The organism is Pseudomonas viciae (genome assembly GCF_004786035.1).
In the GTDB taxonomy this organism is placed as follows: domain Bacteria; phylum Pseudomonadota; class Gammaproteobacteria; order Pseudomonadales; family Pseudomonadaceae; genus Aquipseudomonas; species Aquipseudomonas viciae.
Genome location: NZ_CP035088.1, coordinates 4,441,857 through 4,557,199 on the forward strand (window position 1 = coordinate 4,441,857; position 115,343 = coordinate 4,557,199).

Genomic DNA, 115,343 nt, shown 5'->3' on the forward strand with positions numbered 1-115,343 from the left:
TGGATACCCGGTGGCAACGGCGGGCCGGGGCTCCAATAATCACGATGGCCACCAAGCAGGCCGATAATGCCGCCACGATCAATGCTCGGGCCGTTGTGCCAATCGCCACCGGACGGATTGCCCTTGCCACCCTGGTTACCCTTATTGCCAGGATTGCCTTGCCCTCCCCCCTTGTTGCCCTGCCCGCCTTTGCCTCCCTGTCCCTGACCGGGGCCTTGATCGAATTGAGCGTTTCCCTTGCCGTTGCCCGGGTCCGCGACAACAATCCCAGGGCCCGCCGCCAGGGCGAAACAGGTCACTGCAGCAATCAACGAGCGCGATTTAAACATGGCAGTTCTCTCAAAGAGGGGATGTTCCCCTGTAAAGATATAGAGACTATGGGTGATATTAGTTCCATATCACGCTGTGCGTCGTTGCCAGACAGGACGATACTTTCAACCCGCAATCAAGGAGTTCCATGCGCAAGGATTACCTGGCTTTTTTCGTCTCGATGTTCCTCTCCCGGTTGGCCGATCAGATTTTGCTGTTCATCGTTCCGCTGATTGTTTTCCAGACCACCAACAGCGTTTCCTGGGCGGGCCTGGCGTTTTTCGTCGAATCGCTGCCACGCTATTTATCGTTTCCGATCTGCGGCGCGCTGTGCGACAAATTCCCGCCCATTCGTATCCTGCACATCAGCCAGGTCTATCGCGCTGTCGCCTGCGGCGTGGCGGTCGTGCTCTATGGCGTCTTCGGCGGTATCTATTGGATCGTGGCGCTCTCGGCCCTATGCGGCGTGTTGACCACCCAAGGCATCATGGCGCGTGAAGTGGTGATGCCTTACATCTTCAAGCACTACACCTACACCAAGACCCTCGCTTACTCGCAAATAGCCGACCAGACCGGGTTGGTGCTGGGCCCGCTGATCGCCGCATTGATGCTCGAAGTGTGGGCGTGGCACTGGGTGGTGCTGGCGATTGCCGGACTGTTCCTGCTGGCGGACCTGGCCATGGTCTATTGGCAACGCACCAGCTCGGTCACGCTGGAAACCTTCGAGCAGCATCACGATGTCTGGCTGAAGCCGCTGCGCATCGCCTTCGGCCACATCCGCCGCCTGGCGGAGCTGAAAAAAATCATCGGCCTGGCGGTGGGCGTCAACCTGATCATCGGCGTCACCCTCGCCACCTCGGCCGCCATGGTGATCGGCCAATACAGCGCCGGTAAGGATTACTACGCCGGGTTACAGGCGGCCGGGGCGATGACCACCATCCTCATTCTGTTCTTCCTGGCGCGGGTGAGCTTGCCGTTGAAAGTCCTGGGAGCGCTGTCCTATACGCTGATCGCCGCTGGCGCTTTCATCACCGCGTTCAGCCCGAGCACATGGGGTTATGCCGTCGGTTTCCTGCTGATCGTCGGCTTCGACAAGATGTTCAACGTCTACTTCCGCACGTTGCGCCAACAAGTCATCCCACCCCAGGATTTCGGCAAGACCGTTGGCGTCATTACGCTACTCAACAACCTGTCGCAACCACTGGCGGGCCTGCTGGTCGCGGTGCTGGCCGCGCCTGTGGGAACACAGCAGCTGATTCTGCTGCTGGCGTTCGCCACCAGCGTAATCGGTATTGGCGTGGTGGTATTGCATGGAAAGGCGTCAACCGGGCCTGAGATCTACGGCACAGACGCTGACTGAGCGGCATTCACCGAGTTTGTATTATCAGTGACTTATTGTTGAGGCATGGTTGAAACATTGCCGGCGCTGAACGTCTTTCCGGGCGTTCATGGACATGCAGCCCCACCACTCGTCGCCTGTTAAACGTAGCACCTGATAGGCGGCCACGTCTGGCTTAGGGTTTGCACTGGCCTGTGTTAGCAGCCAAGAACGACGTAATTCTGACGCGGCGGCAATTTTATCAATGCTTAGTCAGCCAATGGAGATGTACCGTGTCAACTCTCAACGAAATCGCAGCGAACCACGCGAGAATGGCAAAGGCAAAGGAAGAAGAGTCGATACGGCTGAGTGCGCTTCACGGTCAAGTAGTGGGGAGTTTCGAAATTCCGCCCCTTGAGGCGAAACCGCAGATGCCGCTGCACTTCATGGCTGCGGTTCAGGATCACTCATTTGGGGAGACCGCGGCCCTGAGCTTTTAACCCGGATGTTGACTGGAACTCATCGCCCGCTTGTGAGCGGGCGACTTGACGCCTTAAAAATGCCTGACTAACGCGGCAGCCAGTATGCCGGCCGCAATCGCAGGCAGCGGCTTTTTCAGGAGCAACATGACGATTGCCGTGGTCAACAACGCCAACCGTGCGCCGTTGTCACCTTTAACAGCCATCGGAACCAGAACCGCCACCAACACCGAACCGGACATGGCCGTGATGAACTGCTGCACCCGATAGTTGATCGGCACGAACGACATCACGAAAACACCGCCCCACCGAGTTGCCAATGTCACGACGGCCATGATCAAGATGACGAGCAACGTGCCATAACCCGCCGTTTCAATATTCATTGTTGTTTCTCCATCCACAGCGCGCCCAGAGCGCCCCCCGCCAAAGCGCCAACCACGACATGACTGTTCGCCGGCAAATACCAGTAGGCCAGCAGCGATGAGCAGGCCGCCACGGTCCAGATGATGAACATGCGCAGGTTCTTCTTCCCACCCACGACCATCGCCAACAAGAAACAGCCCATCACCATATCGAGCCCGAAGCTGACCGGGTTCTCAATGGCGCTGCCAAAATGAAGCCCCAGCCAACTACCCAGGATCCAAGTGACCCAGAGGGCAATGCCGCCGCCGAATAAAATCCCGAGCCCCGGCTTGCCACGATTGAATGCCTGCATCGCCATGGCCCAGTTGGCGTCCGAGACAACCAGCATGACACCGTAGCGTTTGGCGACGGGCAACTCCCGCAGCCACGGATAAAGTGTCGCGCCCATCAACAGATGCCGGGCGTTGATGGCGAAGACCGTGATCATCAGCGGAACGACGGGGACTTGCTGCCCCCACAGATCCAGCGCGGCAAATTGAGACGCGCCGGCAAAAACCAGCGTGCTCATGAGCACGGCCGACGTATCACTCAAGCCGGTTTGCGCAGCCGCCAGGCCGAAAGCGACGCCGAACACGACGACGAAAAGAGAAATGGGGATTAACTGTCTGAAGCCGTCAACGATGTGTTGCAGCTTTAACTCATGCAGATGCGTTTCAACGTTCGACAAGACATCGCCTCTTCTAATATTGCCGCAGTGTAAAAGGCCCACGGTATGCGAACTGGCGCAGGATCGCGAAAACCAATGACAAGGATTCGCGCAGCACCCGGGCTTGAATATTTGCCCATGGACGATAGCTAAAGAAACTCGCCAAGGGCGCCGAACTACTTGGCCGCGTAGCTTTTGCAGAGATCCTGCGCCATCGTTGCCAAGCCCGAGTTGTTGAGGGACTGCATCATAAATTCGACTTCGCCTTTGTAGGCAGGGTCTGAACTTATTTTTCGGACTTCAGCCTTGGTCGGTTCGTCTATGCTGGGATCGCTGGCCATGGCATTTTCGACAGACCCGTTTAATCCCGGGTTTGCCTTATTGCAGAGATGCTCCATCGCCACAAGCGTTACGGCAAGACGATGGGTTTCAACGGCTTGATTGGCGAGCACACTACCGGTAAATCCGCACGCGCTCAGCAAGAGGGACAGGCTAGCGATCCTTACTAAAGACATTCGACAACTCCTTGATTGAGCCCACAGTTTACACGGCTGATCCAGAGGGTTTAAGGGCGGCCATCGGATCGGCATGCGGGCCTGCCCTTATCCAGCCTGAAGTCTTTGCGCCCGAATCCGCAGGACAGAGTGATGCACGTCACAGATCCGATGGCCGCTTAAGCCGCCAGTACGGTATTTTTTCACGTAACCGCTTATAAAGCGCACGGGCAAATACATCAGGAAATCTGCGTGAGCCCGCCCTGCAATAAACCTATACAATCCGCTCGCCAAAAAAACTAATAAAAACAGCAATACAGGACATCTCGGAAGAACAAACATCACCTCATGGAATATCAGGAGCAGCAAAAATGAGCACGAATGAACAAGTGCAAAGCAGCGGTAAATACAGTGCCAAATGGCAAGAACGCTTTAACTTCTTTGACACCTACGGTGCCCCGAGCGACCCACGATACAAGGTCGCAATCAAGGAGCTGCCAGGTTTCAAGAAAAAACTGCTGGTTAACGCTAACGTGATTGCGTTCTTCTTCGGCCCCATTTACCTGTTCGTCCTGGGTCTCTGGAAGAAAAACCTCGCCCTGCTCGGCATCATGCTGACGATCAATATCGTGCTGAGTGTGATTTTTGCGATCTTGGGCATGGACTTCCCCAGACCGTTGAGCACCGGCCTGGGTGTTGCTTTCTCCATGACCTATGCGCTCATCGCCAACTACTCGTACTACCTCAAAGAAGTGAAAGGCGAACAAAGCTGGAATCCGTTCCAGGGCATGCGTTTCTGATTACAGGCATGGCTAATCAAAAGCCCGCACCTCGTCATGAGTGTGCGGGCTTTCTGTTTCTGAATCGCGGTTTCAAAGCCTTCCTGTTTCCCACAAAAAAGCTGACCGCCCCTCACACCCGTTAGGGCCATCGGTATACGGGCGGAACAGCGCATGGGCGCCCCGGCTGAACCTATAATCGACAACCACCTAGACTAGGTTAACTCACTCACCAAAGGACATAGGATGCTCGTTGTCTTCAGCGGCCTTCCGGGGACCGGAAAAACGACTATCGCAAGTGATCTTGCCAACAGAACACGTGCTGTATACCTGCGAATCGATACGATTGAGCAGGCTATCCGCAATTCCGGAGCCCTGGCACAAGACGTGGGACGCAGCGGCTACATGGTCGCTTATGAGCTTGCCCTGAGTAATCTTCGTTTCGGCAGCACGGTTATCGTTGACTGTGTTAATCCCGTCATCGAAAGCCGAAAGGCTTGGAGCGAAATCGCCACGCGCGCGGGTGTTCCATTGGTGAATATCCAGGTGATTTGCTCTGATAAACGTGAACACCAGCGGCGGGTAGAAACCCGGGAAATTGATATTCCCGGGCTGACGCCCCCCACTTGGAAGTCTGTGCTGGATCATGAATATGAGGCGTGGGATAACGCCCCCTTCAACATAGACACAGCCCTGATATCTCCGTCGGATGCAGTAGAACTGATCAGCAGACGATTTTTATCCGGGGACTGAAAAAGGGGGACTTAAGGAAACGGGCACGTCAAAAGACGTTGCTCACACCCATTTTCAACTGCAAACGCGTTGAGCGATTGACCTATTCAACGGCCGAACGGCTGTTGCGCCAGAACAGGTACGCCAGTCCCACCGGCGCCACAAAAATCGCGAACGACCAGCACATCGCCATGGTGAAAACCTTCACTATCAGCATGAACAGTGCATTCACGAAAAAAACATTGTTGCCCATGATGTAGCCGACAACGCTTTCGTAGACGAATCGAGAGTACGGATACAGCAAAGTGTTGATGATCGCCAACACAATCAGCCCAGGCTTCGCGCCGATTCCTCCAGGGCTGTTAGCCGCCAGGGAGATAATCATCACAGTGAACAGCAGCCCAAAAAGAAACTGGCGGATGTAGTAGCTGGTAGTCAGACCGCCAAAAGTCTTGGCGAAAAATGAGTGCATAAGAGATCCCTCTAGAATGCTGATTTAAACGAGGCGCCACCTTACCAGCCTCATTTATTCACGCAAGATCAAACAGGCTCAGGCCAACGAGTGGATGTCTCTTGCACAAAAAACGTCGTCGATAAGGCAATCTCATGTCAAATGGGTCTAACCACGAATGCGGCGCTCAGTGAAGTCATAATCTTCCTGGCAATCGCCGGAAGGGTCTGACGCCACATTGACGTAATGCACCGTGTCGGCGTTGATCAACTTGTAGGTGTAGACATCAGGCAAACGCACACCATCGGTTCTCAATTCGTTCTTGCCATTGGCAGCAGACCAGGTGCCATGTTCGGTTTGAATCGGCTGGGTCTGCTGGGCATCCCGGAAAAAAGTGATGGTGAAGCGACCGTCGGGCTTGAAGTTATTTTTCCAGGATAGGAACTGGCATTTGCCGTTTTCCGCCCGCAGACCTTTCCATGAACCAATCAAGGATGGATCATTGGCTGGCGTGTTGGCGGCGCAGCCACCGAGCGTTGTTGCCAGGACGACAAGGGCCAGGGAGAAATTCCGTTTCACGTAGTGCTTCCTTAATCAAATGAATGCGGTGCGTTGCGAATGCCCGCGCTGGCCCTAATTGTAACGACTTCCGGCCAGGAATAGAGCGCCTGGTGAACTCGCGCTGACGCTCATTAACCAATGCCCTGACAAAGTGCTAATCGATGCCAAAAAAACATCAGGAAACCAAAGCGGCGACTGCTGCTGAAATCGAGCGCTCTATCCAGGCACTGAACAAAATGGCCGAGCGCCTCTGGGGCGATGGTCGAGAAGCTGAGGCCAAAGCCCTCCTCGATGCCTTAGATGCGTTAAACAGGGCACTCGATCGAATCCGGATTGGAGAAAGCCGAAGAGTTCTTCATTAAAGATTACAGCTTATGCAACTGATTCATGGGGCGTTGGATAAAGGCCCCTGACCAGATTGCGCCGAAAGCGGAACATCAAACACTCGATCAAACCCCCATTGAAAAACCAGCGAGTAAAAGAAGAAAAACACAAACAGCCCCAAGTTGGTCACCAGTGCCAGCCACAGGCTGATGCCTAGCCACGCCCCAATCACCGGGGTAAGAATCAGCGTCAAGCCGCCTTCAAATCCCAGGGAGTGGAGCAGTCGTCGCAGCCAATTACGATGGCGGCTGCGCTGGCGACGTTCCCACCACTCGAACAGGCCGTTGAAGAGCATGTTCCAGGCCAGCGCGACAGCAGAAATCACCAGCGACAGTAAGGTTGAATAGCCCATACCCTGGCCGTAGGTGAGCGCCAGCGCCGGTGCCACGAACAGCACGCCGCCAGCTTCGTAGAGTATGGCCTGGAGGATTTTACGGGGCGTGCCTTGCATCGGTGGGCTCCTGGGTTGGATTGGAAGACCACAGCGTGGCAAGTTGAGCGCCCGCGCACAATTGAGCTAAATTGAGCCACGCTCAACCTGAGTAACCTACTCGCCCATGTTCGCCAAACTGCCTCTCACCGCCGTGCGCGGCTTCGAATCTGCCGCACGACTAGGCAGCTTCAAGGCAGCAGCCCAGGAACTGAATGTCAGCCCGGCGGCGATCTCCCACCAAGTCAAAAGCCTTGAAGCCTTCCTTGGCGTACGACTGTTCGAACGCTCCAGCCAAAACGTGCGCCTGAGCGCCGACGGCGAGCGCCTTCAACCTTTCATGCACCGCGCCCTGCTGGATATCCAACATGGCCTGCAGGTGCTGTCGCCGCCGTGTGCTGCACAGTCCCTGGTGGTGAGCACGACACCGGCATTCGCCAGCCTGTGGCTGATACCGCGGCTCGGGGATTTTCATCGGTTGCACCCGGACATCGACGTCAGCCTGCACAGCAGCAACGACGTGGTGGACCTGAAGCGTGACGCCAGCATCGACCTGGCGATCCGCGCCCTGTTCACGCCCGATCCGCAACTGTTCGAGCAGCCGTTGCTGGACGAGTATTTTGGCGTCTATTGCCGCCCCGGTTGGCAACCGCCCATAGCGGGCTCGCCCATCGAATTGATCGACGTGCCGTGGCTGAGCAGCGCAAAGGTGGCGGTCGACTGGCCTGCATGGTGCGCCAAGGCCGGCACCTTGGGCTGGCTGGATAATGCGCGGTTCCGGGGATATGACGAGGAACAACATGCGCTGCAGGCGGCGATTGCCGGGCACGGGTTGGTGCTCGCGAGCAATGTGCTGGTTGCTGAGGCTGTTGTGCGTGGGGAACTGGTTGGCTATCGGCCTGAGGTTCGCTTGGTGGGTGCTCGGTATACGGTGGTGTGTGTGCCGGGGCGGGAGCGGCAACTGGAGGTACGGGCTTTTAGTGAGTGGTTGTTGGAACAGAGTATTGGTTGAACGGGTTCTGCCTGCGCCCCGACGAATCGGGACGCAGGCAGCCTCGGGTGCGCCGTTAGCCAGTGGACTGTTTAGACTCTGCGGGTCTAGACGTTATGACTTTCTAATCATCGTAGTCTACCCACGCCCCCAGGCCCCAAAAGCACTACGGCTGTAGAAAAAAATACTTGTAAGGAGGCACAACGATAAAACCTTTTCTTTTGTTGGCCCTCAAATTACTCCCGATCATATCGTGCATATCCACTAGTACACGAGCCGAACTACCATACTTTGAATGGCCAAGAAGATCATCAACCCCTCCCGCATGAGTTATATCAACAGAGTCAATTCCGGGAAAGAAAAAACCGTCAGAGCCACTAAAGCCAAGCATTTCTCGATCAGCAAGATAGGTGCTAGAGGAAACTCTGAGCGCCTTATCCTCCGACGACATATAAATTGTTGCGCGACCAAACTTACTAAACGCAGCCTTATATTTTAAAATAAACGTCTCCCTGGGAAAGTCAGGTGCAGCCAGTATGATATTACCCAATTTCTTGTCCAATAGCTTTGAATGAGAGGAGTAGAGCTTGCCCAGTGCAGGAATGACTACTTTTGACCCCATGCTATGCGCCAGGATATGAATTCTCTTTCCCTGCGTAGAGGCCGCCAGCTTTAACATAAATTTTTCGAAGTCATCAATGGAGTCCAGCGCCCTACCGAAATCGCGATTGTACTTCAATGGATCCCCAATAGAAGGCCAACTGAACACTACAGGTTGCAAATCAGGATTAATATCATAGGAAACCTGAGCTGCACGCTTAACAGCGTCTTCAAACTTTACGTTAAAGCCATGTACAAAAAGCAATACATCGCCGCTTTTAACAGCATTCGTTGACTTGAACTGCTTAAAGAAGTCAGCCTCAGACAATGTTAGTGATTTGTCATTCAGCAAGGTAATAATGGGATCATCCTGATCATCCACAACCCCAAACCTCATTAACACTTTAAATGTGGAGCTATGCGAATCTTTAAAACTCCCTACATCCCTTTCAAGAGGAATCAGAACGGTCTCCTGACCATAAGACAGGGGGGCATCGGACACATTCAGCTCAGCTAATAGACCGCCATCCGGACCTTTTCTTCTGTTCGTTGCATAGCTGACCTTCACTGTCGAAAAAACTTCAACCCGCTGTGCAGCTTCGATAGGATCCGGTGCTGGATAAGATAACTCCCCAGAACTGGAAGCAGGCGTTTGAAACGAAACTGAAGATGCGCACCCGGCAAAAAACAAGCTGAATGATAGAAGCCAGATAATACCTAACACAGAAAATTTCATTACCCTTCCATCCTTTGATTTTATTTAACTCGAGTAGCAAAACAGGAAACAATCCACATTTTTATCTCAATGATAAACAGACCTGCCCGCGTTTTCCCTGCATCCGCGGCCCATAAGGCGAGTGACGATGAGGAGATCGGGACAGACTTTGATTTGAACTCATGATCACTTTCAAAACCGGGGACACAAAACCGGGGACAGACCACGATTGTGGGATGCACTGATTCCAGATGAACTCATAATCGTGGTCTGTCCCCCGGTTCCCTGCTAAAGATAATTACCTTCTAGTGTGAAGCTTCGTGTTCAGCACTTGAAAAGTACATTGCACCGGGTACACCACCCTTCAGCTACGCTCCGGTTCATTGGAAAACGGAGGGGAGGATGACTTGTATCGGCAACCGTCAAAACCAGTGAGAATCCTATGAATCTACGCCGAATCTCATCGGCTGGAACGCTCATGCCCGCCCCATCGACTATTTGAAGAACCCCGCCCGACACCCTGCTGTCAATCCGTTGCCACTCACACTGCCATCCTGTTACCCACGTGAAGTCTCGAATTTGATAGTCGCCGGTGGCGCTTTGGCATTGAGCGAGTTTCTTGTTGGAGAGGTCAAAAGCAAGAAATATGGGGCTTGGATAGCCGAGCAGCTGAGTATCGTCAAGGCTCAGACCTTCTTTTAGGTTGATGGATGCTACAAGTGCTTTTGCTCGTCTCTTGCGCCGTATCAAGTGCCATATGGCGAGAAAAAAAATAGAAACAGAAGCCAGGAAGAGCTGACGTCCTTCGACTGTAAGCTTACCGGGCGAAAACTCTATCACGCCCCACAAGAGTCCTATCGTCGCAAGCCCCGATAACCAAGCGGCGGGGATCACTATGCTGTTAGCGAAGCTAGCTCCGAGCGTCCTCAAACAGCTTTTCATAACGGTATCCAATATCATTTATAGAAGTACTCGTAGGTTATCACCCACAGAGCGCTAACTTATAGGACTTGGCCCGGAATGCGCTGGAAAAGGGGGACGAATTTATTTTCTAGCCGGCAGCTAGTTGATCCAAGCTTTGCTCCAAAACCCCTGTGCTTTCCATTGAGTCATCCGTGCTCTTCCGCAGCCTGCTTTATTCGTCCGTTCATGACATCATTCGCATAGCAACCAAATCGATCCACGACTTCCTGAAAACTGGCGGCGATCTCCATCAGTTCGATGGCCTCCTCTTCCCGCCCGTTTTCCGAAAATTTCACGGCAACGTGCGTCAGATCGACGCCAGCCCCGGCACCGGAGCTGGTTCTCCAGGATCCGACTACTTGGCCTTTGCGCTCTTGATGTCACTTATGATTTTCTGAGAAATGGCCTGAACCTGCTCTTGGGTCATAGCCGACATGACGCCCTCCCAAGCAGACGACGACGTGTCATACGTCCGAGTTCCAATCAGGCGGCCTGATTTCAAGTCCGAGTAATCTGCGCTGGAGTTGACCCATGCATTTCCTACCATGACCCCGGCTCCGTAGCGTGCGCCCGGGGTGAGGTAACGGAAATTGGTCACGTTGATCTTGATACGAACACCGTCTTTACCCTCAGGGCCTGATGTCTGGCCCTCTGTAAGGCTGTAACCGGCGCGAGTCGCTTCAACTTGTAGAGCGTCACTCCATTCGCGCTTCAAGCGAGGCCAGTCCTCGTTTTGTTGAACCTTGCTGTTTCCTTGGAGATTCACGACCAGGTTCTGCTTGGCTGACTCCTGGATGACCAGCATTTCAGTTCCACCGCTTTTCACAGAGGCAGCGCATCCGCTCAGCATCAAAATGGCAACGGCGCTAGACAACGAAATCGAGAGCTTGGTTTTTTTCATTGAATTTCCATATCCATAAAATGGGTTGAGACAGAGTAGAGATTCCCGCCGAGCCAGACGAGCGCACACCTGAAATGCGCAGAATTTAGCACCATTACTTCGCCACTACGAGACAGAGCCCCACAAGACGACCTTAGCGCTCCAGATGCTCCGATAAAAACGGCCTTCCGCACTTAAGGGACCGCAACGGTAAACCCGTTCTCTTGCTTTCTCAAAAAACCCGCCGAAGCGGGTTTTAAGTGGTAACTAAACCCAGTTGTCGTAGCGATTAAGCAGAATATTATCCATCTGCCTAAGGCTGATTTCCCGGCCAAGTTCTTCTTCGAACAGACTACGAACGCGTATGTAGAAGTCTATGTAAGTCGCATAGTTTTTTGACATACCCGCCGTGGTCGGCGCGAAAACCAGCCCCTCCTCATTCGCGATCCACTTCAGCGCCTCCCTGGCTCGCGAATCAACCATTGGAAACAGAGTCGGAAAATGGAAGTGCAGATACTTCGAAGCGAAGCTGCTCGCGTCCTTATTAGTGACGGCACTGATGGCCTCGCAGAGCCGGGAATGCGTTTTGTTCACCGCCGTACAGACAGATCCAGCAAGCCGCTCCCCCGCCGGGAGAAAGGACGCTTCCAAACCTACATCCGAGCTGCAAATAGATTTAGCCAACCGCTCATAAAAGCCTCCCGTGGAGCCTTCATAACCATCCTCGTCGTCCTCGTCGCCCTTTTTGCGGCGCTCGACCGATGCAGCCAGGCTGCGGCCAATGATCAGCGCCTTTGAAGCCACCTGCGCGTGATCTGTATGACTGGGATTCTCTCGCACAAAGCCATAGAGCGCTTTGTTGGCCGGTATGAATATGCCGCACCCCTCGTCCGTGCCTATGAATTCGTCAGTCAAGTAATGGCGTTTTTCCTTTTGTAAAAATTGCATGCGTCTCTCCTTAGGTGAGACCTAATAATGCCACCCAATTGCCATCATATGGTGAGCTACGTCCTTTCGAACGCCAGCGGTGCGAGAGTATGCGTCCAGGGGGTGTCGGGAGCTTGAAGCAGTGAAATTCGGACAGATCCAGGAATTTCGGGGAGAAGACATAACCTATTGAAAAAATGAAAACACCCAGATCCAGCGTCAAAACAGCAAGATTTCCCTATAAGAATCAGAAAGTTAGCGTTGGACATTCCTACAGTGCTTTCCCCTCCACGGCGTCCTGCCGACCGAACACAATCCCCTCCCAGACAGGACTGTCCTACCGTTCGTCTTATCCCTCCCCAGCTTCAACCCACCAGCTTTGACAGTCAATTATTCGGATCTATAGTCATGAAGACTGTTGAAAAGCCCAGAATGTAGCGTAAATAAAATGGAGTCATTCTGGACAAAGTTTGAATGGAGCAATACTGGCAAAGTTTGGATGGTTACAAAAAACAACGAGGTTGGTTAGTCACCCCGTTTGTGGATTGTCACCATAATCCAAAAGCCTATCAAAAGGAGCAAGCATATGTCTTTCGCAAGAAAATTCGCCTCAAGCGCATTGCCAATACCCTTGACTGCTATTTTGACCTCCTGCCCACACAACAACCTCCAGACAAAAACCAACGCAAGCAGACGCCTTCTCCGATTTCCGGGATGGCTTTCTTGATCATAAATCATCCGAAATACAATTAATTAATCTTCCAAACAATTTGAATGACGCCCTTACATTCAAAGTATGGCCGTCAGAACCAGAGGCATACGCCTACAAATGCAATTCCTCAGGCGGCGCAACAGGTTGTTATTTGCTAAAGGAAAAATGATAACTGCAAAAGGATTGCAGCACTATCATTAAATATTATCTCCAGGGAGGAGAAACCCCTCATGACTTCATAACCATTATCATCTTTTGGCAGCGAGCAATAGAAAACAACAGTACTTCACTCTGATGCAATTGGAGATTTTTATCATGGGCGCATCTGAAAAATTCTACCTAACTATGTTAATGATTCCAAAACTAAAACTCTCATTTATAAAGACATAAGCTTCGACTGGGAAGAGTCGATACCGGCCCTGTAGCTCAAGTCCCGCCCAAAACAACAATTCAAGTCTTAGTCGCTCAAGGCAGGGATAATACGTCCTCTGGTACGGAGGGCTCTATTACTTATTCCATTTATGGCCAAGATGACAGATGGGTAAAAGTATCCTGGAATGTACCTTGGGCAGCAGGGGCGGAAAATACGTGCATCCCTAGCTCAAGCGATGATAATAAGCCAGAAAACCCAGACGGGAATATTGTTTGGCAACCACAAACACCTACAGCCGGCGGCGGCACAACTTTATCAGTAATCATGAAGTTTGGATATGAAATAGAAGAGTAATGATTGCAATCAACTATCAATGGATTATTGTCCTCTACTGTATGCAGAGATCAACTTTGCGGGGCTTCCAGGGATAATTTGTCGTTCGGTGGCCAGCATGGATGTTGACGCACCTAGGCTGGCCGCTCTTTTACTTTGTCGCGGACTCTTCTTTTACATAGGCTTGGCGCACCGCCAGAGCGATCAATCCTTGATCGCCATCACTCGTGATGGCGACAATTCGTTGAGCATGCGCAGGGGCAAGTTGGGCTCTTGTTCTTCCATGAACCACGCCGCCGGCGCTGGAGATGGCAGGCACTTCGCTGGGAAAAGGGGACGGATTTATTTTCTAGCCGGCAGCTAGTTGACCCAAGCAAATCCATTCGATGAAAGCTCTCAGCGCAGCGAGGCAATAGATACATATGTCCCCTTTTTACTGATGGTGATTCGGCCGACTGACAGCTATAAATATACAAAGACCGAAGAGCTACTGATAACAGTATCCCTTCGGACTTTACTGTTTAAAACTTATTTTTTAACAGGCGCCAAACAGTGTCGCCGTGAACAGAACAGTTCCGTTCAGATAGACGGTCGCTTTCAGACCTGTGGGTATGAAAGAACCGCATGTTTCAGCGCAGACTTTGAGCTGGCCGCTTACCGGAATTGAAACCGGTGAGGTCAGACAGTAATCTCCATATACAGGGATTGTAAAACAGATCTGATTGGTGGCCTGATTATAACTGGCCCCAACGCACACCGACAATTTCAGAGCTAGAACGCCATCCAACTGGGGAGGTGAACCAGCCTTTGCCCCGAACCCGACTACAGAATAATCAGCCACATGCTCGCTGGATGACGACTTGTTATGCTCTTTGCAGGTACAATCGCTCATAGCAATTTCCTCTTCCTGAGTAGTTGTTGGTGAGTACCAACAAAACATAATCTAGTCGAGGATATTTATTTAATAAAGGCCGAATAATAGCCCTTTGATATTAAATCGAAATCTTAAAATTTTTATTTCTTTGATTTGGCTATAAGGAACATCTGCACCAAATGATTTCTATTTCTGCCCAGCTCGGATATAGATAAAAAGCTTCATTGCCATTAAATTTTTATGATTATTTGTCGTAGCTTGCTGCTCCTGAGTCAATCAAATCAGCCCTTGAGCCCGGAGTCTGGCCAAGCCTTGTTTGATATGCCCGGCGTTCTCGCCGATCGTATCCAAGGCGCCACGTACGTTGTCGCCGGCCTCAGCCCGGGATGGGAAGTAGCGGGCTGCTAAAAGGGGACTAAAAAGGGGACACCCATTAGCCGGTCTCAAGTCAAGGCTAAAAGCCAACTCGCCCTGCAGCTTTTAACTGTAGGGTTTCCCTTTGTCTCAACCTGCTCGGTTGAACCCGTCGTACCCGTTTTCTCATCAATGGCTACGACCGAGTCGTGCCTGACACCCATATGGATCAAGCGGTAGCAACACAACACGCACCGCCCTGGCAGTGAACTGCCCCAGAGAAACGTTGGTACCGTCAATGTGTCCAAAACGTGTCACAGAACTGTGGCTCGCGCGTGGCACGCACGTCCAGTCTCAACTGGCTCACTTGGCGGACGACCCGGTTACAACACACTCAGGCGGTGATGGTCGGGCGCCACTCGGATTTCGTGGTCCATGCCCAGTCCCCTTTTGGTTGGCCGGCCATCACCTAACTCGCCCTTCAGGCGAAACAGCGTTTAGCGTCAAAAGGCTGTTTCTCCTTAAGTATGTGGTAGCTCGCACGCGCCAATTTATGAGCCAGTGCTTTGGTCGCGACCACGCTGTTTGTCTTGGCTTTCTTTTTCTCGAAAAATCGTTTGGCATCGTCACTGAAACGCCGGGCAAAATTGGCTGCTTCAATGAAAGCCCAAATGAGGTAAGCGTTGCCATTTTTTGCGTTGCCTTCACCTTTCTTTTTTCCGTTGGAGTAATGCGCACTTCTTACGCAGCGAGCGTAAGAGGCGAAGTTGCCGACGTCTGCAAAACGGTCTATGTCACCGGTTTCCAACATGATGATCGTTGCCAGTACTTCACCCACGCCTGGCATCGTTTTTAGCAACAAATATTCAGGTCATAGCTTGGCCTGTTGAAGCAGTCGCGCGTCTAGCTCGGCGATCTGCGCCTCGAGCGCTTGGATGACCACCACATTGGCCTTCATGGGAAACCGGGGACAGACCACAATTTTTGGCCCTTCTAATCGGTCCGTCTCATAATTGTGGTCTGTCCCCGTTTTCTTCAGTTCGCCTGTAATCAGGCCACCTCATTACCGATACGCTTACCGGGCCTGCTGTCGAGACTAAAGATGACATTGGCTCTACCGACACAGTGGAAAACCGAACATCGAACGGCCCCGCTTTTCAAGCGTACAACTCATGCAAAATGGGGTGTGCGTTTCGGCCCAGGAACGTCTTTTACGCCACTATGGAAGAGTACTCAGTGAAGAAGCTTTACCCCTTGATTTTCGCCGCCCTGTCCTTGGGCGCTCATGCAATGCAAGCATCAGATCCTGCGGCCGGTTCATCGGCGAAAGCCGACCACACGGCTCTTCTAGGAGCCTGGGCAATGGCGCCCCTACGCAACGGCATCGCCAACGTAGCGGAATATCTACCAGATGGAACAGTGGCATTGCATTCATTTAACTGCACCGAGCCAAACGTCCAAGGGGAGGTTGAAGTATCCAAGTACACCCTTGCTCATGACGGTAAGTCGATCCATATCGAGTCGCCGAACGATACCTTCGATCTTGAGATTCTTTCGCTGACGCCGACTGCTATGCGCCTGAGCATGACGCTGTCAGGCTACCCCCTGATCTTTAGCTATCAGAAGGTGCAAAAAATCGCCCCATTGTGCGCTTCGTACGTAGTAGACGCTGCCGAAGAGGCCAGGAAGTCTCCGTACCAAGTGAAGGATTTCGTTCCCGCGCCTACTGTACCTCCACACACCGACCTGAACCGATACATCGGCCAGTGGGCAAATGAGCAAGGGGATGTCCAGCTTGAGGTCCGTAGGGACAAAGGCAGCGACGCATATCTCTATCAATCAAACAGCGAGAACTGGGTCTACCTGTTCAACGGTGTTAGTTGGAAAAGCGACGGTCTTCACTTTACCGCCTTCGCCTACAGCAATAAGCCCGACCTCTATGACCACCCCTATCATAAGTCCAAGACACCGAACGTGATTGCTATCAACGAAGACGGGACGCTTAAGCAAATAACGTTCATCAAAGGAACCCACCGCTTCGAGTCCACGCTTATCCGTAAAAGCGACAAGTAAGGCCACAGAAGCTGGGGACAGACCACGATTTGAGCTCACTTGTAATCGGCCCATCTAATAATCGTGACCTATCCCCGTTTTCCTTCTGAAAGGAGAACCACGGTACCGCCCCCTGCTCGCTCGCGCAGCGGAGGGCCTTGGCTGGCTTGCAGGCCGGTTCTACGATCTGGTGGCTTCAGGACGTGTTCGCCCACAACCTGAGGTCGCCCTATCTTTATCCGCCGCAACGCAAAAGCCCCGACCTAAGTCGGGGCTTTCTCGTTTCTGCTAGACGCAAAACCCGCTCGATGACGGGCTGTGCTTATTAGTTTTTGCAGACCGCCTGCGGAGGCGCAGCATGCGTCAGCTTTTGGGGAATCACAATCGAAGTGCCAGGCAAAGTGGTAAGTTCGAGAACCGCCAACATGCAAATTAGCGCTGGCTCGCCATCTTTGCTTGGTCTGCCATCCACCCCTACCACTGCTTCGTAGTCTTTCCCTGGTTCCAGCTTGTAAACGAACGCCTGGCCACCACAGGTCCGGTAAGAGCTGCCGTTGCCCGCAATGGTCGCGCCCAGGGTTGCAATTTGGAATGGCAGATCCGCCCTAACGCGATACTCGGTTACGACCTCTTTGTAAGCCCCTTCCCCCATCCGAATTGCAGGGATGTACTGGATAAGACTGGGCCAAACTCTTTTCGGTATGCCAATGCTCGCCGACTTCAGGGGATACTGCGGATAGTTGATGCTCGCCGTACCATCCGACCCGAAACGTCCGGCTTCAGCCATCTTATGGCGGGTAGCAGGAGCACAACTGCCGACGATGCTGTCTCCATACACATCGGAGTTCGTGATAACGCGAACACGCGCCATTCCCTCTGATTGAGCAGGCTCCTCGTATGGAACTGAAGGTATTCCAGAGCAACCAGCAAGTGCTATAGAAAGAAAAGTTACGGAAGTGACAACCCGCATGACCATGTCCTTATGTGCGCCAACAAAAAAGGGCCCACCTTTCGGTGGGCCCTTCTAGACCGCCCAGCAGAGCGGATTTTGTTTGGTAGGCGCGATTGGACTCGAACCAACGACCCCCACCATGTCAAGGTGGTGCTCTAACCAACTGAGCTACGTGCCTGCTGTGAGGCGGCATTCTACGGAATTCCGGAGGGGTGTCAACACCTTTTTTTCACCTAACCCTATGAATATGCAAAATATTTAATTTCGCCAATGCGACGAAGATTTTGCGGTGGCTGGCGGCTTATTTTTATCTCGGGTAGGATCGGCGCATTCGTAAAAAATATAAAACAGAGGTTGCAGAATGGCGAACACACCGTATCCAGAGTCTTATTACGCCGCGTCAGCCAACCCGGTCCCTCCGCGCCCTGCCCTGCAGGATGACGTCGAGACAGATGTTTGCGTGATCGGCGCTGGTTACACCGGCCTGTCCTCTGCGTTGTTTTTGCTGGAGAACGGTTTCAAGGTGACGGTGCTTGAGGCGGCGAAGGTGGGCTTTGGGGCTTCGGGTCGCAATGGCGGGCAGATCGTTAATAGCTACAGCCGCGACATTGATGTGATCGAGCGTAGCGTTGGCCCTCAACAGGCGCAGTTGTTGGGCGACATGGCGTTCGAGGGTGGGCGGATTATTCGCGAGCGGGTGGCGAAGTATCAGATTCAGTGTGATTTGAAAGACGGCGGTGTATTCGCGGCCATCACTGCCAAGCAAATGGGCCATCTGGAGTCGCAGAAGCGTCTATGGGAGCGTTTCGGGCATACCCAGTTGGAGTTGCTGGATCAGCGGCGTATTCGCGAGGTGGTGGCTTGTGATGAGTATGTAGGCGGGATGCTCGATATGAGCGGTGGGCATATTCATCCGCTCAACCTCGCATTGGGCGAAGCAGCGGCCGTGGAGTCCCTTGGCGGGGTGATTTATGAACAGTCGCCGGCGGTGCGCATCGAGCGCGGTGCCAGTCCGGTTGTGCATACGCCGCAGGGCAAGGTCAGGGCCAAGTTCATTATCGTGGCCGGCAATGCCTACTTGGGAAATCTGGTGCCGGAGCTGGCGGCCAAGTCCATGCCTTGCGGCACCCAGGTGATTGCTACCGAACCGTTGGGAGAGGAGCTAGCTCGCAGCCTGTTGCCTCAGGATTATTGTGTTGAAGATTGCAACTACTTGCTCGATTACTACCGGTTGACGGGTGACAAGCGCCTGATTTTCGGTGGCGGCGTGGTGTATGGCGCGAGGGATCCGGCGAATATTGAGGCGATCATTCGGCCGAAGATGCTCAAGGCATTCCCGCAGCTCAAGGATGTGAAGATCGATTACGCCTGGACTGGAAATTTCCTGCTGACGCTGTCGCGTCTTCCGCAGGTCGGGCGACTGGGGGATAACATTTATTATTCCCAGGGCTGCAGCGGCCATGGCGTGACGTATACGCATCTGGCGGGCAAGGTCCTGGCTGAGGCGCTGCGTGGTCAGGCTGAGCGTTTTGATGCGTTTGCGGACCTGCCCCACTACCCCTTCCCCGGCGGTCAGTTGTTGCGTACGCCGTTTGCGGCGATGGGGGCTTGGTATTACGGGTTGCGGGATAAATTGGGGTTCTGAGAACCACACATCATCAAAGGGCTGCTTCGCAGCCCTGCGGGGCGGTGCGACGTTTCGCTAAATCCCCTCGCCACAGGCTTGTTCCAATCTTTCAAATCCCGAAAACAAAAAACCCCGGTCTTTCGACCAGGGTCTTTGCTATCGACTAGAAGATAGCTTTTCAGCCTTCTTCTTAGCTTCAAGGCGTTCAGTGGGCCTCGAAGCAGATATGGCGCAGCGGACGGGACTCGAACCCGCGACCCCCGGCGTGACAGGCCGGTATTCTAACCGACTGAACTACCGCTGCGCGTCGGTGGAGGCTTTTGACAGCTTCCGTCTTGCTTTCGCAAAACTCTCGTAAAACATGGTGGGTGATGACGGGATCGAACCGCCGACATTCTGCTTGTAAGGCAGACGCTCTCCCAGCTGAGCTAATCACCCTTTGCTTCGTTGAGGCCGCGAAATTTACGCAGGTACCGAAGCTAAGTCAATAGCAGGGTTGAAGTTTTTTCAAAACAGTTTCAAACGGCACCCGCAACCGCCCTCACTTATAAATCATTTTCTTGGTCATGCCACCGTCCACCACGAACTCCTGGCCCGTGACGAAACCGGCATTGCGCGACAACAGCCACGCCACCATCGCCGCCACGTCCTCTACCGTACCGACCCTGCCGGCCGGATGCTGGGCATGATCAGCATCGGTCAGCGGCTGTGCACGCCGCTGGGACGGATCTCGCGCGTCGATCCAACCGGGGCTGACAGCGTTGACCCGGATCTCCGGCCCGAGGCTGATCGCCAAGGCGTGAGTCAAGGCCAGCAAACCGCCCTTGCTCGCCGCATAGGCCTCGGTGTCGGGTTCCGATTGCGCGGCGCGGGTCGAGGCCAGATTGACGATGGCACCGTTGTGGGCGCGCAGGTACGGCGCACAGTGCTTGGCCAGCAGCATCGGCCCGCCCAGGTTCACCGCCAGGACTCGATTCCAGTAAGCCAGGTCCAGGCTTTCCAGGGTGATGTTGTGCGGGTCAGCGATAGCCGCGTTGCACACCAGCGCGTCGAGACGCCCGAACTGCCCGAGCACTTCGGCAATGCAGGTGGCGACTTGCGACTCGTCCGCCACGTCCATGGCGATGAACCAGGCGTTATCGCCCAACGTCTTCGCGACCTTGGAACCGCGCTCGCGATCCAGGTCGGTCAGTACCACCTGCCAGCCTTCGCAGATCAGCCAGGCGGCGATGCCCAGGCCGATGCCGCGTGCGGCGCCCGTAACCAGTGCGACCCGGCCATGAGTGCCGCTGGGCGGCGTTGCCAGCTCGATCACAAGGCCGCCAACCCACGGGCCAGATCAGCTTGCAGGTCGGCCACGTCTTCCAGGCCGACCGCGACGCGGATCAGGCTGTCGCGGATGCCCGCCGCTTCACGCTCCTGGGGCGACAGACGGCCGTGGGAGGTGGTGCTCGGATGGGTGATGGTGGTTTTGCTGTCACCCAGGTTGGCGGTGATGGAGATCAGTCGGGTCGCGTCGATGAAGCGCCAGGCGCCCTCCTTGCCCCCCTTGACCTCGAAGCTCACCACCGCGCCGAAACCACGCTGCTGACGCGCAGCCAGGTCATGCTGCGGATGGCTCTTGAGGCCGGCGTAATGCACTTTCTCGATGCCGTCCTGCTGTTCCAGCCACTCAGCCAGAACCTGGGCGTTGGCGCAATGGGCTTTCATGCGCAGGCCCAGGGTTTCCAGGCCCTTGAGGAAGATCCAGGCGTTGAATGGGCTGAGGGTCGGCCCGGCGGTACGCAAGAAGCCCACCACCTCTTTCATCTGCTCGCTACGACCGGCCACCACGCCGCCCATGCAACGGCCCTGGCCATCGATGAACTTGGTCGCCGAATGCACCACCACGTCCGCACCCAGCTTCAGCGGCTGTTGCAGCGCCGGAGTGCAGAAGCAGTTATCGACCACCAGCATGGCGCCCTTGGCGTGGGCGATTTCCGCCAGCGCGGCGATGTCCACCAGCTCAGCCAGGGGGTTGGAAGGCGATTCGACAAACAGCAGTTTGGTATTGGCCTTGATGGCGGCGTCCCAACCGGACAAGTCCGCCAGGGGCACGTAATCGACTTCCACACCGAAGCGCTTGAAGTACTTCTCGAACAGGCTGATGGTCGAGCCAAAGACGCTGCGCGACACCAATACATGGTCACCGGCGCTGCACAGGCTCATCACCACGGCCATGATTGCCGCCATGCCGGTGGCAGTGGCCACGGCTTGCTCGGCGCCTTCCAGGGCGGCAATGCGCTCCTCGAAAGCCCGCACGGTGGGGTTGGTGTAGCGCGAGTAAACGTTGCCCGGCACTTCGCCGGCAAACCGTGCCGCCGCATCGGCAGCGGTGCGGAACACGTAGCTGGAGGTAAAGAACATCGGTTCGCCATGTTCGGCTTCCGGTGTACGGTGCTGACCAGCGCGAACCGCCAGGGTATCGAACGCTACGCCTTCAAGGTCGCTGTCCAGCCGACCGGCATCCCAATCCTGACTCATGCTGTCACTCCTGAAATCGGTTTAAACGCAAACCGGCCCCTCGGGGCCGGTTGGTTAATCAGTTGTTGTACAGATCGATGATCGCGCTGACCGCCTGAGTCTTGGCCTTGGACGCATCGTTACGTGCGTTCTCGATCTTGTTCAGGTAGGCCTCGTCAATGTCGCCGGTGACGTACTTGCCGTCAAATACCGCGCAATCGAAGTGCTCGATCTTGATCTTGCCGCCACCGACCGCTTCGATCAGGTCCGGCAGGTCCTGGTAGATCAACCAGTCGGCGCCGATCAGGTCGGCCACGTCCTGGGTAGTGCGGTTATGAGCGATCAGCTCATGGGCACTCGGCATGTCGATGCCGTAGACGTTCGGGTAGCGCACGGCCGGGGCCGCCGAGCAGAAATACACGTTCTTGGCACCGGCTTCACGGGCCATCTGGATGATCTGCTTGCACGTGGTGCCGCGCACGATGGAGTCATCCACCAGCATCACGTTCTTGCCGCGAAATTCCAGCTCGATGGCGTTGAGCTTCTGGCGTACGGATTTTTTCCGCGCGGCCTGGCCTGGCATGATGAAGGTACGGCCGATATAGCGGTTCTTCACGAAGCCTTCGCGGAACTTGACGCCCAGGTGGTTCGCCAGCTCCAGGGCCGCGGTGCGGCTGGTGTCCGGGATCGGGATGACCACATCGATGTCGTGATCCGGACGCTCGCGCAGGATCTTGTCGGCCAGCTTCTCGCCCATGCGCAGGCGGGCCTTGTAGACCGAGACACCGTCGATGATCGAATCCGGACGCGCCAGGTAGACGTGTTCGAAGATGCACGGGGTCAGGCTCGGATTGGTCGCGCACTGACGGGTGTGCAGCTTGCCATCTTCAGTGATGTAGACCGCTTCGCCCGGGGCCAGGTCGCGAATCAGGGTGAAGCCCAGCACGTCCAGGGACACGCTTTCGGAGGCGATCATGTACTCGACGCCTTCGTCGGTGTGACGCTGGCCGAACACGATCGGGCGGATGCCATGGGGATCACGGAAACCGACGATACCGTAGCCGGTGATCATCGCCACCACCGCGTAACCGCCCACGCAACGGTTGTGCACGTCGGTCACGGCAGCAAACACGTCTTCTTCGGTAGGCTGCAGCTTGCCGCGCTGGGCCAACTCATGGGCGAACACGTTGAGCATCACTTCCGAGTCGGAATTGGTGTTGACGTGACGCAGGTCCGATTCGTAGATCTCCTTGGCCAGCTGTTCGACATTGGTCAAGTTGCCGTTGTGCGCCAGGGTGATGCCGTACGGCGAGTTGACATAGAACGGCTGGGCTTCAGCCGAAGTCGAGCTGCCCGCAGTCGGGTAGCGCACATGGCCAATGCCCATGTGACCGACCAGGCGCTGCATGTGACGCTGATGGAACACGTCACGCACCAGGCCGTTGTCCTTGCGCAGGAATAACCGGCCGTCATGGCTGGTCACGATACCGGCAGCGTCCTGGCCGCGGTGCTGGAGCACGGTTAGCGCGTCATACAGCGCCTGATTGACGTTCGACTTACCGACGATACCGACGATGCCACACATGCGACGCAACCCCTACTTAATGGATCTGAACTGAACAACACTTACTGCGGCGTTTTGGCCATCGGCAAGAGGTGTTCCTTGAACGGTATTTCAGCGGGTACGCTGATACCGCTGGCAAGCCACTGACTGCTCCAACCCAGGATCAGGTTTTTGGACCAGTCTGCGACCAATAGAAATTGTGGCACGAGCCGGGACTCCTGCCACCACGTATCCTGCTGTACCGGCCCCAGGCTCAAGAGCCCGACGGCCACGACCACCAGCAACGCGCCACGCGCCGCGCCGAAGGCCATGCCCAGGAACCGGTCCGTCCCGGAAAGCCCGGTGACGCGAATCAGTTCGCCGATCAGATAATTGATCATTGCGCCGACCAGCAAGGTGGCGATAAACAAGATGGCACAGCCCGCGATCACGCGGGCCGACGGAGTTTCGATGTATCCGGCGAGGTACTGGGACAGCGAACCACCAAACATCCAGGCTACGACCCCCGCGATGATCCAGGTCAGCAGCGAGAGAGCTTCCTTGACGAAGCCGCGGCTCAGACTGATCAATGCGGAGATGGCGACGATCGCAACGATCGCCCAGTCAACCCAGGTAAATGGCACGGTGCAGCCTACAGACGGATAAGGCGGCGCATTTTAGCAGAGCGCAGGGCTGTCGGTAAGCTGCACGATTCAAATCAGCTAAATCGCCGTTAACCGCGCTCTGGCTGGAAGCGCACCACGAACCCCTTGAGGTTCTGCTGGCGGCTGAGCAGGTCGCGCAGGCGGTCGGCCTCGGCACGTTCGATCAGCGGCCCGACAAACACCCGATTCTTGCCATCGGCGGAGCGGATGTAGGCGTTGTAACCCTGGCTACGCAGGCTTTTTTGCAGGCTTTCGGCGCTTTCGCGACTGGTCAGGCTGGCCAGTTGCACTGACCAACTGACCGACAGGCCGTTGGCATCCACGCGACGCTGCGTGGTGTCTGGCTTGGGCGTAGCTGCGGTAATTGGCTGGGTTGGCGCTGGCTTGATCGCCGGTGCCGCAGGAACGGCCGTTGGCGCAGCAGGCGGCTTGCTCGATGCAGCAGGTGCAGCAGGCGCGGGTGCAATCGGCGTGGAAGGCACAGGCGGTTGCTCCGCCAGCTCCTCGTCGCTCGGAACGGGCTCCTGGGGCAACGCTTGTGGCTCGGGCACCGCTACCGGTTCGACCTGCACAGGCGGTACAGACGGCGCCTGGGGCGCGGCCGGCGCTTCGACCGTGACCTGGCGCTGCTCATCCTGACGGGAAAACAGCATCGGCAGGAAAATCACCGCCAGGGCCACCAACACCAAGGCCCCCACCATGCGCTGCTTGTACGCCTTATCCAGCAATGCCATCTGCAGCTTCCTCCGTGGTGCGCCGGGCCAACCATTGAAGGGCCTCGGCAACACAAAAAAATGATCCGAACAGCAGAATCTCGTCTTCGCCGGTCGCCAGGGCGCACTGCCCTTCCAAGGCGGCGGCCACATTGTCGTAGGCTTGCACCGAAGCACCGCGACGCTGCAAAGCTGCCTGCAATTCAGTCGCCGGACGCGAACGCGGCGAATCCAGCGGCGTCACCGCCCAATGCTGGACACTAGCACCCAACGCATCGACAACGCCATCCAGATCCTTGTCAGCCAGCAACCCGAACACCGCCAGACGCCGCCCCGCTACCGGCCGCCGCGCCAAGCGCTCGGCCAGGTACTGCGCCGCATGGGGGTTGTGGCCGACATCCAGCATCAGGTTCAGACTTTTGCCCTGCCAGTCGAACTGACGACGATCAAGACGCCCGACCACGCGAGTCGCTTGCAACGCTGCGCTGATTTGCCCGGCATCCCACGGCAAGCCCAGCAACAGATAGGCCTGGAGTGCCAGCGCGGCGTTTTCCATCGGCAGGTCCAGCAGCGGCAAATCGCGCAGTTCCACCGGCTTGCCCTGGGCATCACTGCCACGCCACTGCCAATACTGCTCGGTCAGCGCCAGGTCGAAATCCCGCCCGCGCAGAAAGAACGGGCAACTCAATTCACGGACCTTGTCCAGCAACGGCTGAGGAGGATTGAGGTCGCCACAGAGCGCAGGCGCGCCCTGGCGAAAGATGCCAGCCTTCTCGAAAGCCACGGATTCGCGGGTATCGCCCAGGTAGTCGGCATGGTCCACACCGATACTGGTGACCAAGGCAATATCCGCATCCACCAGATTGACCGTGTCCAGCCGCCCGCCCAGGCCGACTTCCAGCACAACGGCATCCAGGCCGGCGCGAGCGAACAGCCAGAACGCCGCCAGGGTGCCCATCTCGAAATAAGTGAGGGAAATCTCACCCCGCCCGGCTTCCACCGCGGCAAAGGCTTCGCACAGCGCGGCGTCAGTGGCCTCGACGCCGTTGACCTGCACCCGTTCGTTGTAACGCAGCAGGTGCGGCGAACTGTAGACACCGACACTCAGCCCCTGGGCCCGCAGCAGCGAGGCCACGAAGGCGCAGGTCGAACCCTTGCCGTTGGTGCCGGTGACAGTGATGACCCGGGGCGCCGGCTTGGCCAGCCCCATGCGGGACGCTACCGCTTGCGAGCGCTCCAACCCCATATCAATGGCCGATGGATGCAACTGCTCGAGGTAGGCAAGCCAATCGCCCAGGGTACGTTGGGTCATAGGCCTGCAGGCACCGGCGGAACCACGATCGGCTCGATCGGTGCGGCGACGAATTTCGGCGTCGGCAGGCCCATCAGCTGAGCCAGCAGGTTGCCCAGGCGCGGACGCAGCTCTTGGCGATGAATGATCATGTCGATGGCGCCGTGCTCCAGCAGGAACTCGCTGCGCTGGAAACCTTCCGGCAGTTTTTCGCGCACGGTCTGCTCGATCACGCGCGGGCCGGCGAAACCGATCAGGGCTTTCGGCTCGCCGACAATCACGTCGCCGAGCATGGCCAGGCTGGCGGAAACGCCGCCGTAGACCGGGTCGGTCAGTACCGAGATGAACGGAATGCCCTCTTCACGCAGACGCGCCAGCACCGCGGAGGTCTTGGCCATTTGCATCAGGGAGATCAGCGCTTCCTGCATCCGCGCACCGCCGGAAGCGGCGAAGCAGATCATCGGGCAACGGTTTTCCAGGGCATGGTTGGCGGCACGAACGAAGCGCTCGCCGACGATGGCCCCCATGGAACCGCCCATGAACGAGAATTCGAAGGCCGAAACCACCACCGGCATGCCCAACAGGGTGCCGCTTATGGACACCAGGGCATCTTTTTCACCGGTCTGCTTCTGGGCAGCGGTCAGGCGATCCTTGTACTTCTTGCCGTCGCGGAATTTCAGGCGGTCCACTGGCTCCAGGTCGGCGCCCAGTTCCACGCGGCCTTCGGCGTCCAGGAAGATGTCGATACGGGCACGGGCGCCGATGCGCATGTGGTGGTTGCACTTGGGGCAAACATCCAGGGTCTTTTCCAGCTCGGGGCGGTACAGCACCGCTTCGCAGGATGGACATTTGTGCCACAGACCTTCAGGCACCGAGCTTTTCTTCACCTCGGAACGCATGATCGAAGGGATCAGTTTATCTACCAACCAGTTGCTCATGCTTTCTTTCTCCAGTACCGGCGGCCCGAACGCTTTGGTTCGCGGCCCCGCGTATGCCCTTGAGCTAAATTCATTGTGCGGCGAGTCGAGGGGCCGCCACGGTCAGCGCGAAACTTGACCTGCGTGCAACCCAACCTTCCTCAACCATCCCGGCAACCGCTGCACCGCGGCTGCCACTTCGCTATTGGCCCACCCGGAGGCGGCACCTGCCTGCTTTGTACAGTGCTGGTATGGACGGCGGCAGTCTGCCAGCCGTCACATTGACGACTGGCTACTGCGTACAGCGGCCATGAACGCACGAATCTTGTCCGGATCCTTGATGCCCTTGCTCTGCTCCACTCCACCGCTCACGTCCACTGCGTAAGGGCGAACCCGGCGGATGGCTTCAGCCACGTTATCCACTGTCAGGCCACCGGCCAGGATAATCGGTTTGCTCAGGCTTTGGGGCACCAGCGACCAATCAAACGCCTCACCCGTACCGCCGGGAACGCCTTCGACATAGGTGTCCAGCAAAATGCCGCTGGCACTGGCGTAGGCTTCGCAGCTGGCGGCTATGTCATCCCCAGCCTTGACCCGCAACGCCTTGATGTACGGACGATGCCAGCCTTCGCAATCGGCCGGGGCCTCGTCGCCGTGAAACTGCAACAGGGCCAGCGGCACCGCGTCGAGTATTTCTCCCAGCTCACAACGACTGGCGTTGACGAACAGGCCCACCGGGGTCACAAACGGCGGCAAGGCCTGGATGATCGCCCTCGCCTGCTGCACCGTCACCGCGCGCGGGCTCTTGGCATAAAACACCAGCCCGATGGCATCGGCCCCAGCCTCGACCGCCGCCAACGCGTCCTCGACGCGGGTGATCCCGCAAATCTTGCTGCGAACGGCCGACATGTCGTTAAAACCTCAGGCAAATCCGTGAAAGTCCCGGATGGTAGCAAATGCTACGGAGGGCGTCAGCCGTCGAGTTCCGAGAAGCCAGTGAGGAAATGTGGCCCGATGTAACGCTGCGGCAATTCGAACTCATCGCGATATTCCACCTGCACCAGATACAGGCCAAACGGATGCGCTGTTACGCCACCGGAGCGGCGGATACGACTTTCGAGTACTTCCTTGATCCATTCCACCGGACGCTCACCGGCGCCGATGGTCATCAGCACGCCGGCAATATTGCGCACCATGTGGTGCAGGAACGCGCTGGCACGGATGTCGAGCACGATCATCTTGCCGTGACGGGTCACGCGCAGATGATGCAGCTCCTTGATCGGCGACTTGGCCTGGCACTGACCGGCGCGGAAGGCGCTGAAATCGTGGACCCCGACCAGGTATTGCGCGGCTTCGGCCATGCGCTCGACGTCCAGCGGACGGTGGTTCCAGGTAATTTCTTCGTTGAGGTGTGCCGGGCGGATCTGATCGTTGTAGATCACGTAGCGATAACGTCGGGCGATGGCTTTGAAACGCGCGTGGAAATGCGCCGGCATCACCTTGGCCCAACTGACGCTGACGTCGTGAGGCAGGTTGATATTGGCGCCCATCACCCAAGCCTTCATCGAACGCTCGACCTGGGTGTCGAAATGCACCACCTGGCCGCAGGCATGCACGCCGGCATCGGTACGGCCGGCACAGTGCAGCGACACAGGTGAGTCGGCGACTTTGGACAGCGCATTCTCAAGGGTTTCCTGCACCGTCAATACGCCGGAAGCCTGACGCTGCCAGCCGCGATAGCGCGAGCCCTTGTATTCAACGCCCAGGGCGATCCGGAAAAAGCCGTCGGCCGCCATTTCGGCGGCCGGGTTGTCTATGTTTGCCAAGGAATTACAGCCTGCTGAGGTACGCAAAGGCGGGCATTATAAGGCCGGCTGAGTGGGATGCCAGTGCAACAGTCGATCCTGTACCGGATGGACTGACGCCATCGCGAGCAGGCTCGCTCCCACAGGGGCTCTCGGGTGCTCACAAATTCTGTGTCCAGCACAAATCCCCATGGGAGCTGAGCTTGCTCGCGATGGGGCCAGCCCAAACGCCACTACCTCCCCTGCCCCAAACAAAAACGGCAGCCTCATCGGCTGCCGTTCTTGTTCACCCGATCCTCTCAGACCAGGCGCGACAACATTTCCTGTGCTTCGCTCTTCTGCGTGGTGTTGCCTTCGCTGAGGACTTCACCAAGGATGTCCCGGGCGCCGTCGTTGTCGCCCATGTCGATGTAGGCCTGGGCCAGATCGAGCTTGGTCGCCACTTCGTCGGTGCCACTGAGGAAGTCGAAGTCCGGTTCGTCTTCAGCGCCAACCAGAGCGTCTTCAGCGGTGAAGGTCGGCGTGCTCAGGTCGTCAGACAGGCGATCCAGCTCGGCATTGACATCATCCAGCTCGGACTCGAAAGCATCCTTTGGCTTGTCCTGGGCGTCCATTTCGTCGGCCAGGGACAGATCGAAATCCGCCGGTAGCTCGAGGTCGTCGGCCGGGGTGTCGGCCAAAGCCGGGGTCTCGGCTGCTGGCAAGTCCAAACCCTTGAGATCGTCGTCCAAGTCCAGCAGGAAGTCTTCATCGTCGAGTGCCGGGATCGGTGCCGGAGCATCGGCGCCCAGGTCCAGGTCAAACTCTGACAGGTCGTCCAGGCTTTCGCTGGCTTCGGTCTGCTGCTTGAGCACCGACTCGAAACTCAGGTCGTCGTCTTCCGGGAACGCGTCCAGCTCGGCGAGGGGCTCTGGTGCAGGCGCGACCGGTGTTGCCTCCATATCATCCAGGCTCAGGTCAAAGGCACTGTCGAGTTCCTCATCAGTCGGCGACGTGTCTTCCAGCAGATCCTTGACGTACTGCGCGTCCAGCTCCGCGGCCACTGCCGCTGCGGCCAGGCCGGCGGTGGTCGCGACCACCATGGCTGGGAAACGACTTTTGAGCTGCTCGACCTGGGCATAGTTTTCGCCATTGGCCACCAGTTGGCGCTCCTGGGCGACGAAGGCGTCACGGTCGCCCTGCTGGCCGTAGACTTCCATCAACTTAAGCCGCAAGTCGCTGCGCTGAGGCTCGGCCTTAATCCCCTGCTCAAGCAAGTCAGCCGCCTGGTTCAAGCGACCACGATCGATATGCGACTGGGCCTGGGGCAATACGTCGTCGGACCAATCGGCAGCCGGAGCCACCAACGGCGCGGCGATCGGTGGCGTGACGATCACAGGCGCAACCAGCGGGGCCGGCTTGGGTGCTGGCGCTGGCGCAGGTTTAGGCTCAAGTTTTACGCTTGGCGGTGGAACATCAATGCCCTCGAAGCTGCTCGGGGGCAGATCGAGCTCCGGGGAGAAGTCCGCCTCCTCCTCGAGGGCTCGTGCCATGCGCAGGTGCTTCTCGGCTTCCTGCTGGGCCTTGCGGCGACGGGCGAGCAACAACAGCAGCAACAGCAGGATCAGCGCACCACCGCCAACCAGGCCCAGCAGGACCGGATTGGTCAGCAAGTCGTTGTACTTTTGCTCATTGGCAGCAGGCGGGGTTTCAACCGGTGCAACAGGAGGCGTCGCCTCGGGCGCAGGTGCTGCCGGCGGGGTTTGTGCCGAAGGCGCGGGGGTCAATTCTGCCGACATCGCCGGGTTCGGCTCGCCAGCAGGAGGAACAGCGGCACCTTCAGCCTGCATCTTGGCCAGTTGATTGTTCTTCAGCTCGATCAGGCGCTGCAGCTTATCCAGCTGGCTTTGCAGATCAGCCATGCGGCTTTTCAGCTCTTCGTTGTCGCGACGAGCCGAGTCGAGGCTTTCCTGGGTAACCGCGAGCTGGTTGCTCAGCGCCTGGGCATCACCCGCAGCACCTTTGCCCTTACCCTTGGTACCCGCCTTCGCAGCCTCAGCCGACACCAGGCTCAAGTTATCGCGACCGGCAGCCTGTGCCGGTGCGCCATCACCACGACCACGCTTGGTGGCATCCAACTGCTGCTGGCCATTGCGCGCCACGCCCGGACGCCCCTGGCGCCAGGCGGCATTCTGCGCGGCCACTTCAGCGATAGCCTGGGGTTGCGGCAGCGCAGTGCTTTGCACCGGGTCCGGCAGACGCAGCACCTGACCGGTCTTGAGCAGGTTGATATTGCCATTGATGAACGCTTTCGGGTTCAACGCCTGGATCGCCAGCATGGTTTGCTGGACCGAGCCGCCGTTACGCACCTTCGCGGCGATTTCCCACAGGGTATCGCGCGGCGTGGTGGTGTACTGGGAAGGCTTGGTAGCCCCGGTGACCGGCGTGGACACAACCTGAGGCGGCTTCGCTTGCGCGGCGTCGGCGGCCTGTGGCGAGAACTTGGACGGATCAAGCAACACACTGTAGTCGCGCAGCAGACGGCCGTTGGGCCACATCACCTGCACCAGGAACTTGACCATCGGCTCGGACAGCGGCTGGCTGGACGTTACCCGCAGGACGCTTTTGCCATTGGCATTGATCACCGGGGTGAAGCTCAGGTTATTGAGAAAGGCCTGGCGGTCGATCCCGGCCTTGGCGAACTCCTCAGGCGAGGCCAGGCTCGGCACGACTTCGGCAGCCGTCAGTTGCTGGACATCAAGCAACTCGATCTCGGCGACCAGAGGCTGGTTCGGCGGCGACTTCAGGGTCAATTCCCCGAGCCCGAGCGCTTGCGCCATACCGGAGGACAGCGCCGAGGCGGCCGCTATTGCTAACACCAGTTTGCGAACTTGAACCATAGCCTCTTCCTTTGTTTGAACATTCCTCGGCCAGCGAGAAGGTGTTGATGTCGCTGCCGTAAGGCATTGCGCGCAGCCCCGAAGCGACGGTGCGCGCGATCGTTTCACTCATGCCCCGGGCAAGTCCCCGCAGGGATGTTCGCCTTCAACGCTCTGGCCAAGCATAGCGCCCAGCTAGAATCATTCGACAAATTGTTGCCAAGTATCTTTTACAGCAGGTCTTTTATCAACAACTCAGCCACCTGCACTGCATTGAGCGCTGCGCCCTTGCGCACGTTATCTGACGTCAGCCACATATTTAGTTCAGCCGGATCGTCGATACCGCCCCGCACGCGGCCAACGTAGACCACATCCTGGCCCACCGCATCACCCACCGGAGTCGGATAATCGCCCGCCTCCACCAGCTCGATCCCGGGCGCCGCCTCCAGGGCTGCGTTAACCTTGGACAGGTCGATGGTGTTCGCAGACTGCACAGTCACGCTAAAGCTATCGCCGAAAAACACCGGGGCTTGAATGCAAGTGACGGAAATCTTTAATAAAGGTTGATTCAACACTTGGCGCAACTCGCGAACCAGGCGCCTTTCCAGTTGCGTATGGCCCTGTTCGTCCGGGGTGCCGACCTGGGCCAGCAGGTTGAACGCCATCTGCCGGTCAAAGAACTTCGGCTCCAATGGGCGGGCGTTGAGCAGCTCGGCGGTCTGGCGCGCCAGCTCACTGACGGCGGCACGGCCCTGGGCCGACACGGCGAGGCTGGCGGTCACACTGATACGCTGTAAATCCAGGTATTCGCGCAACGGTGCCAGCGCGACCGCCAATACGGTAGCCGAAGCACTGGGGCTGCTGACTTGCAATGGCTTGCTTAAACCAGACAGTACCTGCGGGTTGGCTTCGGGCACGATCTGCGGCGCCTGCTCCGGCGGCAAGGCACCGGACAAGTCAATCAGCGCACAACCGGCCGCCGTGGCACGCGGTGCAAAACTCAGGGTCACCGCTGGCCCGGCGGCGAAGAACACCAATTGGACTTTGCTGAAGTCGAATTCATCGACCTCTCGCACCCGCACGTTTTTACCGCGAAACATCACCGAACTGCCTGCCGACTCGCTGCTGGCCAGCAGGTGCAGGTTGCCGACCGGGAAGTCCCGCTCTTCGAGGATCTGGACGAGGGTTTCGCCGACAGTACCGGTGGCGCCGATCACGGCAATATCAAAGGACTGGCTCATGGGTCTACCTCAGGTAAAACGTGGGGAGCGGCACTTTACCGGGCGGTGGGTATGCAGGCAATTGGCAGGAAATGCGTAGTGACTTTACCGGCCTCATCGCGAGCCCTGACACACAACTGCCAATAAAAAACCCGCACCTCTCACAAGGCACGGGTTCTTTCACAGCAGTGATCAATCAACGCTCGAGCAGGATCCGCAGCATGCGACGCAGCGGTTCGGCCGCGCCCCACAGCAGTTGGTCGCCGACGGTGAAGGCTCCGACGAATTGCGAACCCATGTTCAGTTTGCGCAAACGACCTACCGGGACATTCAGGGTGCCGGTGACCTTGGTCGGGCTCAGCTCCTGCATGCTGATTTCGCGGTTGTTCGGCACCAGCTTGACCCAAGGGTTGTGCTGGCTGATCAGCCCTTCGATATCGGCGATCGGCACGTCTTTGTTCAATTTGATGGTCAGCGCCTGGCTGTGGCAGCGCATGGCGCCGATGCGCACGCAGATGCCGTCCACCGGGATCGGGCTCTTGAAGCGACCGAGGATCTTGTTGGTTTCGGCCTGGGCCTTCCACTCTTCACGGCTCTGGCCGTTAGGCAGTTCCTTGTCGATCCACGGGATCAGGCTGCCGGCCAACGGCACGCCGAAGTTCTCGGTCGGGTACGCATCGCTGCGCATCGCCTCGGCGACCTTGCGGTCGATGTCCAGGATGGCACTGGCCGGGTTGGCCAGGTCATCGGCGACGGCGGCGTGGGTCGCGCCCATCTGCTTGATCAGCTCACGCATGTTCTGCGCGCCGGCACCGGAAGCCGCCTGATACGTCATGGCGCTCATCCACTCCACCAACCCGGCTTCGAACAGGCCGCCCAGGCCCATCAGCATCAGGCTGACGGTGCAGTTGCCGCCGATGTAGTTCTTGGTGCCCGCGTCCAGCTGCTGGTCGATGACCTTGCGATTTACCGGGTCGAGGACGATCACCGCGTCATCCTGCATGCGCAGGCTGGACGCAGCGTCGATCCAGTAACCCTGCCAGCCGGCTTCACGCAGCTTGGGGAAGACTTCGCTGGTGTAGTCGCCGCCCTGGCAGGTCAGGATCACGTCGAGGGTCTTGAGCTCGTCGATGCTGTAGGCATCCTTGAGCACACCGGTGTCCTTGCCCACGGACGGGCCCTGGCCACCGACATTGGAAGTGGTGAAAAACACCGGCTCAATGAGATCGAAATCCTGCTCTTCCAGCATTCGCTGCATGAGCACGGAACCGACCATGCCGCGCCAACCGATCAGACCTACACGTTTCATCGCAACTACACCTATACAAAAGTGGGCCACCGTCGGAGCGGTGGACCCGAAAGATTACAGATTCCGCAGCGCGGCGACTACTGCATCGCCCATTTGCTGCGTACCGACTTTGGTACAACCTTGCGACCAGATATCACCGGTGCGCAAGCCTTGATCCAAGACCACGCTGACGGCTTTTTCGATCGCGTCGGCGGCATCGTTCAAGTTGAAGCTGTAACGCAGCATCATCGACACCGACAGAATGGTCGCCAACGGGTTGGCAATGCCCTGCCCGGCGATGTCCGGTGCCGAACCGTGGCACGGCTCGTACATACCCTTGTTGTTGGCATCCAGGGAGGCCGACGGCAGCATGCCGATGGAACCGGTGAGCATCGATGCCTCGTCGGACAGGATGTCACCGAACATGTTGTCGGTGACGATCACGTCGAACTGCTTCGGTGCGCGCACCAGTTGCATGGCGGCGTTATCGACGTACATGTGGCTCAGTTCGATGTCCGGGTAATCCTTGGCGACTTCCTCGACCACTTCGCGCCACAGTTGGCTGGACGCCAGGACGTTGGCCTTGTCCACCGAGCACAGCTTCTTGCCGCGCACGCGGGCCATATCGAAACCAACCCGGGCGATACGGCGGATTTCGCTTTCGCTGTACGGCAGCGTGTCGTAGGCCTGACGCTCGCCGTTATCCAGTTCACGCGTGCCGCGCGGGGCGCCGAAATAGATACCACCAGTCAGCTCACGGACGATGAGGATGTCCAGGCCCGAAACGATTTCCGGCTTCAGGCTCGAGGCGTCGGCCAACTGCGGGTAGAGAATCGCCGGGCGCAGGTTGCCGAACAGGCCCAGTTGTGCACGGATCTTCAGCAGGCCGCGCTCGGGACGAATATCGCGCTCGATCTTGTCCCATTTCGGGCCGCCCACGGCACCCAGCAACACGGCATCGGCTGCGCGGGCACGGTCCAGGGTTTCATCGGCCAGGGGCACGCCATGTTTGTCGATGGCTGCGCCGCCGATCACGTCGTGACTGAGCTCGAAGCCCAGGCCGTACTTGTCGTTCGCCAGCTCCAGGACCTTGACCGCTTCGGCCATGATTTCCGGGCCAATACCATCGCCAGGGAGAATCAGAATCTGCTTGCTCATGCTTTCCTCATTTGCTCTATCGGCGCGCCCCAGGCTTGGCAGCCTTGGACTGACCGGGAAAAATGCTATCGCTCGGCCCACAGCACCAGTACATCTGTACTGAACGAACCATCGGCCTCAATCTCAAAATATTCACGCACTTCATCACCCATGGCGCGTTGCAGCTCAAGAATCGCTGCACGCATCACCTCGGGGGTGCGCATGCGCTCGACCCAGGAGCGGTATTCCAGGCGCAGGCGCTGGCGCGCGGTGCTGCGGGTGTGCAGCCCCGCTTCGCTGACCTGGCGCAGCCATTCACCGGCCGAATAATCGCGCACATGGCTGGTGTCGCGCAGCACTTCGACGCTTTGCAGGTAGGTGTCCAGCAACGGCATGCCGGGCGACAGGACATCAATGAACGCCACCACACCACCCGGTTTGAGCACCCGGCGCACTTCCCGCAACGCCAGCCCCAGGTCACTCCAATGATGCGCCGAATAACGGCTGAACACGAAGTCGAACTCAGCATCGGCGAACGGCAGGCGCTCGGCGGCACCGCGTACCGTGGTGATGTTACCCATGCCTCGATCCACTGCCGCGGCGGCGACGACATCGAGCATTTGCTGGGACAAATCGTAGGCCACCACTTCGGCGGCCAGTGGCGCGACGTGGAAACTCACATGACCGGCGCCACAGCCCAAGTCCAGCACCCGGGCATCGCCACGGCCCGCCAGCTCAGCCTGTAGCAGCGCGAACTCGGCGCCCTGGGCGTGCACGGCACTGCTCAGATAGGCCGAGGCCTGTTCACCGAATTGCTTTTGTACAACCTGACTGTGGACGGTGCTGGTCATAGGGACTTCCTTTTAGCTTGCGTTGTTAGTGCCGCCATCTTCGCGAGCAAGCCCGCTCCCACAAGGGGTTTTGTTTACGCTGCAAATCCAGTGTGGGAGCGAGCTTGCTCGCGATGGCGTCTTTACGCCTTACTCAAAATCAAGCATCCCGAAACAGCCAAGGCTGGCTCGCCCGATGCTTGGCCTCGAACGCGGCAATCGCCTCGCCGTCCTGCAAGGTCAGGCCGATATCGTCCAGGCCGTTGAGCAGGCAATGCTTGCGGAACGCGTCAATCTCGAAACTCAACACCTTGCCGTCGGGACGGGTCACGGTCTGGGTCGCAAGGTCGATCTGCAGTTGATAGCCCGGATTGGCCTCGACTTGCTGAAACAACTCGTCCACTTCAGCTTCACTCAAGATGATCGGCAGCAAACCGTTCTTGAAGCTGTTGTTGAAAAAGATGTCGGCGTAGCTCGGCGCGATGATGCTGCGAAAACCGTACTCTTCCAGGGCCCATGGCGCGTGTTCACGACTGGAACCGCAGCCGAAGTTCTCGCGGGCCAGCAACACGCTGGCGCCCTGGTAGCGCTCGGCGTTGAGCACGAAATCCTTGTTCAACGGCCGCTTGGAGTTGTCCTGGTACGGCTGGCCGACATCCAGGTAGCGCCACTCGTCGAACAGGTTCGGGCCGAAGCCGGTGCGCTTGATGGACTTCAGGAACTGCTTGGGAATGATCTGATCGGTGTCGACGTTGGCACGATCCAAAGGCGCGACAAGACCAGTGTGCTGGGTAAAAGCTTTCATGCTGCGCTCCTTCAGATCAATTCGCGGACGTCGACGAAACGGCCGTTGACAGCCGCCGCCGCGGCCATGGCTGGGCTCACCAGGTGCGTACGACCACCGGCGCCCTGACGGCCTTCGAAGTTACGGTTGGAGGTGGAGGCGCAATGTTCGCCCGACTCCAAACGGTCGGGGTTCATTGCCAGGCACATCGAGCACCCCGGCTCGCGCCATTCGAAACCGGCCTCGAGGAAAATCTTGTCCAGCCCTTCCGCTTCGGCCTGTGCCTTCACCAGACCCGAGCCCGGCACGACGATGGCCTGCTTGATGGTCGAGGCGACCTTGCGGCCCTTGGCGATCACTGCAGCGGCGCGCAGGTCTTCGATCCGCGAGTTGGTGCAGGAGCCGATGAACACGCGATCGAGCTGAATGTCGGTGATCGCCTGGTTGGCGCTCAAGCCCATGTATTTCAGGGCGCGGACGATCGAGTCACGCTTGACCAGGTCCATTTCCTTGGCGGGATCCGGGACGTTCTGATCCACCGCCAAGACCATTTCCGGGGAAGTGCCCCAGCTGACTTGCGGTTTGATCTGGGTCGCGTCGAGCTCGACTACGGTGTCGAATTTCGCATCAGCATCGGAGACCAGGTCTTTCCAGGCTTCGACTGCCATGTCCCACTCAGCACCTTTCGGGGAGAACGGACGACCCTTGACGTATTCCACGGTTTTTTCGTCGGCGGCCACCAGGCCAACGCGAGCGCCGGCTTCGATGGACATGTTGCAGATGGTCATGCGGCCTTCGACAGACAGGTCGCGAATCGCACTGCCGGCGAACTCGATGGCATGGCCGTTACCGCCGGCGGTGCCGATCTTGCCGATCACGGCCAGGACGATGTCCTTGGCGGTCACGCCGAACGGCAACGTGCCCTCGACGCGCACCAGCATGTTTTTCATTTTCTTGGCGACCAGGCACTGGGTGGCGAGCACATGCTCGACCTCGGAGGTGCCGATGCCATGGGCCAGGGCGCCGAACGCACCGTGGGTCGAGGTGTGGGAGTCGCCGCAGACCACGGTCATGCCCGGCAAGGTTGCGCCCTGCTCCGGGCCGATGACGTGGACGATGCCCTGACGCACATCATTCATCTTGAATTCGACGATGCCGTATTCGTCACAGTTATCGTCGAGGGTCTGCACCTGCAGGCGCGAGACCTGGTCGGCAATGGCTTCGATGCCGCCCTTGCGCTCCGGCGTGGTCGGTACGTTGTGGTCCGGGGTCGCGATGTTGGCATCGATGCGCCACGGCTTGCGCCCGGCCAGACGCAGGCCTTCGAAAGCCTGCGGCGAAGTCACTTCATGGATGATGTGACGATCGATGTAGATCAGCGCCGAACCATCGTCGCGCTGCTTGACCAAATGCGAATCCCAGAGCTTGTCGTAGAGCGTTTTGCCGGCCATCAGACGGTTTCCTCATCAGCTTGTTTCTATGCCCCGGGTCCTGAGCGAATCAATAACCCCTTGGCTTGTGAGGCTGATCCTATGGGGTTACATTAAATAACTCAAATTCATATTTTTCATACTTTGCATAACCAACTGGAATCCGACTGGAACCACCATGGACCTCGCCAATCTCAATGCCTTTATTGCCATCGCCGAGACCGGTAGTTTCTCCGGCGCCGGTGAACGCCTGCACCTGACCCAGCCAGCCATCAGCAAGCGCATTGCTGGCCTTGAGCAACAACTCAAGGTCCGCCTGTTTGACCGCCTGGGCCGGGAAGTGGGCCTGACCGAGGCCGGTCGCGCCCTGCTGCCACGGGCCTACCAGATCCTCAACGTGCTGGACGATACCCGTCGCGCCCTGACCAACCTGACCGGCGAAGTGACCGGGCGCCTGACGCTCGCCACCAGCCACCACATCGGTCTGCACCGCCTGCCACCTTTATTAAGGGAATTCACCCGACGCTACCCACAGGTGGCGCTGGACATTCAGTTCCTGGATTCGGAAGTGGCCTACGAAGAAATCCTCCATGGCCGGGCAGAACTGGCGGTCATCACCCTCGCCCCCGAACCACACACCCTGGTACGGGCCACGCCGGTGTGGGACGACCCTCTGGATTTCGTGGTGGCGCCGGAACATGCGTTGCTCAACGGCGCGGTCAGCCTGGCGGATATTGCCTTGCACCCCGCGGTTTTCCCCGGCGGCAACACCTTTACCCACCACATCGTCCAACGCCTGTTCCAGGCCCAAGGCCTGACGCCCAACATCGCCATGAGCACGAATTATCTGGAAACCATAAAAATGATGGTTTCCATCGGCCTGGCCTGGAGCGTTTTGCCGCGCACCATGCTCGACGAACAGGTGGCGCGCATTCCTTTGCCGGGCATACAGCTCAGTCGCGAGCTAGGCTATATCCTGCACACCGAACGGACGCTGTCGAATGCTGCACGGGCTTTCATGGCCTTACTGGACGCACAAATCGATCTGCCAGGGACAAAGGCATAGGTTGTGCTACTCCTATAGAGCCGCAATGCCTATGCCTAACGCCCAAATCTGCTCAAGGCTCGCGAGATAATGGCCAAACCCGCTGACCACCTGCCGCCCCTGCCGCGTATTCAGGCGCTCGACCCAAAACGGTCCGAGCAAAGCTGGGACAGCGCGCCGCAATTGCTGGCCGCCCTGAACGGTGCGCGGTTGGGGGCCTGGTCGTGGGACATCGATACCGGGCAAATCAGCTGGTCCCGGGGCACCCAGGCGCTGTTCGGCTTCGATCCGCGCCAGCCATTGCCGGCGGATGTGGATTACCTGGACCTGCTGCTACCCGAAGACCGGGCCAAAGCCCTGCGCGCTTTTCACGCGGCAGTGGCTGGCGCGCCGCTGGAACAGGCCATGCATCACCGCATCGTCTGGCCCGATGGCAGCCTGCACTGGCTGGAAATCAGCGGCAGCGTGCTGCCCGACAAGCATGGCCGTCCCCGAATGATCGGGGTGATCCGCGAGATCACCCATCAACGCGAACGGGAACAGGCACTGCGCAGTTCGGAAAAGCGCTTTGCCACGCTCTTCCATCTATGCCCGAACATGGTGCTGCTGACCCGCCAGGAAGATGGACTGATCGTCGAGGCCAACCAATATTTCGAAAGCCTGTTTGGCTGGCCGTTGCACGACATCATCGGCCGCACGACGCTGGAACTGGGTTTGTGGGTCGACCCCGGGCAGCGAAAAAAACTGGTGGAAGCCATCAACGCCAAGGGCGAACTGGCAAGCATGGAGGTCGAGTTGCAGGCCAGCAATGGCCAGATCCACAGTGGCCTGCTCAGCGCGCAAAAGGTCGAACTCGAAGGCCAACCGTACTTGTTGAGCGCGTTCCTTGACACTACCGAACGCAAACGGGCCGAACAGGCCCTCAAAGACAGCCAGGAACGCCTGGACCTGGCCCTCGACTCGGCGCAACTGGGCACCTGGGATTGGCACATTCCCAGCGGCATGCTCTACGGCTCGGCCCGGGCTGCGCAGCTCCACGGCCTGGAGCCCAAGCCGTTTCATGAGTCGTTCGATGAGTTTTTCGACGGGGTCCCCACCGAAGAACGCAATAACATGCGCAACGCCTACCGCAGCCTGCGTGAAGGGCCGGCAGGCAATTATCAACTGACCTACCGCGTACAACTGCCAGACGGCAGCTCCCGCTACCTGGAAAGCCGCGCCCGCCTCTATCGCAACGACGACGGTAGCCCCTTGCGCATGGCCGGCACCTTGCTGGACATCACCGACCAGGTCGAACGCGAGCAGAGCCTGGCGGCATCGGAGGAAAAATTCGCCACGCTGTTCCAGGTCAGCCCCGACCCGATCTGCGTCACCCATCAGGACAGTGGCCGGTTCCTCGAAATCAACTCCAGTTTCACCCAAACCTTCGGCTGGGCGGCCAGTGATGTGATCGGCCTCAGCGCCGACGAAATTGGTCTCTGGGATGCCTCGGGCAGCAGCCTGCAACGCATCGAACGGGTGATCCGCGAGCAGTCACTGAACAATGTCGCCATCGTTGTCCACCATAAGAACGGCCATCCGCTGGCCTGTGTGATCTCCAGCCGGCAAATCAATGTCGGCAACCAACCCTGCATCGTCACCACTTTGCGCGACATCACCCAACAGCAACGCTCCGAAGCGGCCCTCAAGGCCAGCGAGGAGAAGTTCGCCAAGGCGTTCCACTCCAGCCCCGACGCTATCACCATCACCGAACACGAGAGCGGCCGTTACCTTGAGGTCAACGACGGCTTCTGTCGCCTGACCGGCTATCGCGCCGACGAAGTGATCGGGCACACGGTCTATGAGATGGGGATCTGGGCCGAAGAAAAGCAGCGCGCGATGCTGCTGGCCGAGTTGCAACTCAAGGGCCGCGTGCATCATCTGGAAATGCTCGGGCGCAACAAACGCGGGGAAATACTCACCGTGGAAGTCTCGGTGGAGCCCATCACACTCAACGAAACAGCCTGCCTGCTGCTGACGGCCCGAGACGTCAGCCTGCTGCGCAATGCCGAAGCGCAGATACGCCACCTGGCCTATCACGACTCACTGACCAACCTGCCCAATCGGGCCTTGTTGATGGACCGGCTGAGCCAGCAAATCGCCTTGCTCAAGCGCCATAACCTGCGTGGCGCCCTGCTGTTTCTCGACCTGGACCACTTCAAGCACATCAACGACTCCCTTGGTCACCCGGTGGGTGACACGGTGCTGAAGATCATCACCGCACGCCTTGAAGCCAGCGTGCGCCTCGAGGACACCGTTGCGCGGCTCGGTGGCGACGAATTCGTGGTGCTGCTCAGCGGCCTGGAAGGCAGCCGCGCAGCGGTCAGCGCGCAAGTCCAGAGCCTGGCCGATACCTTGCGCGAACTGCTCTCGGAACCGATGTTCCTCGACGGCCAGCGCCTGCAAGTCACACCGAGCATTGGCATGGCACTGATCCCCGACCATGGTTCCACCCCGACCGACCTGCTCAAGCGCGCCGACATTGCGCTGTACCGCGCCAAGGATTCGGGACGCAATACCTCGCAGATGTTCCACGCCACCATGCAAAAAGCCGCCAGCGAACGCCTGCGCATGGAAACCGACCTGCGCCAGGCCCTGGCCCGCGGCGAGTTCAGCGTGCATTTCCAGCCCCAGGTCGACGCACGGGACAACCGCATCATCGGCGCCGAAGCCCTGGTGCGCTGGCATCACCCGGACCTGGGCGCCCAGTCGCCCAACGAATTCATCAAAGTGCTCGAAGACAGCGGGCTGATCCTGGAAGTCGGGACCTGGATCCTCGACGAAGCCTGTGAAGGCTTCAAACGACTGATCGCCAGGGGCAAGGTCGATCCGCAGCATTTCAGCCTGTGCGTGAACATCAGTCCGCGGCAGTTCCGCCAGAGCGACTTCGTCGAACGCATTGAAAGCTGCCTCGCCACCCATGGCCTGCCCTGCTCCATGCTGAAGCTGGAAATCACCGAAGGCATCGTGATCCAGAACCTGGACGACACCATCGGCAAGATGCGCCGGCTGAAAAAACTGGGAGTGAGCTTTGCCATGGACGATTTCGGCACCGGCTATTCGTCGCTGACCTACCTCAAGCGCCTGCCGGTGGACACCCTGAAAATCGACCAGTCATTCGTGCGCGACGCCACCAGCGACCCCAACGACGCCGAAATCATCCGCGCCATCGTCGCCATGGCCCGCAGCCTCAACCTGGAAATGATTGCCGAAGGTGTGGAAACCCTGGAGCAATTGCATTTCTTGCAAGGGCTTGATTGCCATTTGTACCAGGGCTACCTGCATAGCCGGCCGTTACCGCTGGAGGCGTTTGAGCGGTTGTTGCCGTGATGCAAGACCCACAATGAAATCTCCAGAATGAAGAAGGGCGCCATCTGGCGCCCTTCTTCAGTTGCGATGCATCAGTTTTGCAGCGCGGGTTGCGGTTGCGCCCCATTGATCGGGATGCGCTTGGCTTTCGCCTCTTCCGGGATCACCCGCAACAGGTCGATGCTCAACAGACCGTTGCTCAGGCCGGCGGACTTGATCTCGATATGGTCGGCCAACCGGAAGGACAGCTTGAACGCACGCTGGGCGATGCCCTGGTGCAAGTAGGTCACGCTGTCGTTGCTCGCCTCGCGCTTGCCACCGCTGATGGTCAGCACACCTTTTTCCACCTGCAACTCCAGGTCTTCTTCCCGGAATCCGGCGGCGGCAACCACGATGCGGTACTCGTCATCGCCATATTTTTCCACGTTGTAGGGTGGATAGCTGCTGCCCGGTTCGTTGCGCAGGGCGGTTTCGAACAGGTCGTTGAAACGGTCGAAACCCACCGAGGAACGGAACAGAGGGGCCAGCGAAAATGCAGTACTCATGATTCAAATCTCCTGAAAAATTCAGCAAGTTTTTTTGTCTCCGCGACCCGAATTCGGCATCGCGTAACCCCTATCTAGGGTCCGCCAAAAACTTTTCAAGAGCTTTTTTTGAAATTTTTTCAGGCCGCTTCGGTGCGCTGCACACCCAGTAAGCGGCCCACCGCATCCAGGTCGGTCTCCCGGCGCAGAGCGGTAAACAACTCCACCGCTTCGGGATAATTGCGGGTCAGCATCGCCAGCCATTGCTTCAACCGACCCGGTGCCTGGCGGGGTGTCAGTTGCTCGACCACCTGCACCCAGAACTCCTGGAGCATCGGCTGCAGTTCGAGCCAGGACATCTCGACCACTTCCTCACCGGCCCGGGCTGCGGCGATCTGCCGGGCCAGATCGGGACGGGAAACCAGGCCACGACCGAGCATGATGTCCTCGACGCCGCTGATCTCGCGGCAACGGCGCCAGTCTTCCACGCTCCAGATATCGCCGTTGGCGAATACCGGGACCTTGACCACTTCCTGAACCCGCGGGATCCACTCCCAGTGAGCCGGCGGCTTGTAGCCGTCGGTCTTGGTCCGTGCGTGCACCACAATGTGCGCCGCGCCGCCTTCGGCCAGCGCCGTGGCACAGACCAGCGCGCCGTCCGGGCTGTCGAACCCCAGGCGCATTTTGGCGGTGACCGGGATGTGTTTCGGCACCGCACGACGTACGTGTTCGACGATTTCGTTGAGCAGTTCCGGCTCTTTAAGCAATACCGCCCCACCCCGGGATTTGTTCACGGTCTTGGCCGGGCAGCCGAAATTCAGGTCAATAACCTCTGAACCCAACTCGCAAGCCAACGCGGCGTTCTCCGCCAGGCACACCGGATCGGACCCCAGCAATTGCACCCGCAACGGCACGCCGGCGGCAGTCCGGGCACCGCTCAGCAATTCGGGGGCGAGCTTATGGAAATAGGCCGGCGTGAGCAGACGGTCATTGACACGGATGAACTCGGTGACACACCAGTCGATACCGCCAACACGGGTCAGGACGTCCCGCAGGATGTTGTCGACCAACCCCTCCATGGGCGCCAGGGCAATTTGCATGGAAAAACACACTCAACGAAAAAACGTGCGGCAGTTTACCGGATTTTGCCCACGTATCCGGCATTCACCACAAATCCCTTGTGGAAGCGGGCTTGCTCGCGAAAGCGGTGGATCAGTCGGTGAGGATGCCGGATGTCATCAGTGCCACACCATAACCCTCGATGAACTCCGGCGGCATGCGCTTGGGTCTGCCGGTGGACAGTTCAATGCAGACAAATGTGGTCTGGGCCCGCAATAAGGTGGTGTTATCACTGGGGCGGATCAACTGGAAATGCCGGGTCATCTTCAACCGCTGGTCCCAGTCGACGATCCAGGTAGCCAGTTGCAGCTCGTCACCTTCATAGGCCGCCGCGAGGTAATCGATTTCATGCCGCACCACCGCCATGGCCCGGTCCAAGCGCCGATACTCCACCAGATCCAACCCCAGGCGCTGGGAATGGCGCCAGGCACAACGCTCGAGCCAGGTGACGTATACCGCGTTATTGGCGTGGCCCAGCCCGTCGATGTCTTCGGCATTTACTTGAAGATCAATGACGAATGGTGTTGCCCGATCCCAGCCCATGCCCCTCTCCCAGTCGAATTTGGTTGGGGCCAGTGTAACGGATCCGAGCTTGACCGCCATCGCGGGCAAGCCTTGCTCCCACAGATCAAGCCGATTGCCGCGCTTGCAGGCTGCGCCCGGCCAGCAGTGATAACACGCCATCAATGACACGAGGATCGGCCAACACCCGCTGATGACCACCCTGCGGCAAGCGCAGCAAGCGGCTGTCGAACCAGGCTTCGTGAATCAGTTGCGATTCCTTGACCGAGACAACAGTGTCGTCCTCGGCGTGGACGATCAACCCGGGCACGTCCAGTTGATAATGAGCGACGTCCATCTTCGAGGCGCGCATGCCCACATCGTTTTCCACCAGGCGAATGAAGGCCGAACGCGCCTTGGGCGGCAGCCCCATCATTCGGGCGAACCCGCGCAGCACGCCAAGGATCCGCGCGGGCGCTGCGATGCTGACCAGGGTCTCGGTCTGCAAACCCAACTGAACCGCGAGCATGGCACTGGCGCCGCCCATGGAATGTCCGATTACGGCTTGCAGCGACGGCAATTCAGCCGCGGCTTCGAGCATGGCCCTGGCGAACAGCAGGACGTTGGCCTCACGCCCAGGTGAGCGGCCATGGGCCGGACCGTCCAGCGCCACCACCGTGTAGCCGGCGTCTACCAGTGCCGTGATCAGCGCCGCAAATTGCGTGGGCCGCCCTTCCCAGCCATGCATCAGCAAGACCGTGGGACCTTTGCCCCAGCGCAAGGCGGACAGGCCGAAGCGTAAGGTGATGCGCTCGGAGGTCGCCAGCAATGGCAACTCCCAATCCCGTGGCGGCAAGTCGCGGGGGCGCATGAACAGCGATCGCATCTTCTTCGCGACCAGACCCGGGGTCACCCAGCCCAGCGTGCCATTAACGCCACGAATCCAGCTCAACCTGTTCATCACTCATCTCCAGGGCTTGCGCCTTAGCTCATTGCACCGCCGACTTGGCGGCGCGAAGCAAACGATCCGATAACTCTCCCGGGCCCAGCGCCCGTGCCAGGGCCAGGCCGCCGACCATCAAGGCAATGTCGGCCAAGGCTTTGTCGGCGTCTTCCGGGCTGGCCGCCAACTGCGCGACCATCAACTCAATGTGCTCATTGAGCACCTCACGAAATTCATCCGGTAACCGTCCGAGTTCGCCGACCGATGCCGGAATCGGGCAAGCCAGCTCGGTGGAGTCGCGGTGCTTGCGCGAGAGGTAGAACGCGGCTGCCAGGGCTCGCCGCTCCTCACCGCTCAGCCCGGTATCCATGGCGGCGATCAAGCCGCGGCGCTGACTCAGCAAGTGCTTGAAAGCTTCCAGCATCAAGGCATCCTTGCTTTCGAAGTGAGCATAGAAACCGCCCACTGTCAGCCCGGCGGCGCCCATCACTTCGCCCACACTCGGCTCGGCCGGGCCACGCTGGATCAGCGCGGAGCTGGCGGCCTTGAGAATGCGTTCCCGGGTTTGTGCCTTTTTATCGCTCATCGTTGCCTCCGAATATTACGATTGAAATATTATACGTATAATAATTTTCCGCAAGCGGGAAATTTGACCGCTGATCAGAAGCATCTTTTCGAGGAATAGGAGAATTGGCCGAACGCCAGACAAACAAAAGGGCCATTCAAGAATTGAATGACCCCTATAAATCCCGCAGAGCGGGTAATCGTGGCGTCCCCTAGGGGACTCGAACCCCTGTTACCGCCGTGAAAGGGCGGTGTCCTAGGCCACTAGACGAAGGGGACACAAACCTTCTAACTTGATCAGCGCTGAGAACTGATCGACTCAAGGCCGGTGTGGCCAGACCTTGAACCTGTAAATTGGTGGAGCTAGACGGGATCGAACCGTCGACCTCTTGCATGCCATGCAAGCGCTCTCCCAGCTGAGCTATAGCCCCAGATTTTTCGCCTCGCGGCGGAGCGACATCTTGCAACATCGCTTCTGTAAAACTGGCGTCCCCTAGGGGACTCGAACCCCTGTTACCGCCGTGAAAGGGCGGTGTCCTAGGCCACTAGACGAAGGGGACGCAAACCCTTCTATACAACTGATCAACGCTGAGTGTTGATCGCTTCAAGACCGGTGTGGCCAGGCCTTGAAGTGTAAATTGGTGGAGCTAGACGGGATCGAACCGTCGACCTCTTGCATGCCATGCAAGCGCTCTCCCAGCTGAGCTATAGCCCCTCATCGCTGAGGACGGGGCGAATCTTAAGGGCGTATCGGAGGGCTGTCAAATTTATTTTCAACAAATTTGAAAGTTTTTTGCCGGGATAACAATCACTTACCGACAAACCCCGGAAAACCGGGGTATGCCCTGCCTCATCGACCGCTTAGGCGATCGCGCCCAGCAGTTTTTCCCACTCTTTGTTTTCCTTCTTCGACACACCACCCAGCAAGTCGATGGCCTGGCGCAGGCGGAAACGGGTCAGGTCTGGCCCGAGGATTTCCATCGCGTCGAGCACCGACACCGAGCTGGCCTGGCCGGTAATGGCGGCGAACATCAGCGGCATGGCATCACGCAGCTTCAACTCCAGAGACTCGACCACGGCCTGAATGGTCGCGGTGATGCTGTCTTTTTCCCACTGACGCAGGCTTTCGAGCTTCCACAGGATCAGCTGCATCAACTGGCGCACCTGGTCGCCCGAAAGCTTCTTGGATTCGAACAGCTTCACATCCGGCGTTACGCCACCGGCAAAGAAGAAGCCGGCCAACGGTGCGATCTGGCTGAAGGTCTCTACCCTGCCCTGCACATGGGGCGCGATCTTCATCATGTATTCAGGGTTCAATGCCCACTTCTGTACCCGTGCGGCGAACTCCTCTACCGGCAAGTCCCGCAGCCACTGGCCGTTTAGCCACGACAGCTTCTCGACGTCGAAGATCGGCCCACCCAGGGAAACCCGCGACAAATCAAAGTGCTCGACCATTTCCTGCAGCGAGAACTTCTCGCGCTCGTCCGGCATCGACCAGCCCATGCGGCCCAGGTAGTTGAGCATCGCCTCGGGCATGAAGCCCATGCGCTCGTAGAACGTCACCGAGGTCGGGTTCTTGCGCTTGGACAGCTTGCTCTTGTCCGGGTTGCGCAGCAGTGGCATGTAGCACAGCTGCGGTTGTTCCCAGCCGAAGTATTCGTAGAGCAGGATCAGTTTCGGCGCCGACGGCAGCCATTCTTCGCCGCGCAATACGTGGGTGATGCCCATCAGGTGATCGTCGACCACGTTGGCCAGGAAGTACGTCGGCAGGCCGTCGGTCTTCATCAGCACTTGCATGTCCATGCGATCCCACGGGATCTCGACATCGCCCCGCAGCATGTCCGGTACCACGCAGACGCCTTCGCTCGGCACCTTCATGCGGATCACATGGGGCTCGCCAGCGGCCAGGCGGCGGGCGACTTCTTCCTTGGACAGCAGCAGCGCTCGACCGTCGTAGCGCGGGGTTTCACCGCGAGCCATCTGCTCGGCGCGCATCTGGTCGAGTTCTTCGGCGGTGCAGAAGCATGGGAACGCATGCCCCATGTCCACCAACTGCTGGCAATACTGCTGATAGATATCGCCGCGCTCACTCTGGCGGTACGGACCGTGCGGGCCGCCAACGTCCGGGCCTTCGCTCCAGTCGATGCCCAGCCAGCGCAGAGCGTCGAAAATCTGCTGTTCGGACTCGCGCGTCGAGCGCAACTGGTCGGTGTCCTCGATCCGCAGGATGAACTCACCGCCATGCTGCTTGGCAAAGCAATAGTTGAACAAAGCGATGTAAGCGGTGCCGACATGGGGATCGCCAGTGGGCGAAGGCGCGATGCGGGTGCGGACGGTGGTCATGGCATGTCTCGGAAAGAAGATAAAAGCAAAGATCAAACAGGGGGCGAATGGTAACAGGCGATGGCGGGCGGGCTCCAGTGAGAGCGAGATTTGTGTGGCCAGCCGTTGGACCGAGTCGCGCCCATCGCGAGCAAGCTCGCTCCCACAGGGGTTTTATGAACGCCCTAGATCCAGTGTGGGAGCGAGCTTGCTCGCGATGAGGCCCTTAAAACCGCCACAAAACCTCAGACAGCCAACAAGCGCTCGCGCAACTTGCCAATCTCATCGCGCAACTGCGCCGCCGCCTCGAACTCCAGATCCCGGGCCAGTTGGTACATTTTTTCTTCCAACTGCCGGATCCGCTTGGTGATTTCGCTCGGTGAGCGCAGTTCGGCTTCGTAGCGGGCACTCTCTTCGGCGGCCTTGGCCATGCCTTTGCGCTTTTTGCTGCGCGAGCCGGGCACAGTGGCGCCTTCCATGATGTCGGCGACGTCCTTGAACACGCCTTTGGGGGTGATGCCGTTGGCCAGGTTGAAGGCAATCTGCTTATCGCGACGGCGCTCGGTCTCGCCGATGGCCCGCTCCATGGAACCGGTGATGCGGTCGGCATACAGAATCGCCCGACCGTTGAGGTTACGCGCCGCACGACCGATGGTCTGGATCAACGAGCGCTCGGAGCGCAGAAAACCTTCCTTGTCGGCGTCGAGAATCGCCACCAGCGACACTTCCGGCATATCCAGGCCTTCGCGCAGCAGGTTGATGCCCACCAGCACATCAAAGGTGCCCAGACGCAGATCACGAATGATCTCAACCCGCTCCACCGTGTCAATGTCCGAGTGCAGGTAGCGCACCCGCACGCCATGGTCCGCCAGGTAGTCGGTAAGGTCTTCGGACATGCGCTTGGTCAGCGTGGTCACCAGCACCCGCTCCTCCAAGGCCACGCGCTTGGTGATCTCCGAGAGCAGGTCATCAACCTGGGTCAGCGCCGGGCGCACTTCGATCTGCGGGTCGACCAGCCCGGTTGGCCGCACCAATTGCTCGATCACCCGGCCGGCATGTTCGGCCTCATAATTGCCAGGGGTGGCCGAGACAAAAATCGTCTGCGGGCTCACGCTCTCCCATTCGTCAAAGCGCATCGGCCGGTTATCCAGGGCCGATGGCAGGCGGAAACCGTACTCCACCAGAGTCTCCTTGCGCGAACGGTCGCCTTTGTACATGGCGCCAACCTGGGGCACGCTGACGTGAGACTCATCGATCACCAGCAAGGCATCGGCCGGCAGATAGTCATACAACGTCGGCGGCGCGGCGCCGGATGGGCGGCCCGACAGGTAGCGCGAGTAGTTTTCGATGCCGTTGCAATAGCCCAGCTCCAGGATCATTTCCAGGTCGAACCGAGTCCGCTGTTCCAGACGCTGGGCTTCCACCAACTTATTGTTCGATCGCAGGTATTCCAGGCGCTCCTGCAACTCGACCTTGATCCCCTCGATGGCATCCAGCAGGGTTTCGCGCGGTGTCACGTAGTGGCTCTTGGGGTAGAAGGTGAAGCGTGGCAACTTGCGGATCACCTCACCGGTCAGCGGATCGAACGCCGAAAGGCTCTCTACCTCGTCATCAAACAGTTCGATGCGGATCGCCTCCAGGTCCGACTCCGCCGGGTAGATGTCGATCACATCGCCACGCACCCGAAAGGTGGCCCGGGCGAAATCCATGTCGTTGCGGGTGTACTGCAAATCCGCCAGGCGCCTGAGTAAGGCGCGCTGGTCGAGTTTGTCGCCACGATCCACATGCAGCACCATCTTCAGATAGGTTTCCGGGCTGCCCAGACCGTAGATGCACGACACGGTGGTGACGATGATCGCGTCCTTGCGCTCCAACAACGCCTTGGTCGCCGAGAGCCGCATTTGCTCGATGTGGTCGTTGATCGAGGCGTCTTTCTCGATGAAGGTGTCTGACGATGGCACGTAGGCCTCGGGCTGGTAGTAGTCGTAATAAGAGACGAAATACTCCACCGCGTTATTCGGGAAAAACGCCTTGAACTCGCCGTACAACTGCGCCGCCAGGGTCTTGTTCGGCGCCAGTACCAGGGTCGGGCGCTGCACTTGGGCGATCACGTTGGCGATGCTGAAGGTCTTGCCCGAGCCGGTCACACCAAGCAAGGTCTGGTGCGCCAGACCGGCCTCGATGCCCTCAACCATCAGGCGGATGGCTTCCGGCTGGTCGCCGGCGGGCTGGAATCGGGTGACTAGCTGGAATTCAGACATAACAAAACCTCTGGGTTCATCCCTGTCGGTCAGCCGACAGGGACGAGAAAGACCGAAACGACTGATGTCGCCCGAGGAAAAAGCTGGGATACATACAATGTGGAGGTGAATGCCTTCGCTTTCAAGACGAACGTCCTACACGCCTTGCAGACTTTGACGCGGCAAAGGGACTAACGGTCGAAAAAAAACGAAAATACTTACCGCAAAAGCCCAATCGCCTGTCGCCGCGCCCGGTGATGGCCTCTATACTAGCTCCCCGTTTGTGCACCGCTCTAGTGCATCCGGCTGGAGCGCGACACGTCCCCCCCACTCCATTCAGAGCCGCGCAATAATGAGCCTGTTTTCCGCTGTCGAATTGGCACCCCGCGACCCCATCCTGGGCCTCAACGAAGCATTCAACGCCGACACCCGTACCAATAAGGTCAACCTGGGCGTGGGTGTTTACTGCAACGAGGAGGGGCGCATTCCACTCCTGCGCGCGGTTGTCGAAGCCGAGACGGCTCGCGTGGCTCAGCACGTTTCCCGTGGTTACCTGCCAATCGACGGCATTGCCGCCTACGACCAGGCGGTGCAGACCTTGCTGTTCGGCAAGGACTCCCCGCTGATCGCCTCCGGTCGTGTCATCACCACCCAGGCCGTGGGCGGCACCGGCGCACTGAAAATCGGTGCCGACTTCCTCAAGCAACTGCTGCCTGACGCCGTCGTGGCCATCAGCGACCCAAGCTGGGAAAACCACCGCGCCCTGTTCGAAACCGCCGGCTTCCCGGTGCAGAACTACCGCTACTACGACGCCGCCACCCATGACGTGAACCGCAGCGGCTTGCTGGAAGACCTCAACGCCCTGCCCGACCGCTCGATCGTCGTGCTGCACGCCTGCTGCCACAACCCGACCGGCGTGGACCTGAGCCCGCAAGATTGGAAAAACGTGCTGGCGGTGGTCAAGGCCAAGAACCATGTTCCATTCCTGGACATGGCCTACCAAGGCTTTGGTGATGGCATCGACGAAGACGCAGCGGCCGTGCGCCTGTTCGCCGAGTCGGGCCTGACGTTCTTCGCGTCCAGCTCGTTCTCCAAGTCGTTCTCGCTGTACGGCGAGCGCGTTGGCGCCCTGTCGATCGTCAGCGAATCGAAAGAAGAAAGTGCCCGCGTGCTGTCCCAGGTCAAGCGCGTGATCCGCACCAACTACTCCAACCCACCGACCCACGGCGCCAGCATTGTCGCTGCCGTGCTCAACAGCCCTGAGCTGCGGGCCCAGTGGGAAGCCGAACTGGCCGAAATGCGCCTGCGGATTCGCGGCATGCGCAACCAGATGGTGGATATGCTGGCCAAGGCCGCGCCGCACCACGACTTCAGCTTCGTCGCACGTCAGAGCGGGATGTTCTCCTACTCCGGCCTGAGCGTTGAACAAGTGACGCGCCTGCGCAACGAGTTCGGCATCTATGCCCTGGACACCGGCCGTATCTGCGTGGCCGCGCTGAACCAGAACAACATCGAGGCGGTGACCAAGGCGATTGTTCAGGTGATCTGAAACTTTCGCGCCGGATGAAAAACGGGAAGCCATTGGGCTTCCCGTTTTTTTTTGAGCGTCACCACCAGGTCAGGTGTACCCCTCGCCACAAAAGCACCCGGCGCAACACTTTCGGCAAGGCTACAGCTCCGTCGCCCGCTGACTCGCCGCATCGTCATAGATCACATACAACGACTCGGCAATCTGGCTCTTGATCGCCTTGGCGCTTTCCAACCCCAGGACAAAACCTTCGGCCTTGCCCCCGGCACGGTTCAGTTCATCGGTGGTGCTGGCCTGGGTGATAGCGTCGTAGAGTTTTTCGGCGTGAGGCCCCACACCCTTGGGCAAGCTGATCTGTGCGGTGCTCATAGCGACACCCCGCTGCGGCTGGCGGTGTGAAGCGGTAACAGGAGATTCATGGCGCGTACCTTATGTCGGCGAATGGCCGGCAGCGCGTCCTGCCACTTCCGGGCGACCATGGTAGCCCTCTCCCGTCGCGGCGGTAACTGCCAATCGTAGATTGACCGTAAACGGGCACCGGAAATGTGCCGATCAGCAATAGAAGCTTGACTTCTCTTTTCCAATCAGTAACATACGCGCCATTCCGCGATAGCTCAGTTGGTAGAGCAAGTGACTGTTAATCACTGGGTCCCTGGTTCGAGTCCAGGTCGTGGAGCCAAATAGCGACAAGTAAAGCCCCTGAATCGAAAGGTTCAGGGGCTTTTTCGTGGGCGAATAAAAAGCGCTGCTGGTTGAAAAAGCTTGCCGATGTCGCTGCCGGAACAATATTCCGGCGCAAAAAAGGCATTATGGTCTGAATCCTGCTTTCTTTTCCTACAACCCAAGCTGTCACGTGAGCGTCATGACCGCGCCGCAAACTGGTGTGGTCCGTCAACAACAGCTTCATAACAACAAGGACGAAGGTATGCCCACACAAAATCCACACCACATTGTCGGCCTGTGCACCTCCAGCAAGGTGTACAACGCACTGACTGAACTCAAGCACCTGGAAGGCCATCGTAGCGCCAAGTTCCTTTCCCTGCTGGCGGAAAACCTGGTTCGCAAGGGCCTGCTCAACGAGCAGGAAGTGGTGCACATGCTCGATCTTGTCGTCGATTGACCGGCATCGATTCCTACTATTGAGGCAGTTGATTTTTCGTTACCCAGGCTGAGTCGTAAGGTAACCCCATCGATTGATGGAGGTTCCCATGCCCAAGGTTCAAATCATGTCTGTCATTGGCAGTGCCGTCCCCGCCCCACTCCGGGAACGCGGTCTGCTGGCCTGCTGGTATCTGGTGCAGGACGGCGTGACCATCAGCGGTCCGTTGACTTCACTGCCCGCCGCCCAAGCCCTGTCGCAACGCATCGGCCCGTATGTACTGAGTGCCTAGGGCAGTTGTATGCGCGGCGTGCTTTCAACGAACAAAGCCCAACACGACATGAACAGCGCGGCGATCAGCGGCCCGATCACGAAACCGTTCAGCCCGAACACCGCCAGCCCGCCCAGCGTCGAGACCAACACCATGTAGTCGGGCATCTTGGTGTCCTTGCCCACCAGGATCGGTCGCAGGAAGTTGTCCACCAGGCCAATCACGAACACCCCGAACAGCGTCAGCACCACGCCCTGCCAGATCGCCCCGGAAAGCAGGAAATACACCGCCACCGGCGCCCAGACAATGCCCGCCCCCACAGCCGGCAACAGCGACAGGAACGCCATCAGTACCGCCCACGGCAATACCGTCGGGATTCCCAGGATCCAGAAGATCAGCCCGCCCAGCGCGCCCTGGCTGATGGCGACCAGCAGGTTGCCTTTTACCGTGGCCCGCACCACCCGGTTGAATTTCAACTGCAGGCGACGCTTCTGATGTTCAGCCAGGGGAATGGCCATGCGCACTTTGCGCACCAATTCCGGGCCATCTCGCAGGAAGAAAAACAGTAAATAAATCATGACAAAGAAACTGACCAGGAACTGGAACGTCCCCTGACCGAAACTGAAGGCTTGGGTGGCGAAGAATTCACTGCCCTGCATTGCGCTCTTGACGATCTTGTCCCGCAACCCGTTCAGGTTACCCAGGCCGAAGCGATCCAGCAGGTGCTGGAAGTACGGCGGCAAGGCATCCTTGAAACGGGCCAGGTAATCGGCAATGTCCAGTTCTCCGCTTTCCAGGCTCTTGTACAACGCCGCGCCTTCCTGGACCAGCAAGGTGCTGATGATGATCACCGGCAAAATCGCACTGACCACGCAAATGCTCAAGGTGAGGAGCGAGATGACGTTGCGGTGCCAGCCGAACTTCAACTGCAGGCGGCGCTGCATCGGCGCAAAGACGATACCCAGGATCACCGCCCAGAACACCGCGCCGTAAAACGGCAGCAAAATCCAGATGAAAGCGAGGGTGACCAGGATCAACAGCAGCATCTGGGATTTGTTTTGCAGCATCTTTCGATTCATCAGCGTTCCATGTCCAAAGGCGGGATAAACATTAGTCCTCCAGGACTCGCCGGAGTGCCTTCGCGTTTGCCTCCGGCGTTGATCCAAATCAATACCGCCGGGCCGACCGTGGCGTACCCTCGCCGCTTTTTGCGATCTGACGCCACCATGACCCTCGCCGCCCCCGAACTGCTCGCTCCCGCCGGCACCTTGAAAAACATGCGTTACGCCTTTGCCTACGGTGCCGACGCGGTGTACGCCGGCCAGCCGCGCTACAGCCTGCGGGTGCGCAACAACGAATTCGACCACGCCAACCTGGCCCTGGGCATTCGTGAGGCCCAGGCCATGGGCAAGCGGTTCTACGTAGTGGTGAACATTGCCCCGCACAACGCCAAACTGCGCACCTTCCTCAAGGACCTGGAGCCGGTGATCGCCATGGCGCCGGACGCACTGATCATGTCCGACCCTGGGCTGATCATGCTGGTGCGCCAGCACTTCCCCCAGATGCCGATTCACCTGTCGGTGCAGGCCAACACCGTGAATTGGGCGAGCGTCGAGTTCTGGCAGCAGCAGGGTTTGAGCCGGATCATCCTGTCCCGGGAACTGTCCCTGGAGGAAATCGCCGAGATTCGCCAGCAGGTGCCGGCCATGGAGCTGGAAGTGTTCGTCCACGGCGCCCTGTGCATGGCCTACTCAGGGCGTTGCCTGCTGTCGGGCTACCTGAACAAGCGCGACGCCAACCAAGGCAGTTGTACCAACGCCTGCCGCTGGAAATACTCGGCGCAACCGGCGGTGGAAAACGCCGTGGGCGACATCGTGCAAACCTGTCAACCCGAGCCGACCCTGGGCCTCGGCGCGCCCACCGACCAGGTGTTCCTGCTCCAGGAAGCGAATCGCCCGGAAGACTCCATGCCGGCCTTCGAGGACGAGCACGGCACCTACATCATGAACGCCAAGGATCTGCGAGCGGTGCAGCACGTGGAACGGCTGGCCCACATGGGCGTGCACTCGTTGAAGATCGAAGGCCGGACCAAGTCGCACTTCTATTGCGCACGCACCACTCAGGTGTATCGCCGGGCCATCGATGACGCGGTGGCCGGCCGGGAATTTGACCGCAGCCTGATGACTGACCTGGAGTCCCTGGCCCAACGCGGCTACACCGAAGGATTTCTACGGCGCCATGTGCATGATGAGTATCAGAACTACCAGAACGGCAGTTCGGTGTCGGAGCGCCAGCAGTTCGTTGGCGAACTGACCGGCGAACGGCGCGAACGGCTGGCCGAAGTGCGCGTGAAAAACCGCTTCGAATTGGGCGATCACATGGAACTGATGACACCCAAGGGCAACTTTCACTTCGACCTGCATCAGTTGCAGAACGTCAAAGGCCAGAGCATCGACGTGGCGCCGGGGGATGGGCATGTGGTGTACGTGCCGATTCCGGATGCGGTGGATTTGCGGTTCGGGTTGTTGATGCGGGATGTGCGGGAAGCGTAAGGCCGGGACAGTGCTCGCTCCCACAGGTATTTTCAGCCCTCGGCAGGAACTGCCGAAGGCTGCGATCCTCCGCTCCCGATAGGGCCCGGTTGCCCAGGCGAAACATCTGGATCGCGAGCGAAAGATCGCAGCCTTCGGCAGCTCCTGCCACCGGCTTCGGGTCAGATCCGGAACTGCCCCACCAGTTTGCCCAGGCGCTGGCCCAGGTCGGCCAGGCTGCGGGAGGTCTGGGCGCCGAGTTGGGTTTCGTCGGCGACGCTGTCCACCGCCACGGCGATCTGATGCACGCTGCGGTTGATTTCCTCGGCCACGGCGGTCTGTTCTTCGGCAGCACTGGCGATCTGGGCGTTCATCGAGTTGATGGTGCCGATCAACTGCGCCATGGTGTCCAGGGACGCCCCCGCCTCGTTGGCCCGCGCCGACGTGCCGTCACCGGCCTCACTGGAACGGCGCATCGCTTCCACCGCCGCATGGGTACCCGATTGCAGGCGGTCGATCATGCCCTGGATTTCCTGGGTGCTCTGCTGGGTCCGGCTGGCCAGGGCCCGCACTTCATCCGCCACCACCGCGAACCCACGCCCGGCTTCACCGGCACGCGCAGCCTCGATAGCCGCGTTGAGGGCCAGCAGGTTGGTCTGCTCGGCGATCGAACGAATCACCCCAAGCACACTGACAATCGAAGCCACGTCCTGCTGCAGGCTGTCCAGGGACACGCCGCTGCTGCGAATATCGTTCACCAACGCATGAATCTGCTGGATGCTGCCGGCCACCACGCGCTTGGCAGACTGGCCTTCTTCGTCGGTCTGCTGGGCCGCGACGGCGGCGCCCTGGGCGCTGCGGGCCACTTCCTGGGCCGCCGAGGACATCTCGTTGATCGCCGTGGCGACCTGATCGGTTTCGTGACGCTGCCGCTCCATGGCCTGCTCGGAACGCTGGGCCTGCTCGGAGACTTGCGTCACCAGCCCGGTCAGTTGCGAAGTCATTTCGGTGATCTGCCGCACCAGGCCGTGGATCTTGTCGACGAAGCGGTTGAAGGAACCGGCCAGTTGGCCCAGTTCGTCCTGGCTGGTGATCGCCAGGCGGCGCGTCAGGTCGCCCTCGCCGGCCGCGATGTCATCGAGGTTGTCTTTCATCAGATTCAGTGGCCGCAGGATGGTATTGGCCAACAACATCCCCACCACCGCTATCACCAGCAACACCACGGCGGCGATACCGACAATGCTCAGCACCACGCCTTGCAAACGCTCATGGACCTTGGCCTCCACCAGAGCCACCTGGGCTTCGATACCGTCCAGGTTGACCGAGCTGCCGACCGCCATGTCCCACTTGGGCAGGTATTCGGTGTAACCGAGCTTAGGCACCAGGTCCTTGCTGTTGGGCAGTGGCGAGCTGTATTCGAGATAGTGGGTTCCGTCCTTGGCGACTTTTACCAGGTCACGGTTGACGTAGACACCGTTCGGGTCGCGGTTGTCCTTGAAACTCTTGCCCACGCCATCGGGGCTGTTGGCCTTGAACAGACGAATGGTCTCGGAGTCGTAGCCGAAGAAATAGCCATCCTTGCCATAGCTGACGTTCGACAGCAGCTTGATCGCCTGGGCCCGCGCCGCGTTATCGCCCGCGGCGGCGGCATCGTACAACGGCTTGATGGCGGTGAGCCCCACGGCCACGTAATTCTGCAGCGTGGCCTTGGCCTCGCTGAGCAAGCGCTCGCGGGTCTGCTGGACCTCTTTGGTGGCCTGTTCCTTCAGGATGAAAGCCGTGGTCAGGCTGATGATCACGGCGGAGAGCAATACGGGCAGTATTGCCAGGGACAGGACTTTAGCCTTCAGGCTCAGGCGCATGCTGTTCACTCTTGTAAGTTTTATGGCGTGGTTAGCTGTATTAACGGCAAAGCACGGCAAAACTGTAGGACAAGGTGAAAAGGCTTGCCCGAGTGGTCAGTAAACTCATGACTGGCTTTAAAGGCCCCTTCGCGAGCAAGCCCGCTCCCACACTGGCTCGCCGGTGTTCACATATTCTGTGTTCACCGCCGATACAGTGTGGGAGCGGGCTTGCTCGCGAAGGATGCGACTCGGTTCTTGAGCCTTGTTGGATCGGCCTTACAACACCATCGCCGCCACCCAACCAAACGCCAGCAGCGGCAGGTTGTAGTGGATGAATGTCGGGACCACGGTGTCCCAGATGTGGTGATGCTGGCCGTCGATGTTCAGGCCAGAGGTCGGGCCCAGGGTCGAGTCCGAGGCTGGCGAGCCGGCGTCGCCCAGGGCGCCGGCAGTGCCGACGATGCAGACGATCGCCAACGGGCTGAAGCCCAGTTGCAGGCACAGCGGCACGAAAATCGTCGCCAGGATCGGCACCGTGGAAAACGACGAGCCAATGCCCATGGTCACCAGCAGCCCCACCAGCAGCATCAGCAGCGCACCGACACCCTTGTTGTGGCCGATCCAGGCCGCCGAGGTTTCCACCAGGCTCTGGACTTCACCAGTGGCCTTCATCACTTCAGCAAACCCTGAGGCGGCGATCATGATGAAGCCGATCATCGCCATCATTTTCATGCCTTCGGTGAACAGGTCATCAGTCTCGCGCCAGCGCACCACGCCCGATACCGAGAAGATCAGGAACCCGACCAGGGCGCCAATGATCATCGAATCCACCAACAGCTGAATAGCGAACGCCGCCACAATCGCCAGCCCCGCCACCAGCAGGCTCATGGGGTTGTAGCGCACCGCCACTTGCTCGGCCCGGGCGATTTTTTTCAGATCGTAGACGCGTTTTTTGCGGTAGGTAAAAAACGACAGCAGCAAGCCAAACACCATGCCCAGGGCCGGGATGCCCATCGCGTGGGTGATATTGATCCCGCTGATGTCCACGCCACTGCGGGCAACGTTGGCCAGCAGGATTTCATTGAGGAAGATGTTGCCAAAGCCCACAGGTAGAAACATGTAGGGCGTGATCAGGCCGAAGGTCATGACGCAGGCGATCAACCGGCGGTCCAGTTGCAACTTGGTCAGCACATAGAGAAGCGGCGGCACCAGTAGCGGGATGAAGGCGATATGGATCGGCAGAATGTTCTGGGAGGCGACCGCGACCGTTCCCAGCAGACCGATCAAGACCCATTTGACCCCGGAGCCACCGGCGCTGTCCTGGCGATCCACCATGGCCAGGGCTTTGTCAGCCAGGGCGTGGGCCATGCCGGACTTGGCAATCGCCACGGCGAAAGCGCCGAGCAAGGCGTAGGACAATGCCACCGTCGCACCGCCGCCAAGGCCGGCGTTGAACGCTTTGAGCGTCGCCTCGATCCCCAGGCCACCGGTCAAACCGCCCACCAGCGCGCCGATAATCAGCGCGATCACCACATGCACGCGGGACAGGCTGAGCACCAGCATGACGCCAACCGCGGCAATTACTGCATTTATCATCGTTACCTCAAAGCACAGCGATGGAAAGCCACCGGACAAAAAGGTCGCGACTTTGCAGGAAGCGGCGACAAGCTGCAAGGGCCAGGCGACGGGTTTTCACAAGGACTCCAGCCACCACAAACCAATGTGGGAGTGAGCTTGCTCGCGATAGCGGTCTGTCAGTTGATATCGATATCGCGACCCGACGCCATCGCGAGCAAGCTCGCTCCCACAGGGTTAATGCGGATTTCAGCGCTTAGGCAACTCGATCAGCACCTTCAGCCCGCCCCACTCGCTGTCTTGCAGCGCCAACGTGCCGCCCCAGGTGTCGACGATGTCCCGCACAATGCCCAGCCCCAGGCCGTGGCCATCGGTCTGTTCATCCAGCCGCGTGCCGCGGCTGAACACCTGGTCGCGGCGATCCTCGGGAATGCCTGGGCCGTCGTCTTCCACTGCCAGGCTGAAACCGTCGACCGTCTCGATCACCGTCAGGCGCACCTCGGCGTCCGCCCACTTACAGGCGTTGTCCAGCAGGTTGCCCAGCAGTTCCAGCAGGTCTTCTCGATCCCAAGGCAGATGCAGGCCGGGCGGCGCGACGTAACTCAGTTGCAGGTGTTCGCCATGGATCATGTTCAGTGTGGCCAGCAAACCCGGTAGTTCGGCGTCGCAGTCCAGGTGCGCGCCGGGCAACGCATCGCCGGACAACCGGGCACGGTTGAGTTCACGGTTCAGGCGCTGCCGGACCTGTTCCAGTTGCTCGAGCAACAGCTTGCGCAGCTCGGGATACGGGTCGAGCTTCTCGTTCGAAGCCAGGCTTTGCAGCACCGCCAGCGGGGTTTTCAGGGCATGGCCCAGGTTGCCCAATGCATTGCGCGAACGCTTGAGGCTGTCTTCCGTGTGGGCCAGCAAATGGTTGATTTGCGCCACCAGCGGTTCCAGTTCCCGGGGCACCTGCTCGTCGAGTTGCGAACGCTGCCCGCGCTGCAACTGTGCAATTTGCTCACGGGCCCGATCCAGGGGGCGCAAGGCGCGGTGCACGGTGATGCGTTGCAATAGCAGAATCAACAGCAGCCCCGCTAACCCGAGGCCGAGGCCGATCTGCTGCATGCGCCGGAAACTGTCACGCACCGGCGTGTAGTCCTGGGCCACGCTGATGGAAATCGCCTGACCCAGGCGCCGATAGTCGGTGCGCAGCACCAGCAGCTTCTGCCCCTCGGGGCCCAACTGCAGGTTGCTGTGCAGGCCTGGGTGATCGAGCTGAGGCAACTCCTGGTCCCACAGGGAACGGGAGCGCCAGTGCACATCGGCAAAATCGATGCGGAAATAGTGCCCGGAAAATGGCCGTTGATAGGCCGGCGACAAGCGTCGCTCATCCAGTTGCAAACCCTGGGGGCCACGCACCAGGGCCACCAGCAGGTTCTCGCTGTCGTTGCGCAAACCCGCTTCCAGATAACGCTGCAAGCCCAGCTCGAACAGCCACAAACTGGTCTGCGCCAGGACCAGGCCAACCACCACCATCACACCAATCAGGCCCAGGCTCAGGCGCCGCTGGATGGATCTCACTGCGCCAGCCCGCCGAACAGGTAACCCTGGCCGCGACGGGTTTCGATCACGCTGCGTCCCAACTTGCGCCGCAGGTGATTGACGTGCACTTCCAGCACATTGGAATCGCGCTCGGTTTCACCGTCATACAGGTGCTCGGCGAGATGGCTCTTGGAGAGGATTTGCTCGGGGTGCAGCATGAAATAGCGCAACAGACGAAATTCGGCGGCGGTCAGTTGGATCTCTGCACCGTCACGAATCACACATTGCCGGCCTTCGTCCAGATGCAGCCCGGCGGCCTGCAGCGTCGGCTGGTTGGCTTGGCCATGGGAGCGGCGCAACAACGCCTGGACCCGCAGGTGCAGCTCTTCGGGATGAAAAGGTTTGGTCAGGTAATCGTCGGCCCCGGCCTTGAGGCCTTCGATGCGCTCGGCCCAGGAGCCACGTGCGGTGAGGATCAGCACGGGCGTGCCCAGGCCGCCGGCGCGCCATTGGGCCAGCACCTCAAGCCCCGGCACACCCGGCAGGCCGAGATCGAGGATGATCAGGTCGTAAGGCTCGCTGCTGCCTTGATACACCGCATCGCGACCGTCGGCGAGCCAATCGACGGCATAGCCCTGTCGTGTCAGCCCGGCCATCAGTTCGTCGGCCAGGGGAACGTGATCTTCCACCAGAAGCAGGCGCATCAGTCTTCCTTATCTTTGAGTAAGCGGCCGGTCGCGGCTTCCAGGTCCAGTTCACGCACTACGCCATCGGTATCCAGCAACTCGACCTCGTAAATGTAGACGCCGTGTTTCTCTTCCAGCTCGGCCTCCAGCAACTTGGCGCCGGGGTGAAGATCCAGTGCTTGCTGGAGCAAATGCTCCAGCGGCAGGATCACGCCTTGCTGGCGCAGTTGCAGGGCCTCGTCCTGGTCCAGGTCTCGGGCCATGGCCACCGAACAGAGCGCCAGCAGCGCCAGCGTCCATCGGCTGCGGGCGCATAAATTAAGCTTCATTACGTATCCTGATGATTCTTGAGCACATCGCCGTTGGCGGCGTCCAATTCCAGGTCCCACTCAATGCCTTTCGCATCGCGCAGGTCTACCTGATAAATGTACCTGCCGTACTCTTCTTCCAGCTCGGTATCGGCCAAGGTGGCGCCAGGGTGTTTGGACAAGACAATGGCGTTGAGTTTTTCAATGGACAGAATGGTACCAGCGTCTTGCAGTTTGCGGGCTTCGTCGTCTTTGAGGTCTCGTGCGTGAGCCAGGCCAGCGCTGAGGGCCATGAGGGTCGCGATGAAAAAGGCAGTCAGGCGGTTCATGGGTTGTCTCCTTTTTATAATCTTTAACCGGGGGGACTGTAGCGGGGTGAACTTAACTGAAACTGAATTGCCATCATCCAACCCAGATCAATGTGGGAGCTCGCTCGCGATAGCGCCCGTTCAGTCACATCAATATCAACTGACAGACCGCCATCGCGAGCAAGCTCGCTCCCACAGGGTTTTGTGTCGCTATAATTGTCCGCTAATTTGCATCCGAGACCGGTATGACCGCCATCCACATCAAGTTCCCCGCCCTTACCCTCAAGGCTGGCCCCCGAGCCTTTGCGCGAATCCGCGAGGCCGGCCTGAACGCTGCCGACGTCGGCATTCTGCCAGGCGCTGCGGGTGGGCCCAAGGCCTTGGGTATTCAGGGGCTGGACCTGGCTTTGTTTGGCCAATGGCTGCCTGCCGCGCCCCGGGAGCGCTCGCTGATCGGGGCTTCGGTAGGTTCCTGGCGCTTCGCCAGCGCTTGCCTGCCGAATGCCGCCGAGGGAATCCGGCGCCTGGGCAGCTTGTACAACGAACAGAGCTTTGCCAAAGGCGTGACCATGGCCGGGGTCAGCCAGAGCTCGCAACGCATGCTCGATGACTTGCTCGAAGGCCGCGACAGCTCGATCCTCGATAACCCGCATTACCGGCTCAACATCATGGTGGTCAAAAGCCACGGCCGTCTGGCCCTGGATCATCGCGGGCAGCTCGGCCTGGGCTTATCGTCGGTGATCGCCGACAACCTGCGAGGCCGTGCGCGGTTGTCGCGGCATTTCGAACGGCTGATCATCCATGACCCACGCCTGGCCCCGCCACTGCATCCGTTGAAGGATTTTCCGTCACGTTTCGTTCCGTTGCAGGCCGACAACTTGCGCCAGGCGTTACTGGCGTCAGGCTCGATCCCGATGGTGATGGAAGGCGTGCGCGACCTGCCGGGCGCCGGTGCCGGCACCTACCGTGACGGCGGCCTGTTGGACTATCACCTTGACCTGCCTTACAGCGGCGAGGACATCGTGCTCTATCCGCACTTCACCGACCGGGTCATTCCCGGCTGGTTCGACAAGGGTTTGCCCTGGCGCCGGGGCAACGTCGAACGCTTGCAGGACGTACTGTTGCTGGCGCCGTCCCGTGAATACCTGGCGCGCCTGCCCTACGGCAAACTGCCGGACCGCAATGACTTCAAGCGCTTCATGGGCGATGACCCGAGCCGTCGCAAGTACTGGCGCACGGCGATGGACGAGAGCCGGCGGCTCGGTGATGAGTTCCTCGAGCTGAGTGCCAACGGCGGGTTGGGCGAGCGTTTGCTGACCCTTTAGTCAGCACGGTCGCGCAACGCCGTTATCAAACTGATAAACTCCGCCGCCTGCCTCGCGACCGCTACCTTAAAGAGCCCGAACCTGTGGAAATTTTCAAAGAATTCACCTTCGAATCCGCCCACCGCCTGCCCCACGTGCCGGAAGGCCACAAGTGCGGGCGCCTGCACGGTCACTCCTTCAAGGTGGCGATCCACCTGAGCGGCGACATCGACCCACACACCGGCTGGATCCGTGACTTCTCGGAGATCAAGGCGATCTTCAAGCCGCTCTACGAGCGCCTCGACCACAACTACCTCAACGACATCCCTGGCCTGGAAAACCCTACCAGCGAAGTCCTGGCCAAGTGGATCTGGAATGAGTTGAAACCGCTGCTGCCGGAACTCAGCGCCATTCGCATCCATGAGACGTGCACCAGCGGATGCATCTATCACGGGGAATAACCATTCCCCTTGTGACAAGGGAGCTTCCTGTGGCGAGGGTGTCTCCCCTGCTGAATCGCCTGGCCTATGCTCTATCCCCTGAGCCATTCTCAGTGGAGCATCGATCATGACCAACTGGCCACTGGATCACGCATACGACTTCAACGGGCCCCCCATCCGCTACGCCATCCACGGCGAAGGCCCGCCGCTGGTGTTTGTCCACGGCACGCCCTTCTCTTCCTGCGTATGGCACCGAAGGGCCTGTATCCCGGCGTGCGCTGCCCGACGCAGATTCTCTGGGGCGAGGATGACCAGTGGATCCCCATCGAGCGTGGCCGGGCCTTGCACAAGCTGATTCCCGGCGCGCAGTTCCACCCGGTTCCGAATGCCGGGCATCTGGTCCAGGAGGTTGCGCCGGAGGCCATCGTCGCAGCGGTGTTGCGCTTTTTGACCTGAACCTGTGGGAGCGAGCTTGCTCGCGATAGCAGTCTGTCAGTTGACATCGATATGGCTGACCCGACGCCATCGCGAGCAAGCTCGCTCCCACAGAGAGATTCATCGCTGATGAGATCTGTGTTCCAACTTGAATCACCGCCGCACCGCTTTCGCCCTCTTCCCCCACCCAAGTCCAAAGATTGTCTATAAATAACCTCGCGATCACTCGTTTGGCACGGCCACTGCACACTTGCGATACCCCCTCATCCGCAAGGACCGCCACATGACTCAGAACGATCCGGGCAACGATTACCCTTTGAGCGAAGTCCCGATGCATGCCCGCAAGGGCTTGGCCTCCACGGCCATGGTGCTGCTGGGCTTCACCTTTTTCACCGCCACAATGTTTGCCGGTGGCAAGCTGGGGGTGGCGTTCGGTTTTGCCGAAATGCTCACCGTGATTGTGATTGGCAATCTGTTGCTGGGCCTGTATGCGGCGGGCCTGGGTTACATCGCCTTCAAGAGCGGGCTCAACTCAGTGCTGATGGGTCGCTTCTGTTTCGGCGAGGTGGGCAGCAAGCTCAGCGACTTGATCCTGGGCTTTACCCAGATCGGCTGGTACGCCTGGGGCACGGCGACGGCCGCCGTGGTGCTGGGCAAGTATTTCGAGTTGAGCGAGAGCTCCGTGCTCGGCTTGATGGTGCTCTTCGGCCTGGGGTTCTGCGCCACGGCCTACATCGGTTATCGCGGCTTGGAAATCCTCTCCTACCTTGCCGTGCCGGCCATGATGTTGCTGCTGATGCTGTCGATGTGGGTGGCGACGGTGAAGGTCGGCGGCCTCGATGGCTTGCTGGCGATAGTGCCGACGGGCAGCCTCGATTGGTCCACCGCCATCACGCTGGTGTTCGGCACCTTCGTCAGCGGCGCGACCCAGGCGACCAACTGGACGCGGTTTTCCCGCTCGGCGAAGGTCGCGGTGCTGGCGAGCCTGATTGGCTTCTTCCTCGGCAACGGCCTGATGGTGCTGATCGGCGCCTACGGGGCGATCGTCTATCAACAGCCGGACGTGGTCGAAGTGCTGCTGTTGCAGGGTTTCGCCATGGCGGCGATGGCGATGCTGCTGCTCAACATCTGGAGCACCCAGGACAACACCATCTACAACTTCGCCGTGGCCGGTTGCAACCTGCTGCGCACCCGTCGACGCAAGGCCGTGACCCTGGGCGGCGCAGTAATCGGCACGCTGCTGGCGCTGCTGGGCATGTACGACCTGCTGGTGCCGTACCTGATTCTGCTGGGCACGGTGATCCCCCCCATTGGCGGCGTGATCATGGCCGATTTCTTCTTCCGCTGGCGCGGGCGCTATCCACGCCTGGCCGACGCGCGACTGCCGGCGTTCAACTGGCCCGGGCTGTTGGCTTATGGGGTCGGCACCCTCGCCGCGTTCAATTCGCCATGGGTCGCGCCACTGGTAGGAATCGCTGCCGGCGCGCTAACGTATGTGCTATTGATCGGCGTACTGGGAATTCGCGCCACCAACGCCCCCCTACAAGATCTTTAAGAAGGACTCGCTTGATGCACATCATCAACGCCCGCCTGCGCAACCGCGAAGGCTTGCATGAACTGCACCTGGAAAACGGCCTGATCGCCAACATCGCCCGCCAGACCGAAGCCCCAAGCCTCGGCCCGGAAGACCTCGACGCTGGCGGCAACCTGGTGGTGCCGCCCTTCGTCGAACCGCATATCCACCTGGACGCGACCCTCACCGCCGGCGAGCCGCGCTGGAACATGAGCGGCACGCTGTTCGAAGGTATCGAGTGCTGGGGCGAGCGCAAGGCGACGATCACCGAGGAAGACACCAAGACTCGCGCCAAGAAAACCATCCAGACCCTCGCCGCCCACGGCATCCAGCATGTGCGCACTCACGTCGACGTGACCGACCCCGAACTCACGGCCCTCAAGGCGATGCTGCAAGTGCGCGAGGAAAGCCGTCACCTGATCGACATGCAGATCGTCGCGTTTCCCCAGGAAGGCATCGAGTCCTACCGCAATGGCCGCGAGCTGATGGAAGAAGCGATCCGCATGGGCGCCGACGTGGTGGGCGGCATTCCACATTTCGAGTACACCCGCGATCAGGGCGTCAGCTCGGTGAAGTTCCTGATGGACCTGGCCGAACGCACCGGCTGCCTGGTGGATGTGCACTGCGACGAAACCGACGACCCGCACTCGCGTTTCCTTGAGGTGCTCGCCGAAGAAGCCCGCAGCCGCGACATGGGCGCGCGGGTCACGGCCAGCCACACCACGGCGATGGGCTCCTACGACAACGCCTACTGCGCCAAACTGTTCCGCCTGCTCGGGCATTCGGGCATCAGCTTCGTCTCTTGCCCCACCGAGAGCATTCACCTGCAAGGGCGCTTCGATACCTTCCCCAAACGCCGCGGCGTCACCCGAGTCAATGAACTGCTCGAGGCCGGGATGAACGTGTGCTTCGGCCAGGACTCCATCGTCGACCCGTGGTACCCCTTGGGTAACGGCAACATCCTGCGGGTACTCGAAGCCGGCCTGCACATCTGCCACATGCTCGGCTACCGCAACCTGCAGAGCGCCCTCGACCTGGTCACCGACAACAGCGCCAAGGCCATGGCCCTGGGCGAACGCTACGGGCTGGAACCGGGGCGCCCGGCGAACCTGCTGATCCTCTCGGCGGACAGTGATTACGAAGTGATCCGCAGCCAGGGCTTGCCGCTGTACTCGATTCGTAACGGTGAAGTACTGATGAAACGGCAGATGCCGGTGGTGGAGTTTGCGCAGCAGTTGGGCTGATGTTCCCTGAGGGAGCAGCTTGCTTGCGATAGCGGTCAGTTGCATTGACGTTGAATCTATCGCCGTCTTCGCGAGCAAGCCCGCTCCCACAGTTGATCTTTAGTGGACACAGACTCAGCGCACGACACAGATCCATTGTGGGAGCGGGCTTGCTCGCGAAGGCATCATCAGTCGCACCACAGGACCATCTGGAATATAGAAAGCTAAGGCACGGACTTAGCCGTACCAAACAACCTGACCCGCATCAGCTCGCCGGCCTGCTCCTCCAACAAAATCGGCGCAATCCCCCCCGGCATCACCACACTCACCGGCCCCGCCTGCACCCAACCCACCCGCCACGCAGCACTGGCCACCGCACTGGCGCTGGTGCCCGAGGACGCGGTGGGACCTTCGCCCCGTTCAAACACCCGGGCAACGATCCGCCCTTCGGCTTCGCGCCAGGCCCATTGCAGATTCACCCCCGCCGGGCACGGAACCCCTGCGCCAGCGGGCGCCGCATAAGCGATGCGGGTCAGGCTTTGCGACAACGGCGAGGCACGCATTTGTGCGTTGCTCGGCAGCGCCTCGGCCCCATCCACCAGAGTCACGCAATGCGGATTGCCAATGTTCACGAATTGACTGTTGCCCCATGCCGGGTTCAACCCATGGAGCACCGTCACCCGACTGACCTCACGCTGATTGAACACCACGCGCTCCACGCTTTGGGCAGCGACGGTCTGAGGTCCAAATAGGGGTCTTCCCAAGTCCAGCCAGAAGCCCTGCACACCCTCGAACTCAGCTGACCGCACCGACGTGTGCAGCGGCGACAAGCCCTGGTGTTTGTCGTGGTGCACCTGCAACAAGCAATCCCCCTCGCTCGACATCAAGCCTTGCTCTTTCAGCGCCTGGGAGAAAATGGTCAGGCCGTTGCCGCTGCGCTCGGCCAGGGTGCCGTCGGTGTTGACGATCAAAACGTCAAAGGGCGGTTCGTTCTGGAACGGGCCGATCAACAGACCGTCGCTGCGATGGGCCTTGGCATCCGGCGGTGCTTCGCCCGGCGGCCAACTGCAGAACGCCTGCACCGCAGCCATGGCCCAGGCCTCGCGCCGCCGTGCAGCCAGGGCGGCTGACGACGGCAGGTCAATGCCCTGGTCACGCACCTGTTGCGGTGAAACGACGCCATAAATATTGCCGCGTGCATCATAAAACTGCGTCATGGACCAGACTCGGAATCAGCCAGCAAGGGCCGGTACTTTATGCTGGCACAGGCTGTGGGAGCAAAGCCTGCGCTTTGATCGGCACCTTGGGGTCGCGGCACGGTCAGTGGATATGCAAGCATAGGCCCCCTGCCCGCACCAACGCACCGCACGCAAGCCAAGGACGTTTCATGACTGCCATTACGCCGCCACCCACCTTCATCCCCGGACGCCTGGAACAGATGTCCACCCGCATCGCCTACCTCATCGCGGGTATCGGCATCGCCGCCTGGGCGCCGCTGGTGCCTTACGCCAAAGTGCGGGCAAACCTGGATGAGGGCACCCTCGGCTTGCTGTTGCTGTGCCTGGGGGTGGGGTCGATTCTGGCGATGCCGATTTCCGGTGCGTTGGCGGCACGGTTCGGTTGCCGTCGGGTGCTCAGCGGCGGCACCATCCTGATCTGCCTGGCGTTGCCGTTGCTGGCGACGATGACCTCCCTGCCCTGGCTGGTGGCTGCCTTGTTTTTGTTTGGCGCCGGCCTCGGCACCGTGGACTCGACCGTGAATCTGCAGGCGGTGATTGTCGAGCGCGCCAGTGGCAAGACCATGATGTCGGGTTTCCACGGCATGTTCAGCCTCGGTGGGATCATTGGCGCGGCGGGCGTGAGCGCCCTGCTCGGCCTCGGGCTTTCGCCGCTGGGGGCAACGCTGGTGGTCAACGCGGTGCTGCTGGTGGCGCTGTTCAAAGCGGCGCCGCATCTGCTGCCCTACGGCAGTGAAAGCTCGGGACCGGCGTTTGCCATTCCCCACGGCGTGGTGCTGTTCATTGGCATCCTGTGCTTCATCGTATTCCTCGCCGAAGGGGCGGTGCTGGATTGGAGCGCAGTGTTCCTGACCGCCGAGCGTGGTGTGGAGACCGCCTATGCCGGCCTGGGCTATGCCGCGTTCGCGCTGACCATGACCGTCGGCCGGCTGACGGGGGATTCGGTGGTGCGTCGCCTGGGCGCCAAACGCGTGATCATTTACGGTGGCGCGATTGCGGCGGCAGGGTTCCTGCTGGCGACCCTCGCGCCGATGTGGCAAGCGGCACTGTTGGGTTATGCGTTGGTGGGGGCCGGGTGTTCGAACATCGTGCCGGTGCTGTACACCGCCGTCGGCAAACAGACCCTGATGCCGGAAGCCATCGCCGTACCGGCCATCACCACCATCGGTTATGCCGGCATCCTCGCCGGCCCGGCGCTGATCGGGTTTGTCGCCCATGGCAGCAGTCTGAGCTTTGCCTTCGGGCTGATTGCGCTGTCGCTGGTGGCAGTGGCATTCAGCGGCAAAGTGTTGAAAGTCTGAATATTCCCCGACTGGACCGTAGGAGCAGTCGAGTGCAACGAGGCTGCGATCTTTCCCCAGACAATTGAATCTCAAGCGAAAGATCAAAAGATCGCAGCCTTCGGCAGCTCCTACACAGGGCGGCTATCAGAACCCCACACTGGCCTGCACGAAGAACGTACGCGGTGCACCCACATACAGGCCCGAATTGTTGTCGCTGGAGCGGGTGTAGTACTGGTGATCGAACAGGTTCTTCACCCCGGCGCCGAGTTTCAGGTTCGACAGTTGCTCACCGAAGTCATAACCGGCGCGCACGTTCCAGAGCACATAGCCCGGCATGTCGCCGTACTGCCCGTCAGCGGTGCCGTCGGTGATGTAGTCACCGCTGAAACTGCCATCGGCGTTCACGCCGGTACCCGGCGAGCGCTGTTTCGACTGGGCGAAGGCATCGAGGTTGTAGGTCCAGCGGTTGACGTCATAGCGCAAGCCCAGGTTCACCACCTGACGGGAATAGAACGGCAGGTCGCGGCCCTTGAAGCTCGGGATCTGGCCTTCATAGGTCGCGCGGGTGTAGGTGAAACCGGCATTGGCGGTGAGGCCTTCGAGGCGTGGGTCCAGGGCAGCCATGTCGTAATGCACCGAAGCTTCCAGGCCCTGGTGCTTGGTCGCACCCAGGTTGGTCCAGCCCACGTCGTTGCTGATGTACTGCAACTCGTCGTCGAAGTCGATGTAGAACAGCGTCACTTCCCCGCCCCACACGTCATCGTTGTAGCGCGTACCGATCTCGTAGGTCTTGGCCTTTTCCGGGCTCAGGCCATTGGCGGTGTTGTTGCCGTCGCCGCCCTGGCCGAGCTGGAAGTATTGCAGGCTGCCAAATGACGTCTCGTAGTTGGCGAACAGCTTCCACGCATCGGACAAGTGATACATCACGCTCAGGGCCGGCAGCGGTTCGTTGCTATCGATGCTGCGGCGTTTTTCCTGCACCGGGCGGCCGGCGGTGTCGAGCACGGGGCGGTCATGCCACTGGGTGCTGATGCTTTCGAAGCGGATCCCCGGGGTGATGGTCCATTTGCCGATATCGATCTTGTCGTCGATGTAAACCGCATGGGCTTCAGTGCCGCCAGTGCGGTCCTGGTAAACGTGACCGTCGGAGCCCGGACGTACCACCGGCTCGTTGTTACGCAACGCCAAGCGGCTGGCTTCTTCGTGCATGCCTTCCTTGAGGTAGCGATAACCAACGCTGACCTCCTGGGTGGTTGGTCCCAGGTCGAACACGTGGGACACCCGAGGCTCGATGCCGAAGGTGTAATAAGTGCGCGGGGAGGACGCCAGGTTGCGCTGGTCCCGGGAGGCGATGGTGCTGCCACGGTAGCTGTCGGAGTAATACGTCAGCACTTCGGCCTGGGTGCGGTCGTCGATCTGGCGCAGCCACTTGAACGACACATCCTTGCGTCGCCCGCTGAAGTTGTCCCAGTCGCGGTCGGACTGGTACGGGTCGGCGTCGTATTGCTTCTGGGTCAGGCCACCGGGCATGTCGGCCTTGGCGTCGTAGTAATGGAAGTTCAGCGAGAAATCGTCCACATCGGTGGGCGCCCAGTGGGTCTTGAGGATGACGTCGTCGATGTCGTTGTCATTGTTGCTTCGGCGATAACCGTTGCCATTGACGCCCGAATACAACAGCGCAACGCCCAGGCCATTGTCCGCCGTACCGCCGAGGAACGCCGTGTCGATATGTTTCCAGCCGCCGCGCTGGGAGGTTTCCAGGGTGGTGCCGATTTCGCCGGTGGCTTTTTCCGGAGTCGCCCGGGTCACGAAGTTGATCACCCCGCCGACGTTCTGCGGCCCGTAGCGCACGGACCCGGCGCCGCGCACCACGTCGATGCTGTCCAGGTTGCCCGAGGAGATCGGCGCCATGGACAGTTGCGGCTGGCCATAAGGGGCGAACGCGGCCGGTACGCCGTCGATCAACACCGTGGAGCGTGGCGACAAGCGCGAGGTGAGGCCACGCACGCCGACGTTCAGGGAGATGTCGCTGCCACCGGTGCCATTGGCCTCCTGCACCTGCACACCGGGCACACGCCGTAGCACATCGCCAACGTTCATGGCGCCCTGCTCCACCATCGCTTCGCGGCGAATCACCGTACGCGCGCCCGGATGGTTCTGCACCACTTCGGCATTGGCATCGCCGAGCCAGTCGCCGACCACCTGAATTTCCGTAGCCCCCAGTTCCATGGGGCCAGCGCTGGACGCCGCTGGCGCCGGCAGCACGGTTACCGAACCTTCATCGATCTGGTATTGCAGGCCGCTGCCCTGCAGTAGTTGGCGCAACGCCGCTTCCGGCGACAAGGTGCCGTCCACCGCCGGGGCTTGTTTGCCAGCGACCAGCTCGGGGCTGAAGAACACCTGTAACGAGGTCTGCTGGCCGAGTTGGCTCAGGGCCTGGCCCAGCGGCTGCGCCTGGATGTGAATGTTGCTGGGCGCCTGCTCGGCGAACGCCTGGGGCAGCGCGGCGCTGACGGCCAGGGTCAGGGCCAGTGGCAACCAGCGGGCCGGGGTGTTTTGGGTAGTGGTTTTCACGTCGAACCTTGTCCTGTTGAATCGCAAGAATACGCGTCTGTTAATGCAAACCAGTTGCAGTTGGACAAGAAGACGAAGAACTCGAAAAAAACCTGAATCTATCGCGCAATTATTTCCTGGCTGCCGTCCTCCAGGGTGCGCACGGCCACCGGCAGAATGTTTGGCAAGGCCTTGAGCAGCGCTTCGGGGTTGTCTACGCGGAACACGCTGGTCAGGCGCAGGTTACCCACCGCCGCGCTGCCGACCCGCAGGGGCTTGGCGCGATAGCGGGAGACTTCTTGCGCCACTTCACTCAAGGGCGCGTTGTTGAACACCAGCTTGCCGTTGCGCCAGGCCGTGAGTGCATCGGCGTTGATCGCGTAAGGGGCGGCGACTTTGCCCTGGGCATCGATCTGAGTACCGAGGCCCGGCGTAAGGCTGACGAACTGGGCTCGCGGCGCATCGCGGCCCTGGACCTTGACGCTGCCCTGCTCCACCGCCACGCGGGTGGTGTCGGCATCGCGGCGCACGTCGAAGCGCGTCCCGGTCACCGTCACCTGACCGTTACCCGCATCAACGGTGAATGGCCGGCCGACGTCATGCTCGACGCTGAACAACGCCTCGCCTTCGACCAGTTCCACCCGGCGTTGATGATGGGCGAATTGAACATGCACCCGGCTGCGGCTGTTGAGGTCGATCACCGAGCCGTCCGGCAATGCGATGTGCCGACGCTCGCCGAGGGCCGTGGCAAATTCGCCGCTGTAATCGGTGGAAGAACTCAGGCCACTGAACAACCCCAGGCCGACCGCCACCGCCAGCAACCCGGCGGCCACCGTGTAGCGCAACAGTGGCCGACGCCTGGGCCGTTCGGCGGGGCGCTCGCACAGCGCTTGCAGGCGTTCCCTGGGCAGCAGGTCGGTGGCGCTCCAGATGCCTTGCAGCAGTTGGATCTCGTCGCGGTGGTTGGGATGTTCATCCAGCCAGGCATCGAAACGCTGGCGCTCATCGACACTCATGGCGGGCGCTTGCAAGCGCACGAACCATTGCGCCGCCTCGTCGCGGACCTTGTCCTGCCCGCAGGGGCATTCATGGTTATCCATCATGGAAGGTCCTGTGGCTCAGGAGGAAGATGACGACCGATCATTGGCCAGGCCCATCCAAACGATCGCGCAGATGCCGCAGGGTGCGGATCATATACTTTTCCACCATGTTTTTTGACAGGCCCAGGCGCTCGGCGATTTCCGCCTGGGTCAGGCCTTCGATCTTCTGCCAGACAAACACCGTACGGCAGTTGGCCGGCAGCTCGGCAAGCGCCCGCTCGATAGAGTCCGCCAGTTGGATCGCGTGCATGAAATGCTCCGGGTCGCCCGAAAACGACTGACCAGGGTCAATGACAGCCTCTTCCATGGCCCCCCGTCGATCTTCGCGCCGATAGCCATCCACTGCAATGTTACGCGCCGTCTGATGCAAATAGGCCCGTGGCTGCTCGACCCCGCTCGAATCGGACTCAAGCACCCGCACGAAGGTGTCATGGGCCAGGTCCTCGGCCTGCTGGCGATTGCGCAGGCGACGGGTCCAGGTGCCGATCAACTCTTCGTAATGCTCGAAAAAGCCGGGTCTGCGGGGCAGCTTGGGAATCATCGCGGCGCGCTGTGGGAACGGGGTACGAATAGTAATGCTTCCTATTAATAGGAAGCAAACGGATTGCGGCGCTTAAGACCAGAGGTTGCCTGGTGGTGCCAAATCTGGCGCGCTTACATCCTGTGGGAGCGGGCTTGCTCGCGAAGAGGTCGGGACATTCAATACTTCTATCCACTGACACACCGCATTCGCGAGCAAGCCCGCTCCCACAGGTTTTGCGTCGAATCAATCAGACCAGCCGAACCTGCCGCACCGTCAAGCACACCGCCAGCACCCCGCACACAATCAACGTCCAGCCCAGTGCCTGGGACCAGGCCGCGAGCATCAAGGCGCCACCAATCAGCAGGTAATAGAACAAACCGAACAGCGCACCGGCCGTGCCCAAGCAGTCGGCATAGCGAACCAACGCAGCACCGAGCACGTTGGGGATCGCCATGCCGAACGCCAGCACGACCAACAGCATCGCCACGACAAAGCCGCGACCGTCGAGCAGACCTTGCACACTCACTCCACCGATCAGCAGCACCATCGCGGCGACGGCCGACAACTGATTGCCGTTGAAACCCCGTGCAAGCAGGCGCTTGTTCAGCCATGCCCCCAGGCCCGAGCCCAGGGCCAGGATCACCCCGCTGTAGCCAAACAGCGCCGCGTTCAAGCCGAGCCGTTCGAACTGGAACGGAGCGAGGTTGTAGTAACTGAACAGCGCAACGTTGAAGGTGGCGACCAGAAACGCAGAACGCCAGATCCACGGGTCCTTCAGCATGCGCCACGACGTCTTCGACAAGGGTTGCGATGGGAGACGGGTCGGCAAGGTTTCCGGCAGGGATCGCGCACACCACACGAGTAGCATCAGCGACAGCAGCAACAGGCCACCGAGTACACCTTGATACCCAAGGCATCGCACCAGGGCGGCACCGCTGAACAAACCAATCGCCGGGCTGGCCGCCAGGGCGATACCGACTACTGAAAAAACTTGGCCCAGCTGTACGCCCTGGTAACGATCCCGCAGGACCGTCTGGGTCACCACCGAACCGACCGCCGCACCCAACGCAGCCAGGGCCTGGACAGCCAGGAGCGCTTCGAAGGTGTCGACGCTCAGCCCCAACATCATCGCTGCCGCATACAAGGCCAGCCCACCCAACATGGCAGGCCGTCGACCGATGCGGTCACAGAGGCGGCCCCATACCACGACACCCAAGGCGAATCCCAGGAAATATACGGACAACATCTGCGCCGCCATTTCTGGCCTGACGGCAAAACTCAAACTGATGTCTCCCAACGCAGGGCTATAGAGGGTCTGGGCAATCTGGGGAAACATCACCAGGGCAATCGCCAGGCTCAGGAAAGATCGCGACGTCATCGGTAAGCTCGCTCGAAAAATGGCGAGCAGTCTACGAATCCACGACCTGTCGTATTATCCGAATTCTGACAACTTATCCTTGAAATCTGACAATTCATGGCTTGGCTCGACGCTCACACCCTCTTCGACCCCGACCGCCATCCCGCGCCGGTGATCGGTATCGCGGCCACATTGGCTCACCACGACTCTGGGCCGCACCAGCATCAGCGCGGACAACTGCTGTTCACACGCCAGGGCTGCACACGCATCACCCTCGCGCAGCAACTGTGCCTGCTGCCGCCATCACGCGCTGCGTGGATTCCGCCGTTGACGCCCCATCGGGCGGAGATGCAACAGAGTGTGGATTACCGATCGATCTACCTCGCGGCGTCGCTGTGCGCCGACCTGCCACCGCAGGTGTGCATCATCGAGGTCTCGCCGCTGCTGCGCGCTGTCCTCGAACCGATCACCGACGCCACATTCGACAGCGACTGGACGCAAGGTCGCAATATGCACTTGCTGGGGTTGTGCCTGAGTGAAATCCGCGAGGCGGCACAACAACCGATGCTGCTGCCGCTGCCTCAAGACAAGCGCCTGGCATCGCTGCTCGCAGCACTGGATCGCTTACCTCCCACCCTGGAGGTGCTGGAGCGACAGATCGGTGCCAGTAGCCGGACCATCGGCCGGATCTTTCAGCGGGAAACCGGCATGGGTTATCAGCAATGGCGGCAGCAATGGCGCCTGATGCGCGCCATTGAACTGCTCGCCACCGGGCGCAGCTTGAGCTACTGCGCCTTTGACCTGGGCTTTGCCAGTGACAGCGCTTTCATCGCGTTCTTCAAGCACATGACCGGTAGCACACCGAGGGCCTATCTGGGCCGATAACCGCTGGATTCACGCCTCGGGCATCTTGCGAAAACCCACCGCCAGACGGTTCCAGCCGTTGATGGCATTGATCGCCACCGTCAGGTCGACCATTTCCTTGGGGCTGAAATACTCGCTCAACAGGGCATAGTCGGCGTCTGGCGCATGGGTGTCGCTCAGGCGGGTCAGGGCTTCGGTCCAGGCCAGGGCGGCGCGTTCACGGCCAGTGAAGAACGGTGCTTCGCGCCAGGCGGTCACGGCGTAGAGACGGCGTTCGGTCTCGCCGTCCTTGCGGGCGTCGGCGGTGTGCATGTCGATGCAGAAGGCGCAGCCGTTGATCTGCGAGGAACGCAGTTTGACCAGTTCCAGCAGGGATTTTTCCAGGCCCAGTTTCGAGACGGCGGTTTCCAGGGCCAGCATGGCTTTGAAGGCGTCGGGGGAAGCGGTGTAGAAATCGATACGCGGTTGCATGGTGAGCTCCAAACAATGAGGTGTGGGGCTACGTTAGCCTTGCGCTGGCGTGGGACAAATAGCCAATTGTTGGGAAGTTCGGGTGGCCAATGGGGGCCGATGCCTACCTCCTGGGAATGAACACCTCGCCACAGGGTGGACACTTCAAGAGGTACGTCAGGCCCGGCTACGCAGCCATTGCAAAAAGCGCTTCTTGGCAACCGGCTTGGGGAGCTCGCGTGTCAGGTTCTGGGCCAGGTGCATGCGCACGTCCAGCAGGTTTTTCATGGCGTCGTTGATGTCGCGACGGGCGTCGAGACAAGGTTTGAGGTAGCTGTTTTCGATGCGATAAAGGGTGCAGAACGTCTTGGCCGAAAAGCTCGCCAGCGCAGCCTGCCCGGCGACGATCCCGGCTTCGCCGATCACCTCTCCCGGCCCCATGCGCCCGCCTTCGAACGGCTGGCCATTGCGCACAAGGCTCACGCTGACCACGCCGGACTCGATGATGAACAGATGATCGCTGACCTCCCCGGCTGCCAGGATCACATCACCGGCGCGGAAGGTTTGCAGGGTCATGTTCTGGCTGAAGGTTTCCTTTTCATCCTGGCGCAAGGTGGAGAAAATGTTCGAGCTTTCCAGCAACGCCCGGGGCCGCGACGCTCCATTGGCCGTGGCACTTTCGCTGGTGGACAGCAGGCTCACACCCGATGCCTGCAAATGCCGGAAAGCCAGGTCGAACAGCTGGTTGCGCACCTCGCGTTTCTGGGCCCTGGAGGCGACGAACCCGCTGATCTCGTATTCGGCCCCGCCGCTACCGCTGCTTTTGAGCGTCACACAGGGTGCCGGGTTGGTGAGCAAGGTACGACAGCCGATCATGGCCCGCTCCAGGGCATCGATCACGGTTTGGGGTCGCGCATGGGGGCTGACCTGGACGCTGATGGACAAGCCATGGACATCGCTGGGCCGGCTGAAATTGATGACCTTGGCCTTGGCCGCCAGTGAGTTGGGAATCACCGCCATGCTGCCCTGGGCAGTCTGCAGTCGCGTGGCCCGCCAGTCGATGTCGGTGACCCGGCCTTCGGTGCCATCGATGGAAATCCAGTCATCGAGCTGATAAGGCTTGGTGGTGTTGAGCACGATCCCGGAGAACACGTCGCTGAGGGTGCTCTGCAAAGCCAGGCCGACGATGATCGCCATCGCGCCGGAGGTCGCCAGCACCCCCTTGACCGGCAGGTCCAGCACATAAGCCAGTGCCGCGATGACCGCGATCAGAAAAATCACCGCGCCCAGCAAATCCTGCAACAGTCGCCCGGTATGGCCGACCCGCTGCATCATCGCCGCGCCGATCATCACCGTCAGGGTCCGCGCGGCGAACAACCACCAGGCGATCTGCAAGCCGGTGGCCGCGAGGTGGCGTGGCACATCGTCGACCCACTGCGCCGGCTGCATGGGGTTGAGTCCTTCGTTGAACAGCAGCACGCTGAACAACGAAAAAATCAGCAGCCGTGCGCCGATTTTCCAATAGGTCCGATCCGCACTGACCAGGCGCCACATCAGTAGGTCGAGCACAAGCAACACCAGGGCACAGAGCAGCGGGTGCTCGGAGATCAGAGACAGCATCGGCACAGCTCCAGAAAGGCCATTGGCGAAGATTGGCACAGATTGAACACGGCGTGGAGCTCACCACAAAAACCTTGTGGGAGCGAGCTTGCTCGCGATGGCAGTGTATCAATCAATGATGCATCGACTGCCAGACCGCTATCGCGAGCAAGCTCGCTCCCACAGGGATTGTGTCGCCTCAGTCATCCATCCGCCCAAAGCGCCCGGCGTGGAAATCGTCGAAGGCCTGGTGGATTTCCTGCTCGCTGTTCATCACGAACGGACCATGGCCGACGATGGGTTCGTCGATGGGCTCGCCGCTGAGCAGTAGCACCACTGCATCGTTATTGGCTTGCAGGCTCAATTGGTCGCCGGCGCGGTCGAACAGCGCCAGCTGCCCGGCCTCGACCCGCTCGCGACCATTGGCCTGGACCGAGCCGCGCAGCACCACCAAGGCGGTGTTGTGACCTTCATGCAGGTCGAGGGTGAGGTTTTTCCCGGCATTCAGGCGGATGTCCCAGACGTCGATGGGCGTGAAGGTCTTCGCGGGGCCGTGCTGCCCTTCGAAGGTCCCGGCAATCAGGCGCAGGCTGCCGGCGTTGTCCTTCAGGGCGATGTTCGGAATGTCGCCCTTGAGGATCGTCTGGTAGCCGGCCGGGGCCATTTTGTCCTTGGCCGGCAGGTTGACCCACAGTTGGACCATCTCCATGAACCCACCCTGGCGGGCAAAGGCTTCGGAGTGGAACTCTTCGTGGATGATCCCCGACGCGGCGGTCATCCATTGCACATCGCCAGGGCCGATCTTGCCGCCGCTGCCGGTGGAATCCCGGTGTTCCAGTTCGCCCTGATAGACGATGGTCACGGTTTCGAAGCCGCGATGCGGGTGTTGGCCGACGCCCCGGCGCTCGGTAGTGGGTGTGAATTCGCTGGGGGCCGCGTGATCCAGCAGCAGGAACGGGCTGATGTGCTTGCCCAGGTTGTCGTAGGAAAACAGCGTACGGACCGGAAAACCGTCGCCGACCCAATGGGGCCGTGGGCTGGTGTAGAGGCCGATGATGTTTTTCATGCTGTGTCTCCAAATCGGGTCTTGCGATTAATGGACACAGAATAAAACCGACACCTTTAGAGCACTAGACTGCAAAAACCGGCCTTAGCGTTCTATCCAGGGAACGATAAAACGAAACCGGTGGGAGCGGGCTTGCTCGCTCCCACAAGTGGCGTCACAGATGATTGCGCTTGGAGAACTCCGACAGCCCCACCAACGATTTCAATCCAAGCTTTTCCAACAGGCGGGTCTTGTAGGTGCTGACGGTTTTTGGACTCAGGAACAGGTTTTCGGCGATGTCCTTGCCGCGCATGCCCATGGACAGCATGCGCAGAATGGATAGCTCGCGGGTGGAGAGGCTCTCCAGCGCCTGCTGTTCGGAGCGCTGTTGAAAATCCAGCCTGACGGACATTTGCGGAAAATAGGCGTAACCGGACTTCAACGCATGAATGGCCTTGATCAGCTCCTTCAAGTCGCTTTTCTTGGTCACAAAGCCCCTGGCGCCGGCCGAGATGCAACGATTGCAGAAGTGCTGCGCATCCTGGGAAGTGAACACCAGCACGCCACACTCAGGAAACTGGGCGATGATCCAGACCAACAGGTCCAGGCCATCGAAACCGTTCATCACCAGGTCGAGGATCACCAGGTCTGGCGTACCTTCCTTGATGAGGGCCCTGGCATCGGCGGTGCCGCTGGCATCCCTGACGCGGGTGAACCCTTCATTCTGACAAATGAGCCGCAATGCTCCTCGTATGACAGGGTGGTCATCCACGATCAATACGTCTTTCAAGGCAGTTCCCCAGGTCAATACAAACGGCGTCGATGCCATGCCTGCACCGGACTTTTGCACAAGCGCCAAGCGGTGCCACCTGTCAGGTTCGACAGTGTAGACCAACGGTGAATCAACCTCCGCGCCCCTGCCTGAGGGGACGCGTCCAAGGTTGCAGTGACTCGCTGACCGGGGGATCAACCCGCTCCATCAGGCGTCCCAATGAAGTGAGGTCAGGCAGTTGAGCATCGTTCAGATACAGGTTTGATCGACGCACAGCAGACAGGCCGACCTGCTGAGCGTCGTAGATCATTGCGTAGCGAACCTGGGGGTTATCGAGCATGAAATCGTGCAGGTCCAACGCCCCGTTCGCCAGCCCGGCATGGACGACGACCAGGTCGAAGGGTTCGCTGCCGTACTCCACCAGCGCCAGCAACTCCTGCACATCACTCACGGGGGCGATTCGGAAATAGCCCAGTTGATTGAACAGGCGTTCAAGTTTCATCCGATGATAATGCTGTGTGTCGGCAATCAGGATACGTAGTGTTTTATTCGGCATGGCAGGCTTCCAGGAGCAACGCGACAGGTATGAAGCTGGGGCGTCAGGCTAGAGGAAGCTTTTGTGAGACGCTGTAGGACTAATCCGAAAAAGAAGAAGGAAAAGCGTCATCCCGATCAACCGAGGAAAACCAGAGCCGAATGCTGTCCCTGTGGCGAGGGGATTTATGTGGGAGCAAAGCTTGCTCGCGAAACATGCATCTCGATCCCTGCAACACCGAATCGTCTTCATCGCGGGCAAGCCTTGCTCCCACCAGACACGGGTTATCCCCTTGCCACATGGTTCTTCAGGTATTGAGCCAAGTGTTCCATGGCCTGGCGCAGCTTCTCCACGGCGTCGGCGAGCAGCGATTCATCGCCCCCGCGGCAGGCGTCTTCCAGGGTTTCGCAGGCAACGATCAGGCGTTGCGCCTGGATAATCCGCGCGCCACCCTTGATTCGATGCGCCAGGTCCGCCAATCCAGGCACATCGTGCTGGGCGAACAAGCGCAGCAGTCGTGTTTCATCTTCGGCATTGCTGCTGACCAGCTCTTCCAAGAGGCTTTTGATCGAGGCGGTATCGCCGCCAGTCAGTTGTTCGAGGCTGGTCAAGTCGATGCCGTCGGTGGACGGCGAGGCATTCGGCATGATCGACGCCAGACGCGTGCTGAGCTGCCTGAGGCTGATGGGTTTGAACAGGCAATCGTCCATTCCAGCTTCGGCGCAGCGTTGCTTTTCCTCGGGCTGGGCGTTGGCCGTGAATCCCAGGATCACACCCGGCGACAAACCTTGGGCGCGCTCCTCGGCGCGAATGTTCCGGGCCAGTTCGTAGCCGCTCATCAACGGCATGTTGCAGTCGGTGATGACCACATCAAAGTGATCCCCGCGCCAGGCATGCAAGCCTTGAACACCGTCCTCGGCATCCTCGACGCGATGCCCCAGGTAGCCCAGTTGTTGGGACAGCAGCAATCGGTTGGCCGGGTAGTCATCGACCACCAGGATGTTCAGCACCCGGCCCGGCAACAGCGCCTCGATCTCTGCCGGCGGCGCTTCTGCCAAGGCGTCGAACACAGGCAGGCTCAGCAGGACTTCAATCTGCGTGCCCTCCCCCGGCACGCTGCTCAGCGCCAGGGTGCCGCCCATCATTTCGCACAAGGTGCGGCTGATCACCAGCCCCAGCCCGGAACCACTGCGCGCCGACTGGGTGTTATGGCTGGCCTGGGTAAAAGGGCTGAACAGCCGCCGCTGATCCTCCAGGGAAATACCGCAACCGGTGTCCTCGACCCGCAGACAGATTCCCAGACGCTCATTGTCACGGGCTTGGGCCCGTACAATCAGGCGCACTTCCCCCTGGTCAGTGAACTTGATGGCATTGCTCAACAGGTTCGACACGACCTGCTTGAAACGCAACGGGTCGATCAACACATCGCGATCGCTCGCTGCATCCAGATCCAATTGCAGACGCAGGTACTTCTGTCGGGCCAGGCCTTCGAAAATCCGCGCCAGCGACTCGATCAGAGCCCGCAGATTGGCTCGCTCCGGCGCCAGGGACAGCTTGCCCGATTCGATGCGGGCGATGTCGAGGATGTCGCCGATCAAGTCCAGCATACCGTGGGCGGCGCCCGAAGCGACTTCGATGGCAAACCGATCCACGACACCCTGGTCGGCCTTTTTCATCGCCAGCTCCAGCATGCCGATCACCGCATTCATGGGCGTGCGGATTTCATGGCTCATGGTCGCCACGAAGGTGGTCTTGGCCCGATTGGCGTCGTCGGCGCGCTCCTTGGCCACCCGCAACTGCTCCAGCAGCCGCCGCAGATAAAACACCCACGCCAACGTCACCAGCAACAGCAACGCGGCGACGGCGAACCCTTGGATGATGGTCGTGCGGTTGCGCAGCCAGTAGCTGTCATCGATCACCACTTCACTGCGCCAGCGGTTGGTCAGCTCGTCCATTTCTTCGGGGGAAATGCTCAGCAGCGCCTTGTCCAGGATCGAGTAAAGCTCCAAGGCTCCTCGATTCGTCGCCAGGGCAACCCGCGCCGGCAAGGTGCCCACGGTACTGGTGACTTGCAACGTGTCGCGGTACTGGTGGGAGATCAGGTAGCGGGCGCTGATCAGTGGATTGATCGCACCGTCCGCCGTGCCTGCGGCGACCATGGCCATGGCGTCGGCGGTATTCTGCGCGACCAGCAACTGCACGCGGGGAAACTGCTCGAGCAGGAACTCGCGCAGTACGTTGCCACGCACCAGCGCCAGGCGCTTGCCGGCCATCTGGTCCAGGGTCAGCGGGACCTTGGCCCGAGCGGGCACCACCAGTACGAACGGGTTGGTCAGGTACGGTCGGGTAAAGCGCAACTCGTCTTCAAGTTCGGTGCTGGGTATGGCAGTCGCCAAAACGTCAGCCTCGCCACTCTCGATCTGCCCGATCAGTTCGTCAATCGAGTCGCCGCGCTGCACATCGAACTTCAACCCGGTGCGCAAGCTGATCCGGGCCAGCACATCGGCGCTGATACCGCGCAAATGGCCCTGTTCATCGATGAACGTCAGCGGCAGGAAGTTTTCGTTGATCGCGACCTTGATCCGCGGATGGGTATCCAGCCAACGTTGTTCCTTGACGCTGAAATGCAGCGCCTGCTGACCCGGCATGCTCGCGCCGCCAGCGCTCCAGCGGCGCAGGATGCTCATGCGTTCGCCCGCGGGAATGGCTTGCAGCGCCGCGTTGACCACGGTTAACAGGCGCCCATTGTCGCGCCTGAGCGCAAAGGCGAACGGCTGCACTTCCATACGGGAGAAATCCGCCAGTTGGATATTGTTCAGGTAATTCTTGCTGATCAGGTAATTGGCACTGATCGAGTCTCCCAGATAGACGTCGGCCTGACCGAACGCCACGGCGCCGATGGCGCTCAGGGTCGAGGGGTACAACTGCAGGGAGGCATCGGGATAGAACGCCTCGACCGTCTCCGGCGGCAAATAGTGATAAAGCATCGCCACCCGTTTGTCCGCCAAGTCCGCGGGCAAGTCCTGGCTGTCGTCGATGCGGGCCACGAGGGTCGGCAGGTCATCGGCGTAGGCCTGGGACATCGCCAAGGCCGGGTCGCTGGCTTCAAAGCCGTTGGCGGTGCCGAGCAGGTCAACCTCACCGCTGCGCAGGGCCTGGAGCGATTCGGCACGGGACGGGTAGCGCTGCACCTGCACGTTGACGTGCAGCAACTGCCCGAGCAACTGGGCATAGTCGGCGGTCAGGCCTTCATAGTCGCGGCCATTGCCGGTGATGCCGAAAGGTGGATCATCCGGCGCCGAGGCGCCCAGCAACAACGTGCCCTTTTGACGCAGCCAGGTCCAATCGGCTTCGTCCAGAGACACCGAATAGTCGCTCGCATGGGAACGCCCGAGCACCTGCAGCGTCTCGGGTGCCGCACCAGCCTGTGGCGCCACACTCAATGAGCCCAGCAACAGCGCCGCCAGGCCTGTGCGTAAAAGCATCATCTCGATCAAGTTGTTTCGCTTGGCGTAATCGGCCCGGCGCACCACCGACTTCACCATAAGTCAGGGTGACCGGCTGATGGGTTCAGACTGCCAATACGAGGGAACAGCGAACCGAGCCTTTCAAACAGCGGGAGGCGTGCAGTGAGTGTAGGAAGTTTCTGAGGAATTTCCTGCGAGTTGCCCAGGCCCCCATTCAGGGTCCGGAACTGTGGGAGCGGGCTTGCTCGCGAAAGCGGTGGGTCAGTCAATATATTTCTAGCTGATACACCGCCTTCGCGAGCAAGCCCGCTCCCACATGGTTTTTGCAGCGCGGCTCTGGCCTATACAGCGGCCAACAGCACATCTCGCACCGCACGAGCCTGCCCGCGGTTTTTCCCGTGCTCATACAACGAGCCGGCGATCTCATCGGCACGCACCGGCAGAATCGACAGCAAGGTGTCGCTCAGGCCATGGCTGGCCTGGCAGAAGCCCTGCATGTAGATCGCCGCCTTGCAGCGCTCGTCGGTGATCAACTTGTAGTTGCGGTCCACCTCGAAATCCCCCAGGTATTGCGCAAGCGGGCTCAACAGTGTGCGGTGCATCTGCCGTTCGTAACCGGTGGCCAGCACCACCGCGTCATAGCGGCGCACGGTCAGCTCGCCGGTGGCGTTGTTGCGCACCATCAGTTCCACCCCGGCGTCGGTGGCCGTGGCTTTCTCCACCGTGGTCAGGGTGCGGAACGCATGCCGCGCCACGCCGGAGACTTTCTGGCGATAGAAAATCCCGTAGATGCGTTCGATCAAGTCGATGTCCACCACCGAATAGTTGGTGTTGTGGTATTCGTTGACCAGGCGCTCGCGCTCGCTGTGGGGTTGCTGGAACACCAGGTCGGTGAACTCCGGCGAGAACACTTCGTTGACGAACGGGCTGTCGTCCGCCGGCTTGAGGGCCGAGCCGCGCAGGATCATGTCGACCTGCACCGAAGGGAAGCTGTCGTTGAGGTCGATGAAGGCTTCCGCCGCGCTCTGGCCGCCACCGATGATGGCGATGTTCATCGGCTGGCCGCTCACGCACGGCTGGGTCGTCATGCGCTCCAGGTACTGGGAATGGTGGAACACCCGGCCGTCATCCTTGAAGGCCTTGAACGCCTCGGGAATGCGTGGTGTACCGCCGGCACTGACCACCACCGAACGGGCGGTGCGCACGAACTCTTCGCCCTGGGTATTGCGGGAAATCACCCGCAGCGCTTCGACCTGCTGGTTGTGCAGCACTGGTTCGATGCGCAGCACTTCTTCACCGTAGCGGCTCTGCCCGGCGAACTGTGCGGCGACCCAGCGCAGGTAGTCGTTGTACTCCATGCGGCACGGGTAGAAGGTGCCGAGGTTGATGAAGTCCACCAGGCGGCCATGGTGCTTGAGGTAATTGACGAACGAATAAGGGCTGGTGGGGTTGCGCAGGGTCACCAGGTCCTTGAGGAAGGAGATCTGCAACTCACTCTGGGTCACCAGGGTGTTGCCATGCCAGCGGTAGTCGGCCTGTTTGTCGAGGAACAGCACATCCAGTTCGCCCTGGATCGGGGCCCGCTCCTGCAGCGCGATGGCCAGCGCCAGGTTCGAGGGGCCGAAGCCGATGCCGATCAAGTCGTGAACAACGGGCGAAGCAATTGCCTGTGTCATGTCCAGTGTCCTCTGGAGAAGCCCCGCAACAGGGCGCGAAAAGCCTGGGGAACCTGCCCAGCGTTTGTGGGGCCGGCAAGTCGTCTGTTGAGAGGAACGAGGACAATGAAAAAAAATTTACCGCGATGCGATCAGCGTGGGTCGATTATTGCGCGTCCCACTGTCGCACCCGAACGCGACAGTGCTTCATGGCGTTGACGATGTGTTTTTCCACCAACGCCCGGGAAATGCCCAGGCGCTCGGCGATTTGCGGGTGGGACAGGCCTTCGAGCTTGCGCAACAGGAAACTCTCGCGGCACAGCGGTGGCAACTCGGCCAGGGCCCGTTGCAGCATGTCCAGGCGCTGGCCATGGTCGAGGCTGGTGTGGGGCGACGGTGTGAAAAAGCGCTCTTCGCTGTCCAGCACATCCAGGGATTCGACCTGGCGCAGGGTATTGCGCCGATGCCCATCGATCACCAGGTTCAACGCGGTGCGGTACAGGAACGCCCGGGGCTGTTCGATGGGGGTGTCACTGGCACGCTCCAGCACCCGCACATAGGCGTCATGCACCACATCCTCGGCCGCCTGGCGGTTGCCTAGCCTGGCGTTCAGGAAACACACCAGCTCGCGATAGTAGTTTTCCAACATGACTCCCGTGCGCAATGGCTGCGACAGCTATCCCTGTGCCCACTCGACATGCCTGGAAACAGGCAATGGCACGATGGTGGCAGATTCAATCGCGTAATTTATAGTAATTCTCATATAGATTTAAAGCTTTCGTTTGTATCCGGCCTGATTCATTCAGATAAGTAGGCGCCAGGCACCGCTTTTGTGGCGAGGGAGCTTGCTCCCTCGCCACAGGGGTCTGTGGCGCTTCAACTGATTTTCCCAACCTGCTACCAAGTGTTTCACACCAGTAAATTCCCGTCCGGAGCGCTCGTTTACCAAGACAGCCTCCCGTCCCTGCCCTTCATGGAACGGGCCCGACACCTCCGGCCGGAACCCTGCATGAAACGTCCCCGCCCTACCCGACGCGCCTGGCTTTTAACCTTCGCCCTGCTTCCAGCCGTGGCCTTCGCCACCTGGCAAGCGGTGGCACCGAGCCGTGAATCCCTGGTCACCGCACCCGTCACCCGTGGCGATATCGAAAACAGCGTCACCGCCCTGGGCACCCTGCAACCACGGCGTTATGTGGACGTGGGCGCCCAGGCCTCCGGGCAGATCCAGAAGATTCATGTGGAAGCCGGTGACGAGGTTCGCGAGGGCCAGCTCCTGGTGGAAATCGACCCGTCCACGCAAAAGGCCAGGCTCGACGCCGGCCGCTTCTCCATTGAAAACCTCAAGGCCCAGCTTCAGGAACAGCGCGCCCAACACGACCTGGCCCAGCAGAAATTCCGCCGCCAGCAGCAACTCAAGGCCGGCGGCGCCACCCGCGAGGAAGATGTACAGACCGCCCAGGCCGAGGTACGGGCGACCCAGGCACGCATCGACATGTTCCAGGCGCAGATCCGTCAGGCCCAGGCCAGCCTGCGCAGCGACGAGGCCGAATTGGGCTACACGCGCATCTATGCGCCGATGAGCGGCACCGTGGTCGCCGTCGGTGCCCGGGAAGGCCAGACCCTCAACGCCCAGCAGCAAACCCCGTTGATCCTGCGCATCGCCCGTCTATCACCGATGACGGTCTGGGCCGAAGTCTCGGAAGCCGACATCGGCCACGTCAAACCGGGCATGACCGCCTACTTCACCACCCTGGCCGGCGGCGCCCGGCGCTGGAGCAGCACCGTTCGGCAGATTCTGCCGGTGCCGCCACGGCCGCTGGAGGCCAGCCAAGGTGGCAGCCCCACGGGCGGGCGCAGCGGCAGCGAACGGGTGGTGCTCTACACCGTGTTGCTCGACGTGGACAACGCCGACCGCGCCCTGATGACCGACATGACCGCCCAGGTGTTTTTCGTCGCCGCCCAGGCCAAGGACGTGCTGACCGTGCCCAGCGCGGCGTTGCAAGACAACGCCGGCCAAGTGCAAGTGCTGGCCGAGAACGGCGAGGTTCAGCCGCGGGTCGTGCGTACCGGCGTCAGCGATCGACTGCGCACCCAGATCGTCGACGGCCTGAATGAGGGCGAACAGGTGCTGATCGGCCCGGCTGTCGGCAGCGGAGGCTGAATGAACACGCCCCTGATCGAACTGCGGGATATTCGCAAGGCCTACGGCGGTGGCGACAGCCCCCGGGTGGAAGTGCTGCGCGGCATCGATTTGTCGATTCACGCTGGCGAGTTCCTGGCGATTGTCGGCGCCTCCGGTTCCGGCAAATCGACCCTGATGAACATCCTCGGTTGCCTCGACCGCCCCACCAGCGGCGAGTACCGTTTCGCCGGTGAAGACGTCGCCCATCTGGGCAGCGATGAATTGGCCTGGCTGCGGCGCGAGGCCTTCGGGTTCGTGTTCCAGGGCTATCACTTGATCCCCTCCGGCACGGCCCAGGAAAACGTCGAGATGCCGGCCATCTACGCCGGCACCTCCGCCGCTGAACGCCATGCCCGCGCCAGTGCCCTGCTCGCACGCCTGGGCCTGGCCAGCCGCACTGGCAACCGCCCGCATCAATTGTCCGGCGGCCAGCAGCAACGGGTGTCGATTGCCCGGGCCTTGATGAACGGCGGTCACATCATCCTCGCCGACGAACCCACCGGCGCCCTCGACAGCCAGAGCGGCATCGAGGTCATGGCCTTGCTCGACGAACTGGCGAGCCAGGGCCACGTCGTGATCCTGATCACCCATGACCGCGAAGTCGCGGCCCGGGCCAAGCGCATCATCGAGATCCGCGACGGGTTGATCATCAGCGACAGCGCCGGTCCTGCACCTGCCACACCGCAGGCCAACCCCAAGGCGTTGCAGGCCGTGGACCTGCGCCAGCGCCTGAGTGCCGGCAGCGAACACACCAGCGCCTGGAAAGGCGAGTTGCTCGACGCCGTGCAGGCGGCGTGGCGGGTGATGTGGATCAACCGCTTTCGCACCGCCCTGACCTTGCTCGGCATCATCATCGGCGTGGCCTCGGTGGTGGTGATGCTGGCGGTGGGCGAAGGCAGCAAGCGCCAGGTCATGGCCCAGATGGGCGCCTTCGGCTCCAACATCATTTACCTCAACGGCAGCGCCCCCAGCCCGCGAGCCGCCAAGGGCATCATCCGCGACGATGACCTGGCCGCCCTCGCCGCCCTGCCCGAAGTGCAGCGGATCATGCCGGTCAACGGCGCCGAAGCCAGCGTGCGCTTCGGCAACCTCGACCACACCAGCTACGTCGGCGGCAACGATACGAACTTCCCGCTCATCTTCAATTGGCCGGTGGTCCAGGGCCATTACTTCAGCGAGGCCGATGAGCGCAGCGCGGCCGCAGTCGCGGTGATCGGTCACAAGGTCCGGCAGAAACTGTTCAAGGACGTCGCCGACCCCATCGGCCGCTACATCCTGATCGAGAACATGCCGTTCCAGGTGGTTGGCGTACTGGCAGAGAAAGGCGCCAGCTCCGGGGACTCGGACGCCGACAACCGCATCGCCGTGCCCTACTCCGCCGCCAGCGTGCGACTGTTCGGCAGTCGTCATCCCGAGTACGTGGTGATCGCCGCCAAGGACGCGGGCAAGGTCAAGCAAGCCGAACAAGCCGTCTCCCGAACGCTGTTGCGCCTGCACGACGGCAAGCAGGATTTCGAACTGACCAACAACGCCGCAATGATCCAGGCCGAGGCCCGCACCCAGGGCACGCTGTCGCTGATGCTCGGCGCCATCGCCGCGATTTCGCTGTTGGTGGGCGGCATCGGGGTGATGAACATCATGCTCATGACCGTGCGCGAACGGACCCGCGAAATCGGTATCCGCATGGCCACCGGCGCTCGCCAGCGCGACATCCTGCGCCAGTTCCTCACCGAAGCGGTGATGCTCTCGGTGGTTGGCGGGCTGGCCGGTATCGGCCTGGCCCTGCTGGTGGGCGGCGCATTGCTGCTGGGCAAGATCGCCGTGGCGTTCGAATGGCTGGCGGTGTTCGGCGCCTTCGGCTGCGCCCTGGTCACCGGCGTCGTCTTCGGTTTCATGCCGGCCCGCAAGGCCGCCCGCCTCGACCCGGTCGCGGCCCTCACCAGTGAATGAACCTCATCCTATGAAAGCGCACTTGACCCTCCTGGCGACCGGCCTGTTACTGGCAGCCTGCGCCAGCCCGTTGCCGGCCCCGGACAGCGGCATCCAGCCGCCAGCGGCCTGGCAAAACCTCGATACCCCCAGCACTCGGGCAGATAACCAGCAATGGTGGACGCAGTTCGGCAGCCCGCAATTGAACCGGCTGATCGAACAAGCGCGCCTGGACAGCCACGACCTCGCCGCCGCCATGGCCCGGGTGCGCCAGGCCCAGGCCAGTGCCGTCATTGCCGGCGCGCCACTGCTGCCGGAAATCAGGGCCGGGCTCAACGGCAATCGCCAGGAGTTGTTGCGGGGCAAGGGCTACAGCCAGCTGGACGTGGATCGGAACAACCGCACCATCGATTACTACGACGCCAACCTCAGTGCCAGCTATGAGCTGGATTTCTGGGGCGGCAAACGGGCGGCCCGGGACAGTGCACTGAGCACGCTCTCGGCCAGCCAGTTCGACCGCGCGACGGTGGAGTTGACCTTGCTCAGCAGCGTCGCCAATAGCTACACCCAGGCACTGTCCCTGAACGAACAACAGCGCATCGCCGAACTGAACCTGGCCAACGCCCAACGCGTGCTTGACCTGGTGCAGACCCGCTACGACGCCGGCAGCGCCACGGCCCTGGAACTGTCCCAGCAGAAAAGCCTGGTGGCAGCCCAGCAACGCCGATTGCCCCAGGTGCAGCAACAAGCCCGGGACGCCTTGATCACCCTGGCGGCGCTGCTGGGGCAACCGGTGCAATCGGTCAGGCTCGACGCTGAAAACTTCGACCGTTTGCACTGGCCGTCCATCGACGCCGGAGTCCCCAGCGACCTGCTGCGCCGTCGCCCCGACATCGCCGCCGCCGAAGCCCGCCTCAGCGCCGCCCAGGCCGACATCACCGTGGCCCGCGCCGCCATGTTGCCCTCCGTCACCCTGGGCCTGAGCCTGGGCACTGGCGCCGACATCGCCGACCAGTTGCTGCGCAACAACTTCTACAACCTCACCGCCGGCTTGGCCGCGCCAATCTTCAACAACGGCCGCCTGAGCGCCGAACGCGACCGAGCCACCACGCGCCAGGAAGAACTGCTGGAACTCTACCGCGCCGCCATCATCAACGGCTTCGCCGACGTCGAAAAAGCCCTGAACAGCATCCACGGCCTGGACCAGCAACGGCAGTGGCAAGCCGAAGAACTGCACCAGGCCCAGACCGCCTTCGACCTCGCCCAGAGCCGCTACCAGGCCGGGGCTGAAGATTTGCTCACGGTGCTGGAAACCCAGCGCACGCTGTATGCCGCCCAAGACATGAACGTGCAACTAAGGCTGGCGCGGGTGCAGGCGAGTGTGGCGTTGTATAGGGCGTTGGGTGGAGGTTGGGAAGTGATGTAAGGCTAAAGCCAAGTGACATCATGGCGAGGGAGCTTGCTCCCTCGCCACAGATAACTCCCCTCTTCATAAAGGGTGTTCGGCTTTGATTCTGTTTATCCGGTCATGTAGGACTCTCGAGCGAGGCTACGTTGCCTTGCGCCGTTACCTACAACTGCGCCAGAATCCGCCGGCTTGTGCGCCTGGCACCCCGTCGATAACTTGTTCCCCGTCACTGCTCATCAGTGATCGGGTCTGCAAGCCCGACGAATACCAGGCGCATAGCCGAAGCCAATCGACACGTTCGTGTTCGTTTCATGGCGGCTGTGTGCGGGAGACCTTCGGGTCTGCCGGGTTCCTGGTTTCCCGGTCTTGCAGACCCGCGCATAGCTGCCACCCCATCATCTGCAAGTGATGTCTGGCAGCGTCCTTTGAATAATCAGGAGCTGCACCATGTTCAAGATCACCCCCAATCCCCCGGAAGACAATTCAAAGAAACTCAACGAAGCCGCCGACCGCGCCCTCGCCTTTTACCTCGACCCCAAATCTGAAAACCCCATTCCACCGCCGGGCCAGTTGTTCACCGTGGCGGAAGGTGCGGACCTGGAATGCCTGCTGGCCAACCTCAGCGAAACCCTGGCTTCGGTCAACGTCATGGCCAACGAACTGGCATTTGATTTGGAAGGCACGCGACGAAGTTTTGCCCTGGGGATCCAACAGATGGTCGAGCTGAGTGAGTTGCTGGCGAACCGCGCCCTGGACATCGCCGCGCCGCGTTAACGCCTCGCACTAACCTCAAGCCAAGTGACATTTGTGGCGAGGGGATTTATCCCCGTTGGGCTGCGCAGCAGCCCCATTAGCCCGCACCTCGGTGTGTCAGATTTTTTTGAGTGAGCTGGTTTTGGAGCTGCTTCACGCCCAACGGGGATAAATCCCCTCGCCACAACGTCTTTGATCGCTGGCCCTCATCCGCAACAGCGACATCGCTTGCAGTTTAAAGTCGGCCATACGACTAATACCGATAAGTCAGCAGCCCGCCCGGTTGGGCGGGCTCCTTATTCAAGGCAGTATCAGTTGTTTATTTTTTCATCCAGCCAGACGTCATTCGTAGGACCGTGGAATCGGTAGCCGAACGGTAGCGCTAAAAACCTCACCAAGTCTGGTCGACTTACCGAGACATGCTGGGTATGAACCGTCTTCAGATTTTTTACATCCCCATCAAATCTGTCCGTGGTTAGCCACCAACCTGACATATGCTCGGGAGAGGGGTAGCGTACTCCGTCAGCAGGATCGCCTTCCAAGATGCCATCTGAGATCACAATCATCTGGTCGAAGGTCGGTGCGGCGTAGTCCGCGCCGGCCCTCTCACACACCGCATGCTGTTCGGCCCAAAGTCTCAGCGTGGTGCTGATGCCTGGTACATAAACTCCAGTCACCGGTGACTGCTCAAAAAACAACAACTCTCGTTTGTCGTTCAGATGCATCTTCGTGACCCAACATCCATATCCCAAAGTTTCGTCTGGAGCGACCCTATAGCCCGCTTCAACATAGCGAACGACGAGATCGATGAAATCGATGGCTCCTTCTTTCAGACCAGGGTCATCGACCACGATGCTGATCTCATAGTCAAACCGCTCCGCAAGTCCCTCGGTTTTCAATGTCAGACCCGCGCCTGTTTCTATACTGCTGATGTTCATTGATTGCACTCGTAGCACCATGCACTTGCCCCCTGGGCACAACTGCAACCCAGACAGTGTGGGTAAAGTCGCTGCTCATCCCCAGCCGGGTTCAGCCCGTGGCCGGTTGATGATCAAGTATGTAGTTGCCGCTTTTTAGTGCCTGGATCAGTTTTGCGCAAGTATGACAGGCGTGGTAATTTTGTATTCAGTTCTCAAAAGTTTTGTCGTGTAGCTTTATCGCCTCTTCTAGAGAGGGCCACCATTGGCAGCGAGATAAAGGACTCTCCTCCATAAAAAGCTCCATCGTATTTCTCAGGGCATTTAACTGATACTCATGCGCCAAAGGCAGACGGAAGAATTCAACGTTTTGAACGCAGTACTTGCCACTATTTAGATCTTCAAAGCAAAAATAAACAGCAAGAGTATGTGAATCCATGGCTTTCCATACTTCATGAGATCTTAACACTTCTCCTCCGTTAATCTGTTGCCCCCACTTACCGCTAGCAACCGATCGATTAGTATTTGCACGGTATTTTTAAGCTGCGATACAGTATCCCCTCTACTATCAGTAATTACCACTTTGTTCCTCTTGACGTTAATATTGTGTCCCGTACCGTTATCAACATAGTGACGCCCTCCTTCAACAATCCTATTAGATCAGTAATGGTGCTCGGCTCTGTTTATCCGGCCATGTAGGACTCCCGAGCGAGGTTACGTTGCCTTGCGTCATTGCCTACAACTACGCCAGAATCCGCCGGCTTGTGCGCTTGGCTCATGACTTTTACTGTTCCCAGGTCACTGATTTCAGCGATCGGGTTTGGTAGCCCGCGAGTCAACTAGGCGCAAGCGCCACCTTCTACAGATGCTCTCTCGCGTCTGTGTCATGGTGGCCGTGCGCAGGGCGTCTTCGGGCGCGCCGGGTTCCTAGTGCTCCGGTCTACCAACCCGCGTACGGCCGCCACCCAATCGTTTGGTAGCGATGGTGTCGGCTCCTGAAAATCAATACTAGGAGTTACACCATGTTCAAGATCACTCCCAATCCCCCGGAAGACGATTCCAAGAAACTCGACGAAGCCGCCGACCGCGCCCTCGCCTTCTACCTCGATCCCAAGCCTGAAACACCCCATCCGCCACCGGGTCAGTTGTTTACCGTAGCGGAAGGCGCGGACCTGGAATGCCTCTGCCAAACGCGCAGTCGGTAGCGGATTACGAAGCCTTGTTGCCGTGGAACTGCCCACCGGAAATGCCACGGTAAACGGGAAACGCACCTGCTGATAGGTGTACTTCGTGGATCGGATACGTTCCGTCCACGCCACGTAGCGGCTGGACAGGTTGTCCGCCGCTACAGCCGAACTCGTATCCGAATGTCAGACCTCGTCGCCTGCTGGTAACTCTTTCTCGGAACGAGCAATCAATTCTTCAATACCAAGCAAGAACTTTTCCAGGTCAAATTCTTCCTTCTCTGACAGCTTCGTCCCCGCGTTTAGCACATCAGCGTTTATCTGTTCCATCTCCAAAAGAATCATAGAAACAGCATCTCCCCATTGATCGCTGCTAATCACGTCACCAGCGCCCTCGATCCGTTGGATCAGCGAATTTAGGCTCAAGCGGTCTGCCCTATAGTCATCAATAGACTGCCGAATTACAAAAAACTGCCGGTGAATTAGTTCGTCCATACCACCAACCTCATTTGGAATAATAGTAATGACCTGCCCACGCTCACCAGTTACAACCTTTACACCGTTGTCGCCAATATGCACAGTGGTGCCGGGCCTATTTCCTGGAGATTTTTTTCCATTTTGAATGGCATCCTCAATCGCAGAAGGAGGAACACCTCGCTCCTGGCCTCGGTCTAATTTTGCCCTGGGCATCCAGCAGATGGTCGAGCTGAGTGAGTTGCTGGCGAACCGCGCCCTGGACATCGCCGCGCCGCGCTGACGCCCCACACTAACTCAAGCCAAGTGAAACCTGTGGCGAGGGAGCTTGCTCTCGCTGGGCTGCGCAGCAGCCCCAATGGCCGGCACCTCGGTGGGTCAGATGTTTTGAAGGGGCTGGTTTTGGGGCCGCTTCGCAGCCCAGCGAGAGCGAGCTCCCTCGCCACAAAAGCAGTTATTCACACAGCCCAGGTTCGGTCAGTTCGGGCCAGGGTTCACACCGGCTTGGATTTGAGATTGCGCGCATACCAAGGTCGTTGCGGCACGCGGCGGAACAGTTCGGAGAGCTTTTTGTCATCGCTGCCGAAGGTAATGCGCAACGCCAGTTTCATGGTTTCCGGATCCATTTCCACCGAGCGTCCGACCTGTAGCCCCGGTGTGGTGCTGCAGCCATGGGTGTCCGGCCCTAGCCAGGGATCGGCGATTTCCACCCACCGGCCCGGGGCGAACCAGGGTACACCGTTGACCTTTAGCCGGCTCACTTCCCCCGGATGGAAACGTTCGTGAGCGCGGTACCAGTCTTCGAGGCGGTCGTCGATCCAGCCGTGGAAGGCCCAGAACACTGGGCTCACGTGGGAGGAAAACGGGTCGCCGAGGAAGTCGTTTTCCGGGGCATACCAGCGTGCGGCGAAGTCGTCCGGGTCGCGGGCGAACGGCACCGGGTGGCCGTTGGACGGATCACGGGGCACCGAGGCCCAGCGCATGTGCAGCCAGTCGTGCAGGCCCAGCTCCACTTCCGAGCCGAACTGGCCCAGGGTCAATTTCGCCAGGTAGCGCGGGTCGCGGTAGCGCGATTCCCAGACCTGGAAGTTGCTGTGGTAGGTCTCGGCGGTCTTGATGTCGCTGACCCACTGGGCGTATTGCTCGTCGCCGTCGGCCAGCCAGGTGGGCGGCAAGGCGGTGCCGTCGTGGTTGTCGAAATAGCGGGCGAACCCCTGGCGATCACGCTCCAGCTCCGGTTGCGGCAACGGAAAGCGCGGCCATGATGGCAGCGGCTGGAACGAACGCGCGGTGCCGAGCATGTGCCGGTGCATGAAAAAGAAGTCGATACCCGAGCCATTGCGATCCTTGCGCGGGCCGCGGGCGTCACGCTCCTGATCCCTAGGACCGGGCTGCCAACCGATGCCACGCAGGGCGTTGCGTTTGTCCTCGTCCAGGGTGTGCCATTTGTCCCGCGAGGCATGCCAGAGCTGGTGGAACAACCGATGCTCGGGCGACACCAGCCAGGCCAGCAACGCCGGGCTCAGGGGCGTGCGTTCCCGGGCTTCGGGAAACGGTTGCTTGCGGGCGATGAATTGGTTGTCGAGTTCCGGCAGGGCCAACGGACGGTCCAGCCGCGACACACGGCCGCTGAGGGTCGCGCTGCCGGCATTGCCGAAACCGGCCCAGACTTCGTCCAGGGTCATGGTGAACTCATAGTCCGGCGCGCCACCCGAGGCCTGGGCGCCGATCAAGCGCCAGCTCAGTTGCTTCGGGTCGGTGCCGGCCAAATCCCCCAACACCCGATAACGGGGTTCATCCCCGGCACGCAGGCGTTCGGCGGTGTCGAGGTAACCCACCAGGCCACGGCCCTTGTGGCCGATATCGAGGAACACTTGCAGATCGTCCCGGGGCAAGCCGTCGAGACCGGCATCGCGCCCGGTGAAGCGGATGCTCCAGATCCCCCGCAGCGTATCGGCCCGGCGTTGGCCTGCCACATCCGCCACATCGAACGAGGCCTCGCCGGGGGTGATGGTGGGGTCCGGCCGGGTCAGTTCGCGATGCCCGTAATACACCGCAGGCACGGCGGCACCGGTCAGCGCCAGGCCTGCCATGAACCATCGTCGAGAAATCGTCATTGCCTTACCTGTGTTCGGCCCTGGAGCGGGCTTTATCCAAGCTAGAACGAGGGGTGGGGGGACAAATTTAAAGGCTCGGCATACACAGCTTGATCTGGGTACATCCGCAAGAGGTCGGGTGGCTTTAAGGTCGCCTTCGCGAGCAAGCCCGCTCCCACATTGGAACTGGGTACATTCGGTAGAGACTGGTTAGCTGAAAGGTCGCCTCGCGAACAAGCTTTGCTCCCACAGGGAATTTGCAACACGCCCACCTGTGGGAGCAAAGCTTGCTCGCGATGGCGGCCTTGAGAACGCCTAAATTTCCCCGCCGATCACTCGTTCTCCCCAGATAGCAAAGGCCCCTGCGCCTGTCCTTCCAAGGCGAACCTGACTGAGATCGGCAATGACAACACCACGTTCGAAAAAGGCTCTTTTCATCGGTGTGCCCCTGGCCCTGGCGCTGGCCGTGGGTGGCGGCCTGGCGGCCTGGGACCATTGGTGGCGGGACAACCCCGGCTACCCGGTCAAGGTGATGAAAGAGGCCAAGGAGCTGCACGAGCACCTGCTGTCCTTCGACAGCCACATCACCGTACCGCTGGATTTCGGCACCGCCGGCAACGAAGCCGACAAGGACGGCAGCGGCCAGTTCGACCTGGTGAAAGCCAATCGCGGGCAGCTCTCCGGCGCGGCGCTGACGGTGTTCGGCTGGCCCGAGATCTGGAACGGCCTCAACGCCCCGCACAAGCCCACCGCCGGTTTCGTCGAAGAGGCGCGCAACCAGCAGGAGGTGCGCTACAAGATCATCACCGGCCTGGTCCGGGACTTCCCCAACCAGGTCGCCATCGCCTACACCCCGGATGATTTCCGGCGCCTGCATGGCGAAGGCAAGTTCGCGATTTTCATCAGCATGCTCAACGCCTATCCGCTGGGACACGACCTGAGCCTACTGGACCTGTGGACGGCGCGCGGCATGCGCATGTTCGGCTTCAGCTACATCGGCAACAACGACTGGGCCGACTCCTCACGCCCGCTGCCGTTCTTCAACGACTCGCCCGACGCCCTCGGCGGCCTGTCGGAGATTGGCAAGCAGGCCGTGACGCGCCTGAACGACCTCGGCGTGATCATCGACGTCTCGCAAATGTCGACCCCGGCCCTGGAACAAGTCGCGCAACTGAGCCGCACACCACTGGTGGCTTCCCATTCGGCGCCACGGGCCATGGTGGATATTCCGCGTAACCTCAGCGACAAGGAAATGCAACTGATCAAGGCCAGCGGCGGCGTGGTGCAGATCGTTGGTTTCTCCCAGTACCTGCGCCCACTGACGCAAAAGACCCAGGACAAACTCAACGCCCTGCGCGAGCGTTTCGACCTGCCGCCGCTGCCGAACCTGGCGATGGCGCTGATGCCCGGCGACCCGATCATTGCCGCCTGGCCGGAACAGAAGTTCGGCCAGTACGCCAGCCAGCTCTACGCCATTCTGGAGGAAGAACCCAAGGCCAACCTCAAGGACCTGGGCGATGCCATCGATTACACCGTGCGCAAGATCGGCATCGACCACGTCGGCATCAGCTCCGACTTCAACGAAGGCGGCGGCGTCAAAGGCTGGGAGAACGTCGGCGACATCCGCAACGTCACCGCCGAACTGCTGACCCGTGGCTACTCCGAAGCCGACATCGCCAAACTGTGGGGCGGCAATTTCCTGCGGGTCTGGGATCAGGTCCAGCAAGCCGCAAAACCCGCATTGGCCTCGAACCAGAAGGCCGTCCAGCCATGAATGAACGCCGTACCTTTCTCAAGCAAGCCGGGATCCTCGCCGCCGGCCTGCCACTGGCCGCAAGCCTCCCCGCCACTGCCGTCGCCGATTCGCTACCGCCACTGCCGCGCAACAAATGGGCACAGTTGCGCACGCTGTTCGACCAGGATCCCGACTACCTGCACTTCTCCAATTTCCTGGTTACCACCCACCCGCGCCCGGTGCGCGAGGCCATCGAAAAGCACCGTGCAGCCCTGGACAAAAACCCGGGGTTGTTGATGGACTGGGATTTGGGCGTCACCGAGGAACGCGAGGAAAACGTGCGGACCTGGGCCGGACGTTATCTGCAAGCGAACCCGAAGCAGATCGCTCTGACCGGCAGCACCACCGAGGGCCTGGCGATGATCTACGGCGGCGTCCAGGTGGCGGCAGATCAGGAAATCCTCACCACCGCCCACGAACATTACGCCACCCACACCATTCTCGAGCTGCGCACCCAACGGGACGGCACCCGGGTGCGCAAAATCAAGCTATTCGAAAACGCCCACGACGCCAGCCACGAGCAAATCCTCACCGCCATCGAGCACAACATCCGCCCCGAAACCCGGGTGCTGGGCATGACCTGGGTGCATTCGGGCAGCGGCGTGAAACTGCCGATCGACAAGATCGGCGCGCTGGTGGACAAGCACAACCTGGGCCGCAGCGAGGAGCAACGGATCATTTACGTGGTGGACGGCGTGCACGGCTTCGGCGTCGAGGATCTGGACTTCCCGGCGATGAATTGCGACTTCTTCATCGCCGGCACTCACAAATGGATGTTCGGACCGCGAGGCACCGGCCTGGTATGCAGCCGCAGCGAGGAGGTCAAGTACGTCACACCGATCATTCCGACCTTCTCCGAAGCCATGGCGTTTTCCACCACCATGACGCCCGGCGGTTACCACGCCTTCGAGCATCGCTGGGCGGCGGACGAAGCGTTCAAGCTGCACCTGCAACTGGGCAAGGCCGAGGTGCAGGCGCGCATTCATGCCCTCAACACCTACCTGAAAAAACAGCTGGTGGCACTGCCGCAGATCGAACTGGTCACGCCCCTGAGCCCGGACCTGTCAGCGGGCTTCACCTTCTTCCGGGTCAAGGGTCGCGACAGCGATGAGATCGCCGGCTACCTGATGAAGAACCGCGTGATCGCCGACGCCGTGCATCGCGACGCTGGGCCGGTGATCCGCACTGCGCCGGGGTTGCTCAACACCGAAGCCGAGATCGACCGCTTCATGGGCTTGCTGAGCAAGACACTCTGAACCTGATTTTATCGAGAGAAATGGATGAACAGTTTTTCCTTGACGCTACTCCCCGCACTGGCCCTCGCCGCCCTGCTGCCCTCCGGCGCCCAGGCCTCGCAACCGGGCCAGGTTTTTCGCGACTGCAAGGACTGCCCGGAAATGGTCGTGCTGCCCACCGGCACCTTCCAGATGGGCACCCCGGAAGACGAAGTGGGCCGCGAGCCCGACGAGGGGCCGATGCACCCGGTGACGTTCGCCAAGCCACTGGCGATCAGCCGCTTCCAAGTCTTGAAGGGCGAATGGTTCGCCTACCTGCACGATACCGGTTACCAGATGCCCGATGGCGACAAGCGCCCCGGCCGCGCCTGTAAGGCCGGCATCCCCGACTATCAGGGCAGCGACCCGCGCAAGCAATACACCGACCGGCACCCGGCGGTGTGCATGGATTTCGCCGAGGCCAACGCTTACGTGGCGTGGTTGTCGAAAAAAACCGGCAAGCACTACCGGTTGGTCAGCGAATCCCTGCGCGAGTACGCGGCGCGCGGCGGCAGCACCGGCCCGTTCCCCTTCCCGTTCGACGAGGGCAAGGAATACAGCATCGCCCAACACGCCAACACCTACGGCGCGGCCGACGGCTACAACTTCACCGCACCGGCCGGCAGCTTCGCGCCCAATGCCTTTGGCGTGTACGACATGCACGGCAACATCTACGAATGGACCGCCGACTGCTACAACGAAAACTACGTGGGCGCCCCCAGCGACGGCAGCGCCTGGCTGACCGGCAAGTGCGAGTTCAAGCGCATCCGCGGCAACGACTGGGGCGAGGCACCGGTGTTCTCCCGCTCCGGCAACCGCAACGCCTTGGTGCCAAGTGATCGCGGCGACTGGATCGGTTTTCGGGTGGCGCGGGATATGTAGGCCGAACACAGCACGGCCCCATGTGGGAGCAAAGCTTGCTCGCGATGCAGACACCTCGATTCCACAGAGAACCGCATCGCCTTCATCGCGGGCAAGCCTTGCTCCCACAGGATAAATTCCCCTCCCCTCCAATCGTTCTAAAGATGGGCACAACCCAATCCAGCGCGCCTGCGCCCTAAAGCCCTCCCGGCAACCACCCGCGATGGCCTTCGACCTTTTCATCAAGCAGGGAAACCTCCATGAGCCAACCAACACGCGGGGTGATCAATGAACTGTTCAGCCTGCTCAAACCCTTCCGGCTGATTGTCGTAGGCTCCATCCTCTTGGGCATGCTGGGCGGCCTGAGCATCACCGCCCTGCTGGCAACCATCAACGACGCCCTGAACGCCGCCACAGCACCCACACCCCAGGTGCTGGCGACGTTCGCCGGGCTTTGCGCGGCGGCGCTGTTGACCTCGATTCTTTCCGACATCGGCACCAACCATGTCGGGCAGAACATCATCGCCGAGCTGCGTAAATCCCTGGGCAAGAAAGTCTTGCTGGCGCCCATCGAGCAGATCGAACGCTATCGCAGCCATCGGCTCATCCCGGTGTTGACCCACGACGTCAACACCGTCAGCGACTTCGCCTTTTCTTTCGCCCCGCTGGCCATTGCCTTCACGGTCACCCTCGGTTGCCTGGGTTACCTGGCCTACCTGTCACTGCCGATGTTCTTGCTGCTGCTGGTGGCCCTGGTGATCGGCACGGTCGTGCAGTACCTGGCGCGGGCCCATGGCATCAGGGGTTTCGAAGCCGCCCGCGAGGCCGAAGACGCGCTGCAAAAACACTACGGCGCCATCGCCGCCGGGGCCAAGGAACTGCGCATTCATCGCCCACGTCGCCAGCGCATGTTCAGCCAGCGCATCGAAGCGACCGCCGATTACATCTGCGAAACCAACATCCGTTCGGTCAACACCTTCGTGGTGGCCAAGACCTTCGGCTCGATGCTGTTCTTTGTGGTCATTGGTCTGGTCCTGGCCCTGCAATCACTGTGGCTAGGCACGGATAAAGCCGTGCTCAGCGGTTTCGTGCTGGTGCTGCTGTACATGAAGGGCCCGCTGGAATACCTGGTGATGACCTTGCCGGTGATCAGCCGGGCACACATTGCCTTCCAGCGCATTGCCGAGCTTGACGAGCAGTTTTCCTCACCGGAGCCCCACCTGCTGCTAGACGACAAGAGCGTTGCCAAGCCGACGCTCCGGCAGCTTGAACTGCGTGATGTGCACTACGCCTTCCCGGTGGTCGAAGGCAGCCAACCCTTCGCCCTGGGACCGGTCAACCTGTCCATCGCCCAAGGTGACATTGTGTTCATCGTCGGCGAGAACGGTGGCGGCAAGACCACGCTGATCAAATTGCTGCTGGGTCTCTACTTCCCCCAGGGCGGCGAAATCCTCCTGGACGGCGCGCCGGTAAGGGCCGCGCAGCGGGACGATTATCGCCAATTGTTCACCACGATTTTTGCCGACTACTACCTGTTCGATGAGCTGGTCCAGGGCGACCAGCAGGTGCCCAAAGACGCCAACCGCTACCTGGAGCGTCTGGAAATCGCCCATAAGGTCAGCATTCAGGACGGCGCCTTCAGCACCACCGATCTCTCCACCGGCCAGCGCAAACGCCTGGCGTTGCTCAACGCCTGGATTGAGGAGCGCCCAGTGCTGGTGTTCGACGAATGGGCCGCCGACCAGGATCCGCTGTTCCGCCGCGTGTTCTACACCGAACTGCTGCCGGAACTGAAGGCGCTGGGCAAAACCATCATCGTCATTTCCCACGACGACCGCTATTTCGACATCGCCGATCAACTGGTGCGGATGCAGGCCGGTCAGGTCATCAGTGAAAAAGCTCCGGCGGCGTTTGCCTGAGCCCGTCCGACGCCATGCTGCTTACCGCGAGAACACCATGAACGAACTGCTAGATGATGATCTGCTGACGCTGCTGCTGGAGGATGTCGCTCGCGACGTGCAAAGCCGATCCAGCAGCCGGCTGAACCGCGCGCCCCTGTCCTTCGCCCAGCAACGCCTGTGGCTGGAGCACCAGCGTGACCCAACCCGCTCGGCCTACAACCTGCCACGCGCCCTGCGCCTGACGGGCGAGCTCAATGCCGACGCCCTGGAACAGGCGCTGAATCGGGTCATCGACCGACACGACATCCTGCGCACCGCGTTCAATGACATCGACGCTGCGCCGGTCCAGGTGGTCGAGCGTCACGCCTGCCTCACCCTGCACCGGGAGGACCTCCGCGCCCTCGACCACCCGGCGCGTGCCATGGCGCTCTCACAGCGCATTGAGCTGCACGCCCGACAACCGTTCGATCTCAGCTGCGCGCCGCTGATGCGGGCAACGCTGCTCAGGCTGGACAGCGACGAACATGTGCTGCTACTCAACATGCATCACATCGTCTCCGACGCCTGGTCCAACACGATCCTCATGCAGGACATGACCCAGGCCTACGCCCAGGCCTCGCTCGGCGATCCATCGCCGCTGCCGCCGTTGCCCATGCAATACGCCGACTACGCCACCCACCAGCGAGGCGAGTATTTGCAGAGCACGGCCTGCCGGCGCAGCGGTGAATATTGGCGTGATTACCTGGGCCACGACCTGCCCACGCTGGAACTGCCCCAAGATTTTCCCCGTACCGCAAGCCAGCAACACAGGGCCGGACGCGTACAGGTGACGTTTACCACCGCAGAGACCCAGGCCCTGGACGCGTTCTGCCAACGCCAGGGGCTTACGCCTTTCGTGGTGGCGCTGGGTGCCTGGCAACTGCTGCTGGGCCGCTACAGTAACCAGGACGATTTCACCGTCGGCGTGCCCAATGCCAACCGCAACAACCATGAAAGCCAGGACCTGGTGGGGTTCTTCGTCAGCAGCCAGGTGTATCGAGCGAGGATCGACTCGACCCACAGCGCGTTGGATTTTCTGCGCAGTTTGCGCGCCCAGTCCCTCGCCGCGCTGGAACATGCCGACTACCCGCTGGAGCTGATCCTCGATCAACTGCAACGTCCCGGCGCACAGGGCTTGTTCCAGGTCTTGTTCAACTGGCGCACCGGCTCACCGGCCCAGCCGATCTCGCCCAAAGGCGAACTGGCCCTGGCGTTTCTCGATACGGGCGACAGCCAGGCCAAGTTCGACTTGTCGCTGGATGTCGACTATTCACAGCAGCAGATACTGGCGACGTTCGAATACAGCCGTGATCTCTACCGCACTGAAACCATCGAGCGCATGGCCGGTCACTGGCAAAACCTGGTGCGGGGCCTGATCGAGACGCCTGAACGCGCCCTCGGCGAACTGCAATTACTCGATGCTGATGAACACCAGCACACCCTGCACGACTGGAACCGCCAACCGACCCAACTGCCCCGTGAACACTGCTTGCACCAGTTGATCGAAACCCATGCCGCCGCCACCGGTGAGGCCATAGCCCTGACCTTTGAAGGGCAGCACATGAGCTATGCCGAGCTCAACCGGCAGGCCAATCGACTGGCCCATCGGCTGATCGAACAAGGCATCGGGCCCGACGTGCTGGTCGGCATCGCCGCCGAGCGTACGCCGCAGATGATCATCGGCCTGCTGGCGATTCTCAAGGCCGGTGGCGCCTACGTGCCGCTGGACCCGGCCTACCCGGCCGATCGCCTGGCTTACATGATCGAGGACAGCGGCGTGACGCAGATCCTGACCCAGGCTCATCTGCGTGAATCCCTGGCGTTGCCCGCCGACATCAACTGCCTGTCGCTCGACCCAGCCGAGGCCGATGGCGACTATCCCGAGCACAACCCGGATGTGCCGGTGCACCCGGACAACCTGGCATATGTGATCTACACCTCAGGCTCGACCGGCCAGCCCAAAGGCGCCTTGCTGGCGCACCACAACGTCAACCGATTGTTCCAGGCCACTGACCGCTGGTTCGGCTTCGATCATCAGGACGTCTGGTGCCTGTTCCATTCCTATGCCTTCGACTTTTCCGTGTGGGAAATTTTTGGCGCGCTGCTGCACGGCGGCCGACTGGTCATCGTGCCCCACGCCGTGAGCCGTTCACCCCAGGAGCTCTACGCCCTGGTTTGCCAGGAAAACGTCACGGTGCTCAACCAGACGCCCTCGGCGTTCAAGGCGTTGCTGCAGGTCGCCTGCGCGCCTGACCAACCTCTGGTCCACCGGTTACGCCAAATCATTTTTGGTGGCGAAGCGATTGACGTGCAGAGCTTGCGCCCCTGGTTCGAACGCTTCGGCGACCAGTCGCCTCACTTGATCAATATGTATGGCATCACCGAAACGACGGTCCACGTCACCTGGCGGCCGCTGTCGATCGCTGACTTGCACAGCGAGGCCGCGAGCCCTATCGGCCAGCCCATCGTCGACCTGTCCTGGTATTTGCTCGACGCCCATCTGAACCCGGTGCCCAAGGGTTGCATCGGTGAGTTGTATGTCGGCCGAGCCGGTCTGGCCCGTGGTTACCACCAGCGCGCCGACCTGACCGCCAGCCGCTTTATCCCCGACCCGTTCGATCCGCTGCCGGGTGGCCGCCTGTATCGCACCGGCGACCTGGCACGCTACCGCAGCGACGGCAGCATCGAATACATCGGGCGCCTGGATCATCAGGTCAAGATCCGCGGTTTCCGCATCGAACTGGGGGAAATCCAGGCACGTCTGCAAACACTGCCTGCGGTCCAGGATTGCGTCGTGTTGACCCATGAAGGCCCGACCGGCCTGCAACTGGTCGCTTACGTGATTGCCGCGCAAGCGTCCACGGCCGAGCTACGCGAAGGCCTGTTGGCCGCCCTCAAAGCGCAATTGCCGGACTACATGGTGCCCAGTCACCTGCTGTTCATCGATCACTGGCCGCTCAATGCCAATGGCAAGCTCGACCGCAAGGCCTTGCCGGAACCTGATGCCGCTCTCCGGCATGTCGATTACGTGGCGCCCCGTACGCCATTGGAACAGGCGCTGGCGCAGCTCTGGCAACAATCCCTCAGAGTTGAGCGCGTGGGCATCAACGACAGCTTCTTTGAACTGGGCGGGCATTCGATCCTGGCGATCGAGCTGATTGCCAACCTCAAGGCACGCCTGAACATCAGCGTGCGCCTGCAAGCGTTGCTGGCCAACCCGAGCGTCGCGCAGCTGGCGCTGTTCATTGCGCAAAATCATCGGGAGCAGACCCAATGCCTGGTCCCGTTGAACAACGCCCCCAGCAGTGCGCCGCAGTTGTTTTGCCTGCACCCCAGCGGGGGCATCGTGTTCTGTTACCAGCCCTTGGCACGCAAACTCAACCAACGGGCGCGCGTCAGCGGCGTCATGCACCGCGGCTTCAGCGAACCCCACGCAAACCCTGAGGCCTGGGCCGAGATGATTGCCGATTACAGCCGGGAAATCGTCACCGCCCAGCCCCAAGGCCCGTATTACCTGATGGGTTGGTCCCTGGGCGGGACCATTGCGCTGGACATCGCAGCGACGCTGGAAAGCCAGGGCCACACCGTCAGCTTCCTCGGTCTGGTGGACAGCACGATTCCTGAACACCTGTACCCGGCCACCTTGTCGCGTCATCGGCATTTGCCAGACGATGAACCCGCCGATCCGGCCTCCCAGGATCTGCTTGAGGCCATCGAGTATTTCGACCTGCTGTTTCCGACCCTCACCGAACGTACGGCGGCTTACCGGCAAGAACACCCCGACAGCACGGTCCAGGCCTTCCATGAATGGGCCACCCGCCAGATCGAGCCGGGGCGCGGCGACTTGCTGTCAATCGTGCAGAGCGTCAAGGATGAAGTCATGAACGCCCAGGCGTTCTCGGTGCATGATCGGTTGCTGGAGGCCTTCGATGGATTCACCTTCAAACCGGTACGGGTACGTCCCAGTTGCTGGTGGACCCAGGCGGAAAAAACGCCGGACGAATTGGCGTTCTGCGAGGGCTTGATCAAGGGTTACAGCCTGACCGGGGAGCTGCAATGCTCGGTGCGCTCGCCGTTGCGTCACCGCGGTATGATCTTTGATGATGGGTTGCTTGATTCGCTGGTTGAGGGTTTTTTGGCGAGTGCGATAGGAGGGGAAAAAGTACTGGGGGTATGACTCACCCACATGGGTTACAAATCAGTTCACGCACATAGGTAACAGTTTTTAACTGGCAGGCTCGCTCCCACAGGTTTTTTGTGTCGTTTGCAATGCTGTGAACACCCACAAACTCATGTGGGAGCGAGCCTGCTCGCAATGACACCGGCACATCCAGCATCCCCGCAAACTGACCCGCCGCTTTCGCGAGCAAGCCCGCTCCCACAATTGGATTGAGTCCCCCCGCAAGAGCAGGTCGGCTATAAGGCCGCCTCGCGAGCAAGCTTTGCTCCCACAGGTCCTGCTCAACAGGTCGGATGGGTGTACACCCGCAAGAGCCAGGCCGGCTGTCAGGCCGCCTCGCCCCGGACGTTGATCTCGGCGCCCCGTTAACCACGATGGCCGAACGCAGGTGTTGCGCAGTGGGCACCTCGGCATGGATGCCGAGGTAGCCGCGCTGGGCCATGGATGGCCCTTCGCGGCGGCCCACGGAGCAATGCCTGCGTTCGGGCATGCCGAGCCTAGGCGAGGCACCGAGTGGTGGGGCAGAAGCGCTTTGGTTACTTTCGCGCTTTTCGAAAGTGACCCGCTGTAAGAGCGGAACCATAAGTGGCCGTTACCGCAGCAACGGATATGCCCCCAATCCACTCCAATCCAACCCAAAAGAAAACGGCGCTTCCCCTACCCGGAAAAAGCGCCGTTTCCTTAAACAAACAACAGTACGCACAAGACAGCGTCTATTTCATTCCCGCGAGAATCAGAACTCCGGAGTGTACTTCACAGAGAACATCAGGTTACGCGGATCACCAAAGTTGTTGTTGCCATTGAGCTGGTTGTAAGCCGACGTTAAGTACGTCTTATCGAACAGGTTATTGGCATTGACCGCCAAGGCGATTTCCGGCGTCAGCTGGTAGCCGACGCGGGCATTCCATACGGTGTAACCCGGAATTTCACGGTCATAGTCATAAACCATCGTGTGGCTTTGGGTGGTGAAGCCCAAGCCGGTGCTGACACGGCTCCAGTCACCGGTGAACTGGTAGTTACCCCACACACGCAGCATGTGTTTCGGCGTCCAGGTACTGTAGATACGACCTTCCTTTTCCGGGTCCTCCAGGTACTTGGTGGTGTTGTAGGTGTAGCCCGCGAACAACTGCAGGTTGTCTATCACTTCACCACTGATTTCGGCATCGAAACCCTGGCTGCGCACTTTCCCCGAGGCTGCCGAGCAGTCCGAGTTAACACACGCCGGGTTAGAGCTGTCGTCGATGGCACGGTTTTCGTGGTCGTAACGGAAGATCGCCAGGGAGGTATTGACCCGACCGTCCATCAACTCACCCTTGAGGCCGACTTCGTAGTTGGTGCCGACGATGGGCTTGAGCACCGTACCGCTGGTATCGTGTTCGGTTTGCGGCTGGAATATGTCGGTGTAGCTGGCGTACACCGCCCACTCACGGCTCAGGTCATAGATGACACCGGCGTACGGCGTGACCACTCCGGTTTCAGTTCCGGTGCTTGGGGCGTTGGGGGTGATACCGTTGGCCGCAGTTTCGGTTTTCGACTTGTAGCTGAAGTCATACCAACTGACCCGGGAACCCAACACCAGTGTCAGATCGTCGATCGGCTTGACGCGCCATGTGCCATATACGCCCTTCTGGCGGATATCGTATTTGCTGAGGGTGCCTCGCCCGCCCGGGCTGTTGATCAGGCCCTCGTAGCTGATGTCCGGACGGTTGTTGTTCAAGTCGAAGATCGTGTCGCTGCTGCTGTTGTTGAAAGTCCGGGCGAATTTATCATCCGTCTCCAACTGCGAGAAGTTGCCGCCCAGCATGACTTCCTGCTCCATCGACAAGGCTTCGAACTTGCCGTTCAGGTTCATGTCCAGACCAGACTTTGTGGACTGGAAATCGGTCACGAAGTCGGCATATTGCACACCAGTGCCATCAGGATTGAGACCGACACCGCCATTTTGCGTTCGCTGGTTTTTCGCCTGGTTGTCCTCTGTCATGTACACGGCCCCCACCTTGAGCGCCCAGTCCTCGTTGAAGCGATGCTCCAGGTCGGTGTAGTAGGTGGTGACATCGATTTCTGAACGGTTCCAGCGCGCACCCGTGTAGGTCGAACGCGACACGTCCGGCATCGAACCGTCAGCGTAACGTGGCAGGCCGCGGATGTTGCCGCGCGATTCACCGTTGGATTGACTGATCGCGAAGCCAAGGGTGGTGTCTTCGTTCAGGTCGACGTCCAACGCACCGTACAGCGAGTGGGTCTTGTTCCACGCATGGTCGACAAACGAGTTGCTCTGGTCTTCGTCGATGACGACGCGGCCGCGGATATTGCCGGCGTCGTTCAGCGGGCCGCCAGCATCCAGTTGCAGGCCGTAGTGATCCCAAGAGCCGGCCTTGCCGGTCAGGGTCACGGTCGGTGCGCTCTGGCCACGCTTGCGCACCAGGTTGACGGCACCACCGGGGCTGCCAGTGCCTTGCAGCAGGCCAGCGGCGCCGCGCATGATTTCCAGGCGGTCGAAGAAGATCAGGTCCTGGGTCGCCCAGTTACCCAGCGAATAGTTGTTACGCAGGATCGGCACGCCGTCGTACTGCCAATCGTCGATCTGGAAACCGCGTGACGACAGGATCATGCCTTGGCCGACGCCCTGCAGGCCGACGATGCCGGTGGTCTGGTTGACGGCGTCCTTGAGACTGACCAGGTTCTGGTCATCCATCTGCTTGCGCGTCATCACGGTGACCGACTGGGGAATTTCCTTGAGGGTGTGGGTGCCCTTGCCAATGGTCACAGCATTGCTGGTGTATGAGTGGCTGCCCTCGGTCGTCGCGCCCAATTCCTGTGTACTGATGGTGGTCGCGCCCAGCTCGAGGCCTTCAGTGGCGGAACCGCGTACCAGCATCAGGGTGTTGCCCTCGACGCTGTAGCGCACGCCGGTGCCCTTGAGCAATTCGGCGATGGCCGCCTGCGGAGTCATCTTGCCGCTGACGCGGTTGCTTTTCAGGCCAGCCATCTCGTCGGCGTTGTAGATCACTTGTTGGTTGGTCTGCTGACCGAACGCTTGCAATGCCTGCGGCAGCGGTTGCGCAGGGATGTTGATACTGACGTCTTGCGCCATCACCTGAGCGCTGAGTGGCAGTACACAAACCAGCCCCAGCCCGGTCAACACCCGACGCGAACGCAGACCGCGGGACATGACGAGTGCCTTGAACAGAGGTTTCAACTCATGAATGGATGACATCGTGCTCTCTATTATTGGTAAAGGTAAAAAGTCCCTGGGGCCGAAGGGCCCGCCGCTCGCCAGCACAAGAGACCCCGCACGGTCGATTGCCTCGGGGCAATGTGTCAGTGCGTGGCCGACCGGCCCCTCCCCGGGCGCGGTCATTCGGCTGGACGACGGCGAAATCTTTACTGAACAAACCCGGTGCCTGGGCGTCCTGCTCGACCCGATTTGTCCACATACCTAAGTAAGACGCAGCACCTGCAAAAAACCGGAATGAGTTTATTTATCATTTACGAAAAATAATAAAAAAAAGGCCGCCGCTGTTTAGGCGGCGGCCTTTTGTTCATGCCACATCAGCTGCCTTGCGCAGCCTTGGCGGCTTGCATCTGGCGAGCCTGTTCGGTCAGCAGTGCCTTTTCCTCGGGGCTCATCGCGTCCATGCGCAGGCGCACCTGGGCGATTTTTTCCAACTGCCCCGGGCTGCTCTCCACTGCCCGCAAGGCCAGTGCCAACGACGCCACGGTCGGATGATCGAAGACCAGCCCCGGATGAATGTCGCACTGCAACAACTTGCGAATACCGGCCACCAACTTGATCACCAGCAACGAATGCCCACCGGCGGCGAAGAAGTCGCGGTCGATGCCCAGTCGTTCCAGCCCAAGCAATTGCGCCATGCGTGCGGCGAGCAATTGCTCCAGCGCATCGCGCGGTGCAGCGTCTTGATCATCCGCCGCCACATCCGCCCACTGCTGCAGCGCCTTGCGATCGATCTTGCCGTTGGCCAGGCGCGGGAACTGTTCGATCAATTGCAGGCGCTGTGGAACCATCACACTGGGCAGGCGCGCGCTCAGCTCAGCACGTACAACGTCCAGCAAGCCCGCCGACAGCCCCTGCTGCGCCACGACAAAGGCCAACAGCCCCTGCTCGGTCGATGCCGCCGGCAGCACCAGTGCTTCGGCCACCTGGGGCAGGCGCAGAAGCTCGGCCTCGATCTCTGCCAGTTCAATGCGGAACCCGCGCACCTTGACCTGCTGATCGCGCCGACCGTGCAACTGGATCGCCCCGTCCACGCGATAACGCGCCAGGTCGCCGCTGCGATACAAACGCTGCGCCGGATCGAACGGACTCTGGATGAACGCCTGCTCATCGGCCTGGGCATTCAGATAACCCCGACATAACTGCGCGCCGCCCAGGTAGACCTCGCCCAGCATACCCACCGGCGCCACACGCAGATCGGCGTCCAGCACGTAGACCTGGTTGTTGCCCAGCACCTGGGTCAGCGCCGAACAATCGTCGACAGCGCCGTGCAGTGACAACGGATGAATCATCACCCCGACCGTGGCTTCGGTCGGCCCGTAGTGGTTGAACACCCGGCAATCGCTGCGCAAGCGGGCGATGCGCTCGATCAACGGCGCCGCAATCGGCTCGCCACCCAGCACCAGGGTACGCGGCAATGTCGCCTGTTCACTGTCGAGCAGCGCCGCAAGGTGCGACGGCACGATCTTCAGGCAGTCGATCTGCTGCTGTTGCAGGTACTGGGCAAACAACGCGCCGTCCTGCATCTGCTCATCGCTGGCCACATGCAGGGTCGCGCCATTGAACAACCCGCCAAACAGCGTGGTGTTGCCCAGGTCCGCCGCTACGGTGGAACTGAAACCGACGTTTTTGCACTGGGCAAGTCCCAGTGCCTGACTGGCCTGGGCGGTGTAGTTGCGCAACTGCCGATGCTCGATCACCACGCCTTTGGGCACACCGGTGGAGCCCGACGTAAACAACACATAAGCGATGTCGTGGCCTTGGGTGGCGAGCGCTGGCAATGGCGCCGGCGACTGACTCAACTGCGCCGCCGTCAGGGCTTTATACGGTTGATCCTGCCAGGCCGGCAGATGCGCCGCATCGGTGAGCAACAGTGCCGCGCCGGCCTGTTCCAGCATCAACGCCTGGCGCGCCTGGGGCCACTGAACATCCAGTGGCAGATACGCCGCCCCCAAACGCCAGCTCGCCAGCATTGCAATCACCAGCTCCGCCGAGCGCGGCAACGCCAGCGCGACAATCGAACCGGCGCCCACGCCTTGGTGCTTGAGCCCCAGCGCCATACTGTCGACCCGGGCCTGCAACTGGCCGTAGCTCAATTGCAGATGAGCGTCGGTCAGGGCGATGGCGTCTGGTGTATGAGTTGCCAGATCGGCGATGCGCTGCGGCAGATAACGGCCATCCGCCAAAGCCTGCATCGGCGGATTGATCGCCAGCAAGCGCTGCTCCTGGGCGCGACTGAGCAGGCTGAGCTGCGCGAGTGCTCGGTGGGGCGCGGCCAGGATCGAGGCCAACAGCACGCCGTACTGTTCCAGTACCGCGTTGGCCGAGGCTGACGAATAACGCGAACTGGCGTAATGCAGATTGAGCGTGGCGTGGCGCTCGTTCAATTGAACCTGCATCAGCAACTCGAACGGATCTGCCGGCACATGCACGGACTCCGAGGCCGCCCAGTTCAGACCGCCACTGTTCCCGCTAGCGCTCGCCTGCCCCAGCGTAAAGCCGTAGGCCGGACCCGCCGCTTCAGGCGCTAGATCCGGCGCCCAGTATTCCTGCCAGGTGCGATGGGCTTCAAGACGCGCCGCCAGCTCGTCCAACCACTCGCTGAACGACGCGGTGGCAGGCAACGAAACGCACAGCGGCAGGGTTTTCTCGAACACACCCACGGCATTGGCGAAGTATTCATAGTCGTCGCGGCAGTCATGGCGCACACCGACCAAGGCCTGCTCAAGCCCGCTCAAACGCCCCAGCAACACCCACCAGGCGCCTTGCAGCACAGTGGCCAGCGGCTGGCCAAGCTGCTCGGCCAGATTGTGCAAAGCCTCGCGTTGAGCCGGCTCCAGGCTCAGCGATACGTGGCTGTCGGCGGCACCTGTCTCACCGCTGGTGCTGCGCGCCGCCAGCCATGGCGTGGCGATGTCTGCCTGCATCCCTTGCAAGTGTTGCCGCCAGTAAGCTCGTGCGCTGGCGGCGTCTTCATCCAGCACCACTTCACTGCGCCATTCCAGGTACTGGGCAAACTCACCCGGTGCTTCGTCTTCCTCTGCCTGAACCCCCGCGTAGGTTTGCTGGATGTGTTCAAGCAGCAGATTCAGCGACTGCGCATCGGCACTGGAGCGGGCGATGCCCAGCACCAGTCGCCATTGCCGGGGCGCCAGGCGATAGAGCACGGCCTGGACGCTTTCCGATTCGCCAACCACAAAAGCGCGGCCCATCGATTCCTGGATCTGCGCCTGGACCTCCTCGGCCCGTTGCTCGCCCGACTGCACCGTCAGCGGGAAGCGAGTGGCACCGACGGCGGCCTGACGCAAACCGTGGAAACCGGGTACCTTGGCCAGCCGCGCCAGCAACATCGGCTGCTGTGCCAGTTGCGTATCGAACGCCACCTGCAAGCGCTGCGGATCGAGATCGCCGTCAATGACCACGTCCAGCCAGCGCAAGGCCTGGCCACAGGTCGCCGTGCCGGGCAGTTGTTCGAGCGTCCTTTGTTGCTCGGGTGTCAGGGCAAAACCCGGGTTGTGCGCGTCCATCGTGACCTCGTTCATGCTCCGGCTTCCTCGGTATTGAGTGCGCCCTGGGCGGTTTGCCCGGCGGCCAACGGACGCTCAAGGCTGCTGCGTTCATACATATCGCCCATGGCGACCACGATCTTGCGTGGCCCCTCGAACGGATCGCGGGCGTGGGCCACCAACATGTTGTCGAGCAGGATCACATCGCCTTTCTGCCAGTCGAAACGCACCGCGCAGGCTTCGTACAACTCACCGATGCGCGCCATCACCTCATCTTCAATCGGTGTGCCGTCGCCGTAATACACATGCCGGGGCATGCGCTCGAGACCGAACATCGACAGCAGGTCTTGCCGCACGTCCGGGTCCAGCCAATAGATGTGGTGCAATTGCACCTGATTGAAGAACGACTTCTCCCCGGTGATCGGGTGGGTGATGATCGCCGGCCCCGGCGTGCGGGTCTGCAACTCATCGTTATCGAGCCAGCGCCATTGAATGCCACCCGCCCGGCAACGGGCCTCGACTTCGCGACGGTCCTCGGTCTTGAAGAAGTGCTGCCACGACACATCGAGTTTGTCGGTGAAGGTGCGCACGTAGAGCAGGCCTTTGTCTTCGAACTTCTCGCGAAGGTCCGCCGGCAACCTTTCATACATCAAGCGGCAATCCACCACCGGGGTCGCCCCGCCCACAGGCGCGGCCTGCTCGCAATAGAACATCTGCTTGCGCGGCCAGCGGTCCTGATGGGAGCTTTCGTTGTGGAACAGAATCATCTTGCGCTCGGGGTACGGCGTGGAACGGTAGGTGTTCTTGCCCCCCTCCTTCTTCGGCAGGTCGCCGTACTGACCATAAAGCCCTGGCTGGATGGCTTCGGCAAACGCTTCAAAGCCCTGGATGCCATCCAGTTCGAAACCGCGGAACAGAACCCCCGCATGCTCAGCGAGCTTTTGCTCGATCAACGGCCGGTTCTGCTGAATCCACTCGATGACATCCAGATGGGGCTCACCCGGTTCCAGCATCAAGGGAAAACGTTGCGGTGCAGCCACCAATGATTCCCGCACCCGCGCCGCACGAGGCTTGGCGAGCGGTGTCACGGAGCGCTTGAGAAACTTGCCCAGTTTGTCGGCCTTGGGCCCTGGGACGGTGGCAGGCGTGACGGCTGCCGCCAAGTGGTCGACTGGCATGCTGATAGCTCCCAATTGAATGTCCTGATCAGCGACGATCTGTTCCAACAGGGCTGTCCAGGCCTGAATCAGGTGCTGAATGCGCTCATGTCCGAACAAGGTTGTGGCGAATTGCCAATTACCGCGCAATTGCCCTTCTTCTTCGTCAACGAACAACGCCATGTCGAATTTAGAATGGGTCTCCAGCGCCGGCAGGAACTCCATGCTCAATCCCGCCATGGACCGTGGGCGCACCGGCACGTTGTTCATCACGAACAACACCTGCAGCAACGGGTTCATGCCCTTGTGTCGCGCTACGCCCGAGGCTTCGACGATCTGATCGAACGGCAGATCCTGATGCTCCAGCGCGTCGAGCAGATTGTCCTGGGTGTGTGCCAGGAAGCTGGCGAACGT

Annotated in this window: 97 protein-coding genes, 8 tRNA genes and 2 pseudogenes (2 of these 107 cut by a window edge); 35 read left to right on the forward strand and 72 right to left on the reverse strand. The window is 60.2% G+C overall.

What is annotated here, in order from left to right:
• A protein-coding gene (locus EPZ47_RS19270) for an anti-virulence regulator CigR family protein (RefSeq protein WP_135846266.1) crosses the window boundary here: on the reverse strand, nucleotides 1-329 show its 5' portion. It extends 181 nt beyond the left edge of the window; only the first 329 of its 510 coding nucleotides appear in the window; the start codon lies at nucleotides 327-329; its stop codon lies beyond the left edge, outside the window.
• A gap of 128 nt (nucleotides 330-457) precedes the next feature.
• Between EPZ47_RS19270 and EPZ47_RS19275 the strand changes: the two genes are divergently transcribed.
• Both EPZ47_RS19275 and EPZ47_RS19280 read left to right on the forward strand, forming a co-directional pair.
• The gene (locus EPZ47_RS19275; protein WP_135846267.1) at nucleotides 458-1,669 is read left to right on the forward strand and encodes an MFS transporter; all 1,212 of its coding nucleotides are present in this window, start codon (nucleotides 458-460) and stop codon (nucleotides 1,667-1,669) included.
• 251 nt (nucleotides 1,670-1,920) lie between these two features.
• Nucleotides 1,921-2,127 carry a hypothetical protein gene (locus tag EPZ47_RS19280; RefSeq protein WP_135846268.1) on the forward strand — a complete coding sequence of 69 codons (207 nt, stop codon included), beginning with the start codon at nucleotides 1,921-1,923 and terminating at the stop codon, nucleotides 2,125-2,127.
• A 53-nt stretch (nucleotides 2,128-2,180) separates the two neighbouring features.
• Here the strand turns inward: EPZ47_RS19280 and EPZ47_RS19285 are convergent, their stop codons facing one another.
• The 3 genes from EPZ47_RS19285 to EPZ47_RS19295 all read right to left on the reverse strand — a co-directional run bounded on the left by EPZ47_RS19285 (nucleotide 2,181) and on the right by EPZ47_RS19295 (nucleotide 3,690).
• Nucleotides 2,181-2,489, reverse strand: a complete 309-nt coding sequence (locus EPZ47_RS19285; RefSeq protein ID WP_135846269.1) for an AzlD family protein — start codon at nucleotides 2,487-2,489, stop codon at nucleotides 2,181-2,183.
• A complete protein-coding gene (locus EPZ47_RS19290) occupies nucleotides 2,486-3,196 on the reverse strand; it encodes an AzlC family ABC transporter permease (RefSeq protein WP_135846270.1) in 711 nt (236 codons plus the stop codon). The genes EPZ47_RS19285 and EPZ47_RS19290 overlap by 4 nt, the downstream gene beginning before the upstream one ends.
• Nucleotides 3,197-3,351: 155 nt before the next feature.
• A complete protein-coding gene (locus tag EPZ47_RS19295; protein ID WP_135846271.1) occupies nucleotides 3,352-3,690 on the reverse strand; it encodes a hypothetical protein in 339 nt (112 codons plus the stop codon).
• A 350-nt stretch (nucleotides 3,691-4,040) separates the two neighbouring features.
• Here EPZ47_RS19295 and EPZ47_RS19300 point away from each other — a divergent pair, with 350 nt between their 5' ends.
• Complete coding sequence (locus EPZ47_RS19300; protein ID WP_135846272.1) at nucleotides 4,041-4,469, forward strand: DUF2628 domain-containing protein; 429 nt, start codon at nucleotides 4,041-4,043, stop codon at nucleotides 4,467-4,469.
• Nucleotides 4,470-4,694: 225 nt separating this feature from the next.
• Nucleotides 4,695-5,201 (forward strand): P-loop nucleotide/nucleoside kinase family protein, encoded by a 507-nt coding sequence (locus EPZ47_RS19305; protein WP_135846273.1) that lies wholly within the window; start codon nucleotides 4,695-4,697, stop codon nucleotides 5,199-5,201.
• Nucleotides 5,202-5,283: 82 nt separating this feature from the next.
• Here the strand turns inward: EPZ47_RS19305 and EPZ47_RS19310 are convergent, their stop codons facing one another.
• Nucleotides 5,284-5,652: a hypothetical protein gene (locus EPZ47_RS19310; protein WP_135846274.1), complete on the reverse strand. Its 369-nt coding sequence runs from the start codon at nucleotides 5,650-5,652 to the stop codon at nucleotides 5,284-5,286.
• 147 nt (nucleotides 5,653-5,799) lie between these two features.
• A complete protein-coding gene (locus EPZ47_RS19315; RefSeq protein ID WP_135846275.1) occupies nucleotides 5,800-6,210 on the reverse strand; it encodes a hypothetical protein in 411 nt (136 codons plus the stop codon).
• Between the two features lie 143 nt (nucleotides 6,211-6,353).
• On the opposite strand from EPZ47_RS19315, the gene EPZ47_RS19320 reads away from it, so the two are divergent.
• Complete coding sequence (locus EPZ47_RS19320) at nucleotides 6,354-6,554, forward strand: hypothetical protein (protein WP_135846276.1); 201 nt, start codon at nucleotides 6,354-6,356, stop codon at nucleotides 6,552-6,554.
• 23 nt (nucleotides 6,555-6,577) lie between these two features.
• Here the strand turns inward: EPZ47_RS19320 and EPZ47_RS19325 are convergent, their stop codons facing one another.
• On the reverse strand, nucleotides 6,578-7,027 hold the full coding sequence (locus EPZ47_RS19325; RefSeq protein ID WP_135846277.1) for a PACE efflux transporter: 450 nt from the start codon (nucleotides 7,025-7,027) through the stop codon (nucleotides 6,578-6,580).
• A gap of 106 nt (nucleotides 7,028-7,133) precedes the next feature.
• Here EPZ47_RS19325 and EPZ47_RS19330 point away from each other — a divergent pair, with 106 nt between their 5' ends.
• Entirely contained in the window at nucleotides 7,134-8,018 is an 885-nt protein-coding gene (locus tag EPZ47_RS19330; RefSeq protein ID WP_135846278.1) for a LysR substrate-binding domain-containing protein, read from the forward strand.
• 145 nt (nucleotides 8,019-8,163) lie between these two features.
• On the opposite strand, the gene EPZ47_RS19335 is transcribed toward EPZ47_RS19330, so the two are convergent.
• The 4 genes from EPZ47_RS19335 to EPZ47_RS19355 all read right to left on the reverse strand — a co-directional run bounded on the left by EPZ47_RS19335 (nucleotide 8,164) and on the right by EPZ47_RS19355 (nucleotide 12,103).
• On the reverse strand, nucleotides 8,164-9,333 hold the full coding sequence (locus EPZ47_RS19335; RefSeq protein WP_238346660.1) for an alpha/beta hydrolase: 1,170 nt from the start codon (nucleotides 9,331-9,333) through the stop codon (nucleotides 8,164-8,166).
• A gap of 1,088 nt (nucleotides 9,334-10,421) precedes the next feature.
• A complete protein-coding gene (locus EPZ47_RS30135; RefSeq protein WP_158296370.1) occupies nucleotides 10,422-10,571 on the reverse strand; it encodes a hypothetical protein in 150 nt (49 codons plus the stop codon).
• Between the two features lie 59 nt (nucleotides 10,572-10,630).
• Nucleotides 10,631-11,176 (reverse strand): DUF4410 domain-containing protein, encoded by a 546-nt coding sequence (locus tag EPZ47_RS19350; protein WP_135846280.1) that lies wholly within the window; start codon nucleotides 11,174-11,176, stop codon nucleotides 10,631-10,633.
• 246 nt (nucleotides 11,177-11,422) lie between these two features.
• Nucleotides 11,423-12,103: a hypothetical protein gene (locus EPZ47_RS19355; RefSeq protein WP_135846281.1), complete on the reverse strand. Its 681-nt coding sequence runs from the start codon at nucleotides 12,101-12,103 to the stop codon at nucleotides 11,423-11,425.
• Nucleotides 12,104-12,556: 453 nt separating this feature from the next.
• Between EPZ47_RS19355 and EPZ47_RS19360 the strand changes: the two genes are divergently transcribed.
• Together EPZ47_RS19360 and EPZ47_RS30900 are read left to right on the forward strand one after the other, a co-directional pair.
• Nucleotides 12,557-12,835: a hypothetical protein gene (locus EPZ47_RS19360; protein ID WP_135846282.1), complete on the forward strand. Its 279-nt coding sequence runs from the start codon at nucleotides 12,557-12,559 to the stop codon at nucleotides 12,833-12,835.
• 356 nt (nucleotides 12,836-13,191) lie between these two features.
• Nucleotides 13,192-13,521 (forward strand): aegerolysin family protein, encoded by a 330-nt coding sequence (locus tag EPZ47_RS30900; RefSeq protein WP_135848039.1) that lies wholly within the window; start codon nucleotides 13,192-13,194, stop codon nucleotides 13,519-13,521.
• A gap of 1,688 nt (nucleotides 13,522-15,209) precedes the next feature.
• On the opposite strand, the gene EPZ47_RS19385 is transcribed toward EPZ47_RS30900, so the two are convergent.
• Nucleotides 15,210-15,575 carry a transposase gene (locus EPZ47_RS19385; protein WP_272949230.1) on the reverse strand — a complete coding sequence of 122 codons (366 nt, stop codon included), beginning with the start codon at nucleotides 15,573-15,575 and terminating at the stop codon, nucleotides 15,210-15,212.
• A gap of 389 nt (nucleotides 15,576-15,964) precedes the next feature.
• On the opposite strand from EPZ47_RS19385, the gene EPZ47_RS19390 reads away from it, so the two are divergent.
• Entirely contained in the window at nucleotides 15,965-16,801 is an 837-nt protein-coding gene (locus tag EPZ47_RS19390) for a hypothetical protein (RefSeq protein WP_238346663.1), read from the forward strand.
• A 304-nt stretch (nucleotides 16,802-17,105) separates the two neighbouring features.
• On the opposite strand, the gene EPZ47_RS19395 is transcribed toward EPZ47_RS19390, so the two are convergent.
• Nucleotides 17,106-17,750 carry a hypothetical protein gene (locus EPZ47_RS19395; RefSeq protein WP_135846286.1) on the reverse strand — a complete coding sequence of 215 codons (645 nt, stop codon included), beginning with the start codon at nucleotides 17,748-17,750 and terminating at the stop codon, nucleotides 17,106-17,108.
• 83 nt (nucleotides 17,751-17,833) lie between these two features.
• Nucleotides 17,834-17,910, reverse strand: a tRNA-Val gene (locus EPZ47_RS19400).
• Between the two features lie 183 nt (nucleotides 17,911-18,093).
• Here EPZ47_RS19400 and EPZ47_RS19405 point away from each other — a divergent pair.
• A complete protein-coding gene (locus EPZ47_RS19405; protein WP_135846287.1) occupies nucleotides 18,094-19,377 on the forward strand; it encodes an NAD(P)/FAD-dependent oxidoreductase in 1,284 nt (427 codons plus the stop codon).
• A gap of 209 nt (nucleotides 19,378-19,586) precedes the next feature.
• Here EPZ47_RS19405 and EPZ47_RS19410 read toward each other — a convergent pair.
• From EPZ47_RS19410 to leuC, 18 genes are all read right to left on the reverse strand, one after another.
• Nucleotides 19,587-19,663 (reverse strand) — tRNA-Asp (locus EPZ47_RS19410).
• A 58-nt stretch (nucleotides 19,664-19,721) separates the two neighbouring features.
• Nucleotides 19,722-19,797, reverse strand: a tRNA-Val gene (locus EPZ47_RS19415).
• A 103-nt stretch (nucleotides 19,798-19,900) separates the two neighbouring features.
• Complete coding sequence (locus EPZ47_RS19420) at nucleotides 19,901-20,674, reverse strand: SDR family oxidoreductase (protein ID WP_135846288.1); 774 nt, start codon at nucleotides 20,672-20,674, stop codon at nucleotides 19,901-19,903.
• Nucleotides 20,671-21,882, reverse strand: coding sequence for an O-succinylhomoserine sulfhydrylase (locus EPZ47_RS19425; protein ID WP_135846289.1), 1,212 nt, complete (start codon nucleotides 21,880-21,882; stop codon nucleotides 20,671-20,673). The genes EPZ47_RS19420 and EPZ47_RS19425 overlap by 4 nt, the downstream gene beginning before the upstream one ends.
• A 58-nt stretch (nucleotides 21,883-21,940) precedes the next feature.
• Nucleotides 21,941-23,446, reverse strand: coding sequence for an amidophosphoribosyltransferase (purF, locus tag EPZ47_RS19430; protein ID WP_003203840.1), 1,506 nt, complete (start codon nucleotides 23,444-23,446; stop codon nucleotides 21,941-21,943).
• 41 nt (nucleotides 23,447-23,487) lie between these two features.
• Entirely contained in the window at nucleotides 23,488-24,048 is a 561-nt protein-coding gene (locus EPZ47_RS19435) for a CvpA family protein (protein WP_003179770.1), read from the reverse strand.
• An 89-nt stretch (nucleotides 24,049-24,137) separates the two neighbouring features.
• Complete coding sequence (locus EPZ47_RS19440; RefSeq protein WP_135846290.1) at nucleotides 24,138-24,803, reverse strand: SPOR domain-containing protein; 666 nt, start codon at nucleotides 24,801-24,803, stop codon at nucleotides 24,138-24,140.
• Entirely contained in the window at nucleotides 24,787-26,094 is a 1,308-nt protein-coding gene (gene folC, locus EPZ47_RS19445) for a bifunctional tetrahydrofolate synthase/dihydrofolate synthase (protein ID WP_135846291.1), read from the reverse strand. The genes EPZ47_RS19440 and folC overlap by 17 nt, the downstream gene beginning before the upstream one ends.
• Nucleotides 26,091-27,011, reverse strand: coding sequence for an acetyl-CoA carboxylase, carboxyltransferase subunit beta (accD, locus tag EPZ47_RS19450; protein ID WP_135846292.1), 921 nt, complete (start codon nucleotides 27,009-27,011; stop codon nucleotides 26,091-26,093). The genes folC and accD overlap by 4 nt, the downstream gene beginning before the upstream one ends.
• 255 nt (nucleotides 27,012-27,266) lie before the next feature.
• The gene (locus EPZ47_RS19455; RefSeq protein WP_135846293.1) at nucleotides 27,267-27,899 is read right to left on the reverse strand and encodes a phosphoribosylanthranilate isomerase; all 633 of its coding nucleotides are present in this window, start codon (nucleotides 27,897-27,899) and stop codon (nucleotides 27,267-27,269) included.
• Between the two features lie 62 nt (nucleotides 27,900-27,961).
• Nucleotides 27,962-28,786 carry a tRNA pseudouridine(38-40) synthase TruA gene (truA, locus tag EPZ47_RS19460; RefSeq protein WP_135848040.1) on the reverse strand — a complete coding sequence of 275 codons (825 nt, stop codon included), beginning with the start codon at nucleotides 28,784-28,786 and terminating at the stop codon, nucleotides 27,962-27,964.
• A gap of 308 nt (nucleotides 28,787-29,094) precedes the next feature.
• The gene (locus tag EPZ47_RS19465) at nucleotides 29,095-31,674 is read right to left on the reverse strand and encodes a FimV/HubP family polar landmark protein (RefSeq protein WP_135846294.1); all 2,580 of its coding nucleotides are present in this window, start codon (nucleotides 31,672-31,674) and stop codon (nucleotides 29,095-29,097) included.
• Nucleotides 31,675-31,883: 209 nt separating this feature from the next.
• Nucleotides 31,884-32,894, reverse strand: coding sequence for an aspartate-semialdehyde dehydrogenase (locus tag EPZ47_RS19470; protein WP_135846295.1), 1,011 nt, complete (start codon nucleotides 32,892-32,894; stop codon nucleotides 31,884-31,886).
• Nucleotides 32,895-33,069: 175 nt separating this feature from the next.
• On the reverse strand, nucleotides 33,070-34,182 hold the full coding sequence (gene asd / locus EPZ47_RS19475) for an aspartate-semialdehyde dehydrogenase (protein WP_135846296.1): 1,113 nt from the start codon (nucleotides 34,180-34,182) through the stop codon (nucleotides 33,070-33,072).
• A gap of 54 nt (nucleotides 34,183-34,236) precedes the next feature.
• Entirely contained in the window at nucleotides 34,237-35,319 is a 1,083-nt protein-coding gene (leuB, locus tag EPZ47_RS19480) for a 3-isopropylmalate dehydrogenase (protein WP_135846297.1), read from the reverse strand.
• A gap of 65 nt (nucleotides 35,320-35,384) precedes the next feature.
• The gene (locus tag EPZ47_RS19485; protein ID WP_135846298.1) at nucleotides 35,385-36,149 is read right to left on the reverse strand and encodes a class I SAM-dependent methyltransferase; all 765 of its coding nucleotides are present in this window, start codon (nucleotides 36,147-36,149) and stop codon (nucleotides 35,385-35,387) included.
• A gap of 139 nt (nucleotides 36,150-36,288) precedes the next feature.
• Nucleotides 36,289-36,933: a 3-isopropylmalate dehydratase small subunit gene (leuD, locus tag EPZ47_RS19490; RefSeq protein ID WP_135846299.1), complete on the reverse strand. Its 645-nt coding sequence runs from the start codon at nucleotides 36,931-36,933 to the stop codon at nucleotides 36,289-36,291.
• Nucleotides 36,934-36,944: 11 nt separating this feature from the next.
• Complete coding sequence (leuC, locus tag EPZ47_RS19495) at nucleotides 36,945-38,363, reverse strand: 3-isopropylmalate dehydratase large subunit (RefSeq protein WP_135846300.1); 1,419 nt, start codon at nucleotides 38,361-38,363, stop codon at nucleotides 36,945-36,947.
• 157 nt (nucleotides 38,364-38,520) lie between these two features.
• On the opposite strand from leuC, the gene EPZ47_RS19500 reads away from it, so the two are divergent.
• Both EPZ47_RS19500 and EPZ47_RS19505 read left to right on the forward strand, forming a co-directional pair.
• Nucleotides 38,521-39,408 (forward strand): LysR family transcriptional regulator, encoded by an 888-nt coding sequence (locus EPZ47_RS19500; RefSeq protein ID WP_135846301.1) that lies wholly within the window; start codon nucleotides 38,521-38,523, stop codon nucleotides 39,406-39,408.
• Between the two features lie 69 nt (nucleotides 39,409-39,477).
• Nucleotides 39,478-42,756 carry an EAL domain-containing protein gene (locus tag EPZ47_RS19505; protein WP_135846302.1) on the forward strand — a complete coding sequence of 1,093 codons (3,279 nt, stop codon included), beginning with the start codon at nucleotides 39,478-39,480 and terminating at the stop codon, nucleotides 42,754-42,756.
• A 71-nt stretch (nucleotides 42,757-42,827) separates the two neighbouring features.
• On the opposite strand, the gene EPZ47_RS19510 is transcribed toward EPZ47_RS19505, so the two are convergent.
• The 11 genes from EPZ47_RS19510 to uvrB form a co-directional block, all read right to left on the reverse strand.
• Nucleotides 42,828-43,280, reverse strand: coding sequence for an Hsp20 family protein (locus EPZ47_RS19510; RefSeq protein ID WP_135846303.1), 453 nt, complete (start codon nucleotides 43,278-43,280; stop codon nucleotides 42,828-42,830).
• Nucleotides 43,281-43,399: 119 nt separating this feature from the next.
• Entirely contained in the window at nucleotides 43,400-44,359 is a 960-nt protein-coding gene (locus tag EPZ47_RS19515) for a tRNA dihydrouridine synthase (RefSeq protein ID WP_135846304.1), read from the reverse strand.
• A gap of 112 nt (nucleotides 44,360-44,471) precedes the next feature.
• Entirely contained in the window at nucleotides 44,472-44,921 is a 450-nt protein-coding gene (locus EPZ47_RS19520) for an acyl-CoA thioesterase (RefSeq protein ID WP_135846305.1), read from the reverse strand.
• 85 nt (nucleotides 44,922-45,006) lie between these two features.
• Entirely contained in the window at nucleotides 45,007-45,840 is an 834-nt protein-coding gene (locus EPZ47_RS19525) for an alpha/beta fold hydrolase (protein WP_135846306.1), read from the reverse strand.
• A 28-nt stretch (nucleotides 45,841-45,868) separates the two neighbouring features.
• A complete protein-coding gene (locus tag EPZ47_RS19530) occupies nucleotides 45,869-46,408 on the reverse strand; it encodes a TetR/AcrR family transcriptional regulator (RefSeq protein ID WP_135846307.1) in 540 nt (179 codons plus the stop codon).
• A 181-nt stretch (nucleotides 46,409-46,589) separates the two neighbouring features.
• Nucleotides 46,590-46,665 (reverse strand) — tRNA-Glu (locus tag EPZ47_RS19535).
• 76 nt (nucleotides 46,666-46,741) lie between these two features.
• Nucleotides 46,742-46,817 (reverse strand) — tRNA-Ala (locus tag EPZ47_RS19540).
• A gap of 53 nt (nucleotides 46,818-46,870) precedes the next feature.
• Nucleotides 46,871-46,946, reverse strand: a tRNA-Glu gene (locus EPZ47_RS19545).
• Between the two features lie 79 nt (nucleotides 46,947-47,025).
• A tRNA-Ala gene (locus EPZ47_RS19550) sits at nucleotides 47,026-47,101 on the reverse strand.
• A gap of 146 nt (nucleotides 47,102-47,247) precedes the next feature.
• Nucleotides 47,248-48,729, reverse strand: a complete 1,482-nt coding sequence (gene gltX, locus EPZ47_RS19555) for a glutamate--tRNA ligase (RefSeq protein WP_135846308.1) — start codon at nucleotides 48,727-48,729, stop codon at nucleotides 47,248-47,250.
• A 224-nt stretch (nucleotides 48,730-48,953) separates the two neighbouring features.
• Nucleotides 48,954-50,969 (reverse strand): excinuclease ABC subunit UvrB, encoded by a 2,016-nt coding sequence (gene uvrB, locus EPZ47_RS19560; protein ID WP_135846309.1) that lies wholly within the window; start codon nucleotides 50,967-50,969, stop codon nucleotides 48,954-48,956.
• Between the two features lie 331 nt (nucleotides 50,970-51,300).
• Here uvrB and EPZ47_RS19565 point away from each other — a divergent pair, with 331 nt between their 5' ends.
• On the forward strand, nucleotides 51,301-52,497 hold the full coding sequence (locus tag EPZ47_RS19565) for an amino acid aminotransferase (protein WP_135846310.1): 1,197 nt from the start codon (nucleotides 51,301-51,303) through the stop codon (nucleotides 52,495-52,497).
• 120 nt (nucleotides 52,498-52,617) lie between these two features.
• On the opposite strand, the gene EPZ47_RS19570 is transcribed toward EPZ47_RS19565, so the two are convergent.
• Nucleotides 52,618-52,845: a hypothetical protein gene (locus tag EPZ47_RS19570; RefSeq protein ID WP_135846311.1), complete on the reverse strand. Its 228-nt coding sequence runs from the start codon at nucleotides 52,843-52,845 to the stop codon at nucleotides 52,618-52,620.
• 234 nt (nucleotides 52,846-53,079) lie between these two features.
• Between EPZ47_RS19570 and EPZ47_RS19575 the strand changes: the two genes are divergently transcribed.
• The 3 genes from EPZ47_RS19575 to EPZ47_RS19585 all read left to right on the forward strand — a co-directional run bounded on the left by EPZ47_RS19575 (nucleotide 53,080) and on the right by EPZ47_RS19585 (nucleotide 53,867).
• A tRNA-Asn gene (locus tag EPZ47_RS19575) sits at nucleotides 53,080-53,155 on the forward strand.
• 246 nt (nucleotides 53,156-53,401) lie between these two features.
• The gene (locus EPZ47_RS19580; protein ID WP_135846312.1) at nucleotides 53,402-53,596 is read left to right on the forward strand and encodes a hypothetical protein; all 195 of its coding nucleotides are present in this window, start codon (nucleotides 53,402-53,404) and stop codon (nucleotides 53,594-53,596) included.
• An 88-nt stretch (nucleotides 53,597-53,684) separates the two neighbouring features.
• The gene (locus tag EPZ47_RS19585; RefSeq protein ID WP_135846313.1) at nucleotides 53,685-53,867 is read left to right on the forward strand and encodes a hypothetical protein; all 183 of its coding nucleotides are present in this window, start codon (nucleotides 53,685-53,687) and stop codon (nucleotides 53,865-53,867) included.
• On the opposite strand, the gene EPZ47_RS19590 is transcribed toward EPZ47_RS19585, so the two are convergent.
• The gene (locus EPZ47_RS19590) at nucleotides 53,864-54,925 is read right to left on the reverse strand and encodes an AI-2E family transporter (protein ID WP_135846314.1); all 1,062 of its coding nucleotides are present in this window, start codon (nucleotides 54,923-54,925) and stop codon (nucleotides 53,864-53,866) included. The two genes, EPZ47_RS19585 and EPZ47_RS19590, sit on opposite strands and share 4 nt — an antisense overlap.
• Nucleotides 54,926-55,072: 147 nt before the next feature.
• On the opposite strand from EPZ47_RS19590, the gene trhP reads away from it, so the two are divergent.
• Nucleotides 55,073-56,398 carry a prephenate-dependent tRNA uridine(34) hydroxylase TrhP gene (gene trhP / locus EPZ47_RS19595; RefSeq protein ID WP_135848041.1) on the forward strand — a complete coding sequence of 442 codons (1,326 nt, stop codon included), beginning with the start codon at nucleotides 55,073-55,075 and terminating at the stop codon, nucleotides 56,396-56,398.
• 161 nt (nucleotides 56,399-56,559) lie between these two features.
• Here trhP and EPZ47_RS30905 read toward each other — a convergent pair whose 3' ends face one another.
• From EPZ47_RS30905 to EPZ47_RS19630, 7 genes and pseudogenes are all read right to left on the reverse strand, one after another.
• Nucleotides 56,560-57,381, reverse strand: a complete 822-nt coding sequence (locus EPZ47_RS30905; RefSeq protein ID WP_406550186.1) for a methyl-accepting chemotaxis protein — start codon at nucleotides 57,379-57,381, stop codon at nucleotides 56,560-56,562.
• Nucleotides 57,382-57,417: 36 nt separating this feature from the next.
• Nucleotides 57,418-58,239, reverse strand: a pseudogene (locus tag EPZ47_RS30910) (cache domain-containing protein); the annotation flags it as partial.
• Nucleotides 58,240-58,497: 258 nt separating this feature from the next.
• Nucleotides 58,498-59,814 carry a Na+/H+ antiporter family protein gene (locus EPZ47_RS19610; RefSeq protein ID WP_178084320.1) on the reverse strand — a complete coding sequence of 439 codons (1,317 nt, stop codon included), beginning with the start codon at nucleotides 59,812-59,814 and terminating at the stop codon, nucleotides 58,498-58,500.
• 231 nt (nucleotides 59,815-60,045) lie between these two features.
• Entirely contained in the window at nucleotides 60,046-61,359 is a 1,314-nt protein-coding gene (locus tag EPZ47_RS19615; protein WP_135846318.1) for a sensor histidine kinase, read from the reverse strand.
• Nucleotides 61,356-62,024: a response regulator transcription factor gene (locus EPZ47_RS19620; RefSeq protein WP_135846319.1), complete on the reverse strand. Its 669-nt coding sequence runs from the start codon at nucleotides 62,022-62,024 to the stop codon at nucleotides 61,356-61,358. The genes EPZ47_RS19615 and EPZ47_RS19620 overlap by 4 nt, the downstream gene beginning before the upstream one ends.
• Nucleotides 62,024-62,335: a PepSY domain-containing protein gene (locus tag EPZ47_RS19625; protein ID WP_135846320.1), complete on the reverse strand. Its 312-nt coding sequence runs from the start codon at nucleotides 62,333-62,335 to the stop codon at nucleotides 62,024-62,026. Before EPZ47_RS19625 ends, EPZ47_RS19620 begins: the two co-directional genes overlap by 1 nt.
• A complete protein-coding gene (locus EPZ47_RS19630; protein WP_135846321.1) occupies nucleotides 62,335-62,643 on the reverse strand; it encodes a PepSY domain-containing protein in 309 nt (102 codons plus the stop codon). Before EPZ47_RS19630 ends, EPZ47_RS19625 begins: the two co-directional genes overlap by 1 nt.
• A 224-nt stretch (nucleotides 62,644-62,867) precedes the next feature.
• Here EPZ47_RS19630 and EPZ47_RS19635 point away from each other — a divergent pair, with 224 nt between their 5' ends.
• The 5 genes from EPZ47_RS19635 to codA all read left to right on the forward strand — a co-directional run bounded on the left by EPZ47_RS19635 (nucleotide 62,868) and on the right by codA (nucleotide 67,618).
• The gene (locus tag EPZ47_RS19635; protein ID WP_135846322.1) at nucleotides 62,868-63,947 is read left to right on the forward strand and encodes a patatin-like phospholipase family protein; all 1,080 of its coding nucleotides are present in this window, start codon (nucleotides 62,868-62,870) and stop codon (nucleotides 63,945-63,947) included.
• Between the two features lie 83 nt (nucleotides 63,948-64,030).
• Nucleotides 64,031-64,387, forward strand: coding sequence for a 6-carboxytetrahydropterin synthase QueD (gene queD, locus EPZ47_RS19640; protein ID WP_025212792.1), 357 nt, complete (start codon nucleotides 64,031-64,033; stop codon nucleotides 64,385-64,387).
• A gap of 66 nt (nucleotides 64,388-64,453) precedes the next feature.
• A complete protein-coding gene (locus EPZ47_RS30915) occupies nucleotides 64,454-64,822 on the forward strand; it encodes an alpha/beta fold hydrolase (RefSeq protein WP_420825042.1) in 369 nt (122 codons plus the stop codon).
• A gap of 262 nt (nucleotides 64,823-65,084) precedes the next feature.
• Nucleotides 65,085-66,356 carry a cytosine permease gene (gene codB / locus EPZ47_RS19650; RefSeq protein WP_135846323.1) on the forward strand — a complete coding sequence of 424 codons (1,272 nt, stop codon included), beginning with the start codon at nucleotides 65,085-65,087 and terminating at the stop codon, nucleotides 66,354-66,356.
• 14 nt (nucleotides 66,357-66,370) lie between these two features.
• Entirely contained in the window at nucleotides 66,371-67,618 is a 1,248-nt protein-coding gene (gene codA, locus EPZ47_RS19655; RefSeq protein ID WP_135846324.1) for a cytosine deaminase, read from the forward strand.
• A 203-nt stretch (nucleotides 67,619-67,821) separates the two neighbouring features.
• Here the strand turns inward: codA and EPZ47_RS19660 are convergent, their stop codons facing one another.
• Nucleotides 67,822-68,814: a diaminopimelate epimerase gene (locus EPZ47_RS19660; RefSeq protein WP_135846325.1), complete on the reverse strand. Its 993-nt coding sequence runs from the start codon at nucleotides 68,812-68,814 to the stop codon at nucleotides 67,822-67,824.
• A gap of 170 nt (nucleotides 68,815-68,984) precedes the next feature.
• Here EPZ47_RS19660 and EPZ47_RS19665 point away from each other — a divergent pair, with 170 nt between their 5' ends.
• On the forward strand, nucleotides 68,985-70,136 hold the full coding sequence (locus EPZ47_RS19665; protein ID WP_135846326.1) for an MFS transporter: 1,152 nt from the start codon (nucleotides 68,985-68,987) through the stop codon (nucleotides 70,134-70,136).
• 126 nt (nucleotides 70,137-70,262) lie between these two features.
• Here the strand turns inward: EPZ47_RS19665 and EPZ47_RS19670 are convergent, their stop codons facing one another.
• The 4 genes from EPZ47_RS19670 to EPZ47_RS19685 all read right to left on the reverse strand — a co-directional run bounded on the left by EPZ47_RS19670 (nucleotide 70,263) and on the right by EPZ47_RS19685 (nucleotide 75,672).
• A complete protein-coding gene (locus tag EPZ47_RS19670; protein ID WP_135846327.1) occupies nucleotides 70,263-72,692 on the reverse strand; it encodes a TonB-dependent siderophore receptor in 2,430 nt (809 codons plus the stop codon).
• 98 nt (nucleotides 72,693-72,790) lie between these two features.
• Nucleotides 72,791-73,774: a FecR family protein gene (locus EPZ47_RS19675; protein ID WP_135846328.1), complete on the reverse strand. Its 984-nt coding sequence runs from the start codon at nucleotides 73,772-73,774 to the stop codon at nucleotides 72,791-72,793.
• Nucleotides 73,775-73,811: 37 nt separating this feature from the next.
• Nucleotides 73,812-74,312 (reverse strand): sigma-70 family RNA polymerase sigma factor, encoded by a 501-nt coding sequence (locus tag EPZ47_RS19680; protein ID WP_135846329.1) that lies wholly within the window; start codon nucleotides 74,310-74,312, stop codon nucleotides 73,812-73,814.
• Between the two features lie 229 nt (nucleotides 74,313-74,541).
• Nucleotides 74,542-75,672, reverse strand: a complete 1,131-nt coding sequence (locus tag EPZ47_RS19685; protein ID WP_135846330.1) for an MFS transporter — start codon at nucleotides 75,670-75,672, stop codon at nucleotides 74,542-74,544.
• A gap of 96 nt (nucleotides 75,673-75,768) precedes the next feature.
• Between EPZ47_RS19685 and EPZ47_RS19690 the strand changes: the two genes are divergently transcribed.
• Entirely contained in the window at nucleotides 75,769-76,536 is a 768-nt protein-coding gene (locus EPZ47_RS19690) for an AraC family transcriptional regulator (RefSeq protein ID WP_135846331.1), read from the forward strand.
• 9 nt (nucleotides 76,537-76,545) lie between these two features.
• On the opposite strand, the gene EPZ47_RS19695 is transcribed toward EPZ47_RS19690, so the two are convergent.
• From EPZ47_RS19695 to EPZ47_RS19735, 8 genes are all read right to left on the reverse strand, one after another.
• Complete coding sequence (locus EPZ47_RS19695; RefSeq protein ID WP_135846332.1) at nucleotides 76,546-76,986, reverse strand: carboxymuconolactone decarboxylase family protein; 441 nt, start codon at nucleotides 76,984-76,986, stop codon at nucleotides 76,546-76,548.
• Nucleotides 76,987-77,142: 156 nt separating this feature from the next.
• Nucleotides 77,143-78,585: a mechanosensitive ion channel family protein gene (locus EPZ47_RS19700; protein ID WP_135846333.1), complete on the reverse strand. Its 1,443-nt coding sequence runs from the start codon at nucleotides 78,583-78,585 to the stop codon at nucleotides 77,143-77,145.
• Nucleotides 78,586-78,763: 178 nt separating this feature from the next.
• Nucleotides 78,764-79,630 (reverse strand): pirin family protein, encoded by an 867-nt coding sequence (locus EPZ47_RS19705; RefSeq protein WP_135846334.1) that lies wholly within the window; start codon nucleotides 79,628-79,630, stop codon nucleotides 78,764-78,766.
• A 154-nt stretch (nucleotides 79,631-79,784) separates the two neighbouring features.
• Nucleotides 79,785-80,399 carry a response regulator transcription factor gene (locus tag EPZ47_RS19710; protein ID WP_135848042.1) on the reverse strand — a complete coding sequence of 205 codons (615 nt, stop codon included), beginning with the start codon at nucleotides 80,397-80,399 and terminating at the stop codon, nucleotides 79,785-79,787.
• Between the two features lie 112 nt (nucleotides 80,400-80,511).
• The gene (locus tag EPZ47_RS19715; protein ID WP_135846335.1) at nucleotides 80,512-80,937 is read right to left on the reverse strand and encodes an ANTAR domain-containing protein; all 426 of its coding nucleotides are present in this window, start codon (nucleotides 80,935-80,937) and stop codon (nucleotides 80,512-80,514) included.
• A gap of 263 nt (nucleotides 80,938-81,200) precedes the next feature.
• A complete protein-coding gene (locus EPZ47_RS19725; RefSeq protein ID WP_135848043.1) occupies nucleotides 81,201-84,404 on the reverse strand; it encodes a transporter substrate-binding domain-containing protein in 3,204 nt (1,067 codons plus the stop codon).
• Nucleotides 84,405-84,724: 320 nt separating this feature from the next.
• Entirely contained in the window at nucleotides 84,725-86,059 is a 1,335-nt protein-coding gene (locus EPZ47_RS19730; protein ID WP_135846337.1) for a lysine N(6)-hydroxylase/L-ornithine N(5)-oxygenase family protein, read from the reverse strand.
• Nucleotides 86,060-86,204: 145 nt separating this feature from the next.
• Entirely contained in the window at nucleotides 86,205-86,687 is a 483-nt protein-coding gene (locus EPZ47_RS19735; protein WP_135846338.1) for a sigma-70 family RNA polymerase sigma factor, read from the reverse strand.
• 360 nt (nucleotides 86,688-87,047) lie between these two features.
• Between EPZ47_RS19735 and EPZ47_RS19740 the strand changes: the two genes are divergently transcribed.
• The 4 genes from EPZ47_RS19740 to EPZ47_RS19755 all read left to right on the forward strand — a co-directional run bounded on the left by EPZ47_RS19740 (nucleotide 87,048) and on the right by EPZ47_RS19755 (nucleotide 92,331).
• Entirely contained in the window at nucleotides 87,048-88,199 is a 1,152-nt protein-coding gene (locus tag EPZ47_RS19740) for an efflux RND transporter periplasmic adaptor subunit (protein ID WP_135846339.1), read from the forward strand.
• Nucleotides 88,200-90,170, forward strand: coding sequence for a MacB family efflux pump subunit (locus EPZ47_RS19745; protein ID WP_135846340.1), 1,971 nt, complete (start codon nucleotides 88,200-88,202; stop codon nucleotides 90,168-90,170).
• A 10-nt stretch (nucleotides 90,171-90,180) separates the two neighbouring features.
• A complete protein-coding gene (locus tag EPZ47_RS19750; protein ID WP_135846341.1) occupies nucleotides 90,181-91,575 on the forward strand; it encodes an efflux transporter outer membrane subunit in 1,395 nt (464 codons plus the stop codon).
• 429 nt (nucleotides 91,576-92,004) lie between these two features.
• Nucleotides 92,005-92,331 (forward strand): DUF6124 family protein, encoded by a 327-nt coding sequence (locus tag EPZ47_RS19755; RefSeq protein WP_135846342.1) that lies wholly within the window; start codon nucleotides 92,005-92,007, stop codon nucleotides 92,329-92,331.
• A gap of 290 nt (nucleotides 92,332-92,621) precedes the next feature.
• Here the strand turns inward: EPZ47_RS19755 and EPZ47_RS19760 are convergent, their stop codons facing one another.
• The gene (locus EPZ47_RS19760; protein ID WP_135846343.1) at nucleotides 92,622-93,248 is read right to left on the reverse strand and encodes an immunity protein Imm33 domain-containing protein; all 627 of its coding nucleotides are present in this window, start codon (nucleotides 93,246-93,248) and stop codon (nucleotides 92,622-92,624) included.
• 187 nt (nucleotides 93,249-93,435) lie between these two features.
• A complete protein-coding gene (locus tag EPZ47_RS19765; protein ID WP_135846344.1) occupies nucleotides 93,436-93,666 on the reverse strand; it encodes a hypothetical protein in 231 nt (76 codons plus the stop codon).
• Nucleotides 93,667-94,249: 583 nt separating this feature from the next.
• On the opposite strand from EPZ47_RS19765, the gene EPZ47_RS19770 reads away from it, so the two are divergent.
• Nucleotides 94,250-94,432, forward strand: coding sequence for a hypothetical protein (locus tag EPZ47_RS19770; RefSeq protein WP_135846345.1), 183 nt, complete (start codon nucleotides 94,250-94,252; stop codon nucleotides 94,430-94,432).
• Nucleotides 94,433-94,597: 165 nt separating this feature from the next.
• Here EPZ47_RS19770 and EPZ47_RS30920 read toward each other — a convergent pair whose 3' ends face one another.
• Nucleotides 94,598-94,906: a hypothetical protein gene (locus tag EPZ47_RS30920; RefSeq protein WP_135846346.1), complete on the reverse strand. Its 309-nt coding sequence runs from the start codon at nucleotides 94,904-94,906 to the stop codon at nucleotides 94,598-94,600.
• 172 nt (nucleotides 94,907-95,078) lie between these two features.
• Here EPZ47_RS30920 and EPZ47_RS30925 point away from each other — a divergent pair.
• Nucleotides 95,079-95,168 (forward strand): annotated as a pseudogene (locus tag EPZ47_RS30925) (DUF6124 family protein); the annotation flags it as partial.
• Between the two features lie 211 nt (nucleotides 95,169-95,379).
• On the opposite strand, the gene pvdP reads toward EPZ47_RS30925, so the two are convergent.
• Nucleotides 95,380-97,002 carry a pyoverdine maturation tyrosinase PvdP gene (gene pvdP / locus EPZ47_RS19780; protein ID WP_158296372.1) on the reverse strand — a complete coding sequence of 541 codons (1,623 nt, stop codon included), beginning with the start codon at nucleotides 97,000-97,002 and terminating at the stop codon, nucleotides 95,380-95,382.
• Nucleotides 97,003-97,384: 382 nt separating this feature from the next.
• Between pvdP and pvdM the strand changes: the two genes are divergently transcribed.
• From pvdM to EPZ47_RS19805, 5 genes are all read left to right on the forward strand, one after another.
• Entirely contained in the window at nucleotides 97,385-98,755 is a 1,371-nt protein-coding gene (gene pvdM, locus EPZ47_RS19785; RefSeq protein WP_135846347.1) for a pyoverdine-tailoring dipeptidase-like protein PvdM, read from the forward strand.
• Nucleotides 98,752-100,032, forward strand: coding sequence for a pyoverdine-tailoring periplasmic protein PvdN (pvdN, locus tag EPZ47_RS19790; RefSeq protein ID WP_135846348.1), 1,281 nt, complete (start codon nucleotides 98,752-98,754; stop codon nucleotides 100,030-100,032). Before pvdM ends, pvdN begins: the two co-directional genes overlap by 4 nt.
• Before the next feature lie 24 nt (nucleotides 100,033-100,056).
• A complete protein-coding gene (pvdO, locus tag EPZ47_RS19795) occupies nucleotides 100,057-100,932 on the forward strand; it encodes a dihydropyoverdine dehydrogenase (RefSeq protein WP_135846349.1) in 876 nt (291 codons plus the stop codon).
• A gap of 239 nt (nucleotides 100,933-101,171) precedes the next feature.
• Nucleotides 101,172-102,830, forward strand: a complete 1,659-nt coding sequence (locus tag EPZ47_RS19800; protein WP_135846350.1) for a cyclic peptide export ABC transporter — start codon at nucleotides 101,172-101,174, stop codon at nucleotides 102,828-102,830.
• Nucleotides 102,831-102,867: 37 nt separating this feature from the next.
• The gene (locus tag EPZ47_RS19805) at nucleotides 102,868-107,028 is read left to right on the forward strand and encodes a non-ribosomal peptide synthetase (RefSeq protein WP_135846351.1); all 4,161 of its coding nucleotides are present in this window, start codon (nucleotides 102,868-102,870) and stop codon (nucleotides 107,026-107,028) included.
• A 736-nt stretch (nucleotides 107,029-107,764) separates the two neighbouring features.
• On the opposite strand, the gene EPZ47_RS19810 is transcribed toward EPZ47_RS19805, so the two are convergent.
• From EPZ47_RS19810 to EPZ47_RS19820, 3 genes are all read right to left on the reverse strand, one after another.
• Nucleotides 107,765-110,248, reverse strand: coding sequence for a TonB-dependent siderophore receptor (locus EPZ47_RS19810; RefSeq protein ID WP_135846352.1), 2,484 nt, complete (start codon nucleotides 110,246-110,248; stop codon nucleotides 107,765-107,767).
• 335 nt (nucleotides 110,249-110,583) lie between these two features.
• Nucleotides 110,584-113,808, reverse strand: a complete 3,225-nt coding sequence (locus EPZ47_RS19815) for a non-ribosomal peptide synthetase (protein ID WP_135846353.1) — start codon at nucleotides 113,806-113,808, stop codon at nucleotides 110,584-110,586.
• Nucleotides 113,805-115,343 carry the final stretch of a non-ribosomal peptide synthase/polyketide synthase gene (locus EPZ47_RS19820; protein WP_135846354.1) on the reverse strand. 11,988 nt of this gene lie beyond the right edge of the window, so the window shows 1,539 of its 13,527 coding nt (coding positions 11,989-13,527); its start codon lies off the right edge, out of view; it ends in the stop codon at nucleotides 113,805-113,807. Before EPZ47_RS19820 ends, EPZ47_RS19815 begins: the two co-directional genes overlap by 4 nt.

Excerpts from the sequence above, each read along its gene's own strand:
- EPZ47_RS19275 (WP_135846267.1), top strand. The coding sequence starts at position 458 with ATGCGCAAGGATTACCTGGCTTTTTTCGTCTCGATGTTCCTCTCCCGG.
- EPZ47_RS19285 (WP_135846269.1), bottom strand. The coding sequence starts at position 2,489 with ATGAATATTGAAACGGCGGGTTATGGCACGTTGCTCGTCATCTTGATC.
- EPZ47_RS19295 (WP_135846271.1), bottom strand. The coding sequence starts at position 3,690 with ATGTCTTTAGTAAGGATCGCTAGCCTGTCCCTCTTGCTGAGCGCGTGC.
- EPZ47_RS19300 (WP_135846272.1), top strand. The coding sequence starts at position 4,041 with ATGAGCACGAATGAACAAGTGCAAAGCAGCGGTAAATACAGTGCCAAA.
- EPZ47_RS19305 (WP_135846273.1), top strand. The coding sequence starts at position 4,695 with ATGCTCGTTGTCTTCAGCGGCCTTCCGGGGACCGGAAAAACGACTATC.
- EPZ47_RS19310 (WP_135846274.1), bottom strand. The coding sequence starts at position 5,652 with ATGCACTCATTTTTCGCCAAGACTTTTGGCGGTCTGACTACCAGCTAC.
- EPZ47_RS19320 (WP_135846276.1), top strand. The coding sequence starts at position 6,354 with ATGCCAAAAAAACATCAGGAAACCAAAGCGGCGACTGCTGCTGAAATC.
- EPZ47_RS19325 (WP_135846277.1), bottom strand. The coding sequence starts at position 7,027 with ATGCAAGGCACGCCCCGTAAAATCCTCCAGGCCATACTCTACGAAGCT.
- EPZ47_RS19330 (WP_135846278.1), top strand. The coding sequence starts at position 7,134 with ATGTTCGCCAAACTGCCTCTCACCGCCGTGCGCGGCTTCGAATCTGCC.
- EPZ47_RS19335 (WP_238346660.1), bottom strand. The coding sequence starts at position 9,333 with ATGAAATTTTCTGTGTTAGGTATTATCTGGCTTCTATCATTCAGCTTG.
- EPZ47_RS19350 (WP_135846280.1), bottom strand. The coding sequence starts at position 11,176 with ATGAAAAAAACCAAGCTCTCGATTTCGTTGTCTAGCGCCGTTGCCATT.
- EPZ47_RS19355 (WP_135846281.1), bottom strand. The coding sequence starts at position 12,103 with ATGCAATTTTTACAAAAGGAAAAACGCCATTACTTGACTGACGAATTC.
- EPZ47_RS19360 (WP_135846282.1), top strand. The coding sequence starts at position 12,557 with ATGGAGCAATACTGGCAAAGTTTGGATGGTTACAAAAAACAACGAGGT.
- EPZ47_RS19385 (WP_272949230.1), bottom strand. The coding sequence starts at position 15,575 with ATGCCAGGCGTGGGTGAAGTACTGGCAACGATCATCATGTTGGAAACC.
- EPZ47_RS19395 (WP_135846286.1), bottom strand. The coding sequence starts at position 17,750 with ATGCGGGTTGTCACTTCCGTAACTTTTCTTTCTATAGCACTTGCTGGT.
- EPZ47_RS19405 (WP_135846287.1), top strand. The coding sequence starts at position 18,094 with ATGGCGAACACACCGTATCCAGAGTCTTATTACGCCGCGTCAGCCAAC.
- EPZ47_RS19425 (WP_135846289.1), bottom strand. The coding sequence starts at position 21,882 with ATGAGTCAGGATTGGGATGCCGGTCGGCTGGACAGCGACCTTGAAGGC.
- purF (WP_003203840.1), bottom strand. The coding sequence starts at position 23,446 with ATGTGTGGCATCGTCGGTATCGTCGGTAAGTCGAACGTCAATCAGGCG.
- EPZ47_RS19440 (WP_135846290.1), bottom strand. The coding sequence starts at position 24,803 with ATGGCATTGCTGGATAAGGCGTACAAGCAGCGCATGGTGGGGGCCTTG.
- folC (WP_135846291.1), bottom strand. The coding sequence starts at position 26,094 with ATGACCCAACGTACCCTGGGCGATTGGCTTGCCTACCTCGAGCAGTTG.
- accD (WP_135846292.1), bottom strand. The coding sequence starts at position 27,011 with ATGAGCAACTGGTTGGTAGATAAACTGATCCCTTCGATCATGCGTTCC.
- EPZ47_RS19455 (WP_135846293.1), bottom strand. The coding sequence starts at position 27,899 with ATGTCGGCCGTTCGCAGCAAGATTTGCGGGATCACCCGCGTCGAGGAC.
- truA (WP_135848040.1), bottom strand. The coding sequence starts at position 28,786 with ATGGCGGCCGACGGCTTTTTCCGGATCGCCCTGGGCGTTGAATACAAG.
- EPZ47_RS19465 (WP_135846294.1), bottom strand. The coding sequence starts at position 31,674 with ATGGTTCAAGTTCGCAAACTGGTGTTAGCAATAGCGGCCGCCTCGGCG.
- EPZ47_RS19470 (WP_135846295.1), bottom strand. The coding sequence starts at position 32,894 with ATGAGCCAGTCCTTTGATATTGCCGTGATCGGCGCCACCGGTACTGTC.
- asd (WP_135846296.1), bottom strand. The coding sequence starts at position 34,182 with ATGAAACGTGTAGGTCTGATCGGTTGGCGCGGCATGGTCGGTTCCGTG.
- leuB (WP_135846297.1), bottom strand. The coding sequence starts at position 35,319 with ATGAGCAAGCAGATTCTGATTCTCCCTGGCGATGGTATTGGCCCGGAA.
- EPZ47_RS19485 (WP_135846298.1), bottom strand. The coding sequence starts at position 36,149 with ATGACCAGCACCGTCCACAGTCAGGTTGTACAAAAGCAATTCGGTGAA.
- leuD (WP_135846299.1), bottom strand. The coding sequence starts at position 36,933 with ATGAAAGCTTTTACCCAGCACACTGGTCTTGTCGCGCCTTTGGATCGT.
- leuC (WP_135846300.1), bottom strand. The coding sequence starts at position 38,363 with ATGGCCGGCAAAACGCTCTACGACAAGCTCTGGGATTCGCATTTGGTC.
- EPZ47_RS19500 (WP_135846301.1), top strand. The coding sequence starts at position 38,521 with ATGGACCTCGCCAATCTCAATGCCTTTATTGCCATCGCCGAGACCGGT.
- EPZ47_RS19505 (WP_135846302.1), top strand. The coding sequence starts at position 39,478 with ATGGCCAAACCCGCTGACCACCTGCCGCCCCTGCCGCGTATTCAGGCG.
- EPZ47_RS19510 (WP_135846303.1), bottom strand. The coding sequence starts at position 43,280 with ATGAGTACTGCATTTTCGCTGGCCCCTCTGTTCCGTTCCTCGGTGGGT.
- EPZ47_RS19515 (WP_135846304.1), bottom strand. The coding sequence starts at position 44,359 with ATGCAAATTGCCCTGGCGCCCATGGAGGGGTTGGTCGACAACATCCTG.
- EPZ47_RS19520 (WP_135846305.1), bottom strand. The coding sequence starts at position 44,921 with ATGGGCTGGGATCGGGCAACACCATTCGTCATTGATCTTCAAGTAAAT.
- EPZ47_RS19525 (WP_135846306.1), bottom strand. The coding sequence starts at position 45,840 with ATGAACAGGTTGAGCTGGATTCGTGGCGTTAATGGCACGCTGGGCTGG.
- EPZ47_RS19530 (WP_135846307.1), bottom strand. The coding sequence starts at position 46,408 with ATGAGCGATAAAAAGGCACAAACCCGGGAACGCATTCTCAAGGCCGCC.
- gltX (WP_135846308.1), bottom strand. The coding sequence starts at position 48,729 with ATGACCACCGTCCGCACCCGCATCGCGCCTTCGCCCACTGGCGATCCC.
- uvrB (WP_135846309.1), bottom strand. The coding sequence starts at position 50,969 with ATGTCTGAATTCCAGCTAGTCACCCGATTCCAGCCCGCCGGCGACCAG.
- EPZ47_RS19565 (WP_135846310.1), top strand. The coding sequence starts at position 51,301 with ATGAGCCTGTTTTCCGCTGTCGAATTGGCACCCCGCGACCCCATCCTG.
- EPZ47_RS19570 (WP_135846311.1), bottom strand. The coding sequence starts at position 52,845 with ATGAGCACCGCACAGATCAGCTTGCCCAAGGGTGTGGGGCCTCACGCC.
- EPZ47_RS19580 (WP_135846312.1), top strand. The coding sequence starts at position 53,402 with ATGCCCACACAAAATCCACACCACATTGTCGGCCTGTGCACCTCCAGC.
- EPZ47_RS19585 (WP_135846313.1), top strand. The coding sequence starts at position 53,685 with ATGCCCAAGGTTCAAATCATGTCTGTCATTGGCAGTGCCGTCCCCGCC.
- EPZ47_RS19590 (WP_135846314.1), bottom strand. The coding sequence starts at position 54,925 with ATGAATCGAAAGATGCTGCAAAACAAATCCCAGATGCTGCTGTTGATC.
- trhP (WP_135848041.1), top strand. The coding sequence starts at position 55,073 with ATGACCCTCGCCGCCCCCGAACTGCTCGCTCCCGCCGGCACCTTGAAA.
- EPZ47_RS30905 (WP_406550186.1), bottom strand. The coding sequence starts at position 57,381 with ATGACTTCGCAACTGACCGGGCTGGTGACGCAAGTCTCCGAGCAGGCC.
- EPZ47_RS19620 (WP_135846319.1), bottom strand. The coding sequence starts at position 62,024 with ATGCGCCTGCTTCTGGTGGAAGATCACGTTCCCCTGGCCGACGAACTG.
- EPZ47_RS19625 (WP_135846320.1), bottom strand. The coding sequence starts at position 62,335 with ATGAAGCTTAATTTATGCGCCCGCAGCCGATGGACGCTGGCGCTGCTG.
- EPZ47_RS19630 (WP_135846321.1), bottom strand. The coding sequence starts at position 62,643 with ATGAACCGCCTGACTGCCTTTTTCATCGCGACCCTCATGGCCCTCAGC.
- EPZ47_RS19635 (WP_135846322.1), top strand. The coding sequence starts at position 62,868 with ATGACCGCCATCCACATCAAGTTCCCCGCCCTTACCCTCAAGGCTGGC.
- EPZ47_RS30915 (WP_420825042.1), top strand. The coding sequence starts at position 64,454 with ATGCTCTATCCCCTGAGCCATTCTCAGTGGAGCATCGATCATGACCAA.
- codB (WP_135846323.1), top strand. The coding sequence starts at position 65,085 with ATGACTCAGAACGATCCGGGCAACGATTACCCTTTGAGCGAAGTCCCG.
- codA (WP_135846324.1), top strand. The coding sequence starts at position 66,371 with ATGCACATCATCAACGCCCGCCTGCGCAACCGCGAAGGCTTGCATGAA.
- EPZ47_RS19660 (WP_135846325.1), bottom strand. The coding sequence starts at position 68,814 with ATGACGCAGTTTTATGATGCACGCGGCAATATTTATGGCGTCGTTTCA.
- EPZ47_RS19665 (WP_135846326.1), top strand. The coding sequence starts at position 68,985 with ATGACTGCCATTACGCCGCCACCCACCTTCATCCCCGGACGCCTGGAA.
- EPZ47_RS19675 (WP_135846328.1), bottom strand. The coding sequence starts at position 73,774 with ATGATGGATAACCATGAATGCCCCTGCGGGCAGGACAAGGTCCGCGAC.
- EPZ47_RS19680 (WP_135846329.1), bottom strand. The coding sequence starts at position 74,312 with ATGATTCCCAAGCTGCCCCGCAGACCCGGCTTTTTCGAGCATTACGAA.
- EPZ47_RS19685 (WP_135846330.1), bottom strand. The coding sequence starts at position 75,672 with ATGACGTCGCGATCTTTCCTGAGCCTGGCGATTGCCCTGGTGATGTTT.
- EPZ47_RS19690 (WP_135846331.1), top strand. The coding sequence starts at position 75,769 with ATGGCTTGGCTCGACGCTCACACCCTCTTCGACCCCGACCGCCATCCC.
- EPZ47_RS19695 (WP_135846332.1), bottom strand. The coding sequence starts at position 76,986 with ATGCAACCGCGTATCGATTTCTACACCGCTTCCCCCGACGCCTTCAAA.
- EPZ47_RS19700 (WP_135846333.1), bottom strand. The coding sequence starts at position 78,585 with ATGCTGTCTCTGATCTCCGAGCACCCGCTGCTCTGTGCCCTGGTGTTG.
- EPZ47_RS19705 (WP_135846334.1), bottom strand. The coding sequence starts at position 79,630 with ATGAAAAACATCATCGGCCTCTACACCAGCCCACGGCCCCATTGGGTC.
- EPZ47_RS19715 (WP_135846335.1), bottom strand. The coding sequence starts at position 80,937 with ATGCCGAATAAAACACTACGTATCCTGATTGCCGACACACAGCATTAT.
- EPZ47_RS19725 (WP_135848043.1), bottom strand. The coding sequence starts at position 84,404 with ATGATGCTTTTACGCACAGGCCTGGCGGCGCTGTTGCTGGGCTCATTG.
- EPZ47_RS19730 (WP_135846337.1), bottom strand. The coding sequence starts at position 86,059 with ATGACACAGGCAATTGCTTCGCCCGTTGTTCACGACTTGATCGGCATC.
- EPZ47_RS19735 (WP_135846338.1), bottom strand. The coding sequence starts at position 86,687 with ATGTTGGAAAACTACTATCGCGAGCTGGTGTGTTTCCTGAACGCCAGG.
- EPZ47_RS19740 (WP_135846339.1), top strand. The coding sequence starts at position 87,048 with ATGAAACGTCCCCGCCCTACCCGACGCGCCTGGCTTTTAACCTTCGCC.
- EPZ47_RS19745 (WP_135846340.1), top strand. The coding sequence starts at position 88,200 with ATGAACACGCCCCTGATCGAACTGCGGGATATTCGCAAGGCCTACGGC.
- EPZ47_RS19750 (WP_135846341.1), top strand. The coding sequence starts at position 90,181 with ATGAAAGCGCACTTGACCCTCCTGGCGACCGGCCTGTTACTGGCAGCC.
- EPZ47_RS19755 (WP_135846342.1), top strand. The coding sequence starts at position 92,005 with ATGTTCAAGATCACCCCCAATCCCCCGGAAGACAATTCAAAGAAACTC.
- EPZ47_RS19760 (WP_135846343.1), bottom strand. The coding sequence starts at position 93,248 with ATGAACATCAGCAGTATAGAAACAGGCGCGGGTCTGACATTGAAAACC.
- EPZ47_RS19765 (WP_135846344.1), bottom strand. The coding sequence starts at position 93,666 with ATGGATTCACATACTCTTGCTGTTTATTTTTGCTTTGAAGATCTAAAT.
- EPZ47_RS19770 (WP_135846345.1), top strand. The coding sequence starts at position 94,250 with ATGTTCAAGATCACTCCCAATCCCCCGGAAGACGATTCCAAGAAACTC.
- EPZ47_RS30920 (WP_135846346.1), bottom strand. The coding sequence starts at position 94,906 with ATGGACGAACTAATTCACCGGCAGTTTTTTGTAATTCGGCAGTCTATT.
- pvdP (WP_158296372.1), bottom strand. The coding sequence starts at position 97,002 with ATGACGATTTCTCGACGATGGTTCATGGCAGGCCTGGCGCTGACCGGT.
- pvdM (WP_135846347.1), top strand. The coding sequence starts at position 97,385 with ATGACAACACCACGTTCGAAAAAGGCTCTTTTCATCGGTGTGCCCCTG.
- pvdN (WP_135846348.1), top strand. The coding sequence starts at position 98,752 with ATGAATGAACGCCGTACCTTTCTCAAGCAAGCCGGGATCCTCGCCGCC.
- pvdO (WP_135846349.1), top strand. The coding sequence starts at position 100,057 with ATGAACAGTTTTTCCTTGACGCTACTCCCCGCACTGGCCCTCGCCGCC.
- EPZ47_RS19800 (WP_135846350.1), top strand. The coding sequence starts at position 101,172 with ATGAGCCAACCAACACGCGGGGTGATCAATGAACTGTTCAGCCTGCTC.
- EPZ47_RS19805 (WP_135846351.1), top strand. The coding sequence starts at position 102,868 with ATGAACGAACTGCTAGATGATGATCTGCTGACGCTGCTGCTGGAGGAT.
- EPZ47_RS19810 (WP_135846352.1), bottom strand. The coding sequence starts at position 110,248 with ATGTCATCCATTCATGAGTTGAAACCTCTGTTCAAGGCACTCGTCATG.
- EPZ47_RS19815 (WP_135846353.1), bottom strand. The coding sequence starts at position 113,808 with ATGAACGAGGTCACGATGGACGCGCACAACCCGGGTTTTGCCCTGACA.